Consider the following 115,343-nt stretch of genomic DNA (forward strand, 5'->3'; position numbering starts at 1 on the left):
TATCGAGAAGTAAAGGCCCCATATGGCAAAGCTCATTGCATTTGACCAAGAAGCCCGCGAAGGCTTGCTCAAGGGTGTCGATACCCTAGCCAACGCTGTGAAGGTCACCCTTGGACCGCGTGGCCGCAACGTTGTGCTGGATAAGAGCTTCGGCAGCCCCACCGTGACCAACGATGGTGTGACCATTGCTCGTGAGATCGACGTTGAGGATCCTTTTGAAAACCTCGGCGCACAACTGGTGAAGTCCGTTGCGGTCAAGACCAACGACATCGCCGGCGATGGCACCACCACCGCAACCCTTTTGGCTCAGGCGCTCATTAGCGAGGGTCTGCGCAATGTGGCTGCAGGGGCAAACCCGATCGAGCTCAACCGCGGCATTCAAGCCGGCGCCGAGAAGGTCGTCGAAGAGCTGCTTGCTCGCGCCCAAGAAGTGGCATCGGCCGCCGATATTGCCAATGTGGCAACGGTGTCTTCTCGCGACCCGGAGGTTGGCGACATGGTCGCAGCCGCCATGGAAAAGGTCGGCAAAGATGGCGTGGTAACGGTAGAGGAATCTCAGTCCATCGAGTCCTATCTCGATGTCACCGAGGGTGTGTCCTTTGATAAGGGCTTCCTTTCTCCCTACTTCATCACCGACACCGACTCCCAGCACGCCGTGCTGGAAGATCCCGCCGTGCTGTTGGTGCGCAACAAGATCTCCTCACTGCCGGACTTCCTCCCGCTGCTGGAGAAGGTTGTAGAGGCCAATAAGCCACTGCTGATCATTGCTGAGGACGTTGAAGGCGAGCCGCTGCAGACGCTCGTTGTGAACTCCATTCGCAAGACCATCAAGGCAGTAGCGGTAAAGGCTCCGTATTTCGGTGAACGCCGCAAGGCATTCATGGATGACCTCGCCGTGGTCACCGGTGCCACCGTGGTGGACCCGGAAGTTGGTGTGACCCTGAACGAGGCCACCCCGGAGGTCTTTGGTTCGGCACGTCGCGTGACCGTGACCAAGGACGAAACCATCATCGTCGACGGTGCTGGTACCGCCGATGCGGTGGAGCGTCGTCGCGAGCAGATCCGCCGCGAGATCGAAACCACGGATTCCTCCTGGGATCGTGAAAAGGCCGAGGAGCGTTTGGCCAAGCTTTCCGGTGGCGTTGCCGTGATCAAGGTTGGCGCCGCCACCGAAACTGAGGTCTCCGAGCGCAAGTTGCGCGTAGAAGACGCCATCAACGCTGCCCGTGCTGCCGCTCAAGAAGGCGTGATCGCCGGCGGCGGTGCCGTGCTGGTGCAGATCGCTGAAGAGCTCAAGAACTTTGCTGAGCAATTCGAAGGCGATGCCAAGGTTGGCGTGCTGGCTCTTGGCCGCGCACTGCAAAAGCCTGCGTATTGGATTGCCGATAACGCCGGTAAAGACGGTGCCGTGATTGTCTCGCGTGTAGTCGAGCTGAACAATGGTGAAGGCTTTAACGCCGCCACCTTGGAGTACGGCAACCTGATCGAGCAGGGCATTATCGACCCAGTCAAGGTCACCCACTCCGCCGTGGTCAATGCCACCTCCGTGGCACGCATGGTGCTCACCACTGAAGCATCGGTGGTAGAAAAGCCGGCTGAGCCTCAGCCGCAGGCCGCAGGCCACCACCATCACCACTAAAAGCGCATAGCGTAAAAGCACCCTCACCTTATGTAGGAGAGGGTGCTTTTTGGTGTTCGAGCTAGCGCTGTTCGATGCGAACGGAGCGCAAATAGCGCTGACGCTCACCTTCGGTCATGCCGCCCCAGATGCCATAGACCTCGCCGGTGCTCAACGCATGTTCGCGGCAGGCCTTTAATACGGGGCAGGTTTGGCAGATTTCTTTTGCACGACGCTCACGCATCATGCGGGCGCGACCACGCTCGCCTTCGGGGTGATAGAAGGTATCCGAGCTTTCGTCGCGGCAAGCTCCTTCGAGCCGCCAATCCCATTGCACCGTATAAGGGCCTGGGAGAACGGTCGTGGTAGGCATGCGTAGGCGCTCCTTTGAGAAGACGATAAAACAATAGGATGTGGTGCAGCCGGATCAACGCAGCGACGGTGTTAAGCGGCGCCGAGGTTGAAAATGCAGCGGGTGCCAGGGCGTGCTTCCCTAGGATGACGCAAGCAAGTAAACAACACATGATGCGCACATGACCTTTAGGCGATGTTTCTTCAGCCCATTGGCAAACACCAAGCTCAACCGTGGTGGCACCTCACGCGCGATGCTCCGGAGGGGGCGTGGGTGGGGTGTTTGCGAGCAGGGCGTTGGGTCAATGATGGTGACAGGGACTAGAATTTCTTCATTGACTACGCCAGATATGCGTTATTGCAAGGAGAAACTACGTGAGCGACGAGGATGAGCTTCAACGGCTAGTGCCGAAAGCTCAAGCCGGCGATGCCGTAGCTCTCGAGCGCATCATCGAAATCTCCTATCCCGTGGTGCTGCGCTACGCCCGCGCACGCATGTCCGGGGGTAGGCACCCCACCCCCGAGGATGTAGCTCAAGAAACCTGTCTTGCCCTAGCAAATTCCATCGAGCGCTATGTCGATCGGGGCCGACCATTCCTTGCTTTCGTGTACGGCATCGCCTCAAACAAGGTGGCAGACGCGATGCGCTACTATAAGCGCGATCTTGCACACCCCACAGATGAGGTGCCCGACACGGAAATCGTGCATGATACACCTGAGCATTTGACCATGACGCAAGCAGGTAGTAACAGGATGCTTGCATTGCTCGATGTACTCAGTGACAAAGCTCGTGAGGTTGTAATCCTCAGGGTGTTTAATGGTCTGAGTGCTGATGAGACGGCCGAAATTTTAGGTAGTACTCCAGGCGCAGTCCGTGTGGCACAGCATCGAGCACTCGCAACACTAAGAAAGGCTCTGGAGCAGGAGCGTGGCAATGAATAGGCGACACCCGAAACAAGAGGGCGTGACTCGTCGGCAGCTAGAAATGCTGCGCGAGGATGACGCCTTCTTGAGCGCGCTTGCGCAGGGTGTTGATCCCAGCGACGGCCGTGATGAACTCGCGGCCCTATTCCTCCAAGCGCGTGAAGAAGTCAGTGCTGATATGCCCAAGGCGCCAACACTGGCCGAGCTTGGTTTTCATGGTTCTGACAAGGCATTAACCAATGAGATGCCGGCTGTCGATGCTCCAGCACCGCGCAGGCGTGGCCGCTTCGCCGCCGAGGAAGCTACAGAAGGCGATGCCGAAGTTATTCAGCTTCACCGCCCAACCCGTGCGCTATTCCATGGTCTTGTTGGTGCAGCGGCTGCAACGGCCCTGATTGCCGGAAGCGGTGTGGCAATTCATAATGCCGAACCGGGCAGCGCCCTATACGGACTCAACCAGCAGATCTTTGGCAGCAAAGATGTTGAGGTTGTGCAGTTGGCCTCCGCGCTGCAAGAGGCCAATGACTTGAAGGCCAGCGGCGATATTGAAGGCGCAATGCGCAAGCTCGCCGAGGCCCAGGCCTTGGTAGATCGCATGGAGCCGAAGGGCCGCAAGGTGGGGCAATCGCTGGTGGATCGCGTCTCCACCACGATCACCGCGACGGTGACCACCACCGCTCCCGCGCCCGATCAGGACACCACCACGGTGACCAAGACCAAGAACGACAATAAGACCACAACTTCGGAGACCACTCGCACCGAAGAGCCCACGGTGGAAGCCAACCCTGATCCGGTTGATCTTCCCTCAGAAACTCCCACTGAGGAAGAAACCGGCGTGCGTAATGCGCCCCCGGTGGAAGAAAACGCCGAGGCGCAGCCTGGGGTCAAAGACCCAGTCGATAGCATCTCGCGCAGCCTCAGCGAAGTGGTACAAGAGGTCGCACCTGGCATCGACCGCTAGCCTTCGCGCTGTGGATGCACACAGCAGCAAAAAGCCCGGATCACTATGATCCGGGCTTTTCTTTGTGGCTTTTAGCGCCTGCTCATGCCGTCGATATATCCGAGGCAATAATCCCAGGGCACATAGGCATTCGGGTTGGGGTTCATGCTGGGTTCATGCGCGGGGCTGAGCTCTCCGGCCAAGGTGGCGCGCATATTGTTAATCATGATGTCCCAGTCGTAGTAGTGCTCTTCTTGGCACTCCTCGCAAATGGCGACCACGCCCATAACGCCTTTAGGCAGCAGCGCTGCGCGGAATTGGTAGACGAACTGGAGCTCCTGTTTAATCTGCTCGCGATCTTGATCGCTCAGCGGAGGGAGCTGCTCTTCTTCGTCGTCGAAAAGCGAAGCCGGATCGAAATCATCGTCGGCGAAGGGGTCTTTGGGCATTTGCCAGTCGAAGCTCACCCAAGCCAGCCTAAATGGGGTAAGCCGTTAGTTTCAAGTACCCCAGGCAGGCAAATGCACGCACAGTCGGGGGTGTTCGAGTTGCCAAGACAAGCAGGAGCCAAGCCCTGATTGCCCAACGCGGTAGGCTAGACACACAGTTCGCGGCTTCGGCCTGCATGGATCACGGTTTCCAAGGAGAGAGATTCAATGACAGATCAGCGAGTAAGCACCGGTGGCGACGATCCCAACAAGGTTGCACTGGTGGGACTCACCTTCGACGATGTACTACTACTTCCCGATGCATCGGATGTGATTCCCAGCGAGGTGTCCACCGCTACACAACTCACTCGCAATATTCGTCTCAACATCCCGATCATTTCCGCCGCCATGGACACGGTGACCGAATCGCGCATGGCAATCGCCATGGCCCGCGAAGGCGGCATGGGTGTGTTGCACCGCAACCTCTCCATCGAAGAACAAGCCCAGCACGTCGAGGTAGTCAAGCGCTCCGAATCCGGCATGGTCACCGACCCAGTGACCTGCTCTCCCGACATGACCATTGCCGAGGTAGACGCCCTGTGCGCACGCTTCCGCATCTCCGGTCTGCCCGTCGTGGACGATGAAGGCACCTTGCTGGGCATTTGCACCAACCGTGACATGCGCTTCGAGCGCGATTTCGAGCGCAAGGTTTCCGAAGTCATGACGCCGATGCCCCTGGTGGTGGCCGAGGAAGGCGTGGGCAAAGAAGAAGCCCTCGAGCTGCTGAGCCAAAACAAGGTGGAAAAGCTGCCGATCGTCGACAAGCAAGGCAAGCTCACCGGCCTGATTACCGTCAAAGACTTCGTCAAAACAGAGCAGCACCCCAACGCCACTAAGGATGCCTCTGGTCGTTTGCTGGTAGGCGCAGGTATCGGTGTGGGCGAGGAATCTTGGCAGCGTGCAGGTTCGCTTGTCGACGCCGGCGTGGATGTTCTCGTCGTGGACTCCGCCCACGCGCACTCCTCAGGAGTGCTGGACATGGTCTCTCGCGTCAAGCGTGAATTTGGCAAGCAGGTCGATGTGATTGGCGGCAACCTCGCTACCCGCAGCGCAGCCAAAGCCATGATCGAAGCCGGCGCCGATGCCATCAAGGTCGGCATTGGCCCAGGTTCTATCTGCACCACCCGCGTGGTTGCCGGCGTTGGCGCACCACAGATCACCGCCATCATGGAAGCATCGGTGCCCGCACACGAAGCAGGCGTGCCGATCATCGCCGACGGCGGTATGCAATTCTCCGGCGATATCTCCAAGGCCTTAGCAGCCGGTGCCTCCTCAGTGATGCTGGGCTCCATGCTCGCAGGTACTGCTGAAGCCCCCGGCGATATCGTCGTGGTGCAAGGCAAGCAGTACAAGCGCTACCGCGGCATGGGCTCCATGGGTGCTATGCAAGGCCGTGGCCTGTCCGGTGAAAAGCGCTCCTTCTCTAAGGACCGCTACTTCCAGGCCGATGTGAAAAGCGAAGACAAGCTCGTGCCAGAAGGCATTGAAGGCCGCGTGCCCTTCCGTGGTTCCATCGAAGCCATCACCCACCAGCTCGTTGGCGGCTTGCGTGCCTCGATGGGCTACACCGGCTCTGCCACCATTGAAGATCTCCAGCGTGCCAAGTTCGTGCAGATCACCTCTGCTGGTTTGAAGGAATCCCACCCGCACCACATCCAGCAGACCGTCGAAGCCCCGAACTACCGCTAACGCCGACCCAAACGACAAGGGAAACCAACTACTCATGCGAGATTTTGTAGAAATTGGCCAAGGCCGCGAGGCTCGCCGCGCCTACGACCTCCACATGCTCTCCTTGGTGCCTGCACGACGCACCCGTTCCTCCAAGGACGTCGATACCACCTGGAATATCGACGCCTACACCTTCGACGTGCCCTTTATGTCGCACCCCACCGATGCGCTGGCGTCTCCGGAGTTCGTCATCGAGATGGATAAGCAAGGCGGCCTCGGTGTGCTCAACGCCGAGGGGTTGCTTGCCCGCCACGCCGACTTCGATGCCGCTATAGCAAAAGTGCTTGAAGCACGCGGCGATTACCTCGACGAGGATCAAAGCAAAGCCATCCGCACCTTGCAGGAATTGCACCAAGCGCCTTTAGATCAAGATCTTTTGGCCGAGCGCGTAGCGCAGGTGCGCGATGCTGGTGCCACCGTGGCAGTGCGTGTGTCTCCGCAGCGCTGCCGCGAGCTTGCTCCAGCCCTGATCAAGGCGGGCGTGGAGTTGCTGGTGGTGCAAGGCACCATCATTTCCGCCGAGCACGTTGAGCAAGGCGGCGAGCCTTTAAACCTCAAAGAGTTCATCGGCAGTGTTGATGTGCCCGTGATCGCCGGTGGTGTGTATGACTACACCACCGCCTTGCACCTCATGCGCGCCGGTGCGGTAGGCGTGATCGTTGGCGGTGGCTTTAATACCAATGATCTTGCGCTGGGCATTAGCACGCCGCTGGCAACTGCCATCGCCGATGTTGCTGCGGCTAGGCGCGATTATTTGGATGAAACTGGTGGCCGCTATGTGCACGTGATTGCCGATGGTGATCTGTACCTTTCCGGCGACGCCGTCAAGGCCATCGCCTGCGGCGCAGACGCCGTGGTGCTCGGTGCGCCTTTGGCTGCCGCCGAAGAAGCAGCGGCCAAGGGTGCGTTTTGGCCTTCGGCTGCCGCGCACCCGCGCTTCCCCCGAGGCCAGATCGTTGGCACGGAAGGAGATCGCGCCAGCCTTGAGGTGTTGCTGCATGGGCCTTCTGCAAGCGTGTACGGCGAGCAGAACTTTGCTGGTGCCCTCAAACGCGCAATGGCAAAGTGTGGCTACACCGACTTGAAGAAGTTCCAAAAAGTGGGCTTGATCATTCGCTAGCACCCCACTACGACAAACGTCGCCTTGTATTTGCAAGGCGACGTTGTTGTGTTCAAGCGGCAATTAGCCAGCAGGCTGGGTCTGCTCAACCGCGGCACGAACCTCCTGCGGGGTTTTGGCTTGCAGCAAGGCCTCGCGCACCGGAGGCTTCATCAGCGCACGAGAAAGCTGCGCCAAAATCTTTAAGTGCTGGTTGCCGGTATTCGATGCCGGCACACCCAACAAGAACACCAGGTGCACGGGCTGATTATCGGGTGCATCCCATTCGAGGCCTTCAATCACGCGGGCGAAGGCGATAAACGGTGTGCTCACCGCATCATCTTTCAGGTGCGGGATGGCGATGCCATTGCCCACGGCGGTAGAGAACTTCGCTTCGCGCACCAAGGCTGCTGCCACGGCACCTCCAACATCGTGCACTTTATCGGCCACCATGGCGTGCTCTGCTAGCAAATGAATGATGTCTTCTTTGCTGGCGGCCAGGGTATCGAGGACGACGGCGTCGTCGGCAAGCAAATCTGCAATGCCCTCCTGGGCGGGTTGTTGTGGCGCGACTGCAGGTGCTGCTTCGGTGCTTGGCTGATTGGGGGTAGAGCGGCGTTGCAGCGACATGAGCCCGAGGGCCACGGCGGCAGTGACTACGGTGCCTACTGCGATGGCGATGAAGAAACCGGCCACATTATCCACCGCACCCAACACTGCAACGATCGGCCCGCCGTGCATGACGTGGTCTTGCACTGCGAAGGCACCGGCTACGCCACCGGCGACGGCACCGCCGATCACATTCGCGGGGATAATCTGCAGCGGGCGGGCGGCGGCGAAAGGAATGGCGCCTTCGGTGATGCCGAAAAAGCCCATGAAGAGTGCAGCGATGCCCGATTCTGCCTCTTGTTTGCTAAACCAACTGCGGCGAAGCAACGTAGCAAGCCCCATGCCCAGTGGCGGAGTGGCAATCGCAGCAGCCATCATGCCCATGGGGAAAGCATTGCCTGAGGCGATCAGGCCGCCGGAGAAGAGGAAGGCCGTCTTGTTTACCGGACCACCCATATCAAAACCGGCCATGGCACCAAGGATGGCGCCAAGAAGGATCACGCTGCTGCCTTGCATCCCGGCAAGCCAGGTGGTGAGGAATTCAAAGACCCCGGCAACCGGTGCACCGATGATGTAAATAAATGCCAGTGCCACCAACAAGGTGGTGACCACGGGGATGATAATGATGGGCATGATCGGCTGCACATAGCGGTGCACTGGGATTTTCTTCAGCGCCAGTGCCAGGTAGCCGGAGGCGAAACCGGTGATGATGCCGCCGAGGAAGCCTGCGCCTGCCTCTGAGTGGTAGAGCTCCCCGGAAATGGCGATGTAGCCGGTGATCATGCCGGGTGCCAGGCCTGGGCGATCGGCGATTGCCATGGCGATATAGCCAGAAAGGATCGGCACCATCAAGGTGAAGGCCAAGGCGCCTACTGCAGAGATGGTGGCCCAGAAGGAGCCTTCGGGGATCACGAGCCCTTCTTGGGTGGGTTCACCGCCAATGGACAAGGCGATGGCGATGAGCAAACCACCGGCCACCACGAAGGGGATCATGTGGGAGACGCCATTCATCAACGCCTTGTACACGAGGTTGGCTCCCGTGCTGCTGCTTTGGGTGCCGGTGGCAGTGGCAGCGGTGCCGTTGGGCTTATCGCCTGCCAGCGGGGTGGCGTTGGCGGTGCGTTCGAGCAAACCCTTGGGGTTGCGGATGCCTTCGTTTACGCCGGTGACAACCGCGGGGATGCCCTGGAAGCGGGAGAGGTCGATTTGTTTATCGGCTGCCACCACGATGGCGTCGGCTGCGTCTATATCGGCCTGGCTGAAGGGGTTCTCTACCCCCACGGAGCCGTGCGTTTCCACTTTGAGCTCATAGCCGAGCTCCTCGGCGGCCTGGCTGAGGTTTTCGGCAGCCATATAGGTATGAGCAATACCTGTAGGGCAGGCGGTGATGGCAAGAATTGTTTTGGTTTTGGCCATAGTCATCGCTTCTTCTCGGAATCAAAAATGTTCACACATAGTTCAACGAAAATTAGTTTAAATTCTGGCTTGCTGGGCGCAGGCATCGGCGCGGGGTGATTCTGCACAACAGTGATGTGAGATTATGCGGGACGCAGTTCCGGCCAATCCGGGGTGCTGCGTTAGACTCACAGACGTGACAGAGCAGACCCCACAACACCATGATCCGGTGCTGGTCGTCGATTTCGGCGCCCAGTACGCACAGCTCATCGCGCGTCGTGTGCGCGAGGCCAACCTTTACTCGGAGGTTGTGCCGCACACGATGTCCGCTGAGGAGATCCGCGCCAAGCACCCGGCAGCGCTGGTGCTATCAGGCGGCCCCAGCTCGGTGTACGCCGATGGCGCCCCCTCCTTAGACCCCGAGATCCTCGAACTCGGTGTGCCCGTGTTCGGCATCTGTTATGGCTTCCAAGCCATGACGCATGCCCTTGGCGGCACCGTAGCCAATACCGGCAACCGCGAATACGGCCGCACCGATATGCAGGTAGCCGGCGGTGTGCTGCACCAAGGCTTCGAAGAAGAGCACAAGGTGTGGATGAGCCACGGTGACGCCGTATCTGAAGCACCCGCAGGCTTTGAGGTCACCGCCAGCACCGAAGGCGCGCCGGTTGCCGCCTTTGAAAACCTAGAAAAGCGCATGGCAGGCGTGCAGTACCACCCCGAGGTGCTGCACTCTCCTCATGGCCAAGAGGTGCTTACCCGCTTCCTCACCGAGGTCGCCGGCCTTGAGCAGAACTGGACTGCCGCCAATATTGCCGAGGAACTCGTCCAGGCAGTACGCGAGCAGGTAGGCCCAGAAGGGCGTGCCATTTGTGGGCTTTCCGGTGGCGTGGATTCCGCCGTTGCCGCTGCGATCGTGCAGCGCGCCATCGGTGATCGCCTGACCTGTGTCTTCGTCGATCACGGTCTGCTTCGCGCCGGTGAGCGCGAACAAGTGCAGCAGGACTTCGTGGCCGCTACCGGCGCCAACCTCGTCACCGTTGATGAGCGCGAGGCCTTCCTGGCCAAGCTTGCTGGTGTGAGCGAACCGGAGGCCAAGCGCAAGGCCATTGGTGCGGAGTTCATTCGTTCCTTCGAGCGTGCCGTAGCCGGTGTTCTGGAATCAGCACCTGAAGGCTCCACCGTGGACTTCCTGGTGCAGGGCACCTTGTACCCGGATGTGGTGGAATCCGGTGGCGGCAGCGGCACCGCCAACATTAAGAGCCACCACAACGTGGGCGGTTTGCCAGACGATGTGGAATTCAAGCTGGTAGAGCCACTGCGTCTGCTCTTTAAGGATGAAGTGCGAGCCGTAGGCCGCGAGCTTGGCCTGCCCGAGGAGATCGTGGCTCGCCAGCCCTTCCCCGGACCTGGTTTGGGTATTCGCATCATCGGTGAAGTCACCGAAGAACGCCTTGAAACCCTGCGCGCTGCTGACTTGATTGCTCGCACAGAACTGACCAACGCTGGGCTTGATTCCGAGATCTGGCAGTGCCCCGTGGTGCTGCTGGCCGATGTTCGCTCCGTGGGCGTGCAAGGCGATGGCCGCACCTATGGCCACCCCATCGTGCTGCGCCCGGTGTCTTCCGAAGATGCCATGACCGCCGACTGGACGCGCCTGCCCTATGAGGTGCTGGAGAAGATCTCCACCCGCATTACCAATGAAGTTCCCGATGTAAACCGCGTGGTGCTCGACTGCACCTCCAAGCCCCCGGGAACCATTGAGTGGGAGTAATTCCCACAGCTATACCCAGCCACAACACCCCCAGGCCTGAACCAAGGCGTGGGGGTGAGGTGTTTGTGGGGCACAGGCTCGTCGCAAAGCCCAGCCAGGCCCGCCGCCCAAGCTCGCGGCTATTCCACCCAGGAGTGCCCGAAGGTCCCTGAGCCCACTTTGATCTTCAATAATGCGCCTTTGCCTTCGTGGGTGCTGCTTTGGCACTGCGGGGTATCGCCGTCGAGGCATTCGAGTGTGTAGTTGGTCTTGTTCGGCAAAATCACCCCGGCATTGCCGTAGCGGGATTGCACTACTACGGTCTGAGACTTCTTCAGTGGTTGCAGATCCTGCAGGTCAAGGTTCATGCTGCCGAAGTCACTGGTGTATTCCGATTCCAAGGCGCTGGCCTGATCGACGTATTCATAGTGGCTGCGAAACAGTGATGACTGTGCCACTGCTGTGGCTACACCTGCACCAACCAAGAGCACGCACACGGCTGTGACCCAAGGCCAGCGCTTGCGGTGTGGGGGAATGGCTGCCTCGTGCCTGGCTTGAAGTTCCAGGCCTGCGGGCTGTTCGGGGTGCCGCAGGTACAGCAGCCACCACAGTACGCCGGTGGCCACAACGGCGGTGAGTGCGAACGCCGCCATCATGAGCATGAACATCGCCCACCCGATTCCCAGTACGATGAGGCCGATCCAGCCGCCGGCGCGAAGCCCGGATGCGCGCTCTTTCGCCGCGTCGGGGTACTGCAGCAGTGATTGGCCTGGTGAAGTTTCCAGTGGGTAGCGCGGCATGAGCCACCACAGGCTGAGGTAGAGCAGCGGGCCGATGCCGGTGAAGGAGAGGCCAACAAAGACCACCCGAAGCAGCAGTGGGTCGATTTGGAAGCGAAAGCCGATGCCTTCGCATACGCCGGCGATTTTGGCGTTGGAATCATCCATTGCGCGGGGAAGGCGGGCGGGCCGGGTGCCCAGCATCTGAGAAAAAGTATTGGTACTCATGCTGTTGATCATTCTGCCAAGCAGGGGTCGTGCGCATCGGGGTTCGCCCTGATTTTCCAAAGTTCAGGGTATTCCCTGATACCCCTGAGATCCTCGGGGTGTCAGAATGACAAGCATGATCACCTACCCAGCTTTTCGACGCTCCCGCGACCGCATGCTCGGCGGCGTCGCAGGAGGCCTCGCCGAACATCTCGGTGTGCCTGCTGTGGCAGTGCGAGTGTTTTTTGCTGCTGCCTGCTTTGCCACCGGTCTTGGCCTGGTGCTGTACATCGCGCTCTGGGTGCTCTCGCCGCTGGAACAGCATGAGGAGAATGCTGCTCCCCAGTCGCGGGTGCAGCCTGCCCAATGGCTTTTGGTTGCACTGGCCATCCTCGGCTGCACGGTTGGTGCCGGCTTTGGTTTCGGTATCGCCTTAGCGCTGCCAGTGGTGGTGATCCTGGTTGGTGCCGTGGTGGTCTGGGGTGCCTCGGCACGGCAGTCGAGCCTTAAGGTGCTGCTCAGCGTCTTCGGCGTGGTCTTGGTGTGCATTGGCGTTATCACTTCGCTGCGGCTGTGGCAGGGCCCGTATTTCTTCGCGGCCTTGAGCTCGGTGCTGGTGACCTTGCTCGGTGCCGGGGCATTGGCCTTGCCCTTTGCCCGCGGGTTTTTAGATAAGCTCACCGCCGAGCGTGAGGCAAGTGCGGTTGAGGCCCAGCGCGTGCAGATTGCCAATCAGCTCCATGATTCGGTGCTGCAGACCCTTGCGCTGATACAAAAGCGTTCTTCCGAGCCCGAGGTGCAACAATTAGCAAGGCGCCAGGAGCGAGAATTGCGCCAGTGGCTTTTTGCCCCCAGGCAGGAGGCCTCGGTGTTTGCTGCCATTGAACGTGCCTGCGCGGAGGTTGAAGATACGTTCGGCATCACCATCACCCCGGTACTGGTGGGCGAGGATGGTCCAATGAATAGCACCGCTGCTGAGGCGGTGGCTGCCGCCCGCGAGGCCATGGTCAATGCCGCGAAGCACTCCGGTGAGCAGCACTGCGATGTGTATGCGGAGTTGATCTTTGGTGAGCTGCAGATCTTCGTGCGCGATCGCGGCACGGGCTTTGATCCCGATGTGATTGACCCCAGCCGCCACGGGATCCACGATTCCATCATGGCGCGCATTGAGCGTGCCGGCGGGCAGGCCATGATCCGCTCAGAGCAGGGCACAGAGGTAGAGATTCGCGTGGCAATGGATCAGGAGGTAGCGCAGTGAATGAGATCAAGGTGTTTTTAGTTGATGATCACCAGGTGTTTCGTACCGGTGTGCGCGCTGAAATTGGCAATGCGCTGCACATCGTCGGTGAGGCCGGCAGCACCACCGAGGCAATCGAGGGCATTGCGCACACCAACCCCGATGTGGTCTTACTCGATGTGCACATGCCCGATGGTGGGGGAGTGCGTGTGCTGCGCGAGGTTTTGGAACAAAGCGCCGCACAGCCCCCAAAGTTTTTGGCACTGAGTGTCTCCGATGCCGCCGAGGATGTGATTGAGGTGATTCGCGCCGGGGCGCGCGGCTACGTCACCAAAACAATCAGCGGCGATGAGCTCATCCAGGCGGTGCGTAGGGTAGCCGATAATGATGCGGTGTTTTCGCCGCGTCTTGCGGGTTTTGTGCTTGATGCTTTTGCCAAGCCAGACCCGGTGGGCGCAGGAGTGGTGGATGCGCCCGAACGCGACGCGGCGGTGGAGCGCGGCGTGGTGGTAGATGATCCGGTTGCTGATGCGCTTACCCGCCGGGAATTAGAAGTGCTGCGTTTGCTTGCTCGCGGCTATACCTACAAAGAGATCGCCGCTGAGCTGTTTATTTCCATTAAGACTGTGGAAACGCATGCCTCAAATATTTTGCGTAAAACGCAGCAATCTAACCGCCATGCGCTCAGCCGCTGGGCACGCGAACGCGAGCTTGATTAGGCACACAAAAAACAGCATCCGCCCATCGCGGGCGGATGCTGTGGTGGTGTTTCCTAGTGGGCCTTTGCGGTACCGCGGAGGGTTTCTTCGGCCTCTGGGGAGCTACCGGTTGCAACGTGTGCTTGGTAGATCTCGTGGTAGTAGGCGGTGTCGTCGTAAAGCTCATCGCGCAGCGGGTTGAGGTGACGGCGACGGATGGTGCGGATCTGCCACACGGCGACGGCGACATTGGCGAGCAGGGCGATGAAGGAGACGATGAAGAGGGCTTCTGGGCGGTGCGATGCTTCCACGGCGAAGCGGGAGTCGGTGACGAAGCTGGGGACTGCCATCGTGAACATCATCCACAGTGCCAGGGTGTTGGCGCGGTGCTGGAGCCATGCGCCCTTGCAGATGAAGAAGGCGGGGATGGTGCAGGAGATCAGGAGTGCAGCGCCGGCGTAGAAGGCGTGGTCGCCAACGCAGTTGTACACATAGGCGAAGTTCCACAGGTCATAGGCGATGATCCAGAACCACATCATGTCGGGCCAGACCATGTCTTGGCTTGGCTTGCGCGAGATCATGATGCCTGCCCAGCCGCAGATGGTGAGCAAGTTCAGCAGGCCTGCAACGCCATTCATCCAGTTCCAGGAGCCGGAGACCATGTACACGCCATCAACCACGCCATCGGCGTTCATGGCACCAACTTGGAAGTCGCGGATACAAGCCTCAAGGATATTCATGGCCAAGATGGCTGCTGGGAAGACCAATGCCCAGCGCATATCGCGGATCTTCTTGTGGTAGCGCAGCAGCATGAAGCCTAGAACGCCGGCGAGTGCTGAGTAGACCTTGACCCAGTGGAACCAGGTGCCGGTGGAAGATCCTGCGCCTGCGGTGTGTGGCCATACAAAGATGGTGAGGATGATGGGCAGGGCAATATAGAATGCCCAGGCGGCGGCGCGGTAGCGTCGGGTGAGTTCATTGAGCCCGATGAGTGCGCCAAGCACCACAAACCATGCGAGCCAGGCGTACCAGGGGATCGAATCGAAGAGGAACACGTCCTTCTCCTTTGCGCTTGGGAAGCTTTTCGACGCCCTATACGCCCCACATTCCAAGCGCTTCTAGCCGTCGCAGCTTCATTCATGTCTGGCACGTTGCCGGGTGGAGTTTCACCCTGCTGTATGCCGTTGTTCTTACACTTTCAAGGCTATTGTTTGGCTAGTGTTTTGTCTTTAGACACCTTGCTTGAAGTGTCTAGTGTTCGAGTCACACCTTCGCCGCCTGCTTCGTGCCTTAAGCTACAAAGCATGGCCACGTACGAGGCAACCGATGCACAACTTGCGGTCGCGCGTGCCCTCAAGCAGCTTTTGATTGATAAACCGCTGCGCAAAATCTCCGTTGCCGAGCTCTGCCGTGTCGCGGTGATTAATCGCCAGACCTTCTACTATCACTTCAACGACATTTTTGATGCCGCTGCGTGGGTCTTCGCCCGGGAAGTAGCCGATCATATTCTTGCCCACGCCAGCTATAGCGAGTGGGCGGGTGGTCTTGAGCATTTGATGGTGTACATGCGCGAGCACGCAGAACAGGCGATGGCCGTGATCGATTCCTTGCCGTGGTCGCGCACCGAGCGCTTCTTTCACGCCGTGTTAAGGCAGATGATGACGGCAGTGGTAGATGAACTCCTCGCCCAGCCCCCAGCAATTGTGTTGGAGGCGGCAGACCGCGCCTTCGTTATTGAGCACTACACCGTGGCGGTGTGGGGCCATATCGTGCATTGGCTGGCCACCGGCATGGCTGATGATCCCCATGATCTCGTTCGGCGCATCAGCTTTGCCATGCAAGGCCATGTGCGTGAATCTTTGGAGCGTTTTCATGCGCACCCAGGTGGTGCTGGGGTGAGCCACTAAATCAGGGTGCTTGCTTAAAGTTGGCGGCCTGTTCGCGCAGCCGGGCATCAATTTCATTGTTGCCTTCGGCGCCTTGAGAAGATCGCGGTGGTGCCAGGATGAGCGATTCAGAGTCAAGGCCTGCTTCAAGCTCGCGCACGCGGGTGATTTCTGCATCGAGTTTGAGGCCGAGCAGCAAAATGGTGTTGGAAAGCAAAAGCCCAAAGAAGCCGCCGATGAGCCCGCCGAGCGCCCCGTACATGCCGATGTGGAGGAAGTTATTTACGTATAGGCGCACCCCCAGGCCCACCAAGGTGATGGCCACCAGTGAGAGCGTGGAACCTACCGTAAGCCAGCGCATTTTCTTGTATCGCACATTAGGGGCCACGGTGTAGAGCACGGCGATCAGCGCGATGGATAGGGCGATAATGGCAGGCCAGCGGAGGTATTTCCACACAGGCAGGAAGGTGACTAAAAAGAAATCTGCTACCGCGTCGAGGTGAAGGGGCCTGGCCACGGTGTCCAGGATGGGGCGCAGGATATCTTCTTCAAGGAAAAAGGCCACCAAAATGAGTGCGAGTCCGGTGACGATCGCGATGGTCAGTGCCCACATGGTGAGCCAGGTTTTAATCAGGCCGCGGCCTTCGTGGCGGCCATAGAGGGCGTTGGCGCTGCGCGAGAAAGCGCGAACATAGGCAGAAGAGGAAAATAGGGCGATGGCCACCGAGACGATCAGGGTGATCACTGATTGTTGGGTATTGCCCAAGACGATGTCGATCACCTTGTGGGCTTCGTTTTCGTAGTTGGTGGGGATGTTTTCGCTAATGAAGTCCTCGCTGAGCTCGCGCACCCTTGAGCTATTTTGCGCCAGCACCAAAGACGCGATGGCATAAAACCCCAAGAGGGTGGGGATGCCGGTAAAGAGGGTATAAAAGCTCAGCAGCGCACCGCGATCCATGAGGCTGCGGTTAAATACCTCCACATAGAGGCGCTTTGCAATCAGCTTCCAGGAACGCAGCGGAATCCAGCGGTGTGGTTTGCTGACGGTTTCGTAGTACTCCTCCACGCTTTTGGTGCCCACAGCGGGGCTGCCATCGAGTGGCACGATATACGGCTCGTGGGCATGTGAGGGCATGGGAAGAACATCACCTACTTAGAAAAGAGAGAGGGAAACGCCAGGTATTGCTTGGTGCTGCTTAGCGCTTTTGTGGATGGGTATCTACAAACGCCAGTGCACGGCTGCCGTCGATATGCGGAAATACCAGGTACATCCAGCCAAAGACCACCACGGCGCAGGCGATGCTGCCAATGAGGGGCAGTGGGGCAACAAGGGGCGCCAGCATCAGGGCTAACCACACCAAAAACAGCGGAAGGATTTGCGTGAACTTTGGCGTGTAGTGCAGGTTGCGGTTTTCGAGGAAGGCTTTGATTTTGCGGCGGTAGGGGTGAGAGAAGATGAGCATGATGCCTGCTGCGATGCAGATGAGCATGCCGAATACCTGGATGCCGCGGTCAAGGCCGGTGGTGAGCAGTGCAACACCAAGGCCGATGAGTGCGGAGCTGCCTACGCGAACGATCGGTGGGGTGGGGATCGGGGTGGTGTGCGAGCGCATGGTGGAGTAGGCGTTCATGCAGCAAACGCTAGCACTTGGGCTGGGATCGTCGTGTGGGGGCTGCATCTTGTGTCTGCTTGACGCACATTTGTTCGGCTGTTTAGCATGGGCGCATGCAGCAAACGGGTGTTCGAAACATGGTGGATGTGGAAGGCGTAGAAAACCTCTCTGCGCTCAGCCGCCATGAGCGCATCGCGGTGTTGCGCAACAAGGTTGCAGCGATGAGCAACGCCAGCCCAGATCTGCCCGCACCCCTGGAGCCGGATGCCCAAAAACCATCATCGTCGCAGTTCATTGAGGTTTCTCGCCCCATCGCCCAAGTACTGCCCGATGGGGGATTGCTCAGGCGATGCGTATATGAATGTAGCCCCACCCCAGCCTTTGTGGCAGAACTCATTGCGCAATTAAGCGCCCAGGGCACCTTCGTTGCGGTGGTGGGGTGGCCAGAATTAAGCCTGGCGGGCATCGCCGAATCTGGTGGAGATAGCACCTGTGTGGTGGCGATCCCCGATCCCGGTGAAGATCCCCTCTCTACGCTCGGGGTGTTGGTTGAAGGCATCGATGTGGTGATCTATCGCGGCGCGCCCATGACCTTGTCACCCGTGCGCGCTCGCCCGCTTTTGGCGCGCCTGCGCAAAGGTGTTGGTGCATTGGTGCTGGTGGGCATGCAGGTGGCTTCCCCGCGTGCCAGGTTGGAGGCCCAGGTGCGAGGCTTTCGCGGTATTGGTGAAGGCCAGGGGCGCATTAAGGCGGTGGATCTAGAAATTACTGGCCAGGCCAAAGCCTTTCATGCTCGCGCCACGATGAGCATTGGGCAGCCACGCACACTGCATGTGGTGGACTCATGAGGGTCTTGGCGCTGTGGTGCCCTGATTGGCCTGTGCAGGCAGCGATGATGCGAGGGCTTGTCCCTGCCGGTGCGCCGGTGATGATCAATGCCAAGCATCGCATTAGCGTGTGTAATGCTGCCGCCAGGGCCCAGGGGGTGCGCCGCGGTATGCGCACACGCGAAGCCCAGGCGATTGCCAATGCCATTGTGGTGGACGCCGATGAGCAGCGAGACGCGGCCACCTTTGCAGGCATTGCGGAATCGCTGGATCAGGTGGCCTCAAGCATCGAGATTCTGCGCCCCGGCTTAGCCTTGGTTAATGCAGAGGCAGCGGGACGTTTTCATGGCGGTGAAGCTAAGGCGGCAGAAAAGCTTATCGACGCCTCCGCGCGCGAACATATGGATAGCTTCATCGGCATTGCCGACGATATTTCCACCGCCGTGATTGCCGCGCGCACTCAAGACATTGTGCCACCGGGTGGTTCCCGGGACTTCTTGCGCGAGCAGCCCATTAGCCGCTTATTAGAGCCCGCCTTGGGGTGCGAGGCAGAAGTGGTGCGCACGCTCAATGCGCTTGGGGTATGCACCCTTGGGGCCATTGATGATCTCGGTGTGCGCGCGATGATCACCCGCTTTGGTGCCGCAGGCCGGCGTTGCCATGAAGTGGCGGCAGCACGGGATACTCGCCTGGTTGCTCCTGCGATACAGCAGGCTGACCTGAGCGTGAGCATTACGCCCGAGACCCCTTTGACTCGCGTGCATGAAGCCGCCTTTGCTGGCCGTGAATTAGCAGCGCAGTTGCATCAACAACTCAAAGCCCAAGGGCTTGTGTGCATGCGATTAAAAATTACTGCCTTCATAGGCCAGCAGGCATGTGAGCGCATCTGGCGTACACGCGAACCTTTAAGTGAGCGCGCCACAGCAGAGAGGATCCGGTGGCAGCTTGATGCGTGGATACAGCGTGCGCAGGTAGACGATGCTGCTGGTGGGATTGACACATTGTTATTAACCCCAATTGAGTGCGCACCCCCAGAACACTATGGGCTTTGGGGGCATACATCGGATCATGCTCGCCAGCAGGTGCTTGCACGAGTGCAGTCCACGTTGGGTACAGATGCCGTGCTCCAACCGGTCAGCAGTGGTGGCAGGGGTGTAGAAGATCGCGTGCAGTTCGTGCCCTTCGGGGAATCCCAAGAGGCCCAAGCTGCTTTTGCGGGCGCCATTCCAGGGCCACTGCCGGCAAGCATCGGCCACCCCAGCGCCAGGGCGCAGCTTGTTGATGCCCAAGGCCAGCCCATTCGCGTGGTAGAGGCTGCCTTAAGTGCGCCACCGGCTGGGTTTCAGTGGGGCCAAAAGCGCTATCGCATCACTGGGTGGGCAGGCCCTTGGCCGGTGGATGATCAATGGTGGGTAGGCGGGCACCCCTGTGCTCGCCTACAAATTGTGGCCGAAGGCCCACACGCGTGGCTATTGGTATGGGCAGGCCAATGGAGAGTCGAGGCGAGCTATACCTAGTTATCTACAATGTCCACCACAACGCGAGTGGGGTTTTGCAGAAGCTGGATCGAGTAGGGGCGGCGGCTATCAAGGCCAGCGACGAACATCTCGCGGCCTTCATAGATGCCGTGCTCACGCACCTCGGTAATGTGCCCGGCACCCTTGATCTTGCTTAAGTCAGCAGATTCGATGGTGGTTTCAAAGGGGTAGCTCACACCGTCGATATTGATAATCAAGGCAACCTTGCCCTTGTACTCCAAGGCATGCCCGGAACCCATCTGCGCCGGAGTATCGGTGTAATCCGCATACCAACCGGGTGCATCAGAGCCCTCGATATCGAATACGATGCGATCAAAACCATCGTGGTGCCCAACACGAACATTGGTCACCACAGCGCCAATGCTTTGTGGACGCTGCTCCTTGGCAGCTACTGAAGCATCACCCAAGGGGGCGATGCCCGCCTCTTCTTTTTCTGCCTCCTCGCGCAGTTTCTGGCGATCCGCAGTATTGGAAGGCGACACCGTAGCCGTGGAGGTGACCTTCTTGGTGGTGGTGGAGGTTTCAGAGCTTAAGGGGTTGAGCTTTGGGTCGTCGTCATCGCAGGCGGCAAGGCCGACGGTCAAGCCAATAACGGTAATAAGCGATGCGATTTTTTTCATATCCCCACGCTAACCGAAACTGCAGCAAAGCATCGGGAAATTCGCGTGAATGTTATCGAATCGAGACGACAGGCAACCAAGGGTGTCCTAAACAATCCGGGATTGAGGTGACTATGCTGGGCATCTATGACTACCTGGTGCTCCGACGTTCAACCAGAACCCTTACCTGGCACAGCCAGAACCGGAACGACATTCGTGCTGATGGAACATCACGGCCCCTGGAGTCGAGACATCCTCGACGGCGGTACGCTCGCGCACACCGAATGCTTCCGAGACATCCCCGGTTTCACCCTGATCCGCAAACCAGGCCGCGCGGGGCGCAAGCCGAAGCGCCTGCGCAACGTCTACCTGGTGTTTGCAGAGCACAATATTGTCGAACACCTCGAAATCCCCGAGGCGATGGTGCCAAACCTGGATTTCTCCGGCCCGGGCCGCAATGTAGAACACGGCGCCACCACCTTGGATGCGCCAGTACTACTGACCTGTACCCACGCCAAGCGCGATCAGTGTTGCGCGCTGAAAGGCCGGCCGATCGTTGCCGATTTGCAGCAGCGCTTCCCCGATGGGCATATCTGGGAGTGCTCTCATGCCAAGGGGCACCGTTTTGCCCCAGCCATGCTGCTCTACCCTTGGGGCTTTTCCTTTGGGCGCTTAAATAACGAAGCCGCAGCCGAGCTTTACCGCTATGCCTGCAAGGGCTTGCTCTTTTATCCAGGCAATCGTGGCCGCACCACCTTAGATGCCCAGGAACAAGTAGTGGAGTTAGCGGTGGTAGATGCCCTTCAAGAAGCAGGAGAGCAGATAGCCATGGATGCGTTGAGCACTGCTGGAACGAGGGTGCGTCACCGCGACGGCAGACAGTGGGAGGTGCGCCTTGAGCGCATCGAGGTTGAAGGCGTGGTGTCTTCTTGTGGCGATGCCCCCAAACAAGGCAAGGCCTGGGTGGCAACGCAGATCGAGCCTGTGGCAGCGGGGTAGGGGCGCGCGGAGACGTCGAAAAGCAAAAAGGCCCAAGGCAATGAAGCCTTGGGCTTTCTACGTGTTGGGTTAGCGGCGCATGATCTTCTTGGAAAGCCAGTTGCCGAAAAGCTGGGCGACCTGGACGATCAAGATGATGACGAAGGTAGCCACATAGGTTACTTCCCAGTCGTAGGCGCGATAACCGTAGACGATGGCGAAGTCACCCAAACCGCCGCCGCCGATGTAGCCGGCCATGGCCGACATGTCCACGATGGCGATAAAGATGAAGGTATAACCCAATACCAGCGGGCCGAGGGCCTCGGGGATGATGACGGTGGTGATGATCTGCCAGGGGCTTGCGCCCATGGAACGGGCAGCCTCGATCACGCCGGGGTCAATGGCCACGAGGTTTTGTTCCACAATGCGGGCCACGCCGAAGGTAGCGGCGATGGACATGATAAACATTGCGGCTTCGCGCCCAATCGTGGTTCCCACCACCGCCAAGGTCAAAGGACCAAAGGCGGTGATCATGATGATGAAGGGGATGGGGCGAACGAAGTTCACCAAGACATTCAGCAGGGTATAAAAGGCCTTGTTCTGCAAAATGCCGCCCGCGCGGGTGGTGTAGAGCAGCACGCCGATGGCAAGACCTAAGATGCCGCCTACCACTAAGGTCACAGAGACCATGACCAAGGTATCGACGATGGCCTCGCCGAAGGTGGGGCCGAGACGGTCCCAGTCGGCTGCGAGGATTGCAGTATTGGCTGCATCGGTACTCGAGCTGATTGCGGAGTTCAATGCGCCGAAGGTGGTGGTGCTCATCGGGTGATCTCCTCAATGTTCGTGGTACGCCTCAAGGCCTGGTAGAACTGCTCTACTACGTCTTCGGGGCCAACCAGGCGCACCGTGACCTTGCCAAAGGAATGCTTTTGCAAGGTGGTGATGCCGCCATGGACGATGTGAATGATGGCGCCGTTATCTTTGGCAGCAGCCGCGGCACTAAAGAAGCCGGATTCCTCCGACAAGGTGATGGTAAACAGCCGCCCTTCGTGGAAGAGCAAGTCTTCTGCCTCAAACTCATCGGGGGTGTTGCGCAAAGAGGTCGCCACAAAGCGCTGTGCCACACCGGTGCGTGGATTGGAAAACACCTCATAAACAGAGCCGTATTCCACCACTTTGCCCTGTTCCATCACCGCGACTTTGTCGGCAATAGAACGCACCACGTCCATCTCGTGGGTAATGACCACGATGGTGATGCCAAGTTCACGATTGACTCGGCGCAGCAGAGCCAAGACTTCTTCGGTGGTTTCTGGGTCCAGGGCGGAGGTGGCTTCGTCGGCAAGCAGCAGTGCTGGGTCGGTAGCCAGTGCGCGGGCGATGCCCACGCGCTGCTTTTGTCCACCGGAAAGCTGCTCGGGGTAGTGCTTTCCGCGATCGCCTAAGCCTACGAAGTCGAGCAGTTCCTGCACGCGCGCTTTGCGCTCGGCAGAAGGCATGCCGGCCAGCTTGAGTGGGTACTCCACATTGCCCGCCACCGTTTTGGAGTTGAGCAAGTTGAATTGCTGGAAGATCATGCCGATATTGCGGCGCACTTTGCGCAACTGCTTTTCCGACATCCCGACGATATCGGTGCCGTCGAGGCGCAGCGCGCCGCTGGTGGGCTTGTCTAGACCGTTGATCATGCGCACCAACGTGGATTTGCCGGCACCGGAGTAGCCGATCACGCCGATGATCTCGCCGGGTTCGACGGTAAGCGTGACCTTGTCGAGCGCCGTAATGGTGCCGCCGAAGACTTTGGATACGTCTTCGAACTCAACCTTGGTGCCTGACATTACTTGTTTTGCTCCTCGAGGCGATCAAGGATCTTTTGCAGGTCTTCCTGGGAGCGGTCCACGGAAACAGAGGTGCCCTTGGAATCCTCTTCCACAGCCTGCTGCACCTCGGGGGTGTGCCAGAGCTCGACGAGCTTCTTCAGGTTTTCGTTATCCACGTTGTCCTTGGTGGTAACGAGCACGTTGATGAAGGGCTCGGTGGAAGGATCGGAAGGATCGTCCTGGAGCACGGCGGTCTTCGGGTCGATGCCGGCGCGATCAAGGAAGGTGTTGTTGATGATGGCGGGCTTGCCCTCGAAGTAGGCGGTGGAGGTCTGAGCCGCATCCACGGGGGTGAGCTTCACCTTGGACTTCTCGGTATCCACATCAGCCGGGGTGGGCTTTGCTACGTCATCCTTTTTCAGCTTGACCAGGTCTTTGCTCTTGAGCACGTTGATGGCGCGGGCCTGGTTGGTGGGATCGTTGGGGATGGCTACTTCTTCGCCATCGATGCCGTCGATGGAATCGTGATCCTTCCAGAACAGTGCCAGCGGCACGACCTCGGTGGAGCCAACTGGTGCCAGGTCCGAATTGGACTTCACATTGTAGGTAGCAAGGAAGTCGAGGTGCTGGAAGAGGTTGGCGTCGATCTGCTTTTGGGTCAGCGCCTGGTTGGGGGTGTTGTAGTCGGAGAAGTTCTCGATCTCCAGGTTGATGCCGTTTTCCTTGGCCTTGTCCTCCCACACGCTCCAGGCCTTCTTGGCGGAGTCGGTGGTGCCGATGGTGACGGTGGAGTCGTCGGCCTTATCGTCGTTGCCGCAGGCCACCAGACCGGTGGCGGCGATTGCGGAGGCGAACACGGCGGCGAGTTGCTTTTTCATGGTGTGCTTCCTAAACGTCTCAGGGTATAGACAGAGCTTTCTACTGCCCTTTGGTGTTTGACAAATTTAGCAGCAGGAACGTCGAATGTACAGCTCAGTCTATTCTTAGCTTTTCGACGTCCCCTGCCGCAGCTTGAGCGGCGTACAGCCCTATTGTTGCTTGGCGTCTTGTTCCAGCTTGTCCAGGATTTTCTTCAGATCTTCCTGGCTGCGCTGAATGGGATATGCGGTGCCCTTGGTGTCTTCCTTGCGGGCTTCTTGCACCTCGGGGCTGTGCCAAATCTCTACCAGTTGTGCAAGCTGTGGATCATCGGCGCGATCTTCGGTGGTGACCAAGACGTTGATATAGGGCTCGGCTTCGGGGGATGCGGGATCGTCTTTGAAGATCGCCGTCTTGGCGTCGATGCCGGCGCGATCAAGGAAGTTGTTATTGATAATCGCCGGCTGGCCATCGCCATAGGCTGCCGGGGTTTGGGCTGCATCCACTGGGGTGAGCGTGACCTTGGAGGCCTTGGTATCAACATCGGCGGGGGTGGGGCTGAGCTGGTCTTTATCTTTCAGCGTGATCAGGTCGGCCGCGGCTAGCACGTGCAGGGCGCGCGCTTGATTGGTGGGGTCATTGGGGATGGCAATGTTTTCACCCTCGATGCCATCGAGGGAGTCGTGGTCTTTCCAAAACAGTGCCAGGGGCACTACTTCGCTTGATCCAACTGGTACGAGATGCTCGCCGGTATTGGCGTTATATTCCGCCAGGAACTTCAGGTGCTGGAATTGGTTGGCGTCGATCTGGTGCTGCGAAAGCGCCTGGTTTGGAGTGGAGTAATCGGCGAAATTGACTACCTCAAGGTTAATGCCGGCCTCTTTGGCCTTGTCCTCCCATACCTGCCAGGCCTTTTGGGATGAGTCGGTGGAGCCGACCTTGATGGTGTCGCCGGCCTCGTTGCTATCGCTGGAGCAGGCCACCAGGCTGGTGCCAAGGAAGGTGGCGGCGAGTGCTGCGCTGAGGATTTTCTTCATGTGCTCTTACTTTCTGTTGTGTACTGAGTTGTCTACTTATTGGACAAAGCATGAGGTTAGCAGTTTGAGCAAAAACTGTACAGCTTGGTCTAAAGTGCGTACCCGAAAAGGTGTGGGTAAAGCGCATTAGAACACCCGTTCGTCATTGTTGGGGGTTGTGTTTTAGTATCGAACGCATGGACGATAACCCGACGCTTGGTATCTGCGGTGGAGGCCTGAACTGGGCAGATATTAATAGCGTGCTCAACGGCACCTTTGAAAAGGTGCTCGTGCCCGCATCGCATCGCAGGCGACTACGCACCAGCGCTTTCACCTCCGTCGAAGGTTCGGGTGAGCAAACAGGCAGCGGTGGGCAAGCGAGCGGTGGCGTGCAAGCGGGCGGCGGTGTGCGAGTGGGCGGTGTGCAAGCAGGCAGCGGCGGGGCTGAGCTTCACGCCAAAAGCTCCTTTGCCTTTTTGGAAGGGGCTTCAAGCCCCGAGGAATATGTAGAAGCCGCCCAAGCATTAGGGCTCAGCGCGCTGTGCTTGATGGATAGAGACGGGCTCTATGGCGCTATGGAATTTGCGCTTGCCGCTGCGGATGCTGGAATACAGACCGTCTTCGGGGCAGAGCTCGGCATCGATCCCACACTGCCGCCGTTGCCGGTGCTGTGTAAAAGCCCAGAGGGGTATCGCCGTTTAAGCCTCAGCATTACCCAAGCGGCCATGCGCACCGGAGAAAAAGGCAAGGTGGCGTACCCGAGCCTGGAATTACTTGCGCAGGCAGCAAATAAGCAGTGGTATGTATTATTGCCCGCTGCCTGGCACGAGCGCGCAACAGAAGTAGTGGAGGCCTTTGGCGCACACAATGTGCTGGCCCTATTTGAATCCACCATGTGCCCCACCGACTGCGATGATCACGAGGTGCTTGCAGATCTATGCCAACGCTATGGCATACGCGGGATCGTGAGCGGATCACCTACCGCAGCATATGCAGCACACGCACGCCTTGCCGGTGCAAAAGCAGGATTGCGCCAGCGAGCATCCCTTGCCCAACACCGCCCCCATACCCACCCCGCCGGAGGATCGTGGCTGAAAGCCATGCCACAGGTGGCAGCCAGTGTGGTTGGGGGAGTAGCGCTCTTGCACACCACCGATGACGTAGCCAAAGAATGTGCCTTTGCCCTCGATCTGCTTATTCCAGCACTGCCACACTGGGACGTACCCGATGGGCATACAGAGATGAGTTGGCTACGCCATCTGGTGTGTGAGGGAGTACAGCAGCGCTATGTGCCGCGCTACCGCGGTGATGAAGAAGCACTGGCCAAGGTGTGGGCGCAGATCCACCATGAGCTCAACATTATTGAGCAACTCGGCTTTCCCGGCTACTTCCTCATCGTGCACGACATTGTGCAGTTTTGTCACCGCTCCAATATTTTGTGCCAAGGCCGTGGCAGTGCCGCGAATTCCGTGGTGTGTTTTGCTCTTGGCATTACCAATGTGGATCCGATCGCCGCCCGGCTGTTATTTGAGCGCTTCTTATCCCCAGAACGCGACGGCCCACCCGATATCGATATTGATATTGAATCCACCCGGCGTGAGGAAGTGATCCAATACGTCTACCGCCGCTATGGCAGAGATAATGCAGCGCAGGTAGCCAACCTCATTACCTACCGGCGCCGTGGCGCACTCCGCGATGCATCCCGCGCCTTGGGCTACCCCCAAGGCAGTGCCGATGGTTGGGCCAAGGGCTTCCAAGCAGTACCAGAAGATGTAGACGCATTAGCGCAACAATTTCTAGAGCACCCACGGCATCTCGGCATCCATTCAGGTGGCATGGTGATTTGCGATCGCCCCATTGCCAATGTGGTGCCGGTGGAATGGGCGCGCATGGAAGGTCGCTCGGTGGTGCAGTGGGATAAAGAAAGCTGCGCTGCCGCCGGGTTGGTCAAGTTTGATCTGCTTGGCCTTGGCATGTTGGAAGCCCTACACCACATGATCGACCTGGTAGAAGAACAGCACGGTAGGCGCGTCAACCTTTGGGAGCTCGACCTCGCCGAAGCAGAAATCTATGCCATGCTTTCGCGCGGGGATGCCGTAGGAGTGTTCCAGGTGGAATCGCGCGCCCAGATGGCCACCCTGCCCAGGCTGAAGCCACGGGAATTTTTCGATCTAGTGGTAGAAGTTGCGCTTATTCGCCCAGGACCTATCCAAGGTGGTTCGGTGCACCCATATATTCGCCGCCGCAACGGGCTTGAGCCGGTGGAATATGATCACCCAATTTTGCGCAATGCTTTAGAAAAGACCCTCGGCATCCCGCTGTTTCAAGAACAACTCATGCAAATGGCGGTGGATGCCGCAGGGTTTAGCGGCGCCGAAGCCGATGAGCTGCGCCGCGCCATGGGCTCGAAGCGCTCGCCAAAGAAGATGGCGGCAATGAAGCAACGCTTCTATCAAGGCCTGGCCAATAACGGCATTGATGGCGAAGTGGCCCACAAGCTGTGGAATAAGATCGTGGCCTTTGCCGCCTATGGCTTCCCCGAATCCCACTCGCAGTCCTTTGCCTCCCTGGTCTATTTCTCCGCGTGGTTTAAATATCACTACCCGGCAGAATTCTGCGTTGGCCTCTTGCGCGCCCAACCCATGGGCTTCTACTCGCCGCAGTCCTTGCTTGCCGACGCCAAACGCCACGGTGTAGCAACGCTGCCCATTGATGTGAACTGCTCCCAAGTAGAAGCGAGCATCGAGCAAGGCGCAATCAGATTAGGGCTCAACCTAGTGAAAGGCCTTGGAGAAAAAGCCGCTGCCGCAGTAGTAGCGCACGCCCCTTATCAGGATGTAGGCGATCTAGCGCGCCGGGCAGATCTGGGGCGCGCCAAAATTGAGGCACTCGCCAGGGCCGGTGCCTTGGAGCGTTTTGGTTCTCGACGCCAAGCCCTATGGCAGGCAGGAACAGTAGAACACGCTGGAATGTTGCCAGGCCTGGCAGTAGAGGCACCATCGCTGCCTGGCATGACGGCCTTTGAGCTGATGGCAAGCGATATCGCCTCAACCGGGGTGAGCGAGATACAGCCCATTGAGATGCTGCGGGAATGGTTGGATACCCAAGGTGTGCTCAAGGCCTGTGACCTGCTTACGCCAGAAGATGGCACCCGTATCCGCATCGCCGGGGTGATCACCCACCGCCAGCGCCCCAAAACCGCCCAAGGCGTGACCTTTTTAGGCATGGAAGATGAGACAGGGTTGATGAATATCGTGGTCTCAGTGGGGTTATGGGAGCGATCCTTATTGGCCCGTAGCGCTAAAGCCGTGATGGTTCGTGGCATCGTGCAAAACCAAAACGGGGTGGCCAGCATCGTGGCGGATAAGTTTGAGCCACTGCCGCTTGCTCATGCCTTAAGCAGAGGGTCGAGGGATTTTAGGTGAGGCGGTATCTAAGCAAAGGCGCAGGGAAAAGGCCGGAAGTGGAATAGAAGCAAGCAGCGAAAAGGCCGCCGTAGCGGCATCGAGAATGCCCAGATGCATCGCCTGTGCTATTGATAGGCAATATGGAATATCAGCCAGTATCGCGGAAACTCATCCTAGGCAGATACATCGCCTACGGCATCGTCTTGGTGGTGCTCGCGATTGCCATTGCCGCAGGTGCGCTGCTGTGGACGCCGTGGCTCTGGCTGGCCATGGTTGCGCTGGTGATTTACGCCGGGTGGCAGGCGTGGCTGATCCCCGTGCAAGTAGGTGCAACTGGCTGGCGCGAAGACGAGCGAGAGCTGGTCATTAGCAAGGGCAGGATGTGGCACTCCCTGGTAGTGATTCCTTATAACCGCATCCAATACGTCGATATTTCCCGCGGGCCGATCGCCACCAAGCTCGGCTACGCCGAGGTGCAAGTACACACCGCTGCCGTGGTGGATTCGACCATCCCGGGAGTACCACTGGAACAGGCCGAGCATCTGCGCGCACGATTCTCTCAGAGGCTGAGCTAATGCGGGTACATCGTCTCTCGCCGATGGTGCGCATTGCGCAGTCATGCATCGCAGTGTTGGTGGTGCTGCTGGTGCGCGAAGATTTCCGTAGCTTCATACTCAATCACTTGAGCACCTGGTGGATTGCGCTGCTGGTCCTCCTAGGCTTGATGGCGCTAACGTGGGTGCTTTCTGGGATCTGGTGGCGCGCCACCAGCTTTAGTATCGGCGAAGAAATATCCTACGAGCACGGCGTATTCAGCAAAACCACCCGCAGTGCTCAACGCGAAAATATCCAGGCTGTGGATGTCGTAGAGCCATTTTTTCCAAGGCTCTTCGGATTGGCTGAGCTGCGCATCGAAACCGCAGGCGGCGATGATTCCGTTATTGCCATTCGATACCTCAGGCCCGCCCAAGCCCACGAACTGCGTAAAGAACTCCTCAGCCACGCAAGGCATGCTGGCGAAGATGCTATTGAAGGCGCTGCCGAAGATACCGATGCTCAGCTGCTGGGGCATAAAGATGCGAAGGTGCAAGGCCATGCCCACGATGGGCAAGCCGGTGACGCGGATGTCAGTATCCCTGTATCGCGAGCACTGCTTGGTGCCGGCTTGCAACAAGCCCCGCGCTTGCTCATCCTTCTGCTTGTTTTCTGGGTCCTTGATCTGGCCAGCATTGGTCTGATCGCCATTGCCTTTAGTGTGGTGCCACCGTTGTTCCGCCGCCTTGATCAGGCCTGGCAGATGCGACTTCGCTTTAGTAACACCCTCAACCTCACCTACGGCTTGGCTAATCGCTCGCACAGTGACATTCCTTTGCGCCGTGTGCACGCCGCGCGGATCAAGCAGTATCCGCTCTGGCGCTTCTTTGGCTGGTGGGAAGTCACGCTTGCGGTATCCGGCTACACCGAAAACACCACGGTGTTGCCCGTCGGTACTCGTGAGGAGGTAGAAGAAGTGCTCCAGCGCATCTTCGGTAGGGACATGGATATCCGTGCCACTTGCTCAAGCCCAAAGCAGGCGAAGTGGATCTCTCCAATCGACTGGAAACAACAACAAGTCGAGCTAGAACAAGAGCATGTGGTGCTGAGTTTCGGAAGGATCGCGCCTCAAAGGGTGTTACTCAACCGTGCTGATATTCAAGCCCTGGAGTTAAGCCACGGTCCGGTGCAGCATAAGCTCGGCGTGTGCAACCTCGAGTGTTCGGTAGTGCATGGGCCGGTGCGAGCAAAGATCAGGGATCTGCGCACTGAAGATGCGCAGAGGTTACTGGGGCAGTTGCGGGCAGGGCAGTAGGGTTACGGCCACGAAGGGTGATTGCTCAGCCCGGTATCCAAGAAATGCATGAGTCAGCTGCGCCCAAGAGCCTTTCCAGCTCCTCGGCGCTGAGCTGAACACCGGAATCAGTGCGCTTATACCGACACCACGACGGGGGAGCCGTCGACGTCCATCACGTCGACGGAAGCCTGGAAGAGCTGCCCGATGCGCTCTGGGGTGAGCACTTCCTGGGGCTTGCCCGCGGCCACAATCTCGCCATCGCACATGGCCAGCATGTGGTGGCAGTAGCGGGCTGCCAAGTTGATATCGTGCAGCACCATTAACACCGTGGTGCCTGCTTCGGCGTTTCTTTGCGCCACTGCCTCCATCAAGGCCACCTGGTGTGCTCGATCCAGATACGTTGTTGGCTCGTCGAGCACTAACACGTCGGTATCTTGGGCTAGGGCGCGAGCAAGCCAGACGCGCTGGCGTTGCCCGCCGGAAAGTTGGCTGATTGGCCGGTGGCGTAAAGCGTGGACGTCGCAAAGCTTCATGGCTTCTTCCACAGCCTCCTGATCCTTTGTGCGCCAACGGTGCAACCCCTTGCCGTGGGGGTGCCTGCCTGCGACGATGACGTCTTCGACGCTAAAGCCCTCTAAGGGTTCCGGTTTTTGGGAAAGCACCGAAATCAACCGGCCACGCTGCTTCGGCGTGAGTGCATTTAAGGCCATATCGCCACCATCAGCACGGACTGCCACGGAGCCTGCCAGGGGTGCCATGATGCCGGTGAGGGTTCGCACCAACGTAGATTTGCCACAACCATTCGGGCCGATCACGCCGGTGATCGCACCTTTGGCAATGCGCACATCGAGGTCGGAGGATATGCTGACGCCCTGATAGCCCGTGGCAAGCCCGGATGCGCAAATAACTGGGGTGGTATCAGATGCCAGATCGCCTGCAGAAATAGCACTTATTGGAGCCTCCTTGCGTTCCTGCCTGCTCGTATCCTGGCTGGTTGTCTGCACCCCAGAACCAAGGTGGGGCACCAGCACCTTGCGCTTTGGGTGTTGAACAAACTTACAGTCCAGGCCAAATACATCCTGATGGATCTCGCGGCTGAGCACCTCGCGCGAAGGGCCCGATGCCACGATTGCCCCGTCGCGCATCACCACGATCGTGTCGGCGATTTTGAGGGCAGCATCCACATCATGCAGCACCACCACCACCCGGATGCCGCGTTGCGCGATGGCGGCAACCAGGTCGAGTACTCGCTGCTCACCGCCGATATCCAGGTAGCTCGTTGGCTCATCAAAGAACACAATTGGCGTGGTTTGCGCCAGCGTCATGGCAATCCAGGCGCGCTGCTGCTGTCCGCCAGACAGCGCCTCCATTGGCTGGTGGGCAAGTGCGCCGATGCCGCATTGCTCGATGGCGTCGTCGATGGCTTGAACGTCGTCATGCGAATGCGGCTGGAATAGTCCCTGGTAGGGGTAGCGCCCTTTGCCCACAATATCGCGCACACTTAAACCATTGGTGTTGGAGCCGTGCTGGCCAAGGACTGCAATCATCCTCGCCACAGCCTTGGGCGACATCCGCGATAGCCGCTTGCCATCGACAATCACGTTGCCGTGCGTGGGGCGCATCAGCCGAGCCATCGTGCGCAGCAGCGTGGATTTCCCGCAACCATTCGGCCCGATCAGCGCGGTCACGCCCTCACCAATACACAGATCAATCCCATCGATGATCGGATCGCCCTTTTTGGAATAACGCACGCTCAGCCCCTCGGCCTGGATCATGCGGCAGCTTTTCGACGCTCCTCCGACCCCAGCCGTGCCAGCATCGTGAGGAGCCGCTGTGTGTTCTGGTTGTGGTGGCTGGGTTGAAGGCTTGTCTGCCTGCAGCGTTGCTGTGTTGTGTGGATTGTTGGAAAACATCAGCGCCTTCTTTGGAAAAGAGTGAACACAATCAAAAAATAGGGCGCGCCAATAGCGGCGATGACTACGCTCACGGGGACGGGAACGGGCATGAAATGTGCGCCAACAACATCGGCGATGATGGTTAAAAGCCCACCTACGATGCCTGTGAGCAGCAAGGACAGCGCGGTAATTTGACCTACCATCAAGCGAACAATGTGTGGCACCACCAGTGCCACAAAGCCGATTAGCCCGGCCACGCTCACGGCGATGGCAGCGAGCCAGCAGCCCACGCAGATCAGCACTAAGCGGGTGCGTTCAACGTGAATACCACTGGTGGCTGCAACATCTTCGCCCAATGCAATAAGGCGCAAGGCGTTGATGCGAGCAAGCGCTATCGGCAATGCCACCACCAGGCCTAGGGCGATGAGGCTGACGTCTGACCAACTTGCCCGCGATAGTGAACCGATGAGCAAATTATCCGCCCACACCACATCTTGGATGGGGAATCGGCGCACCATATAGGCTTCTGCTGCGCCTAGGAGTGTTTGCATACCAATGCCCACGAGTACTAGGCGGGCGGGATCTAAGTTTCCGCGCTTTGCCAAAAAGTACACCGCCATGGTGGTGGCTACGGCACCGATAAAGACCACCACGGGCAAGAAGGCAACATTGTGCGTGATTAAAATCCAAATGAATCCCGCTGCACCTGCACCGGAGGTCACACCGATGATATCGGGGGCAACCAGATCATTCCTGGTCACGCCCTGAAAGATTGCGCCAGACATAGCAAGCGCCATGCCCACCAAAAATCCCAGCAGCAGGCGCGGGAGGCGAAGCCGAAACACCACAAACTCGGTCTTGGCATCGGCTTGGGACCATAGGGCAGTGAGCACGTCTTTGGCCGCTAGGGGCACATCGCCAATGGTCATGGCGAATACCGCCACGGCAGCGCTCAGCCCCAGGGCAATGAGGATGAGCAGTGCCGTCGAGCCATGGAAGCGAAAGCTCCACCACGAGGTGCTGTGCACGCGCCACGGGCTTTTGCCCACCGGCGCGCTATCTTTGGCCTGTGGCTTTGGGCGTTGCTTGGTTGTAGGAGTCATGACGCCACCTTCGAGGATTGGCGAGCAATAAGAATGAAAAATGGTGCACCGATCGCACCCATGACGATGCTGGCCTCTAATTCGGCGGGAAATAGCGCGAAGCGGCCGAGGATATCGGCGGCGGTGAGCATGGATGCGCCCACGAAGGCGGACAGCACGATGCCCCACTCCACCGATCCGCGCACCAATGGGCGAACCAGGTGAGGAACTGCAAAGCCCACAAAACCGATGGGCCCACAAATAGCCACGCTGGCTCCGGCCATGGCCACCACCACGATTGAGGCGATGAGCCTGGTGCGTGCGGTGTGTACGCCGGCGGCTGCGGCGATGTCTTCTCCAAGGGCGAGCATGCCGATGCTTCGAGACATCAATATGCAGATCACCATGCCTGCAACGGCAAGGCCGATGGCCAGAGGGAAGTCTTCCAAGCGACGTCCACCTACGCCACCGATCATGATGTAGCGAACCGTTTCACGGGTGTGATCATCGCTGTAGACCATGATGGAGGTCCAGGTTGTCATCACCGTGCCGCCGATCATGCCGGCAAGCACCAAGCGCACCGGGGAGGATTGCCCGCGAGTGCCTTGGCCAATAAAGATCACCAACAAGCCCGCCAAGACTGCACCGGCGATGGCCATGAGGGTGAACTGTTCGGGGCTATCGGCGCCGAAGAAGAACACCGCAGCAGTGATGCCGAATCCGGCGCCGGAAGATACCCCAAGCACAAAGGGGTCGGCCAAAGGATTGCGGGTCACCGCCTGCATTACGGCACCGGCAACACCGAGGGTGGCTCCTACCAGCATGGCGATGATGGTGCGCGGGATGCGCATATCGCTAATCACCGTGTGGTTATAGCCATTGGCATCAGCAGTGGTGAGCGCTTGAATGATCTGCCGCGGCGGAACCGATACCGAACCCAAAGACACGCTGGCTACCGCCAACACGCAGGCCAACACGGACACCAAGACCAGTGCCGCCCCACGGCTGATGGTGAAGCGCCCGGTCTTTGTTTGCGAGGCCGCGCCGGGGGCTGTGTTTTTAGCCTGGCCAGTTTGCCCGGCCAACCCAGCCTGTCCGGCCTGCTTTACCGCAGCCGTGGTGCTGCCGGTTCCTGTCGCGGATGTGCCGCGGGCCGTCATGAATTCAGCGAGCCGATGTGCTTGTTCAGATCATCCAGCATGGAGTTTGCTTCCATGACGGATTCACCGTTCCACACCGCATTGACAAAGAAGGTCTGGTTATTTTTCACCGCGTTGAGCTTGTTCCACAGCGGGTGGTTTTTGACCTTCTCCACGTTGGCCAAGGTGGCCTTGTCTTTATCGTCTTGCTCGGAAGGATCGTCGTGGACTTGCACCACAACGAACATGATGTCGGCGTCGGCTTCGTTCAGGCGCTCCGGTGAAAGCGGGAAGGCTTCAATGGATTCGCCGTTGGTGGCTGCCTTGGTGGCGGCAAGATCGAGGTCTTGGTTCTTGGGGCGCTTGATGCCCACCTGATCCAGAACACCACCGGCGAAGGAACTCTTGGTGTAGATGATCAGGTTGTCGTTGCGGATGCGCAGTACGGAGACGGTTTTGTCTTTGAGGTAGTCGCCGTGCTTTTCCTTGAACTCATCTACACGATCTTGATAATCGCTGAGCAGTTCTTCAGCCTTATCTTCTTTGTTCATCACTCGGCCAAAGAAGCGAAGTGTGTCGTCCCAGCGGTGCTTGCGCTCGTCGCCGGATTCGATCACCACGGTAGGTGCAATGGCTGCGAGGGTTTCACGATTATCGTCGTCTCGTGGGGTAGATGCCACGATCACGTCCGGCTGTAGGGAAATAACCTTTTCGATGTTCAGCTCGCGCTCATGAAGATCCGTCGCCCCATCTTCCTTGAGCTTTTTCACCACATCCGGGTAGGGGTAGAGGTCGATTTCCATATTGGCAATGCCCACCGGGGTAATGCCCAGGGCCACCAGCGAGGTAATGCCCTTGGTGGAAACAAGACGTTGCGGCTGGTTCGGAATTTCAACGTCTCGTCCCACATCGTCGGTGAAGGTGCGGGTGCCGGAGGCGTTGTTGGAGGAGGCTTCGCTGCCTGAGCCTTGGGTGCCGGTGGTGTTGGCACCCTTGCTGTCGTCTGAGCAGGCTGCGAGTACGGTGCCGCTCATACCGATGCCGAGCATTGCCAGGAAGGTGCGTCGGCTCACTGTCTTGTTGTGCTGTAACACAAGATCCCCTTTAAGTATTGATAGCATAACCTTTGTAAGGCAAGGGCAACCTTAATAACGGGATTCATTCCTGACAAGCTCGTGGGTAATTTTATTCATCCCCCATTGCGCCCCCTTTCGAGCCAAAGATTCCAACACAGTATTCGGCACGATTTTCAAGCGCTCCGAGCGTCTAAAACACCAGGTGAAAGGGGTTAGTGCTGCTTTATAGCTTTTCGACGTCCACCGCTCCCAACCCCTCTGCCCGCGCGGGAGGGGAGTGGTGCTGCGGGGTTGCTATAAGGGGCCGGTGACACGGGCGAGTCGGACGCTGAAGTTATCTCGGTGGAATTATGCTGTTCAAAGTTGAAGAAACGAAACTGGAAACTCGCCAACAGTGGAAGACGTAATATGAATAAGCAGCAGCTCGCTTCGCAGATCTGGAAAGCCGCGAATAAGATGCGCGGTTCACTTGATGCTAACGACTACAAGGATCTCATCCTTGGCTTGATGTTCTATAAGTATCTTTCAACCCGTGAGGTGGAATTCTTTGTTTCCAATGGTCTGCCCATTGAATCCCTCGAAGTTCATCTGAACGGTGAGAACGAGCGCCGTGTGGCCCAAGCTCAAGACCAGTTGGGTTACTTCATCGAACATCAAGATCTGTTTAGCACCTGGGAAGATGATCTCAATGAGCTGCGGCCCTCAAAGGTGATCGAGGCAACCCAAGCGTTCGACGCCAAGGTCAACCCTGCTTACAAATCCATCTTCCATGAGATCTTTTCGCCACTGGCAGCTGCGGTGCCCAAACTGGGAACTGACGCCACCGCTCAAGGTAAGAAGCTGCGCGAGTTGATTCGAATCGTGCGTGATATTCCAACCGGTAGTCGCCAGGACTATGACGTCCTCGGCTACGTGTACGAGTACTTGATTTCCCATTTTGCAGCCAATGCTGGCAAGTCTGCCGGTGAGTTTTACACACCCCACCAGGTCTCGCTGGTGATGGCTGAAATCGTGGGTCATCATTTAAAGGGCCGCGATAGTATCCAGGTGTATGACCCCACGAGCGGCTCAGCATCTTTGCTTCTCAACATCGGTGAGGCAATCACTCGCCGCAGTGGTAACCCAGACTCTATCCAGTACTACGCGCAAGAGTTAAAGAAAGCCGCCTACTCCCTGACACGCATGAACTTAGTCATGCGCGACATCAAGCCAGCAAATATCGTTACGCGTGAAGGCGATTCCCTGGGAGCCGACTGGCCGATGATTGATCCGCACACGAACGAATACCATCCACTGTTCGTTGACGCGGTAGTTTCAAACCCGCCCTATTCAGCCGAGTGGGAGCGCCCCAAAACAGGCAGCGATCCCCGTTTCGCCTACGGCTTAGCACCGGAGAAAACCGCTGACTACGCATTCCTTTTACATGAGCTATACCACCTGAAAGACGATGGAATCCTGGCTATTGTCCTACCTCACGGAGTGTTGTTCCGTGGCGGGGAAGAAGCATCGATCCGTACCCAGCTTGTTGAACGCAATCATATCGATGCCATCATCGGTCTGCCCGCAAATATTTTCTACGGTACCGGCATTGCCACCATCATCATGATCTTGAAGAAGCAACGCGATGATGACTCGATCCTTTTCGTGGATGCCTCCAAAGGCTTTAGCAAAATGGGGAAGAAGAACGAGCTACGTCACCGCGATATCCGCAAGATCGTGGACACGGTGACCGAGCGTCGTAGCGAAGACAAATACTCCCGCCTAGTCTCCAAACACGAGATCAAAGACAACCACTATAACCTCAACATTCCCCGCTATGTGGATTCCAGTGAGCCGGCAGAGACGTGGGACATTTACGCCACCATGTTCGGAGGCATCCCACAAACCGAAATCGATGCTCTCAGCACCTACTGGGATGCCCTGCCGGGCTTGCGCGAAACTGTTTTCACCTCCACTACCGAAACCCATGCCCGCGTACGGGAAGACCTTCACTCTAAAAACCAATTGGTGGAGGCCGTGCGCCAGCACCCGAGCACACAGGCATTCATGCGTGACTATGTGCAGGCGTTTGCTGGCTGGGATGAGATCCTCGGTGACACCCTAGTCGAGGGCCTGAATGAGGTAAATATGACTACCATCGAGGGCGAGCTCCGCAATCAGCTATTTGAGCGCCTGCAGCAGGTGCCTATCGTTGATGACTATACGGTCTACCAGATTTTTGCTGACCATTGGTTTACCACCAACCGAGACCTCGAAGTCTTGAAAGGTCAAGGTTGGGGCACAATCCGTCAGGTCGAGCCCAACATGGTGCTTAAGAAAAAAGATGGCAAGAATACTGAAGTCCAAGATGGCTGGCTGGGTACGATCCTACCTTTCGGACTGGTGCAAAAAGAACTGCTCACTAAAGACTTCGAAGAACTGAGCATTATGGAGGTCAGACTGGCCGAGGCACAGGAACGTGTCGCAGAGTTATTTGACTCCCTAAGTGAGGAGCAGTTGGGCTCCGGTGATACATCAATTACTAACGCTGCCGGTGATGCTTTCGCCGTTGGCGGGGTGAAAGACCGCCTAGCACCGTTGCTGGAAGATATCACGAGTCCAGAGATTGACGTGCTCAGCGAATATCTCGAAACTAAGGGAGCGGCTAAGAAACGCATCATTACCGCTCACCCAGAGGTGGATTGGGCGTCCATGACCCCAAACAAGTCTGGGACCTACACCGACACTGTGGTGCGCAAGCGAATTGAGGATCTACGCCGCGCTAGTGACTTCGCTGAAGGCGCGATCGAGCCCGTGCTTATCGAGGCACTCGACCTGCTCGACGAAGTCAAAGAGGCAAAGAAAGCCATCACAGACCGCGAAGCAAAGATCCACCTTGAAACCAAGAATCTTATTGAGACCCTGGATGATGAAACCGCTAAACGACTTCTGCGCATGAAATGGGTGCGCGGCATGCTTACCGACATCGAGAGCGTTCCCACTCAAACGATCAACGAACTGATCGACGAAATTGAGCACCTTGACGCCAAGTACGCGACCACACTCTCTGACATCGGCAAACGCGCCAACGAGGCGCAAACGAACCTGGCCGAGATGATGGGCAGGCTTACCGGCCCCCAGCGCGACATGGAAGGAATTCACGAACTCGCCACCATCCTTAGCGGAGAACAAGCATGAGCGAGAAAAACACTCCTGAGATTCGATTGCGTGGGTTTGACGGATTTTGGAGTATTCTGCCATTCGCAGAGCTGGTAGATCGAAAGTCTCAACAAACTAGCCCGAATGGTTCGCTCACCGTCGAGTTTGAGGATATTAACGCTGGCGAAGGAACTCTCAATAAGGACCTAGCGAAGAAGTCGAACCATAAGGCCGGAATCCCGTTTGCGCCAGAGGACATTCTCTTTGGAAAGCTGCGCCCATATCTTAAGAACTGGCTACTTGCCGACTTTAGCGGGATCGCAGTGGGTGATTTCTGGGTCCTCCAAGCGACCAATTCTGATCCTGCCTTTATTCACGCAACGATTCAACGACCTGAGTTCATGGCGGTAGCCAACATGTCCTCAGGCACCAAAATGCCTAGGTCTGATTGGGGTCTTGTTTCAACGTCAACATTTTCTGTGCCATCAATAGCGGAACAGAAATCCATTGGTTCGTTTTTCCGTGAGTTGGATGCCGCTTTGGAGGCTGGAGAAAAGAAGCTGGAGAAGCTGCGCCGCTTGAAGCAGACAATGCTGGTTAAGATGTTTCCACGAGGGGGCTCGCTCGTGCCCGAAGTGCGGTTCAATAATTTCTCCGACAGGTGGAAGCGGGTTCACCTTGGAGACCTTGGTTCCACATTCTCAGGCTTGAGTGGTAAGTCGAAGGGAGACTTTGGTCACGGAAAGGCTCACTACATCACCTATTTGAACGTAAATCTTAACCCCGTTACCGATTATAATGATCTCGGCATAGTTGAAATTGACCCTCGCCAGACAACTGTATTACCGGGGGATATTCTTTTCACTACCTCATCCGAAGTGCCGGAAGAGGTAGGCATGTCTTCCGTAGTCGAAACAATCCCAGCAAATACATACTTGAATAGTTTTTGTTTTGGATACAGGCCATATTCTCCAATTCAGCATGATTATTGGGCATATATGCTGCGTAGCCCGTATCTACGACAGCAATTTACGGTCCTCGCTCAGGGAATATCTCGCTTTAACATCTCCAAAACGAAAGCAATGAACGTCCAGGTACTTCTTCCAACAGATTCCGAGCAGCAGGCAATCGGGGCGTACTTTCGTGAGCTGGATACCTTACTGGAGGCGGAGGCGGCGAAGCTGGTGAAGCTGCGGCAGTTGAAGTCGGCGTTTTTACGGCAGATGTTCGTGTAGTTCAGAGGTCGAAGGAGTTTAGTGATGGGTAAATTGGTGCGGTTCGCATCTGAGGGGGCGTTTGAGGACGCAGTAATTGAGGCTTTGACACTCCGGCATGGCTGGTCCAAGCATGTACTGCAGTATCCCTCGGTTGCTGATCTGGTGGATAACTGGGCCCGGATTATTTTCAAGAACAATGCTGAGTCTCGCCGCCTTAATGGTGTTCCCTTGTCTGAAGGTGAGAAAGCACAGCTGGTAGAGCAGATCGCCAGTTTGCATACTCCGGCTGATGTGCAGCGATTTTTGCAGGGTATGGAGACCACTATTGTTCGTGATCATCCCGATGACCCTGAGCATCAGGGCAAGCTTATCTCCTTGAAGATTTTCGATCCTAAAGAGGTTGCAGGTGGGGATTCGACCTACCAGATTGCTCGCCAGCCGGTCTTGCCGCGTAGCCACCAGCGCGATAAGGACCGGAGGGGTGATTTTATGCTGCTGATCTGGGGTATTCCGGTGATCCATGTGGAGCTAAAAAATCACGGCCATGACGTCAGTGAGGCGACCGGCCAGATCCACAAATACCTGCAGTCAGGCATTTTCACGGGGTTTTTTAACGCGGTCCAGGTGTTTATCGGAATGACCCCCACGCAGATGCGCTATTTCGCCCGTCCGGCGAAGACCGACCATCTGACTGACATGTTCCACTTTACATTTGCGGATCGTAACAACGAGGTTTATGAGTCTTGGCAGGAATTTGTTAAGCATTTCATCTCGATCCCCGCTGCTCACACGCTGGTGGGTGACTATCTGATCGCTGATGGTGGGGATGGGGAGCTTAAAGTCTTGCGGCCTTATCAGATTCACGCGGTGGCAGCGGTCGAGGCGCGTATGGCCAGGATTAATCGGGTGCCTCTTGAAGAGAGGGCAACCCATGATCACAAGGGTGGCTATATCTGGCATACCACCGGTTCAGGTAAGACTATGACGTCGTTTAAGACCGCGATGCTCATGGCACGTGACAAGATCGCCGACAAAGTCATATTCGTGTTGGACCGCATAGAGTTGGGTGACCAGTCGGAGATGGAGTACCGCAATTTTGCCGGTGATCAGATTGATATTGCCCGCCCCAACTCGACTGTCGAGTTAGCTACCGAGCTGCTCAAAGGCACGCATCGCCTGGTCATCACATCCTTGCACAAGCTGGGCAAGCTCACAAACCCAGACGAGCCGTATTACGCCCGCACAGATTTTGAGCGCATCCAGTCTCAGCGGATCGTGTTCATCGTGGACGAGGCGCACCGCTCGACCTTCGGCGAGATGTATGCGGGCATCCGTCGTTGCTTCCCTCGCGCCGTGTTTTTCGGTTTTACTGGCACCCCGATCCAGGAAGTGAACCAGAAGAAGCACACCCAAACTTCTGACCTTTTCGGGGACGAGTTGCACCGCTACAGCATCTATCACGGGCTGCGCGATGGAGCAGTGCTGCGTTTCGACTACCAGCAAGTCGACATTTACCCCGGCACTCAGATGCGTGAAAAAGTCGCGTTAGCTAAAGCCGAGGCTCAGACCATCGAGGGGGCACAAGCCAACTCTGCCAAGTGGCGTACGTACCAGCGATACATGGATCCCGACCAAGTTCCATGGGTGAGTCGCTTCGATAACGCGGGTAAGAAGGTGCCCGGCATTGAAGACCTGGTGCCTACCTCAAACTGGCAAGAGGCCGACTACCAGCAGCACGTGGTCGATGAAATCCTTACCAACTGGCAGCGCCGTTCTCAAGGCGGGCAGCTCCACGCCATGTTCGCTACCTCCAGCATTGAAGAAGCCATCGCCTACTACCGGCTCTTCCAAGCCCACAACCAAAAAGTGCGCGCAGCCGCAAGCGACCCCGCCGCCCCAAGGCCAGTGCTGGACCGCGAGCTCAAAGTTACAGCCGTGTTTTCTGATGCCGATGAGAACGTGGGTAACCAGCAACTTCGTACCGATGGGATCTTCGAGATCCTTGATGGCTATGAGGAAATGTTTGATCTGAATTTCGACCGGGCCGAACTGTCGGACTTTAAAGCTGATGTTGCTGACCGCCTCGCTCACAAAGAAGGCTACAAGTACATCACCAAAGATCAGATGCTCGACCTAGTGATTGTCGTCGACCAGTTGCTGACTGGGTATGACTCGAAATTCGTCGGCACGCTTTACCTGGACAAGGTCCTGGAATACGACAAGCTCGTACAGGCTGCCTCTCGCACCAACCGTATCTACGATAAGTTGATCAAACCTCAGGGCACCATCGTTTACTACCGCAAGCCCCGCACCATGACTCACAACTTCGAGGCCGCCTTTGATTTGTACGCCGGGGGCAACGCAAAAGCTGTCTTTGTTGACCCACTGCCGGCCAACCTAGAAGCGCTTAATGCTCTGTTCGATGTCATAGACGCTATCTTCAGGAGGTCCGGGATCCCCGACTACTCACGTTTACCTAATGCGGTGGAGGACCGGAAGATGTTCGCGGTGAACTTCTCCCAGTTGGCTGCGTTGGTGGAAACCTGCAAGGTGCAAGGTTTCACTTGGGAAAAGCTCACCTATGACGGTGCCAAAGAAGGCGATGAACCGGTCACAGTGAAGCTCACCGAAGAGGTCTATGAGATCTGGCTGGCCCGCTACCGTGAACTCGGAGACGGCACACCAGGCAACAAAGACGAACAAGTTCCCCTAGACCTCACCTGCCTGACCTACGCTCAAGACGCTAAGCGCATCGACCTTGAAGCGTTAGACAAAAAGTTCGACAAGTGGCGTAAAGCTATCGCAGACAACAAGACCGCCCAGGCTGACCTGGACGCGCTCCTAGTGGAAGTCCAACAGTGCTATGCCGCGTTGAACCAAGAAGAACAACACGCTGCCCGGACGGTTATCACGATGATCCAGTCCGGCTCCTTGAAGGTTGATAAGACCAAAACCTTCCGTGACTACATCAACGAACAACTCGCCACCACCCAAGACCGGCACATCGCGAGGCTCGTCGAAGCTACTGGAGCAGATGGGGACATTATCCGGGAAATGCTCAAAACCTTTGGTGGTCAAGGCGTGAGCGAAGAAGTACTCAAACAATTTGGACGCCTAGACAAGGTCCTCGGGACCGTTGACTATGCGGTATTCAGCATGTGGCTGAGCGATGAAAGAGGCCTCGATCTGCCACTGATCGACCAAAAATGGGCTGCTAGGCGCGTTATGATCGAGTTCTTCAAGCATGGCGCCATGAACGTCGCCAACTGGGACTCATCGGAGTTTGAATGATCCGTTCATAAAAACCCCAAGAGTTCTTGTTCGATGCTGTGCGTCGTTGGGCAGGATGTTAGTGCTGTGTGCGTGAGCGATGATTGCCTGGAGCTCACGATCTTCCCTGGTGCCTTAAAAGCTGGCGCGCCGGTTGTGTTCCGAATGTATCCACCGTTTTACAGACCACCTTCGCGGTGATTTGTCATGCCGGCAACGTTGTCCCTTCCAAGCCAAACGGCACTAGGACATTTCCCCTGATGCCGAGCGGGCTGGCTTCAAGAGACTTGAGCTTTTCGATCTTCGGATTCGAGGGAGGGGAGCCATAACAGGCATTTGATTTCAATGCGGAGGCGCTGTTGAAGCCTTTGCTATCCACTCACAGGCAGCTAATGAATTTGCACCTCCCAACCTAAGCCCCCACATACCCCAACTGCCGCCATGCCTCGAACACACCCACGGCAGCGGCATTAGAGAGGTTCATGGAGCGCCTATTGGGCAGCATGGGGATGCGCACCTGGCTCGTGATGCGTGGGTGCGCTAGGGCCTGCTCACATAGGCCCGTGGGCTCGGTGCCAAACAGCAGGGCGTCGCCTTCCTGCCACTGCACCTCTGAGTGCGTGAGCTCCCCTTTGGTGGTGAAGGCGAAGACGCGGGCGTCGACAAGCGAGGAAAGGCAAGCATCGAGGGAGTCGTGGATGCTGACTTCGGCAAGGTCGTGGTAGTCCAGGCCAGCGCGTTTGAGGTGTTTATCTTCAAAGTTGAATCCCAAGGGCTTGCACAGGTGCAGGTGCGCGCCGGTGTTGGCGCACAGGCGGATTGCGTTGCCGGTATTGCCGGGGATCACGGGCTGGTCAAAGATGATGTGAGCAAAGGCCATGTGCAAATCATAGGACGTGCAATAATTGGGAAACATGACGGCTCAAACACTTGACGGCAAGCTCTATCGCGACGAGATCTTTGAAGACCTCCACACCAGGGTTCAAGCCCTCAAGGAGCGTGGCATCACCCCAGGCCTGGCCACCGTGCTGGTGGGCGCTGATCCCGCTAGCCAGTCCTATGTGAAGATGAAGCACCGCGACTGCGAGCAGGTGGGCGTGAAGTCGATTCGTAAAGACCTGCCCGAAGAAACCACCCAGGAAGAACTCGAGCGCGTGATCGACGAGCTCAACGCGGATCCCGAGTGCACCGGCTATATCGTGCAACTGCCCCTGCCCAAGCACTTGGATGAAAACGCCATTTTGGAGCGCATCGATCCCTCCAAAGACGCCGATGGCTTGCACCCCGTGAACTTGGGCAAGCTCGTTCTTGGCGAGGAAGCACCGCTGCCGTGCACCCCCAATGGTGCGATCCACCTGCTGCGCCGCTTTGGCGTAGAGATTGAAGGCAAGAAGGTGGTGGTGATTGGCCGTGGCGTGACCGTTGGCCGCCCCATTGGCCTGATGCTCACGCGCCGCAGCGAAAACGCCACCGTGACCCTTTGCCACACCGGCACCAAGGATCTGGCCGCAGAAACCCGTGAGGCCGACATCATCATCGCCGCCGCCGGCAAGGGCCACATGCTCACCAAAGACATGGTCAAGCCTGGTGCGGCCATCTTGGATGTGGGTGTATCGCGTGTTGATGGCAAATTGCTTGGCGACGTCCACCCCGACGTCTGGGACGTCGCCGGAGCCATTTCTCCCAACCCTGGGGGAGTAGGCCCACTTACCCGCGCCTTCCTTATCCGCAACGTGGTCGAGCGCGCAGAGCTTGCCGCCGGCACGGGGGAGCACGCCTAGTTTGCGTGGCTTTCATTTCCGCCTGAGCCAGCCGCCTGTGCAGCGGCCGAGTTTGCGCAACCCTCACGACGTAGCGCTGCCACCTTCGAAGGTGCCGGTGGCCTTGCAGTGGATCGGCATCGGCATCTTTGTCGGGCTCGCCTTAGCTTCCGGCATCTACTCCTTCGGCGACCACTGGCGCAGGGCTTCCTTCACCCTTGGTGGCGCCATGCTGTTGCTCTCGCTGTTGAGGCTGAGCTGCGATTCCTCCATCATGGGCATTTTCGCGGTGCGCTCAAGAAAGTTCGATGCCGCATTTACCGCCGCCATCGGTGGCCTCATGCTGTTTCTTTCCGCCACCGTGGAATCGCTGGGCTCCTAGACCTGCATAGCTGTGCCCGGCAGTGGCTTAGTTTTCTGCCGGTAGATCCGCTGCCAGAGTTAAAAACCTGCGCAAAATACGATCCATCTGGCGCGTCTCAGTTAAAAACGCATCGTGGCCCACCGGCGAGCTCACCTTGGCCATGCCCAGCAGGTTGCCCACATTGCGCGAGATATGTTCCTGCTGGTGGTAGGGGTAGAGGATGTCGGTATCAATGCCCACCACAAAGATCGGCACCTGAATGCTTGCCAACGCCTTATTCAGCCCGCCGCGGTCGCGGCCAATATCGTGCCTGTTTAAGGCTTCCGTCAAAATGACATAGGAGCCGGCATCAAAGCGCTCGCACAGCTTATTGCCCTGATAATCCAGGTAGCTTTGCACCGCGAAGCGCTGGTTGGGGTTGCGATAGGGACCCAGAGGATTTTCGCCGGGTTGGGCATCGGTGCCGAAGCGCTCGTCAATCTCCAGCTCGCCGCGATAGGTCAGGTGCGCAATCCTGCGGGCAGTTTTCAAGCCCTCAATCGGGGCTGCGTAACGATAATAATCGCCACCGCGCCAGGCTGGATCTTGCTCAATGGCGGCGATCTGGGCGCTTTGAATACCAATCTGCCAGGCGCTCGCGCGCGCCGATACCGCAATCACCGCTGCAGCATGCACGCGCTGCGGATACAGTGCTGCCCACTCCAATGCGCGTGCGCCACCCATGGAGCCGCCAACTACTGCATGAAGCTGCTCGATACCAAGCGCGCTGAGTGACTGAGCCTCGGCGTGGACGAGGTCGCGGATAGAAAGGGCTGGGAACTGCGAACCCCAAAAGCCATTGGGGCGTTCACTGCTTGGCCCTGTTGAGCCCTTACAGCCACCTAAGGCGTTGGTACACACCACGCAGTAGCGATCGGTATCAAGGGCAAGGCCTGGGCCAATGAGGCCCTCCCACCACGTTGCGGCATCGGAATCGCCGGTTAAGGCATGCTCGACCAACACCACATTATCGCCGCGATAAGTGCCCCAGGCCTGATAGGCGATGCGCACCGGCAGGCTGATGCCTGCCTCTGTGGTGAAGTTGTCTAGATCGACGTGCTGCAGTGTGCCGGTGGTGTCCAGCATGCGATTCCTTCCGTAGTTTTCCCACATGCTACTTGGACATGTGCCTTGCGTCATAAGCGAGGCGGGAAGGTGAATAAAAAGCCACTGGGCTCTGTAAGCAAAACGCCACCTGCTTGGAAAGCAGGTGGCGTGATGTTGGAAAGCTCTAAGATGCTTTAGCGCAGGGCATCGGCAATGATGCGAGCCATGGCGTACTCACCGTGAACGGTGGGGTGGTTCGGCATGGGGCCGGAAACCGGGTCGATAGCGCCGGTAACCCAGCGATCCTCGTTGCGCGGTGCGCAGGTGCCGTGGCCGATGGTTGCCTCGTAGACGTCAACGAACTTGGCGTTGTTGTACTCAGCGGCGTGCTTGATGCTGTCGCGGAAAGCGCGCTGAATGTCGGTGGCGCCAGGGGTGGGGATGGGGTTCACGCGGTCTGCGAAGTTGACCAAGCAGAGCTGGTCATCGGTGGCGAACTCAGGGTAGGAAGCCAGCACGATTTCGGCACCGGGGGCTACAGCGCGAACGCGGTCAGCCACGTGGCGGATGGTGTCGCGGTAGATGGTGGGGTTGGTGGCATCGCCGGGCAGGATCTTCATCTCGCCTGCAACGTCAACCCACTGGAAGGCATCCATGCCGCCGTACATGAGCACGACCTTCTCGGTGCCCGGTCCGATGTCGCCGTAGGCGATGGCGGACTCAACGTAGGCCACGAGCTGAGCAACCGGCATGCCGCCGGTGCCGTTGCAAGACCAGTCGCCCAGGGTCTTGTTCAGGTCTGCTGCAGCGATCTTGGGCCAGTTCTCCATGTCGGTGGCGCAGTTCGGCAGCCAAGGAGCAACTGCAGGAGCCAAACCGCGAGGGCCGCTCTTGCCGGCGTTGGCGGTGAAGGAGTCACCGAACACAACCATCTGCTTCGGGCCGTCACCATGAGGCACGGGGGAGGGGATGGGCAGGTTGGGGATCTCGGGGAGTGCAGGCTGTGCGTTAGCAACGCCAGCGCCGAGTCCGAGGCTGAGAGTTGCGATGGTAGCAACGGCCGCGGAGCGGATTGCCTTGGAGAATGGCTTCTTCATATTGCAAGCTTCCTGTCTTCATTTACTAACGAGCAGTAAATTTACAACGAAATGGTCACGATTTGCTAGCTGTATGGCAAAACTTTGTCACACTAGTTCACAGTTTTCACACAAGTTTACAGCATTTTTCCAGCTCACTCACCTTTTGGGGGTGAAAAGTTATTTTTACCTCATTCCCCCAAAACCTGTCACCTTAGGCATCGCAACACCCCCTGCTGCACTAGCAATCGTGGTGCAACAACAGGGGGTGTGGAAGTAAGAGGGGTGCTCGAAAGCGCACCCTAATTCTTGTGCTGTTATACAGCGTCCAGGCCGCGCTTAAGATCAGCCAAGATATCCTCAATCGCCTCAATGCCAACAGAAAGGCGAACCGTAGCCGGGGTGATGCCAGCGCGCTTGAGCGAAGTCTCATCCGACTGTGAGTGCGTGGTGGTGGCAGGGTGTACCACCAGCGAGCGCACATCGCCCACATTGGCCAGGTTGGAATGCAGTTGGAGGGCGTCGATAAAGCGCCAAGCCTCGTCCTTACCGCCCTTGATATCGAAAGACAGCACCGAGCCTGTGTGCTCAAAGCCCAGCTTTTGCTTCACCTTAAACCACGGCGAGCTCTCCAGGCCTGCGTAATTGACCTTTTCAACCTTCTCGTGGCCCTCAAGGAATTCAGCCACGGCCTTGGCATTGGTGTTGTGGCGCTCAAGGCGCAAAGAAAGCGTATCCAAGCCCTGGGCCGTCACCCATGCATTAAAGGGAGAAGGTGCAGCGCCGGTATCGCGCAAGAGGCCAGCGCGAGCCTTAATGCCAAAGGCCACCTCGCCCAAATCCACATACTTCAAGCCGTGGTAGGCGGGATCGGGGTTCACAAATTCCGGGAACACCGGCTTGCCGTCGCGCTCAACCGACCAATCGAACTTGCCACCATCAACCAGCACGCCACCTAGGCCGGAGCCATTGCCGGTATAGAACTTCGTCAGCGATGCCACCACCACATCGGCGCCGAGCTCAAGCGGGCGAACCAGCGCCGCGGTAGCCAAGGTGTTATCCACGATCAGCGGCACCTTATGGGCGTGTGCCACCTCGGCCACGGCTGGGATGTCCAGTACGTCTGCCTGCGGGTTGGCAAAGGTTTCACCGAAAAACGCCACCGTGCGCTCATTGGCAGCATCTGCCCAGCTTTGGGGATCATCGGGGTTTTCCACATAGGTCACGTCAATGCCCAGGCGTCCGAGCGTGACACTAAACAGCGTCTCGGTGCCGCCATAGATGCGCGGCGAGCTCACGATGTGTGAGCCGGAAGTAGCCAGGTTCAAAATCGCAGCAGTTTCTGCAGCCATGCCGGAGGCGAAAAGCACGGCGTTGGTGCCGCCTTCAAGGGAAGCAAGGCGCTGCTCCACAGCATCAACCGTGGGGTTGGTCAGGCGCGAGTAAATCGGGCCTGGATCCTCCAAGCTAAAGCGCTGGCGAGCGTGCTCGGCATCGTTAAAGACGAAAGAGGAGGTGAGGTAAATCGGCAGATTGCGCGCCGGGGTGTAGGTGGGCTGGCCTGCGTGGATGGCGCGGGTATCAAAGCCCCACTCGCCGGCGTTTTCGTTGTTGTACTTCATGGGTGAAATCACGTCCTTTCTGTGATTCCCCACGCTAGAACAAGGTGGAAGAATAAATAAACCGCTTGGTCTAGAAAAGTGTGAAAAACGCAGGTAGGGCGTGAATAAAAATATGGGTATGCGGGTTCGGGTTGGGGTTCTCCTTCAAGGATCGTGGGGCTTCATGGGGGAGATCCAAAAAGAACAATGCGTCCAGGAGGCGGTGGTTTTTGAACACAAGTACTTTGGCACTCCGCCCCTCCTGCAGAATGCCTTCCTCGCTCAAATTCTTCAGCCGACCCAACGCACGCGAAAGCCCCCGCGCCAACGCTGTGGTTGGAAGGCGGGGGCCGTCGAAAAGCTAGCTGCTACTTCAGGGAATCAATAACCTCGTTGAAGGTTGCGACCGGGCGCATGACCTCGGAGGTCTTAGCGTCGTTGGGGTAGTAGTAGCCGCCCAGGTCCACTTCCTTGCCCTGGACCTCGATGAGGGCTGCGTCAATGTCAGCGGCCTTCTCATCCAAAGCCTTGGCAACAGGAGCGAAGGTCTCGGCCAGCTCTGCATCCTCGGACTGTGCGGCCAGCTCCTCTGCCCAGAACTTGGTCAGGTAGAAGTGGGAGCCGCGGTTATCAATCTCGCCCACCTTGCGGGAAGGAGACTTGCCATCGTTGAGCAGGCGCTCGGTGGCCTTGTCCAGGGCATCTGCCAGCACAGCGGCCTTCTTGGTGCCACCGTTGTTGGAGATGTGGCGCAGGGACTCAGCCAACGCCAGGAACTCGCCCAAAGAATCCCAACGCAGGTGGTTTTCTTCCTGGAGCTGCTGCACGTGCTTCGGTGCGGAACCGCCAGCGCCGGTTTCGAAGAGGCCACCGCCGGCCATCAGCGGCACCACGGAGAGCATCTTTGCAGAAGTGCCCAGCTCAAGGATGGGGAAGAGGTCGGTGTTGTAGTCACGCAGCACGTTGCCGGTCACCGAGATGGTGTCTTCACCACGGCGGATGCGCTCGATGGAGGTCTTGGTGGCCTCCACCGGGGAAGCGATGGTGATGTCCAGGCCCTCGGTGTCGTGATCGGCCAGGTACTTCTTCACCAGCTCGATCAGGTTACGGTCGTGAGCGCGCTCGGGATCCAGCCAGAAGATGGCAGGCATGCCCGAAAGGCGAGAACGGGTCACGGCGAGCTTGACCCAGTCCTGGATGGGAGCATCCTTGGTCTGGCATGCACGCCAAATGTCGCCGGCCTTGACCTCATGGGACATCAGCACCTCACCTGCGGAGTTCACAACCTCCACGGTGCCGTCCTGCTCGATCTTGAAGGTCTTGTCGTGGGAGCCGTACTCCTCAGCCTTCTGGGCCATCAGGCCAACGTTGGGCACAGTACCCATGGTGGTGGGATCGAAGGCGCCGTTTTCCTTGCAATCCTCAATCACAGCCTGGTACACGCCGGCGTAGGAGGAATCGGGGATCACCGCGAGGGTGTCCTGCTCCTGGTCATCGGCGTTCCACATGTGGCCGGAGGTGCGGATCATCGCAGGCATGGAAGCATCCACGATCACATCGGAAGGCACGTGCAGGTTGGTGATGCCCTTGTGGGAGTTCACCATGGCCAGGGCGGGGCCTTCGGCCAGACCCTTATCAAAAGCGGCCTTGATCTCAGCACCGTTGTCGAGCTTCTCCAAACCGGAGTAGATGGCAGCCAGGCCGTTTTCGCCGTTGAGGCCAGCAGTCAACAGCTCCTCGCCGTACTGCTCGTAGACGTCTGCGAAGTAGGCGCGCACCACGTGGCCGAAGATGATCGGGTCAGAGACCTTCATCATGGTGGCCTTGAGGTGGGTGGAGAAGAGCACGCCTTCTTCCTTGGCGCGCTTGACCTGCTCGGCCAGGAAGGAATCGAGTGCCTCGGCGGACATGAAGGTGCCGTCGATGACCTCGCCCTTGAGCACCTTCAGGTCGTCCTTGAGCACGGTATCGCCAATGCGGATGGTGAGTACGTCATCGGCGGGCATGATCACGGACTTCTCGTTGTGGCGGAAGTCGTGATCGGCCATGGTGGCCACGTTGGTCTTAGAATCCTTCGACCACTCGCCCATGCGGTGCGGGTGCTTCTTGGCAAAGTTCTTCACGGCCTGCGGTGCGCGGCGATCAGAGTTGCCCTCACGCAGTACGGGGTTTACCGCGGAGCCCTTGACGGCGTCGTAGCGGTTGCGGATGTCCTTTTCTTCCTCGGTGGAAGGGGAATCCGGGTAATCGGGCAGCTTGAAGCCCTGAGCCTGCAGCTCGGCAATAGCGGCCTTCATCTGCGGCACAGATGCAGAGATATTCGGCAGCTTGATGATGTTCGCCTCGGGGGTCTTGGCAAGCTCGCCAAGCTCAGCCAGCGCGTCATCTACCTTCTGCTCATCGCTTAGGTAATCGGGGAACTGCGCGAGGATGCGGCCAGCCAGCGAAATGTCGCGGGTTTCCACATCGATGCCGGCGGTTGCAGCAAACGCCTCCACTACTGGCTTCAGCGAGTAGGTCGCAAGCAGCGGAGCTTCGTCGGTGCGGGTGTAAATGATCGTTGCCATGGGTCTCCTATTGATTTCCAAGCGTTGAGATACAACAGTTCAGAATACAGGTTCTACCCCCGTGTTGGCGGATGCAGCTCAAGAATTCGTGGGGTTTCGGGGGTGAGTAAGCGCTTGGCCTTGTGCTCCACGTTCTAGAACACAACGCTACCGAAGATGTTTGACGTATCACGTTTGCCCCTTTGGGCACGTCGATAGCGCCACCGCGATACTAAGGTGATCGCTCGTGTTACAACGTCGAAGCATCCCCCGCCAAACAGAAATCACCAACACCAAACGCATCATCGTCATGGTGGCCCTGGCTCTTGGTGGTTTCGGCATTGGTGTGACCGAATTCGTCACGATGGGATTGCTCCGCGAAATCGCCGCGGACTTCAACGTCACCGAAAACACCGCAGGCACCATCATCACCGCCTACGCCATGGGTGTAGTGATCGGCGCTCCAGTAATCGCCGCCTCCACCGGCATGCTGCCTAGACGACGCCTCCTCTTGCTACTCATGGCAGCCTTTTGCGTAGGCAACCTGCTCACCGCTTTTTCCACCAGCATGGGCATGCTGATCATCGCCCGCGTGCTGGCCGGACTACCACACGGCGCCTACTTCTCTGTGTCTGGTTTGGCCGTCGCCTCCATGGCGCCTATGGGACAACGCGGCAGGGCCCTAGCCTTCGTGGGCATGGGCTTACCCGTAGCCAGCGTCGCCGGTGTGCCCGCCGCCCAAGCGCTCGGCTTCGCCTTCGGCTGGCAATGGGCCTACGTGCTTGTGACCGCCATCGGCATCGCCACCTTCGCCGCACTGTGGTTTTTGATGCCACACATGTCTGAGATGGCACCCACCAGCCCACTGACGGAACTCGGGGCCCTCTTGCGCGGGCAAGTATGGCTCACCCTGGCCATCGGCGCCGTGGGCTTTGGCGGCATGTTCGCCGTCTATACCTATATCTCTTGGACCATGACCAACCACGCAGGGCTCAACCCCGAGTGGATGTGGCTGGTGCTCATGCTCTATGGCATTGGCATGGTTGCCGGCACCTGGGTAGGCGGCAGGCTTTCCGATTGGAACGTCGATAAAGGCATCCTCTGCGCACTGATCGCCATCGTGAGCGCCCTGGTGGGCTTCTACTTCCTAAGCGCATGGCCGATCCCCGGCATCATCGCCTTCGGCCTGGTAGGCATGTCCGGTTCCACCTTGATCCCCTCCCTACAAATCCGCCTCATGGACGTAGCAGGGCGCGCCCAAACGCTCGCGGCCTCCCTGAACCACTCCGCGCTCAATATCGCGAATGCCCTGGGTGCCTCACTCGGTGGTGCCGTCATCGCTGCAGGCCACGGCTACAACACCCCAGCCCTTGCTGGCGCCGGGCTCGGCTTGGCAGCGGTACTGCTGTGGATCCCAACCCACTGGTTGCGCAAGAAGCAATTGGCCAAGTAGCAATCCGCCACGGCGTGCTTGGCCAGGTAGGAACTGGCCTCGGAGCTCGCCTGCGTTCGGGGGTGTTTTTCTCACTCAATCGTTGTTGCTGGCCATAATGTTTGAGTGCCTAGCAACAATTCATGGAATAACAGCGAGTGGGGGACTCCTCCTGAACAACAAGCAGCGCCCAAATCTCGTCGGCCCTTGTATTGGGTGCTCGGGCTGCTGGCCCTCGGCCTGGTTGCCGCGTTAGTGGTGTTCTTTGTTGGCTCGAAAAGCCAAGATGAGCAAAACAGCGCCGCCAGCGACCCAGCAGGCACCGCCACGGTTACGGTCACGCAGCAGCCCTCTACAACCAAAGTAACGCGCACCGAGATAGAAACCGAGGTGGACCAAGCAAGCGTTGATCCTTGCAGTCAAGACGTCATGAAGGCGCAAAATTGGAATTTCGAGCGCTTTGCTGTCAATGATTGCCAAAATGGCTGGCTGATTGGGGGCACACCTCAAACCGACGCCATTGGTTTGTATCAGTGGAATGGTGAGAAGTGGCAGCGATACGAAGCAGATGGTGAAACCTTCACCGGCTTCGAGTGCTATGACTTCAAAAGCTTGAGGGCTCAAGGCGCACCAGAGGTGATGTTGCAGCAGGTAACCGAGTGCACAACGCGATCCTTTCCCGTTCATCTCACTCCCGAGCAGCCCTCCTGTGATGGCCGAAATGTGTTGATCGTTGAATCCGTGATCGTTCACCCAGGCGAAGACGCCGACAAGGAAATTGCCCAGGCACTTGGGCGTCACTCCGGTGCGAAATTCACCAACCCCGGCCAGTGCTCATCGCTGCGCGCTGAAGCAGAAGGCGGCAAGGTGTATCCCGTCTACTACGACTTTGGCCGGGATGCCTCGGCGATGTGCCAACGAAAAGCAGCAATCGGCGGCAATGGCAGAACCCTGAACAATTCCGCTGATTTCAGCGACCCTTGTGAATGAGCCAGAAGTAAGTCCTACGGCGCACAAGCACCTCTAGAAAGACTGAAACTTAGAGCGCTCCAAGTCAGCCACGTGCTCGCGCTCGACAGCGTGCAGGCACGGGTGACCTTCTTATTTCTTGCTCCCTCACAGCCTTGCTCCCTCACGCCCTGTTCCCTTGCACCTTGCTCCTCTCAAAGGGGAGCATTCCTACTTTTTGGGGGTAGAAACACCTCGAAAATCGGGGGTGTGTGGATAGGGTCTTTTATGTCGTAGATCAACGCTGAAATCCCAGGCAAACGCTCCGGGTTGCTATCGCATTGCTGCTGAGAATGAAAGGAACCGATCCGTATGAATAACAATCAATGGGGAGCTCCGCAGCCTCCAACACCGCCGCCTTCAACACCACCGCCCACGCCACCGACTCGATCGACGCCACTAGCGATGTGGATCATTGGCACCGTGGCTGTGCTCGTGCTGATCGGTGTGGCTGCGCTGTTCTTCCTTCGCGGTGGCGGCGACTCCGATACCAATGCGCAGTCAAGCGCACCGCAAGTAGCAAGCAGCGAGACTGCCACCTCCGAGACTGAGGAGAGCGAAACTGACGCGAGCGAGACTGAAGCAATCGAGACGGTCACTGAAACTCGCACGGCCACTGAAAGCCCTTCCAACACCAGGGAGGGAGTAACCACCGAAACTCGCACCACCACTCAGACCGAGGAAGCCTCCTTTGATCCCTGTGCCCAGGAAGTGATCGCTCAGCAAAACCTCTTGGCTGGCCGTTTCCAACCAATGAACTGCGCTGATAACTGGATGGATGGCGGTGTGCCCAACACTGGTAGCACAGCAATTTATCGCTGGGATGGCAATACGTGGCAGAAGTATGAGCCAAGTGGCAAGACACCGACTGGCTTTGTTTGCTACGAGCACGACCAGATGCGCGCGGAAGGCGCCCCAGAACCAATCGTGCAGCGCGCCCTGCAGTGTGGGGCAGGTGCAACTCCCTACGCTATGGCCGCAGGCCCTGCTCCTTCTGAGTGAAAGCCTGATGGGTGCGTTGGATTGCTTGTAAAATCGGTGGTCGCACACCCTGGCGATGATGCCGCTTCATTGATTGAATCTGCATTACAACCACATCCCGGAGCAGTAGCCACTACCCCCGGTGCCTGCTCAGTCCCGCCTGCTCATCCCTTTGTGTGCTCGCGCCGAGGGGTGCGCTGGATACCCCGTTTACTACGATGACAGCACTGATGTTTTTGCCGAGTGCAAGAAACGATCAGCCGTTGGTGGCAATAGAAACCCCTCGATCATGCCGCTGATTTCACCGACCTGTGCCCCTTAATGAAAGGAAGCCCCGTGGCTCACTACGACCTTTACGCAGACTTAAACCTGGAGCGCTCCAAGTCAGCCGCAGATCTATCAAACGAGCTGCAGTCTCGCCTCCAGAACCTCGCCCCTGGTGCCGGTGCCGAGCGCGACAAGCTCCAAACCGCTCAGAAGATCCTCGGCGATGCGCAGCGTCGCAGCGTCTACGATGCTCAGCTTGACGACGCCTCCGCCCCCACCATCGACATTGCTCGACTTCGAGAAATCGCCGCAATGCAAACCCAATCGCAGGCTTCCCAGCAGGGTTGGTCGGCGCAGGCGCACCCACTCAACCGCACCTATAACCTCCAGGTGGATGCGGCAAAGTTCCCTGTGTCGGCACAGCGCAAGAAGGAAGACTCGCTGATGTGGACCATCGGCTGGGGTGTGATCCTGCTCGGCTGGATCATCGTCGGTTTCAATATTCTGGTGGTGCGGTTCAGCAGTGGTGCTGAATCCCTCGAAGCTGCGTTTGACACGGCGTACTCCGCTGGCCGCCTGGTTATGTCGATCTTCATGGCAGCAATTAACCACGCTGCTATGTACACGCTGCTCTCGGTGATCTGGGGTGTGCGCCGCTATATGGGCCGCAACATGGGCTAAGCCTCGCCCTTGCTATAAAGAAAGCCCCCTTGCGCGCGGGTATGCGAGCAAGGGGGCTTCGGGTTTGTTGTTTAAGACTTACGCCTTCTGCGCACCATGAAGCGGTGCCCAAGGTACATGGCAGGGCCAATGATTGGCAGGAACCAAATAATAAGCGCCAAGATCCACCAGCGTGGGTACTCGCGATAATGCTTAGCCAAGGAGATGATGGCTGCAACCAGCAGCACGATCCACGCAATCCAGAGTGAAGACCAGATGGCATCGTAGGCGCTGGGCAGGACGGCAGAGGGAGGGGAATCGAGCGCCAACTGCTCCATAACGAGGCATCCTTCGGTGTCGTGGTGGCTTTTGGCTCATCTTGCCACCACAGTGGTGACTTATCTAGTGCATGACAGCGTGCAGCCTGAACGCGATCCATACTGCAAGCAACTTGGAGGCTCCGGCTAAAGTGGTGCCCCATGAGCACACTCCACATCACCACCGTGAACGTCAATGGCATCCGTGCTGCAGTAAAGCAGCGCAGCGAAACCAACCTTGGTTTTATCCCCTGGCTTGAGCAATCCGGCAGTGATGTGGTGCTGCTGCAGGAAGTGCGCGCCAGCGAAAAAGAAACGCTCAAAGCGCTCGAGCCCCTCCTCGATACCTGGCACTACGTTGGTGCTCCGGCCGCAGCCAAGGGGCGTGCAGGTGTGGGCATTTTAAGCAAGCAGCCCTTGGAGGACGTGCGCATCGGCATTGAGGGTTTTGAAGATTCCGGCCGCTATATCGAAGGCAAGCTCGGTGATGTCACCGTCGCTTCGCTCTATTTACCTTCGGGAGCTGCAGATACTGAGAAGCAGGATGAGAAATACCGCTTCCTCGATAGCTTCCAGCCCTACATCGAGCAGGCTGCCGAAGATAATCCGAAGATGGTCATTGGTGGCGACTGGAATATCTGCCACCGCCCCGATGATCTGAAAAACGATAAGGCGAATAAGAAGAAGTCGGGCTTTTTGCCCGATGAGCGTGCCTTCATGGACGCCATCTTTGGCACCTTCCCCGAAGCGCACAGCTTGGTAGAAGGAGCAGGGCAGTGGGCAGGGGCCGTGGAATACCAGGGCACTGCGCGCGAGGCGGCGACAGATCCAAAGTGGTTCGACGTGGCGCGTCGACTAGCTCCAGAGCACACCAACTTCACGTGGTGGACGTATAGGGGTAAGGCTTTCGATACCGACGCGGGGTGGCGCATCGACTACCAAGCAGCCACCAAAACTATGCTTGAGCGGGCACAACGCTGCTGGGTAGACAAAGCTGCGGCCTATGATCTGCGTTGGTCGGACCATTCTCCCCTCAACGTCGTCTACGACATGGGATAACTAGTTTCAGGTTTTTTTAAGGGGCTTAGCCGGTAGCGAGTTTCTCTTTTTGAATCTTCGCTATCTGCTGTACCAATTCAGGATCTTGTCCTCGCGGGTCAACCACAACGAAATGGTATCCACCCTCGTTATCGGCATATACAATCTGCTTCGACTCAGACTGCCCACCCATCCACTCCTGCAGGGTGCCGCCACCATCGAGCTGGGTTACTTTGTGAACATAAGAAATAGGCGTCCCTACCAGTTCGCCCTTGGTTACTACGTAGCTGCAGTCGTTTACTTCGACGGGCTGCTTGTCCACCATGACAAGTACGATGCCGTCGGGTGTGTAGAAACCGGTACTAGCCATATCCACCCCATCAGCTTGACCCCAACTTCGCGTCTCGGAGTCGTTCCAACCGATGGCCTCGCATGCCTGCGGTTCATAAGAAGTGGCCTCGAAGTAGCCGGCGTTCCCCATTTTGGAGATCTCCTGCTCTCTAAGGTCAAACTCCGGCAAATCCGAACTATGAACGATCACATCTTCGGCCGGACCTGGCGCCGGTGGGGTAGAGGCATTCGGTAGAGTACTGGCGCATCCGGCGAGCAAACCAGCAAGGAAAACGGGGAATAATTTCTTCATAGTGCTTAGTTTATCGCCCTGGTCAGGAACATTTTTGTCTCGCTCAGACAGAACTATCTGCGTCATCGCTGCGAGGCGAAAGCCTCGCCAAACATCAGGAGCGTTACTGTAGTGATCTGCTTCCGCGGTGTCCTGCTCATACGGGCTCTGCTTTGCGGCGCAGAGTAACGCGAACTACCTGCTGGCACGAGCTTGCACAAAGCCATTGGACTACGTATTGAGCTGCAATCTGTTGAGAGCACCGAGGAAAGTTTGCTTACACCGTGAAGTACAATTTTTCTCATGCGGAGTCTCAAACACGCCCACACAGTTTTCGCACTAGCAGCCTCATCGCTGTTGGGTTTTAGCCTCACTGCATGCATTACTCCCTCGAGCCTTGCACCAAACAATGAGTCAAATTCGCAAGTCGCATCGGATGGAGCTGATGAGTGTAGCTCCGAAGAGCTGATGTCTTCGCTTGAGCAGCACTCAGGCGATCTTCCTAGACTCTCAAGTACGCCCTGGGCAATAGAGCAAGCAGTTGTAGACAGTGAAAAGCCATGCGCCGAGCTTTCCTACGCACTGATCCCTGCTGCTGAAGGGAGAACGGTTTCGACGCCCATGCAGGTAGCACTATTCCATAATGGTGAATTCATTGGACCTGCGAGTGAAGAAATCTTTAGTTTTGCACCAGAAGTAAATCGCTTGAGCGATTCGGCTCTAGCGATCACCTACCGCTTCCGAAAAGAGGGGGAATCTGCCGCAGAATCGAGTGGCCGGACCACCGTTGCCTTTGAATGGGATCCTGATTCCGAAGAAGTCCTCGTTACTGGCCATTTTCCACCAAGTTCATAACTGCGGTATCCCGCTCTTTTGTGCTTCCATTTCGGGTAGAGCTGTAGCCGTTAATGCCACGGCCCCGAGATCAGACGGCCTCCTAGTGTGGCGGAGTGCTCCGCCCCTCCTAAACATCTGATTCGGTTAGGTCCTACCTTGAACACGCCGGTGGAAAAGTCGGCGTTAAAGACCTCATCGGACGGTGGTTGCTATAAACACCCGCGCAGACTCCTTAAATGCCTGTTGGATGCCACGTGTGCCGCTGGCGTCCATCGAAGCTCACCACTGGTTTTTTGTAGGCGTTGATCATCACCGACCGCGACGGCGGCGTGGCAGACGAACTCCCCGGACCTTGTAAGTACCGTCCTTGACGGTGTAGAACCGTCACACCAATTACACACCCCGCAGACCAACGCGCCATCCGACTCTGCGCCCGCATCGATTCAGGACTCGCCACGATCCTCGACGGTGACCCAGCGTTTAGCGGCAGGATCACCAAGCGCCTCGATCTCCACCGGAGAATGCTTCAAAAAACAAGCCGAATGCTGACGCAAAAGCGCCCAAAAACACTGGGGAGAACATGCTGCAAAAACAACGCTTAGGAAGCCGACAAAGGTTCCTAAAAATGCTGAAGGAACATCAACGAAATGGCTGGCCGCTAAGGGAACTTCACCAGAAAAACTGCGGCTACACAAAGTTCAATAATCCGCTGGACTTCAGAACCTCGGCGGGTTTACTTAGCTAAGGCAGAAGAGAAACGGAAGCGCGTTGTAGCACTCCGCTCAACTGGACTAAGCACGAGAGGCACTGCGGCAGAAACCGGATACTCGATTGGCGCGGTTCACAAATGCGTTAAAGAGACTAGATAGTACGGTTACGAAAACAGAAGCGACTCGAAAACTACTTCTTTCGAAAAAATCCATAGGAAGCACAGCCAACAATAAGCAAAAGATTGATGGAGTCTTTGACGTTCTCGCTAAAAACCCCGTTTCTATACATAGCCCAGTTCGCAAAGAACACAACCAGTGCTAAAAGAAACACTAACCAGGCATTTTTCATCATTGCTCCTTAACGCTTATTCGCTACTTCGGAGTGCAATAAACACTTGAGTTTCGAGCATGCCTAAATTGAACTCCAGGGTCTTTTCGGCGCAACGTCGCATTGCGCCTCGGTCGCACCAACCTCACGCTTAAACAAGTCCAAGACCAGGCATTACCACGAGCGTTTTAGATTGTTGAGGATGCAACAACTGAGAAACCCAAACGCTTCAAATTTTTCATAGCCATTGCTGCCTCTTTTGAAAAGTTATCCATTCGGAGACCAGTGCGAGCATGATTCTTCCGGATTGCAGGAAGTCAGATTTTTATGACATGGAACGCAGCAGGCTAGAAAGGCGAGGCAATACGAGGGTTGAACTGGCGGGGTTAGAAATAGGGCACTTCACGCTAAAAGCAAAACTGGTGGATGTACCATCGACATAAAAACCGGCAGTGATACAAAACTTTTCAAGGTGCATGTTGCTCAAGCAAGACGTCTTGCAAGCAGTTATCAACGAAATCGAAGAAACTGGTGACTGGGCTTCGCTTGCTGCGGCGCTCGGCCAATACGGCATTAACCCCTTAGTCGCAACAAACAGGGAAATCCTCGACTTCACCGACCAAGTATCCGAGTGTGAAGAAATAACAGCTTGCATTTACAAAGAAGGTGAACAGCCCGTATTCAGGCAAGATAAGAAGTTCATCAAACCTTTTATCGCTTCTGCTCTAAGGAAAAACGATCTGGAAAAATCCGAGGCACTCTTCTCACTCCTTTTCGATGTCAGTGCAGATCACGAGCAAAGCTTCTGAGCGCCGAAATAGATTCTCCGAAGGCGCATCCAACCCCACCTGCCTATCACTACGTGGCGCGTCGACTAGCTCCAGAGCACACCAACTTCACGTGGTGGACGTAAAGGGGTAAGGCTTTCGATACCGACGCGGGATGGCGCATTGATTACCAGGCGGCCACCAAAACCATGCTTGAGCGGGCAAAACGCTGCTGGGTGGACAAAGCTGCGGCCTATGATCTGCGTTGGTCGGACCATTCTCCCCTCAACGTCGTCTACGACATGGAATAATAGAAGATTGCTAAAGCCTCGGATTTTGTCCCAGATTTCAAGGAGAACCCTATGCGTGCCCAAGGTCTTGTACTTCTCATTCTCGGCGTCATCTTGATTGCGCTGTCCTTCTTGCTCCTCGGAGCACCCGACATCCAGGCGATCATTGGCGCACTGCTCTTGGGAGTTGGCGGCGCAGCGGTAGTGGCAGCCCTTTGCCTGTTCACCATCAAGAAGCCAAGGATGCAATAGCATCGCTACTCTAGCCCTCTGCTGTGGCAGGGGGCTTTTGGCGTTTCTGGGGCGCGTGATCCGCAGTGCCACCGGCGCCCACTCCCACCCGTGACCTGCACAGCCGAGGTGTGCAGCTAAGATGACTGCTTATGAGTATGCAACGCGTCTTATCCGGTATCCAGCCCACCGCCGACTCCTATCACCTGGGCAATTTCCTGGGTGCCCTCAAGCAGTGGATCAATCTCCAAGACTCCTACGACGCGTTCTACTTCATCCCCGATCTTCACGCCATCACGGTGGATCAAGATCCGCAGGAACTTCGCCAGCGCACCATCGCCGGTGCCGCCCAACTACTCGCACTTGGCATCGACCCCGAGCGTTCCACGTTGTTCGTGCAATCCCACGTACCTGAGCACGCAGAGCTCGGCTGGGTGCTTACCTGCTTGACTGGTTTTGGCGAAGCAAACCGCATGACGCAGTTTAAAGATAAATCGGCTAAGCGCGGTGCCGATCGCACCTCCGCAGGCCTATTCACCTATCCGATGCTCATGGCCGCCGATATTCTGCTGTACCAGCCCCATCTGGTGCCGGTGGGTGAAGATCAGCGTCAGCACCTCGAGCTCACCCGCAACCTTGCCGAGCGTTTTAATAACCGCTTTGGTGAGACATTCGTGGTGCCCGAAGGCTTCATCCCCGAAGGTGCTGCAAAGATCTACGATCTGCAGGATCCCACCTCCAAGATGAGTAAGTCCGGTGAGAACCCCAAGGGCTTAATCAACTTGCTGGATGAGCCGAAGGTGTCTGCCAAGCGCATCCGTTCTGCAGTGACCGACGCCGATAACGAGATCCGCTACGACAAGGAAAACAAGCCTGGCGTATCGAACCTTCTGGTGATCCAATCCGCCCTGACTGGCCGCAGCGTAGATGACATCGTCGCAGGTTATGAGGGTGCAGGTTATGGCGCGCTCAAGGTGGATACCGCCGATGCCCTTGAGGCCTTCGTGTCTCCGCTGCGCGAAAAGTTCGATATGTACATGAGTGACCAAGCAGAACTTGAGCGCGTCTTGGCCCACGGCGCCGAAAAAGCCCGCGAGGTGGCAGCCCCAACACTGGCCAAGGCGTATGAGCGCGTGGGCTTTTTGCCCCGCCGCTAAGTCACACCACAAAGCTAAGTCGCACCACGCAGCCCCGCCACACAGCTAGGCGGCACCGCGCAGCCCAGCCACACAGCTAGGCGGTACCGCGCAGCCCAGCCCGGCCGCTAAGTCTCACCACCAAGCCCCGCCGCCTCACGCAGCTATTTTTGCAAAGGCAGCGGGGCTACCGCTTGGAAATGCTGTGCTGCCCTGGGCTAGAATTCTGCCGATTCCCTAACTATCCCTCGACCGAGAAGAAGCGATGGCTACATCTACCAAGCAAAACGAGCAGCGCACCGACGAGTTCGGTATTGAGCGCGCCCACGCAGACGACCCAGGGTTCATTGATAAGTACCGCGAGAAGTGGGAATGGTTCGACCACATCATGCGCATGCAGCAGCGCTACAGCAAAAACGGCGGTAACCAGTACGCCGCAGGTATTACCTACTTTTCTGTGCTGTCCATGTTCCCGATTCTCATGCTGAGCTTCGCTATCGCAGCGATGGTGTTGGTGCGCCAACCGGAGCTGCTCGAACGCCTCCAGGATCGCATCGTCGAGGCCCTCAGCGGCACCTTGGGCGATACGGTCAATGAGATTCTCGATACCGCCATTGAGCAACGAAGCGTCATCTTCGGCGTCGGTGGTTTAACCGCCCTGTGGTCCGGGCTTTCCTGGATGAATCACCTTCGTTATGGTGCTTCGAAGATGTGGCACTACCCGGTTGCCGGCGGCAACTTCATCATGCACAAGCTGCGCGACCTGCTCGGTCTGCTCGGCCTGATGGTGTCGCTGTTCATCGCCTTCGGTGTCACCGCCGTGGGCTCCTCCGGTCTGACCCAAACGGTGCTCGAATGGCTGCATCTCGACGACGTGCCAGGCATCAACTACCTCACCTTCGGCGTCACCTTATTAGTCGGTTTGATCGCTAACTACCTGGTGTTCTTGTGGATGCTCAAGTACCTCCCCCGTGGCGAGGTGCCCATGAAGGTGGCTGCAAAGACCGCAGTCATCGGTGCCGTGGCCTTCGAGATTTTCAAGCAGATCGGTTCGCTGTTCTTCTCCAAGGCTTTGGACAACCCCGCCGGCGCCACCTTCGGCCCGATCATCGGTGTGATGGTGTTGCTCTACTTTGTCTGGCGCATCTACCTGTATTGCTGCGCATGGGCAGCCACCACTCCGGAGGCTTTGGCCATTGCCAAGCTCGACGCTCCCGGACCTGCCGTGATTCACGTTCGCGAGGTAGTCAAGCCCGACACCAGCGTGCTTGCCGTTGGCAGCGCTGCGGTGTCCGGCATCCGCGATGCCGTCAAGGGCGCGTTCAGGCGCTAAAGCAGTATTAGGCGTCTTCTTTTCTTCCAAGGCGCCAGGTGATTGCCCCGAGGATAAAGAGCAACACCACCCCAGCCCCGGCAAAGACCGGGGCTTTTCCATAGCTTTTCGACGTCGGTTCCGCCGCTTCCTGCGTCGTTTCTTCGCCCTCGTCCTGGTCTTGCTGTTCTTCTTGGTCTTCAGATTCCAGGCTTCCCACATCGCCGGTGGCAAGATACCCGGCATCAATGAGTGCTTGGGCTTGTTCCCAGGCCCGTCCCGCATCGATGGTGGAATCGAGCAACACGGCAGCAATGCGTGTGCCGTCTTCGTCTTTGGCGCCTACGAAGGTGTGGTGCGCATCGTCGGTGTAGCCAGTTTTGCCACCGAGGGCGTCTTCGTCGTTAAGCAAAAGCCCATTATCGTTCCAAACCTCAAAGGTGGTGCCTGCCCCGGCGGGGAATTCCACATAATCGGTGCTGATCATCTTGGCAAAGGTCTTGTTCTGCCAGGCGTTGTAATAGGCAACCGAAAGGTCCCTGGCAGAAGTAGACATTCCTGCCTTATCCAAACCGCTGTAATCGGCGATATAGGTATCCTTCATGCCCCACTCTTGGGCAAGATCATTGACCTTCTTCAGCGTCGCCTTATCCCCGCCGAGTTCCTGGGCAAGGGCATGGGCGGCATCATTGCCAGAAGAAAGCAATAGCCCATAGATAAGCTGCTCATTGGTGTAGCTCTCGCCAGGGATCAGGCCCACGGCGGAGCCTTCCATCGAGGTATCGTCGCTGGTGGCGGTGTAGGTATCTTTAAGCTTCAATTCATCCAAGGCCACCATCGCCAGCATCACCTTGATCAAACTGGCCGGACGATAACGCCCATGCGGATCCTTGGTGGCGATCACTTCACCATTATCGAGGTTAAACACCATCCAGGCGCTGGCATTGGTCTCAGGCACCTCAAAGCCCTTGGCCTTCACCACATCGCAGGAACCAAACTCATTGTCCACGGTGGGAAGGGGAGTAGGAGAAGAAGAACCCGGCGCCACCTGCTCTGAGGTGGTTTCTGCCTTCGGTGGCCGCAGGCGGTTGGGGCAATCCTTGGTGTCGGGGGCGGTGCTGCGCACGGTGGGCTCGGTTTGCGCCACCGCCGTAAGGGGTGTGGCGGTGGTGGCTGAAAGAGCAAGAATGAGGGCTGCGCAGCTTCGCTTCATAAGCAACTATGGTGCCCATAATGAACACCCCGGGGGCGGAGCCACGCGGGGTGTTCGAGGGAAGTTCCTGCCCAAGCCTTTCAAGGCTTGGGCGCAAGCAGGCTATTTGCTCATGCGCTTGCTCAACATGGCCTCAAGTTCGCGCCATGATTGTGCGTGCTCATCAAAAGGCGGGGTGGGGGTGTAGCCGGACACGCGGTTTTTGCCCAGCATGTAGGAAAGGTAATCCTGGATCCTGGGGTTGGCCAGGAAGTAGGAGTTCAAGGAATCATCCTGTGCCCAGTCGGCCGCGTCGGCCATGAGCTCATAGGCTCGTGCCATCTGCTCGGTATCCACGGCCTCGATGCCGGTGTTGATATCGCGGGCGATGCCATTGAAGGAATACACATTGTCTGGGTGTACTTCTACTTCCAACTCACCGGCGTTAATGCGCACCATCAGATCCTCCCAGGTGCTGACCTTGGCTAGGTCGTGCTCATCGTGTTCGGCCAACCAGCGCAGCATGGCCTTGGAGGAGGGGAAGGTGTTGATTTCCCCGAAACGGCCCAAGAAGACGGGCTGGCCTGCCACATAGGTGCGAAGGCTATAGACCTGGCGGCCTTCGATGGCCACCTTGATCGGATCGATGCCGGCGGCAGCCCAGGCGGTGAGGTCATAGGGATCGGCCTGCTCCTTGGCTTCTTGTTCAGCGGCCTTGGCTTGGGCTTCTTCTTCCTTCTTGGCGCTTAAGGCCGCGTCGATGCGGGCTTGAGCATCGCCTGCATCCACGCTGCGCAGGGTCACGGCGGCGTCGATGGCGTCGATAATGCCATCCCAACGATCAAGCACGGCTCGGCCAATATTGGTCCAGAGCACCGGATCTGCCTGGAGGTGCTCGGCGCCACGTTCGACGTTTTGCAGCACCATGTAGTTGCCAAAGAACTCGCGCACCTGCTCTAAGTCGAGGACGGTGCCAAGGCTTCGCACGATGTGGAAGCAGCGCGCTACTTCGGAAACATTGCGGTGCGAGGGGCGGTCGGCCAGGGCTGCGGGCATGCCCACCAGGTCGTAGCAGTGGCGGGGCGTGGGGGTGACCTTGTTTACTGCCTGTTGGCGAAACGCCTCCCATTGAGGGTGGTGGCTGAAGTCGTGGTGGGGTTCTTCTTCGATAAACGCCAGGAGTTCACCGGTAGAGCCGAACACCAGCAGTTCATCGCCTTGGCCTAAAAAGGCCTGCCATTCATTGCCGTGCTCGCGCCAGGAGGGCGCCCAGAGCGTATAGACGTCGCCCTCGGTGAGCGAGAGTTGCACAGGAACAATGCCGTTAGTAGCCATGGCAAAAGATACTAGCGTTATCAACCTTGAGGCCGGTAGTAGCCCTTAAAGGGCATGCCCATATTGGTGGTTCTCAGTGGTGAGATTTGCACCGGGCTGCCCGCTTCGATGATCTGTCCATTGCCTGCATACATCGCCACATGCCCATCCCAGACCAGCAGATCGCCTTCAATCAACTCCGCCTGCGATACCTGCCTGCCCACATTCTGATGCTCAGCTAAACGCGGCAGTTCCACCCCAGCCTCACGCCAGGCATAGGACGTCAGCCCCGAGCAATCAAAGCCACCGGGTTGGGTGCCACCCCACACATACGGGGTGCCAAGCTGGGACTTTGCCGCCGCAAGTGCCGCTTTGCCGCGCGCACGTTCCTCGGCCGTGGCCTGCCCATCGGACTGGATTGGGCCTCCAAGACCGTAGCTTTCAACGTGTTCTTGGCCGGCGATGCCTTCTAAGGTGGCGGTATCTGAGGATAATCGCGCCTGGGCCTCTTCTAAGCGCCGATACGCCGCCTCCACATAAATGCCCGGCAGGCTTGCCATATTGCTCGCCGCACTCAAAGCCAGTGCTGGGTTCGCGCTGAGCATTTTTGGGATATACACGCTGGCCTCGGCAAGAAATTGCTGGCCTAGGTGGGCAATATCAGTGGCAATGGCCTCAAATTCCGGTGCGGCGCGCTGCACAATCGCCTCCACGGTGGCGATATCACTTGCCAGTAGTGCGGCTTGCCCAGGAAGTTTCGCTTGCTTTTCGACGATCCCCGCCAACTCCTGGGTACTGCCAAAGCCCACAGGCACCGGCAAGGTGGTGTGCAGTGGTGAAGGGATAAGCGCTCGCAGCATAGTGATGCCGGCTTCTAAAGGGATCATTGTGGCATCGCCTTATCGAGTTGGTGGCCAAGGGCGTGATCGTGGTCGATGATCTGCCCGAGTACCTGGCGCTGTTCTGTTGCGATGCGTGTTGCTTCTGCTGCCTGGGCGTGAAGGCGCTCGTACAGGCTTTGGTTGGCTCGATTGAGCGCGGCGATAAATGAGCCGGTGCCAGGCGACGATTCCCCTGCCACAGGCGGTGGGCAGTGTTGGGCTTGGGCCTTGTGCGCCTCAGCGAGCAGGTGCCGGATGTGGGTCGTGGTCTGTGTTTGAGAAAGCTCCATACCAATGTTTGACGTAAAAAAGGGCTCTGCGGTTCCACACCGCTACGATGAGATGCATGGACATCACTATCGTCGATCATCCGCTCGCTGCTTCGCGTCTGAGTATTATGCGCGATGAACGCACCGACAACGCCGCCTTCCGCGCAGCGCTCGCCGATCTCGGGGCCATGCTGATTTATGAGGCTTCGCGTGATCTGGCTATCGAGCAATTTCCTCTCCAAACCCCAGTGGCTGAAACCACCGGCACCCGCCTGGAGGATCCGCCAATCATCGTGCCCGTGATTCGTGCCGGCTTGGGCATGATTGACCCGGCGCTTTCGATGATTCCGGACGCGCAGGTTGGGTTTATTGGCCTTGCTCGCGATGAAAAGACCCACGAGCCGGTGCCCTACCTTGAGGCACTGCCCGAGGATCTCACCGGCCGCACCGTCTTTTGTGTCGACCCCATGTTGGCCACCGGTGGATCGCTGCTGCACGCCATCCGCCTGCTTGCTGAACGCGGCGCTACCGACATCACCGCGGTGTGCATGGTTTCTGCCCAGCCGGGTGTGGATGCTCTTGCGGCTTCTGGCCTGCCGGTTCGTTTGCTTACCGCCACCATTGACCCCGAGCTCAACGAGGACGCCTATATCGTTCCTGGCCTTGGCGATGCCGGCGATCGCCTCTACGGCCCGCGCAATATCGACCTCTAAGGCCAACTGGCCATCACCTTCCTGCGATGCCCAATACATTTGGCGGTGCTTGTCTAATGTATTGGGCAAACTCGCGCGCATGGCAGGTGAACGGCAGGCGTGGTCGAGCTACGGATACGTCTTTGGACGTCGGCTCCAGCGCCTGCGCACCATGCGAGGTTTAAGCCAAGATCGCCTAGCTGAGCTGGCCGATATCAGCCGCAATCAGATCTCAAATCTTGAACGCAACAATAACAACGGCAACTCCACCTCAGACCCCACCATGTCTACGGTCTACACCCTTGCCCGAGCACTGCACGTGCCACCGGCTGCGCTTCTACCCAACGTGGGCGAATACGTCACCGATATCTGCCCCGATACCGCAGATCTAGCCGTTGAGGTGGTCTGGCCGAATGATCCAACCGATACCCTCGCCTTTGATGTAGACCACGTCTTTTTCGCCCTACCAGGCGATTCGCCATCCTTCGCGCTGCCGCAGGGCAAAGGCGAAGCCACACACCCCGCCCCCGAGGCTGAGCAATAGCCCCGGGCTACATGTGGTGCAATTGGCGCTCCACATCGGCAATGGCTCGGGCTAGCAGCGCTTCGCTGCCACCGCCTTGGAATTCCACATAGGCCTTCACCTTCGGCTCCGTGCCTGAAGCACGCACCATCACCCGCAACTGGCCCTCATCGCTGCTGCCCACCAGGCCGTGATCTTTATGCTCCATGGCAATACCAGCGATGCTCGTTGGCGGGTTCTCCTTCCACAGTGCCACCAGGGCTGCTGGATCCGTGGTGCGCACTGCTACCTGCTCGCCAATAAAGAAGCCATATTGGCGGTGCAAGGACCGCAGCTCGTCAATGAGCGTTAAACCCTGCCCTTTGAGTTCTGCGGCCCAGGAACATACCGCGAGGGCAGTGGCGATGCCGTCTTTATCGTCGACAAGCCAAGGTGCCGGAGCAATGCCAACGGCCTCCTCATAGGCATAATCCAAGGTGGTTTCACCCGCGGCGGCGCAGATATTTTTGAACCCCGTGGGCGTTTCCAAATACCGCCAACCACGATCGGCGGCAATGGTGGGCAACAGGCGCGAAGACACCACCGTGGACGCCACTACCGGGGTGTGCTCGCAGCCCTGGAGCAAACGGGTGGCAAGCAGCGGGCCAGTCTCGTCACCGCGTAGCATGCGCAACTCGCCGCGATCGCGCACCCCCACAGCGCAACGATCCGCATCCGGGTCCAAAGCGATCAGCACATCGGCTTGGACTTCCTCGCCGCGCTCAAGCAATTGCCGCACCGCAGCGGGTTCCTCGGGATTAGGGAAATCCACGCTGGGGAAGGTCGGGTCGGGATAGTGCTGGCTCATCACCGGAAAGACCTGGGCAAAACCGGCTGCCTGCAAAGCAGACGCAAGGGTGCGCCCACCCACACCATGCATCGCGGTCATGGCAATGCGGATATTGGCCCGATCGCTATTGGCGCGCAGAAGATCAGCTTGTCCGGGGTGAACCACATCGACAACATCGTCGATATAGCGGCGCACCATGTCATTGCAGGGGCGAACAGTCACTCTCGGCACCGATTCAGGTTCGATCGTGTTGATCATCTCCTCGATGGCATCGGCGCCATCGCGAAGCTGGCGGCCAGAGGAGGTGTACAACTTATAGCCATTTTCGGCAGAGGGATTGTGCGAGGCAGTAATCTGCACACCGCCATCGAGTCCCCATTTGCGCACCAGCCACGGCACCAACTGGGTAGGGGTAGCGGTGGGGAAGAGCAGCACCTCGAAGCCGAAACCGGCAAAGACTTCAGCGGCGGTGGTGGCAAAGGCGTGGGAGCCATAGCGGCCGTCGTAGCCCACCACCACCCGAAGGGCTGGGTCTTCTTCCCGAAAGGCCATGCCGATGCCTTGTTCTTCAGGAAAATTCTGGGCGTGGGGGTGGGGGTGCGATGCTGCCTGCTGCGCCAACCACGCAGCCACCGCGGCGCTAATGCGAGTTACCTGACGAACATTCATTTGGTGCTCGGCAGGCCCGATCGGGGCTCGCATCCCGGCGGTACCGAAGCTCAAACTCATGGGCTGATCCAATCAAATGTTTGCTCAGAATAGGGTGTTACCCTCAAGAGTAGTAGACGCAGCTTTGGGCCCTCGTAGGCTGAACAAAGTTGCATATAGTGCAGCAATCACGCATGCACACCGCGTGTACTACTGAAGCAATGGTGTACGTGGCGCAGAAAGAACATAGGGAGGCAATAGGTGATGCTCGAAGGCCGGGGTGAAATCGAGGCATATGTCCTGGATTGGCTGAAAAAGCACCAATACACCGTGCTGGACTGGCGCAGGCACCTGCACCAGCACCCCGAACTCTCACACATGGAATACGCCACCACCGAGTTCATTGCCATGCAATTGCGCGCCCGCGGGATGAATCCGCAGCGCTTCCCCAACACCGGGCTCATGGTGGATATTGGCCCCGATACCCCCGAGCGCATCGCCTTTCGCGCCGATATCGACGCACTGCCGATTACCGAACACGAACACGAAGGTGCCTCGAAAAACGTTGGCGTGATGCATGCCTGCGGCCACGATATTCACACCGCCATTGCGCTCGGCTTTGCCTGCGCCCTGCAAAACGCCCCGCTGCGAAGCGGGGTGCGCATCATCTTCCAGCCGGCTGAAGAAGTCATGGATGGTGGCGCACCGGAGGTGATCTCCTACGGGGCCTTAGAAGGCGTGAGCTCCATTTTTGCCCTTCACGCGGAACCGAAGCTCAAGGTGGGCAAGATCGGTGTGCGCACCGGCGCGATCACCTCCGCCGGCGACATTATCGAGATCAAAGTCAAAGGCCCAGGAGGTCACAGCTCGCGCCCGCACCTGACCGCCGATGTGGTGTATGGCCTGTCCAAGCTCGTGGTGGAGTTGCCCGGTTTGCTCTCGCGCCGCGTAGATCCCCGCACCGGCACGGTCTTGGTATTTGGCACCATCAATGCAGGCTATGCCGCTAATGCCATCCCGGAAGAAGGCAGCGTGATGGGCACCATCCGCACCGGGGACATCGTGGTGTGGCGCTCGATCCAGGCGCTGCTTCGCGAGCTCGTAGCCCAGGTGCTTGCCCCCACAGGCTGCGAATTTGAGATTCGCTACACCGTGGGCGTGCCGCCGGTGATGAATGATGATGTGGCAACCGCAGTGCTTGCCGACGCCGCACGCACCCTTGGCCCACAGGCCGTGGTGCAGGCACCGCAATCTTCTGGTGGCGAGGACTTCTCGTGGTATCTCGAACATGTTCCAGGCTCGATGGCTCGATTGGGTTGCTGGGACGGCAAAGGCGAACCGCAGGATTTGCACCGCGCCGGGCTCATGCCAGACGAGCGCTGCATTCCGATCGGTATCCAATTGTTTGCGGGGATCGTCGACAGGCTTTTGGATGCCGAAGCAATGCAGCACCTTCGCACTTAGGCGTTACACTTGAAGCACATACGCCCTTTTCTAACCCCAAACCCACGGAGGAATGTTGAGTACACGCATCGTCATCATTGGCGGCGGCCCGGCAGGATATGAAGCAGCATTAGCTGGCGCGAAATACGGCGCCGAGATCACCTTGATTGAAGACCGCGGACTTGGCGGCGCAGCGGTGATCAATGACTGCGTGCCCTCCAAATCCTTCATCGCCGGTGCGAACATTAAAACCGACCTCCGTCGCGCCGACGACATGGGGCTGAACAAAGGCATTGGCGAAGCCCACCTCATGCTGGATGCGCTCAATGAACGTGTCCAGGCATTGGCCGAGGAACAAAGCGAAGACATCCTCGAAAACATGAAAAAGGCCGGCGTGCGAGTGCTCAACGGCCGCGGCAGCTTCGATGATTACAACGTCAAGCAGACCCTGCACTACATCAAAGCCGAGCTCGAAGACGGCTCAGTTGAAACCATCGAATGCGACCTCGTGCTCGTTGCCACCGGTGCCACCCCGCGCATCCTGCCCGATGCTCAACCCGATGGCGAAAGGATCCTGACCTGGAGGCAGATCTATAACCTCAAGGAGCTGCCAGAACACCTCATCGTCGTGGGCTCCGGCGTAACCGGTGCCGAATTCGTCTCCGCCTTTGCCGAGCTGGGCGTGAAGGTGACCATGGTGGCTTCGCGCGATCGCATCTTGCCTCACGACGACGCCGATGCCGCCGATGTGCTGGAGACAGTGCTGGCAGAACGTGGTGTCACCCTTGAGAAGTTCGCCCGTGTGGACTCCGTCAGCAACACCGGCGATGGGGTAGTGGTGCGCACCTCCGACGGCCGCGAAATCAGCGGCTCCCACGCCTTGATGACGGTCGGTTCCGTGCCCAACACCCAAAACCTCGGCCTAGAAAAGATCGGTATCGCCACCACCCCCTCCGGCCACATCAAGGTCGACCGCGTATCGCGCACCTCCGTGCCGGGCATTTATGCCGGTGGTGACTGCACCGACTTGTTCCCCCTTGCCTCCGTGGCAGCCATGCAAGGCCGCGTGGCCATGTATCACGCGCTGGGCGAAGGCGTATCGCCCATCCGCCTGAAAACGGTGGCAACCGCAGTGTTTACCCGCCCCGAGATCGCAGCCGTGGGTGTAACCCAGGCGCAGATCGAATCCGGTGAGGTGGCAGCACGCTCCATCGTCTTGCCGCTCAAGACCAATCCGCGCGCCAAGATGCGTTCGCTGCGCCACGGCTTTGTCAAGATCTTCTGCCGCAAGAACTCCGGCATCGTCATCGGTGGCGTGATCGTCGCACCCACCGCCTCCGAGCTGATCCTGCCCATCGCCGTGGCGGTAAGCAACCAGCTCACCGTCAATGACCTGGCGCGCACCTTCTCCGTGTACCCCTCGCTTTCGGGCTCCATTACCGAGGCCGCACGCCAGCTCGTGGCGCACGACGACCTGGAGTGATCCACCCCGGCTCATACGCCTTTCTAGGAGGGGACAAAGTCTTGGCACGATTGCTGCCGGCTTTGTCCCCTTTTTTTGGTTGTGTTGGGCTGTGTTGGCCTGTGTTGTTTTGGGTCTGTTTGCAGTGGGATAAAGCCGGCTGGTGCTGCCAAACGTGCAGCTTAGAGCGATAAACATTGGCACATCGGACTTCACGAGTACACTAGGCGTGTTCCTAAGCGCTATCACATTCATAGTGCCCATGTAATGGAGACCACAAAAGGACAGGTGCCCGTGAGTCGGTTGAGTAAACCCAATACTTTTTCCAAAATTCTTGTCGCAAACCGCGGCGAAATCGCCGTCCGAGCATTTCGCGCCGCCTTTGAAACAGGTGCAGCAACCGTAGCGGTGTACCCCAACGAGGATCGCAACTCCTTCCACCGCTCATTCGCATCCGAGGCCGTCCTCATCGGCGAGGGTGGCTCCGCAGTCAAGGCCTACCTGGATATCGACGAAATTATCCGCGCAGCCAAGGCCACCGGCGCCGATGCGATCTACCCCGGCTACGGCTTCCTCTCCGAGAACGCGCAATTTGCCCGCGAATGTGCCGAGCATGGGCTCACCTTCATCGGCCCACCCCCAGAGGTACTGGAACTCACCGGCGACAAAGCCGCAGCGGTGGCAGCCGCAAGAGAAGCAGGCCTGCCCACGCTGAAAGAAACCAAGGCCACCAAAGACCCCAAAGAGCTCTTCGAGCTGGCAAAAGACCACACCTTCCCGGTGTTCGTCAAAGCCGTCGCCGGTGGCGGTGGCCGCGGCATGCGCTTTGTGGAATCCCCCGAAAAGCTCCAAAAGCTCGCCGCCGAAGCATCGCGAGAAGCAGAAGCAGCATTTGGCGACGGCCGCGTCTACGTCGAGCGGGCGGTGATCAACCCTCAGCACATCGAAGTGCAGATCCTTGGCGATGCCCACGGCAATATCATCCACCTCTACGAGCGCGACTGCTCGCTGCAGCGCCGCCACCAGAAGGTGGTGGAGATTGCTCCAGCGCAACACCTTGACCCCGAATTGCGCGAGCGCATCTGCGCCGATGCCGTGAAGTTCTGCCAACACATTGGCTACCAGGGTGCCGGCACCGTGGAGTTCTTGGTGGACGAGCAAGGCGAGTACGTCTTTATCGAGATGAACCCCCGCATCCAGGTGGAGCACACCGTGACCGAGGAAGTCACCCAGGTGGATCTGGTGAAATCCCAGCTCCAGATCGCCGCCGGTGCCTCCTTAGAAGAACTCGGCTTGCGCCAGGAAGATATTCACACCGAAGGCGCCGCCCTGCAGTGCCGCATCACCACCGAGGATCCCTCCAATGGGTTCCGCCCGGATACCGGCACCATTAATGCGTATCGTTCGCCAGGCGGAGCCGGTGTGCGCCTCGATGGTGCCGCCATGCTAGGTGGTGAGATCACCCCGAACTTCGACTCCATGCTGGTGAAGATGACCTGCCGCGGTGCCGATTTCGCCACCGCTGTTGCGCGCGCACAGCGCGCCCTTGCAGAATTCGTTGTCTCTGGCGTGGCCACCAATATCGGCTTCCTGCGTGCACTGCTGCGAGAAGAAGACTTCCAGCACAAGCGCATCGACACCGGCTTCATCGCCGATCACCCCTGGTTGCTGCAGGCACCACCTGCCGATGATGAACAAGGCCGCATCCTGCACTACCTCGCCGATACCACGGTGAATAAGCCGCATGGCCAGCGCCCGATCGTTGCCAACCCGGTGGAGAAGCTTCCCGCAGAACAAAAGGGTGCGCTGCCCAGGGGTTCGCGTGACCGCCTCTTGCAGCTTGGCCCCGCGGAATTTGCCCGTACCTTAAGAAGCCAAGATGCCCTGGGCGTTACCGATACCACCTTCCGCGATGCCCACCAATCGCTTCTTGCTACCCGTGTGCGCTCCAATACCTTGGTCGATGTGGCCAAGCACGTCGCCCGACTCACCCCCGAGCTGCTCTCGGTAGAGGCATGGGGTGGCGCCACCTACGACGTGGCCATGCGCTTCTTGCACGAGGATCCCTGGGATCGCCTGGATCAACTTCGCGCAGCCATGCCGAATATCAATATCCAAATGCTGCTGCGCGGCCGCAATACCGTTGGCTACACCCCCTACCCGGATTCGGTGTGCCGTGCCTTCGTCAAAGAAGCTGCGCGATCTGGTGTGGATATCTTCCGCATCTTCGACGCCCTCAACGACGTATCCCAGATGCGTCCGGCCATCGATGCCGTGCTGGAGACCAACACCACCGTTGCCGAAGTGGCCATGGCCTACTCGGGAGATCTCACCGACCCCAATGAGAAGCTCTACACCCTGGACTACTACCTCAAGCTGGCCGAAGAGATCGTCGATACCGGCGCGCATGTCCTAGCCATCAAAGACATGGCAGGTTTGATGAAGCCCGCGGCGGCATCCAAGCTCGTAAGCGAGCTTCGACGCAATTTCGATCTTCCCGTCCACGTGCACACCCACGACACCGCCGGTGGCCAGCTTGCCACCTACTGGGCTGCAGCCCACGCCGGTGCTGATGCCGTCGATGGCGCAGCAGCCCCGCTTTCGGGCACCACCTCGCAGCCATCGCTTTCTGCGATTGTGGCGGCGTTTGCCAATACCTACCGCGACACCGGCCTGTCCTTGGAAAACGTCGATGCGCTCGAACCCTACTGGGAGGCCGTGCGCAAACTCTATGCCCCCTTCGAATCCGGCACCCCTGGCCCTACCGGGCGTGTGTATCACCACGAAATTCCGGGTGGCCAGCTTTCCAACCTGCGTGCCCAAGCAACCGCACTGGGCCTGGCGGATCGCTTCGAGCTGATCGAAGACACCTACGCTGCAGTCAACGAGATGCTGGGCAGGCCCACTAAGGTCACGCCATCGTCGAAGGTGGTCGGCGACCTTGCCCTGTACCTGGTGGGTGCCGGAGTGGATCCCAAGGACTTCGCCGCGGATCCCCAAAAGTACGACATCCCCGATTCCGTGATTGCATTCCTGCGCGGTGAGCTCGGTACTCCTCCCAGTGGTTGGCCCGAGGAATTGCGCGAAAAGGCCTTGGCGGGAAGGAAAGAAACCCCCGACACCCTTGCGGCGTTGCCGGAGGAAGCCGAAGCAGCCCTTGAAGATGCCGAACAGGTCCGTGGCACCTTGAACCGTCTGCTCTTTCCCAAGCCAGCACAGGAATACCAAGAGCATAAGCACCGCTTTGGTGATACCACCACGCTTGGCGATGCCGAATTCCTCTATGGCCTACGTGAAGGCAAGGAGACGGTTATCCGCACCGCTGATTCCAGCGTGCCCATGATTGTCAGGCTCGACGCCGTGGGCGAGCCGGATGAAAAGGGCATGCGCAATGTGGTGTGCAATGTCAATGGTCAGATCCGCCCCATTTACGTTCGCGACCGCAGCGTGGAGTCCGTCACCGCATCGGCGGAGAAGGCAGATCCCTCGCAGGCCGGGCACGTGGCTGCACCCTTCGCTGGTGTGGTGAGCGTGAACGTCACCGAAGGAGAAGAGGTCAAAGCTGGCGATCCGGTTGCCGTGATTGAGGCAATGAAGATGGAAGCAACGATCTCTGCCACCAAGGACGGCACGATCGAGCGCGTGGTACTGAGCCAACCAACCAAGGTCGAAGGCGGCGATCTGCTGCTGGTGATCGAATAAGTGCCCGGTAGCTACCGAGCACACAACCGGAGAAAGGATTGTCGATGATCGTCACTACCACCCATAGCGTGGAAGGCCGCGAAATTACCCAATACCTGCGCGTGATTGCAGGTGAGACGGTGGCCGGCATTAATTTGGTGAAAGACTTCACCGCCGGCTTCCGCAATCTTGTAGGCGGGCGCTCCGGCTCCTATGAAAAGGAGTTGATCCAAGCGCGCGAAGGCGCCTTGGCGGAACTGGTCAATCGGGCCAATGAACTCGGCGCCGATGCAGTGGTGGGGGTAGAGCTCGACTATGCCGCGCTCGGGACCCACAACGATATGTTGATGGTGACGGCCACCGGCACGGCGGTGCGTTTGAACTAAAGGTCGAGCTCGATCTGCTCGATGCCAAGGTAACCTTTGGCCCAACGCTCAACGGTGGCCGCGCCTTCTTTGGCGCCATCGGCCACCGTTTTGCGTACCAGTACCGGGTCATTGGGCAGCACACGATCAGGATCGCCTACGCAGTAGGCGGAAATGCTAGCGGGGGACTGCTCAAGATCAAGCACAACCAATGCGACCATATCCACCGAGGTTTGTTCGCAGGCGGCCCAGGTGTAGCGGGAGTCGCGTTCCCAGTCCTCACGAGCCTGGGCGGGGTTCAGGTCTGCGAGATGCTCAGGCAGCGTGGTGGCTGCGAGCGCCGGGCGATCATCAATGCGGTCGTCATCGTGCAGTGGGCGCACATAAAAGCGCCCGCCGTTGATTTCCATTGGCTTCATAGTGCTCAATTCTATGGGGATCCAAGCATCACCCGCATGCGAAATTGAACACTGTTTACTTCTGGCCTGGGAATGACCCACACAAAAAGGAGTGGCCCCGCCGAAGCGGGGCCACTCTTGCGCTTATGAAGGCTTAGGCGTCTTTGATTTCCAGGAGTACTTGACCCTTGGTTACGCCCTCGCCGGAGGCTACGCCCAGGTCGGCGACAACGCCGGACTTGTGAGCCTTCACGGGGTTTTCCATCTTCATGGCTTCGAGCACGACCACGGTGTCGCCCTCGTTGACCTCGGCGCCGTCTTCAACGTTCACCTTGATCACGGTGCCCTGCATCGGGGCGGCTACGGCATCGCCGGAGACAGCGGCCTTGGAACCACCGGAGCGACGCTTCTTGGCCTTCTTCTTGGCGGCACCATTGCCACCACCGAGGGCGAGATCGCCGGGCAGAGCCACCTCGACGCGACGGCCGTCGATTTCCACGACAACCTTCTGCGAAGGTACGGACTCTTCTTCCTCAGCGTCCTCAGCGTCGACATAAGGCTCGATGGGGTTCTCCCACTCTTCCTCAATCCACTTGGTGTAGACGTCGAACTTCTCACCGTCGCCAACGAAGGCGGGGTTTTCAACGATGTGTGCGTGGAAGGGCAAGACGGTGGGCATGCCTTCGACGACGTACTCGCCAAGGGCGCGACGGGAACGCTCAAGGGCTTCTTCGCGGGTCTCGCCGAAGACGATGAGCTTGGCCAGCATGGAGTCGAACTGGCCGCCGATGACGGAGCCTTCAACAATGCCGGAGTCCATGCGCACACCAGGGCCGGCAGGCTCGATGTACTTGGTGATCTTGCCGGGAGCCGGCATGAAGTTGGAGCCGGCATCCTCGCCGTTGATACGGAACTCGAAGGCGTGGCCACGAGGCTTGGGGTCTTCCTTCAGGTGCAGTTCCTTGCCCTCGGCAATACGGAACTGCTCACGCACCAGATCCAGGCCGGTGGTGACTTCGGTAACGGGGTGCTCAACCTGGAGGCGGGTGTTGACCTCGAGGAAGGAGATCAATCCATCGGAGCTGACCAGGTACTCCACGGTGCCGGCACCGTAGTAGCCAGCTTCCTTACAGATGCGCTTAGCGGACTCGTGCAGCTCGTTGCGCTGCTCGTCGCTGAGGAAGGGAGCCGGTGCTTCTTCCACGAGCTTCTGGAAGCGGCGCTGCAGGGAGCAGTCACGGGTACCAGCAACAACGACGTTGCCGTGCATATCGGCAATCACCTGGCACTCCACGTGGCGTGCCTTATCCAGGTAGCGCTCCACGAAGCACTCGCCACGACCGAAGGCGGCCACTGCTTCACGGGTTGCAGACTCATAAAGGTCGGCAACCTCTTCCATCTTGTAGGCCACCTTCATACCGCGGCCACCGCCACCGAAGGCAGCCTTGATGGCAATGGGCAGGCCGTGCTCCTCGGCGAAGGCAACAACCTCATCGGCGTCCTTGACCGGGTCCTTGGTGCCAGGGGCCATGGGAGCCTCGGCGCGCAAAGCGATGGAGCGAGCGGTGACCTTATCGCCTAATTCGCGGATGGACTTCGGCGAGGGGCCAATCCAGATCAGGCCGGCGTCGATGACGGCCTCGGCAAAGTCGCCGTTTTCAGAAAGGAAGCCATAGCCGGGGTGGATAGCGTCAGCGCCGGACTTCTTAGCGGCGTCGAGGATCTTGTCAAAGACGAGGTAAGACTCGGCAGAGGTCTGGCCGCCAAGCGCAAAAGCCTCATCTGCCATTGCAACAAAGGGTGCGTCTGCGTCGGGCTCTGCGTAAACTGCAACGCTCGCAATGCCTGCGTCGCGAGCTGCGCGAATTACGCGAACAGCAATCTCGCCGCGGTTAGCAACGAGGACCTTTGTAATCTTTCGGTTCTCCACAGACACTCAAGCTCTCCTAAGTAAGTTATCTCGCAACGACAATCGCGATGCGTTAGTGGCGGTAGTACGCATACCAGCGTAGCTTGCACGGGTGAAGCTTCGGGCATTTTTCAGCGTTGAAATTTGGTACTTACCGCCATATCGGGGGTATCACTGCATATTCTTCCACGAAGGTGACAAGCGCGGAGTGTCACAGCACTGCTGAGTTTCACCCCACCTATGCCAACCACCAGCGTTGTGCCAGCCCCAAGCCACCTTGAGGCCAGCTTCGAAGAAGAAGCAACAGCCACTATTCTTTTGTGTAGAAAATCATACACGGCATCGCTTCAACGCGTGCGGATATCGCGATACCGAGGCTCGCTGTGGTGAATCGTGCGTTTAGGCCGAAGGCTCAGTGGCAATGGGCATGCGCACCATATTGCCCCACTCCACCCAGCCGCCGTCGTAGTTGCGCACGGTGGGGTAGCCCAGCAGGTACTTCAACACAAACCAGGAATGCGCTGCCCTTTCACCCACCTGGCAATACACCACGATGTCTTCTTCTTTTTGGAAGTCTGCAAAGGTCTGCTGCAGCTCTTCAAAGTCGCGGAACCGCCCATTGGCATGCGTGGAGTGCTCCCAAGAGATATTGCGCGCACCAGGAATATGGCCGTGGCGGCTGACATTGCTCTGGGGATATTCCTTGGTGGTGGTGCCAGCAAATTCCTCTTCGCTGCGCACATCAAGCAAGGTGAGTTCCTCGCGGCGCTGGCGGATCTCGTCGACGAAAATGCGCGAAGGTGCCTCGTTGTGCTCGCTTACCTCATAGTTGCTGGCGGGGTAGTCCGGCACTGCATAGGAGGTATCGCGTTCCTCGGCCATCCACGCATCGCGCCCACCGTCGAGGATGCGCACATCCTTGTGCCCAAAGAGCTCGAAAATCCACAGGGTGAAGGCTGCCCACCAATTCGACTTATCGCCGTAGACCACCACTGTGTCGTCGGGGGCAATGCCCTTTTCGTCCATCAGCTTGGCAAACGCATCGGCGTCGATAAAGTCCCTGATGGTTTTATCGTTGAGGTCTTTTGCCCAGTCGATGCGCACGGCACCGGGGATGTGGCCGATATCGTAGAGCAAGGCGTCTTCATCGGATTCCACTACACGCAACCCTGGCGAGCCGAGTCGGGCAGAAAGCCATGAGGCAGACACCAGGCGCTCGGGATGTGCGTATTGCTCGAATTGGGGGTTGGGGTCGAGTGGAAGCGGCATGGGTGGCCTTTCTGCCGTCGGGAATTGTTCTTCGCGTTGCAAACGCATCAAAGTGAACAGGGATCGAGATATGCGGCTGCACGGAACTTGCTACTACTTGCCAAAGTGTAATGCCTAAGTTCTTCAGTTTCGATGCTTTGGAGCATGTAGATAGGAGATTTCAGGGGTATTTGCGCCCCCATTCCTGGCAGTGCTTATCAAGGCTTCGCAGGCCTAAGCCCACCCGTTTGGGGTGGTGTGCGCACCTTTCTTCGGGCTCGAACTGGGTGTATCGCAGCAGTCAAAACCTTCCCTATGTGTCTTTCCTAACTATTTAGCGTTATGGCCGGGCTTGTCACTTCCGGCTGAAATACCATGAGGGATAGAGGCTGCACCCCGCTGTGAGCTCGGTAATACCGCAGTATGGCGTGGCTACGGCCTTCTGCGTGCGCCCCCAGCGGTGTCACGTGCTCGATCGCAAAAGAATACCTGTGCTCGGCGGATAAACAGCTTCCCCGAGCACCGTGATCAATAACTATGAGCTGTGAAGAAAGGTTCACACGTATGCACAAGAGCATTGTCGTATTTGAGGTCGAAGGCGGCTCCGACAAGTACTTCGACGGTCACCGCAAGGACACCATGCCGATCGTGAATGCGATCAAGGAAAAGGGCTGGCACTCCGAGGTGGTGTACTACCGCCCCGAGTGGTCCGAGGCTCTCTTTGAGTACGTTTCAAAGAACTTCGACGCATACATCTCTCGTGTGAACCCCGGCAATATCCCCGGCGGCGAGAAGGGCTACTTCGAGCTGCTGACCAAGCTTTCCGACGCCGGCCTGGTGGGCATGTCCACTCCGGAAGAGATGATGGCCTATGGCGCCAAGGACGCCCTGGTCAAGCTGAACAAGACCGACCTGGTCCCCGAAGACACCCACGCTTACTACGAGGTAGAAGAGTTCCACAAGACCTTCCCCACCTCCCTGTCATACGGCGAGCGCGTGCTCAAGCAAAACCGTGGCTCCACCGGTTCCGGCATCTGGCGCGTCCAGCTCGAAGATAAAGAACTTGCTGCTTCCGTAGAGCCCGGCACCGCCCTGCCGCTGGACACCAAGCTCAAGTGCACCGAGGCCGTGGACAACCACACCGAGGTACGCGAGCTCGGCGAGTTCATGGACTTCTGCGATCAGTACATCATCGGCGATAACGGCATGCTCGTCGATATGCGCTTCATGCCTCGCATCGTCGAGGGCGAAATCCGCATCCTGCTCGTAGGCCCCCACCCAGTGTTCGTGGTGCACAAGAAGCCTGCCGCCGGTGGCGACAACTTCTCCGCCACCCTGTTCTCCGGCGCGAAGTACACCTACGACAAGCCAGAGGCATGGCAGGAATTGGTGGACATGTTCGCAGATGCTCGCCCCGTGATTGCAGAAAAGCTCGGCGGCGACAACATCCCGTTGATCTGGACCGCAGACTTCATGCTGGCTGATGCCGAAGACGGATCCGACACCTACGTGCTCGGCGAGATCAACTGCTCCTGCGTGGGCTTCACCTCCGAGCTGGACATGGGCATCCAGGAACTGGTGGCTCAAGAGGCCATCGGTCGTGTCGAGGAAAAGCACGCCTAAAGCACTAACGCAAGGCTTGCATGCCCTCCGTGGTTGAGGGCATGGCCCTTCGCTGAGATTTCCTCCCCGGTTGCTGCGGGGAGGAAATTTTCTTTTTTCACCCTCAACAGCCAAAATGATGGGTTGGACAATAGTGCGCATTGATACGTAGCCCAACTTAAGGAACAGATGTCTTCTACCTCCCGTTATCGCTATGACCTGGACGGTCTGCGCGGTATCGCCATCGCCTTCGTGGTGATCTTCCATGTTTTTGTGGGCAAGGTCTCCGGCGGTGTAGACGTCTTCCTGCTCCTTTCCGGCTACTTCTTTCTCGGCTCCCAATTAAGAAACGCCTACCGCAAAGAAGCCTCGCTCAACCCCTGGTGGCCTCTTTGGCGCACGATTCGGCGCCTCTACCCAGCACTCGTGGTGGTGTTGGTCGCAACCTTGGTGCTCATCAGTGCCTTTACCCCGGGCCTGCGCCAAATGACCATTGCCTATCAATTCATCGCCTCGCTGGGCTATTTCCAAAACTGGGAGCTGATCAAACAAGGGCAGGCCTACAACGCAGCCTCAGACGCTGTTAGCCCCCTGCAGCATCTTTGGTCGATGGCGGTACAAGGCCAGTTCTATATCTTCGCCATCCTTTTTGCGTGCCTCGTCGGCTTGATAGTCAGGCGCCGCCGCGCAGACGCCCGCATCGTCGCAGGCCTCCCGCTGCTGGTGGTGACGTCGCTTTCGATGTTCATCGCTTTTACGGCAACTGATTGGCAGCACAACTATTACTCCACCTTCTCGCGCATGTGGGAACTCACCCTCGGCGCAGTGCTGCTGCTTTTCTGCTCCAATTGGCGCATCTCGCCGAAGGTAGGCAAGGCGATGGTTGCCACCGGCCTAATCATGGTGCTTTCCACCGGTTTGCTTTTCGACGGAGCACGCCAATTCCCTGGCCCTGCAGCCTTATACCCCATTGGCGGAGCAGCACTGATCATTATTGGTGGCAACGGCCAGGGTGTGCTCGCCTCTGCGTTCATGCGCTGGCTGGGTCGCATCGCCTACCCGCTGTATCTGTGGCACTGGCCTTTGCTCATCGTGGTGATGAATATCAGCCATGATCCCACACCGCCGCTGTGGATGGGCTTGGCCATCATTGCTGTTTCGGTGCTGCTGGCTCAAGCAACACACCTGTGGATCGAGCAGCCTTTGCGCCAACACGCCGCGCGGCCGAAGCGGGGAGAACTGCGGGTACGCAAGGCTTTGCGCACGCTCAAAACTCCCACCGGTGCGCTGCGCGCCACCGCCATCCCGGTGATGCTGGCAACCTGCATCGCAGCCGCGTTCGTGCCCAAGGCATGGCTTGCAGAGGTGGAAGAGCTCTATACCGTTCGCCTGGATCCGGCTGTGTATCCAGGGGTAGGAGAGCTAGAAGGCAAGGCCGTGCCTGATGCCGAATGGGCACCCGATCCTTATACCCTCACTCGGAGGGTGGGCCCTGCGTGGGCGCACTGGTGTGTGGCCTTGGAAAGCGCCGACCCATCCTATGTTCCCTATGACGAGCGCCCAGAAGACTGCACCTTTGGCGATACACGCTCGAAGGTCACTGCCTATGCCATTGGCGGCTCCCACACCGATCAATGGACGCAGGTGCTTGATGCTTTGGGCAAGGAGCACGGTTTCAAGGTCGTGGCGATCCTTCGCCAGGGCTGCCCGGCCACCTTGGATGAAGAAGGCTTAGTCAATGAAGACTGCGAGCGCTTCAATGAACAGCTCGTCCAACGCCTGGAAGAAGATCAGCCAGACTTCGTCATCACCACCACCACGCGCCCGACGTGGCAACCCGGTGAACCCATGGAGGGTGTGCCCGATGGGTATGTGCGCTTCTGGCGTGAGCTGGATGCCCTGGGCATTCCCATGGTGGGCTTCCGCGATAATCCTTGGCTCCGCGATCCAGATGGCACGCCCCGCATGGGCGCTTTATGCGCGGCAGATACCGGTGATGCCGAAGCATGTGGCACCCCGCGTGCTGATTTCTACCGCGAAGAAGATCCCGCACTCGATGTGCTGGTGAATCCAGAAGAGCAGATCAGCATCGATACCGCCGAGCTGATCTGCGATGAGGAAGTCTGCCCTGCGGTATTGGGCAATATCTACGTCTATCGCGACGATAACCACCTCACCAATGCCATTGCGATGTCGGCAAAACAGCAGGTGTGGGAGCAGATGCGTGATCTGGTGGAATCAATCAAGAACAAGAAGCTGAAATGAGCTATTCGGTAACCGTTTGGAAAAGCACCACTGAATAGGAAATACTGCAATCTGGCAATATCTCGATTGGCTCCCAGATCGAGTACACATCACCAGTGAATTGCAAAGGAACTGCCCCCAGATGTCGGAGAATGTGAAATACCGCTATGACCTCGATGGTCTCCGCGGTATCGCCATCGCCTTCGTGGTGATCTTTCACGTCTTTGTAGGCAAAGTCTCCGGTGGTGTCGACGTTTTCCTTTTGCTCTCGGGCTATTTCTTTTTGGGCTCGCAACTGCGCTATGCCCAAAAACCGAATGCAAAAATGAATCCCTGGTGGCCACTATGGCGAGCAATTCGCCGCCTCGTGCCTTCGCTCGTGGTGGTGCTGCTGAGTACCGCGATTTGTATCTCGCTGCTCACCCCTGAGCTTAAACAGGCGGATATCGGCGCCCAGATGCTCGCCTCCTTGGGCTACTACCAAAACTGGGAATTGATCTGGCAAGGCCAAAGCTACGGTGCTGCTTCGGCCTCGATTAGCCCCCTGCAACACCTGTGGTCCATGTCGGTCCAGGGGCAGTTCTATCTGCTGGCCATCCTCTTTGCCACCCTGCTTACTGCGATCTTTCGCAAGAAGCTTCTTAACCTCAAACTCATTGCGGGCATCCCCTTAATCATCGCCACCGGCGCTTCGATGTTCTATGCCTTTAGCGCCACCGATACCCAGGTGAACTACTACTCAACGTGGTCGCGCATGTGGGAGCTCACCCTTGGAGCGGTGCTATTGGTGTTTTGCTCCAAGCTCTCCATGCCCACCTGGCTTCGCAGGCTGCTCACCTTCATTGGCGTGCTCATGGTGTTGAGCACCGGCTGGATATTCGATGGCGCCACGCAGTTCCCAGGCCCTGCAGCGCTCTACCCGCTCGGCGGTGCCGCGCTGGTGATTATCGCTGGCCGCGGTGGGGGCATTCTCGGCTCAGCGCCGATGCGCTACCTCGGCCGCATCGCGTACCCGCTCTATCTGTGGCACTGGCCGCTGCTGATTGTGATTACCGCGCATATCAATGAGCCCGAGCCGCCGGTGTGGCTGGGCATTGTTGTGGTGCTTGGTTCGCTCCTGCTTGCGCACATCACCCACATCTTTATTGAGCAGCCCTTCATGCAGCATGCGCGGCGCCCGGCCATGGGGGATAAGCGCATGCGTAAAGCCTTCGGCAGCATCTTCAAGCCCCAGGGGCTCTTGCGTGCCCTTGGTGGGTTGGTCATTGTTGGTTTGTGCACCACGGCGGTGATGATTCCCCAGGAGTGGGCAGATGAAGTTGAGGCATTGTCTGACTATCGCCTCGATCCGCGTTTCTATCCCGGTGCCATGGCTTTTGATGGTGCGCGCGTACCGCAGGCAGAGCCGAAGCCCGATCCCTATCTTCTGGCTGAAACCGTAGGCCCTGCCTGGACCAAGGGGTGTATGAGCTGGGCTAATAGCGATCCCACGGTGTTGCCCTATGACAAGAAGCCCGATGATTGCACCTTCGGTGATAAGGACGCCGATACCACCGCCTTCCTCGTCGGTGGTTCCCACGCAGAGCAGTGGATGGCTGCCCTGGATCAATTGGGCAAGGAACACCACTTCAAGGTATTGCCCTTTGTGCGCCAGTCTTGCCCGGCGTTTAAAGAGGAACTCGACGGAGTATTTAGCAGCGGTTGCCAAACCTTCAACTCCGTGGTGATGGATCGCATTGCTGAAGATGAGCCGGACTTTGTCATCTCGAATTCCACCCGGCCGTTGTTGGAGCTCGATCGCTTTATCGACGAAGTGCCGCAGAGCTATCCAACCTTTTGGGAATACCTCGACTCCCTCGGCATCCCCTTTATTGGCTTAAGAGATAATCCCTGGTTCATCCTGCCCGGCGGCAAGGGCAAGAAGGTCTCGCAGTGCTATGAAAAAACGGGCGATCTGATCGAATGCGGCACTGCAGAAGAGAAGTTCTATGCTCCCGAGGATCCCTCCAAGGAATACTTCGACGGAGAAACGCAGATCGGTATTGATACCTCGAAGCTGGTCTGTGATGAAGGCTTCTGCCCGCCGGTGATTGGCAATATCTACGTCTATCGCGACGGCAACCACATCTCCGATGATTTTGCGCGTTCCACCGTGCCGCTGTTGTGGGAACAGATGGGCCCGCTGGTAGAGAAAATCAAAAACGCTTAGTTGCTTTTCTGAGCGGCTGCCCACCCGTGGTTCGTCGACAAGCTAGGGCTTTCAACGCCTCCGTGGGCTATCCCAGGAGGGTTGCTACTGCCTCAGGGTCGGCATCGCTGAGCATCTGCCGGCAACGCTCATATTCGGCCTCATCGCCGATCATGCGAGAAGCCAAGGCCAACGCAGCGATGCTGGCAAGCACCCCACGATTGGGCTCGTGGGCATAGGGCACCGGACCCCAACCCTTCCAACCATTGGCACGCAGGCGATCCAAACTACGGTGATAGCCCGTGCGAGCAAGCGCATAAGCATGGATCTGCTCCTGCTCACTTTGGGCCTGCTCAATCGCTTCAAGGGCAAGGCCAGACCAAAGAGCAGGCGACCAAGGATGCTCTAAGGCGGCACTCCAGCTCGGGGAGTCGGTCACATCCTCAGGCAGGTACACGGGAGGGGGAGCAAGCATATCGTTGAATTCAGTCATGCCAGCCATTGTGGCACGAGCACGCCACCCAAGAAGCTGAACCAGCCTTGAGCTGCGTTGATGTCGCTACTGCCCGGAGTTCGGGTGCCAAAAATCGCTTGCCTGGAACCCCAAGGAATAGAAAGCCTCACGCAATCCCGGCAGTGATAAACCAATCACGCTGGAGGGATCGCCCTCGATGCGATCAATAAACCAGCCGCCGATGGCCTCCAAGGTAAACGCCCCGGCGCATTGCAGTGGCTCGCCGCTGTGGGCATAGGCCTGGATATCCGCATCGCTAGCCTGCGCAAAATACACCTGTGTTTCGCGCACAAAGCTGCGATGTGCATCCGGGGTGATCAGGTGATGGCCGCTGAGCAAGGTGGCCACCTTGCCTCGTTGCTGCCTCCAACGCTTGATGGTGGCTTCTACCGTTTTGGGCTTGCCCTGCAGCTCGCCTTCTAAGAGCAGCATGGAATCGCAGCCAAGGACTACATCGTCGGGAAAATCCGGTGCGATGGCTTCGGCCTTAGCAGTAGCTAGGGCCTGCACAACCTCGGAGGCAGATGCACTGCCGAGGGTGTGCATGATGGCATCTTCATCCACATTGGCAGGTGCAATCACGGGATCGACACCGGCAGACAGCAGGATGGAACGACGCGAAGGAGAAGAGGATGCAAGGACTAAACGCATGCGCCGGGTAGCTCCTGATCCTTGGTGGGATACGAGGTCTGCGCGCCGTGGCCTGTGACCGAGTAAGCAGCCACACGCACCGCGTGCTCGGCCGCCGTGCGCAGGCTTTCGCCCTGCAATAGGGCCGCACAACACGCACCGGCGAAGGCGTCACCGGCACCGGTGGTATCTACCGCGCGCACCTTGGGTGATGCAATGGCGCTGAGCCCTTCTGCATCCGCCACCAAAGCACCTTCAGCGCCCAAGGTCAGCACCACCGAAGCAAAGCCAAGATCTAAAAGCGCCTGCGCCAAGTGCTCAGGCGACCCCTCGGCGGCCACACCGAATTGCTCCAGGATCAACCCGGCCTCATGCTCATTCGCCATGAGGGGATCGGCCTGCAGCAGGGCTTGGGTATCCACCTCAATGACCGGCGCGAGGTTAATCACCACCCGCCGCGCGGCAAGCGAGACTGCCTCGGCGAAGGCCGCTGGCGGGATTTCTCCTTGCAATAAGAGCACATCGGCGTTGCTGATGCGTGCAGCTTGGCTGCGAACATAGGCCGCATCGACCTTGGCATTGGCACCAGGTATCACGATGATGGAGTTTTCCCCATCCTCGGCCACCGTGATCACGGCAAGCCCCGTGGAGCCTTCGAGGCGCTGCACCCCTTCAAGGTTCACCCCTGATCGGGCCAGCAGTTCGAGTGCTGGTTTGGCATAGGCATCATCGCCGACGGCTCCAACAAAGTGCACCTCGGCGCCCTGGAGCGCTGCCGCCACTGCTTGGTTGGCACCTTTACCACCGGGAGAGATGCTGCCGCCACTGCCAAGGAGTGTCTCTCCAGGATGTGGGTGGCGTTGAACATGCACCGCGAGGTCGGCGTTGATAGATCCAACCACAGTCAGGGTGGGCATAGGTGCTCCTTTGGGCGTAAAAAACGTGCCTATATATGGCTGTTACGCTACCGCCTCGACATCACAAGCCCAAGCACTGCCCGGCCAATAGCTTGTCGACGACAACGCTGCTTGAGCTTTCAAAGCTCAAGCAGCGTGTTCAGTGCTCGCGTGTCTTATGCCAAGGTGGTGGATCCGCGATCATGCATGATGGTGGGAAGCACTTTGGAGGCAGGCACATGCTGGCCGCTGAGCATTTCTTCTAGCAGCTCGAATGCCTCTTTGCCCATGAGGGATACCTGCTGGTCAATCGTGCTCAGCGGGGGATTGTGATACAAGAACATGGGTAGCTCATCAAAGCCAACCACTGCGCAGTCGCGGCCAACAGTGATGTTGCGTTCGCACAAGGCCTGAATGGCGCCCATGGTGAGCATGGCATCGCCACCGATGATGGCATTGACCCCGGCCTCGATCATGGCCACGGTGCCGGCATAGCCATCGCGCTGGTTATAGCCACCGTGCTCGATATGAAGCTCCACGCCCCGGTCGTGGGCCAGTTGCTGCATCACCTTAAAGCGTTCAAGCCCGGTGGAGGTATCTTGAGGGCCTGCCAAAAAACCGATGGTGGCATTGGGGTTTTGCAGCAGCGCATCCATGGCTGCAGCAAAGCCGGGCTTTGGATCTGAAACCACCGAGGGCACGGTGGGGATGCTGAGGCGGCGATCCACCGCGACGATGGGGATGCCTTCATCGACGGCATCTTCAAAGATTTCCTGTGCCTCGTCGTGGGGCACCACAATCATTCCGTCGACCCGCTGGTTGGCAAACATCTCAATGCTTTTGGCCAAGAGCTCGGGGTTTTCCTCGGTATTGCCTAAGAGGATGGAAAACCCCTTGGCGCGTGCGCTTTGCTGAATGGCGGAGGCGAGGGTGGCAAAGAAGGGGTTTTCAATGTCCGGGATGGCGACGCCGATGATGTTGGTGCGTTGTTTGCGAAGCGAGGCTGCTTGATTATTGGGGCGGTAGCGCAGGCGTTGTGCAGCTTCACGCACGGTGTCGCGGGTGTCTTGAGAGATCGCGGGGTTATCTGCAAGGGCGCGCGATACCGTACTCACCGACATGCCAATCTCGCTGGCAATGTCTTTCAGCGTGGTGGGGCGACGTCGTTGGATCGGGGTGTGCGTCATGAGGGGGGACCTTTCGTCCTATGGTATTCACAAGCACTGGGTGGCTATAAGTGTATCCCTTCTGTGCTGGTATGGAAGCTTTTTAGGCAGCGAATCTGCTGTAAAGCACAAAAAATCCCGCAGGTGTAGCGGAGCACGTGAGTGCTGCTACGCCCGCGGGAACTTCCCGTTTCCTTACGTGGGTCTTAGTAGAACTGAACGTTGCGGAAGGCGTTGGGGTTAAAGGTGGAGGGGCGAGAAAGCTGCTCGGAGATGTCGCCCCACATATTGCGCTCGCGTTCTTCCTGCTGTGCACCGGCGGCCTGGTCTGCCATCACTGCAAACAGGGTGGTCAGCGTCGCCACCTGAGTGGCATCCGGGTTGCCCTTGATCACTTTCAGGAAAGGACGCGCGGGCTTCTCGGCGTTGTCTGCGGCCTGGTCGTTCTGAGTGGCCTCAGTGTTTTCAGCCATGCGATACCTTCTTTTCGTCTGTTCGCTTGCCGTGGATGGGTTATAGCGGAATATTACCGTGCTTCTTGGCAGGTACGTTGACTACCTTGCGGTCGAGCAGGCGCAGACCCTCGATGATCTGGCCACGGGTTTCGCTCGGCGGGATAACCGCATCGACGAAGCCGCGCTCGGCAGCCATGTAGGGGTTGACGAGGGTTTCCTCGTACTCCTTCTCGTATTCCTTGGCAAGCGCTGCAACGTCCTTGCCCTCTGCCGCAGCAGCCTTGAGCTCCTTGCGGTAGATAAAGCCCACGGCACCGGATGCACCCATCACGGCGATCTGAGCCGTTGGCCATGCCAGCACCAGGTCGGCGCCCATGTCCTTGGACCCCATCACGCAGTAGGCACCACCATAAGACTTGCGGGTAATCACGGTGATCTTGCCAACGGTGGCCTCGGAGTAGGCGTAGAGCAGCTTGGCGCCACGGCGGATGATGCCGTCGTACTCCTCGGAGGTGCCAGGCAGGAAGCCGGGGACGTCCACGAACTCGATAATCGGGATATTGAAGGCGTCACAGGTGCGCACGAAGCGTGCGGCCTTCTCGGAGGCCTTAATGTCCAAGCAGCCTGCGTATTCGGTGGGCTGGTTGGCAACAACACCAACGCTGCGGCCTTCTACGCGGCCAAAGCCGATGAGGATATTGCCGGCGTAGCCCTCTTGGATTTCGAAGAAGTCGCCATCATCAAGCACGCGGGTGATGACGTCTTTCATGTCATAGGGCTGGTTCGGGGAATCCGGAATCAGGGTGTCGAGCTCAAGATCAACATCATTGACGTTGTCCTTGATGGAACCGCTCATGATCTCGGCGGGCTCACGCGGAGCCTCGGCGCGGTTATTGGAAGGCAGGAAGCCAACCAGATCGCGAACCCAATCCAGGGCATCGGCGTCGTCGGATGCGGTGTAGTGGGAGGTACCGGAGGTGGCCATGTGGGTATGCGCACCACCGAGTTCTTCCTGGGTGACCTCTTCGCCGGTGACGGTCTTGATCACGTCGGGGCCGGTAATGAACATCTTGGAGGTCTTGTCCACCATGATGATGAAGTCGGTCAGGGCTGGCGAGTACACGTGGCCACCTGCGCAAGCACCCATGATCAAGGAGATCTGGGGGATCACGCCGGAAGCCAGGGTGTTGCGGTAGAAGATCTGCGAGTACAGACCCAGGGACACCACACCCTCTTGGATGCGGGCGCCTGCGCCTTCGTTAATGCCGATCAGTGGCACACCGGTCTTGATGGCCATGTCCATGATCTTGACGATCTTTTCGCCGTAGACCTCGCCAAGTGCGCCACCGAACACGGCGCCGTCTTGGGAGAATACGCAAACCTTGCGGCCGTCGATGGTGCCGTAGCCAGTAACAACACCGTCGGTGACGGGGCGCTTGGCATCAAGGCCGAAGTTCTTGGAGCGGTGGCGGGCCAGCGCGTCTACCTCAACGAAGGAACCCTCGTCGAGCAAGTACTCGATGCGTTCGCGGGCGGTCTTTTTGCCTGCCTTGTGTACGCGCTCTACTGAGGCCGGGCCCATGGGGGCTTCGGTTTCAGCGATGCGGGCGCGCAGGTCGGCAAGTTTGCCTGCGGTGGTGGTGAGGTCCGGAGCTTGGCCAGAGTCAGTCTTCATAGCGGCGGTCATGCTTTCTAAGTTTAGGGAGCGACCCACGAATTTGTGAACGGTTTAGGAAAATCAACCCGGCTTCACCCAAAGTTCCACACTTTGGGGGTATAGCGTGGGGGTAGCTTTTCGACGTCCCATGCGATCACACCCACAGGATTGTGAAAGGCGGAAACGGCAAGTTTCTTAGTAGAAACCATATCATTGTTGCGCTGAGCACCAGGGTGAGCGCACCTGGCCAACGCTCCCAGCTTGGAATATCGCGCCCGGAGCGTCGAAAAGCCCAAGCAAGAACGCTCCATGCCAAAAATGGAAGAAAGAGCAGCAAAAGCGCATTCATGTGCGCAGCTTGCACCAGGTCACCCTCACTGAGCGCGACCACCATCCTTGAGGCACCACACAGTGGGCAACACACCCCAAATAAAGTTTTGGAGGGGCATACAGGGATGGGGCCACCGGGGGTGGTGGGATCGGCAAGCCTTAACAGCAGCACCGCGGCGCCTGTTGCGCCGGCGATGCCAAGCAAGCGCAGTGCAGGTGTGGTGGAAGCTTTAGGCATTGGGTTTAACCAGCGGGAACGCAATGGTTTGGCGAATATTCTTATCGCAGAGCATCATCACCAAGCGATCAATACCCATGCCCATGCCGCCCGATGGTGGCATGGCGTATTCCAGGGCTTTGAGGAAGTCCTCATCCACCTCCATGGCTTCTGGATCCCCGCCGGCAGCAAGCAAGGACTGCTCCATGAAGCGCTCACGCTGCACCACCGGATCAATCAACTCCGAGTAGGCCGTGGCAACCTCGGCACCGAAGCAGATCAAATCCCACTTTTCTGCCACGCGCGGATCCTTGCGGTGCTGGCGCGTCAGCGGAGATACCTCGGTGGGGAAATCAATATAGAAGGTGGGCTCAATGGCGAATTGCTCGCTTAATTCCTCGTGCAACTCAATCACGAGAGCACCGCGCGACAGCCCGGTGGGATCAATGCCGTGTTGCTCGGCCAAGCGCTGCAGATCCTCGATAGGCGTATCGGGGGTAATGGGTTGCCCACTTGCCTGGGCAATACCCTCGTGCACGCTGAGTACTCGCCAGGGGCGCGACAAATCCACCTCATGTTCCCGGCCATCGGGGCCGGTGCCCTTGATGCGGGTATGCCCATTGGCTGCCATGGCCGCGTTTAACACGATGGTGCGCGTCAATTCCCGCATGGAGTTGTAATCGCCATAGGCCTGATAGGCCTCCAACATGGTGAACTCCGGATTGTGGGTTGCATCGGCACCTTCATTACGGAAGTTCCGGCCAATTTCAAATACACGATCCACGCCGCCCACCATGAGGCGCTTGAGGTACAGCTCGGGAGCGATACGCAAATACAGATCCAGGTTATAGGCGTTGATATGGGTGCGGAATGGACGTGCATTCGCACCACCATGAATGGTCTGCAGCAGCGGAGTTTCAACCTCTAAGAAGCGCTCCGATAATAAGGTATCGCGCACCGCCTGGATAATGGCGCTGCGAGTTCGCAGCATCCTTCGGGCCTCTGGATTGCTAATCAAATCCACATAGCGCTGGCGAACCCGGACTTCCTCATCGGAAGGGGCCGTGCGCGGCACAGGCCGAAGAGCCTTCGACGTCAGGCGAATGCTGCGGGCAATCACGCTGGCGGTGCCATTGCGCGAAGCGCCCATCACGCCTTCGACGCCAATATGATCGCCAATCGCGATCTCGAACTTGAGCTTGCGAAGTTCATCTCTGCCCACCTGCTCGCGCTCAATAAGCACCTGGAATTCGCTATCCCAATCGCGCAGGCGATAAAACTGCACTCCGCCGTGATCGCTTCGGCCAATCACACGGCCAGCCGTAGAGACCGCAGCACCCGGTGCCAACGCCTCCAAGGCGCTCAGACGCTGCTCGCGTTGGAAGTCGGTGGGGTAGGGATCTTCACCCTCGGCCAACAAGGCCTCGCGCCGCTGCATCTTCTGCTTTACCTGCTGCGGATAATGCGGCTCCGGGATCGTTGGCTTCGCGTGGCTTAAAAACTCCACGATCGCCGGGTTAGCTGCCTGGTAGATGGGCTGTTCGCGGGCACCATCATTGGCAAGAGGCACAGAGATTTGGCCTTCGGCAAGGCCAAGGGCAACGGCAATGGCAGCCAGATCGCTTGAATTACGCCAGCACAAATAGCGGGTAAGCCACTGCGGGTCGTACTTCATATTCGAGCGGTACAACTGCTCAATCTGGAACTTGCGCGACATCAAAGCAACAGCGCCGCGGCTGATCTTTTGGGGCAGGGTAGCGCCCACGTCTTCACCGGCGGCAATCGTCTCGCGCAAGAAGGCGAAGTTCAACGAGACTCGCTTGACGCCCAATTCCCGAGCACCCATCAGTAGCGCTGCCACCATGAACTCGGTAACGCCATTGGCAGCATGCTCGAGATCGCGACGCATCACGTCAAGCGATAAGCCCGTGCGGCCCCAGGGCACAAAGGAGAGCAAACCCCTGGTCTGGCCTTCTGCATCCAAGGCCTCGATCATGACGCAATCGCCGTCAAGGGGATCGCCCAGGCGGCCAAGCGCCATGGAGAAACCACGATCGTCGCCGTTTTGGCGCCAACGATCCGCGAAGGCGATCAGCCTGTGCATCTCTTGGCCGCTGATGTCTTTATGGCGGCGGATGCGGACGCTATAGCCCTCGGCGATCAGGCGTTTATAGCTACGGTGGACGTCGACAAGCTTGGGGTTATCGAGGCGGAAACGGTCCACGTCTACCACCGACTCATCACCGAGCGCACGAACCTTCATGCCTGCGCGGGCAAAAGCGGCCGCGCCGTCCCTGGACGTGCCGATAGCTGCAGGGGCCAAACCCTGCTGATCAGCGAATGCCAAGAAGGCCTGGATAGCGGCGTCCCAGTGATCGCGAAGGCCAATGGGGTCGCCGGCAGCAAGGCAAGAATCCATCACATTGCGATACGCCACCGCGGCCTTGGCATCGGGCGAAAAGATCACGCCCTTATCGCGGCGAGTGGCGAAATAGCCCAAGGAATCCGCGTCGTGCTCATCTTGATCCAGGAGCAGCCGGCGCAATTGGAGCTCTTCGTCCAAGCCCTGGAATTGCGTCTTTGCACGAGAAAAGAGCAGGGCCGCGGCGGAAGCGACGAGCGTGAGCAAAGCGCCCAGAGCCAGCACGAACTGCACCTGGGGGATGTAATCATCAGGCGATAAGGTGAGCTGGCGAAGCAGGCGGCTCAACGTTGGTCGCTCGCCTACGAAGAAAAAGCCCACCAGCAACGCCAGCAACGCCGTGATGGCGATACCCACCACCGCGGTGAGCAGGGCGCGACGAAACGCGGCCTCGGAAAGCGGGGCGCTGTAGGTGGAACGTGCCCGCAACAAGACGATGAACAGTGCCAAGAGTATCAGCGCCAGCACCGAGGTCTGGATGATGTCTTCAACACTGAGGTAGATCGTGACCTCTTCATAGGCGAAGGCCACGCTCATCAACAGCAACGCGGCGCCGAGGAGTTCGACAGCAAAGAATGCCGTGGCGAGCCAGAAGCCGAGTCGTTTATGGCGAACCAGCGCGTGGGCGGTGACTACAAGGAAGAGCGCAGAAAGGTAGCTCGACCCCACGATGGGGAAGACGTAGTTGAGCCCCGCGCCGATGAGTTCGGCCCAGTGCAGGTTGCCGAAAAGGCGGATGAACACCACGATGAGTGCGCTAAGAAAAAAGTAGCCCGGCAGAATTCTTTCTGGGCGTTGTGAAAGACGCATGGTTTCCGATCGATTGCTAAACGTTTTAAATAACAATCCTAAACCAAAGCTAAGGGTAGGCAAAAGCTCCTGCACCGCCACTGCGCTGCAGCGATGCATACACAACACCTGCTGCAAAAACCGTGAACACCAAGGCTAGAACGCCTTGGTGTTTCGGGGATTGTGCGCAGAGATAAAGGCGCCGGGCAAGAAGCAGCGGCTATCAAGGTCTAGGTGTTTTAGAGCGGAATATTGCCGTGCTTGCGTGCGGGGCGCTGCACGTGCTTGTTGCGAAGCAGGCGCAAGTTGCGGCTGATTTGGCCGCGGGTTTCGCTGGGTAGAATGACCGCGTCGATCAAACCGCGCTCGGCAGCCAGGTAGGGGTTGAGCATGTGTTCTTCATATTCACGCTCGAAAGCTGCGGAAAGCTCCACAATGTCTTCGCCTTCTTCTGCTGCGCGAAGCAATTCCTTGCGGTATAAAAAGCCCACGGCGCCGGCAGCGCCCATCACGGCGATTTGAGCCGTTGGCCAGGCGAGGTTCACATCGGCACCCAAACCCTTCGAACCCATCACGCAGTAGGCGCCACCATAGGCTTTGCGCATGGTCACGGTAATCTTCGGCACCGTTGCCTCGCCGTAGGCGTAGAGCAGCTTGGCGCCACGACGAAGGATGCCGTCATGTTCTTGGCCGGCGCCGGGGAGGAAGCCTGGGACGTCGACAAGCATGACGATGGGGATATTAAAGGCATCGCAGGTACGCACGAAGCGGGCGGCTTTTTCGGAGGCATCAATATCGAGGCAGCCGGCAAACTGCGTGGGCTGGTTCGCCACAAAACCGATGGACTCGCCCTCGATGCGGCCGAAAGCGGTCACCACATTGTCGGCGCGGCCTTCTTGGATTTCGAGGTAATCGCCATCATCGGTCAGGCAGCTAATTACATCGCGCACGTCATAGGGCACGGTCGGGGAATCGGGAATGATGTGGTCGAGTGCCAGATCATCGGGGTTGAGGTTGGCGTCGATGCTGCCTTTCTCGTGCTCAAAATGTTCCCGCGGGGCGGTGGTGCGGTTATTTGAAGGCAAGAAAGCCACCAGGTCAGAGACGAAATCAAGGGCATCTTCATCGCTGGATGCGGTGTAGTGGGCATTACCAGCCTGCTGGAGGTGAACCCCTGCGCCGCCTAATTCTTCTTGGGTGATCATCTCGCCGGTGACGGTCTTGATCACATCGGGGCCGGTGACAAACATCTTGGAGCTTTCTTCCACCATCACCACAAAGTCGGTCAGTGCAGGCGAATAGGCATTGCCGCCAGCGCAGGCGCCCATAATCACCGAGATCTGCGGCACCACGCCGGAGGCCTTGATGTTTTGGTAGAAGGTCTGGGCGATCAGATCCAGGGACACGGCGCCATCTTGGATGCGGGCACCGGCGCCTTCATATAAGCCGATGAGGGGGCGGCCGGTGGTGATGGCTAACTCCATGATTTTGATCATTTTCTCGCCATAGACCTCACCCAGGGCGCCGCCGAACACGGTGCCGTCTTGGCTGAAGATGCACACCTCTCGGCCGTCGATGGTGCCCCAGCCGGTGACGATGCCGTCGGTGACGGGGCGTTTATGTTCCATGCCGAAGGCGTGGGTGCGGTGGCGTGCAAGTTGGTCAGTTTCGATGAAGGATCCTTCATCGAGGAGATAGTCCAAGCGTTCGCGGGCGGTGAGTCGCTTGGCTTTGCGCACTCGATCCAGTGCGTTCTCACCCATGGGTGCGGCTGCTTCGCGGCGACGTGCTTTGAAGTCTGCGATCTTCCCTGCAGTGGTGGTGAGATCCTTGAGCGCTTCAACATCTACAAAAGGTGAGGAAATAGTCATGTTTTGGAATCATAAGGTGGTTTCTAAAACCAAACAACTAACCACACTGTGATAATTGGCACACCTAGCGCTGAGCAGGTGGTTTCCAGTGCAAAATAATGAAAACTCCAGCAAAAAGCTCCCAATCGCAGCGGATCTGTGCAGTACCTTTGCTGCACGCTGGATGCTGCACGCTGCACGCTGCAGGCTGTGCGCTGTACGCACATCCCTTTCGCGTGGCCTGGGTGAGATCACGCAAAGACTTAGAGCACGCAACAACAAGACGCAGCAAGCAGGGGAGCGGGCTCTTCTTCGCTGCTCTTCTAATTCGGCTGTTCTTGATCGCGCTGTAGTTGTTCGTGCTGTGCCTATTCGCGCTCGTCCTGATCGGGCTAGGATCAGACACCATGCACCCCCAAGATCCACGCACCCCGCTGAATATCACTGCTTTGCGTAACCGCCTGGTGGCCCGCGGACCCCTCGCGCGAATCGAGCATGTAGAAACCACCGGATCAACCAATACCGATTTAGTGGCGATGGCGAAGCAGGGTGCACCGGCGTGGACGGTGCTGTTTGCCGAGCACCAAAGCCAGGGCCGCGGAAGAATGGGCCGTCGCTACGAGTCGCCCTCCGGGGCACAACTCACGCTCTCCCTTCTCCTTCGCCCTCCAGCCAGTTGCGTGCAAAGGCTCGGGCTGATGCCACTTGCTACAGGTTTGGCGCTTGTCGACGCCCTACCGAAGGGCGTTGGTATACAGGTGAAATGGCCAAATGACCTCATCATTGAGCACCGCAAACTCTGCGGCATTCTTGCCGAAGCCGTAAGCCTTGGCCCAGAACCCGCGGTGGTGATTGGCTTGGGGCTCAATACCTCGCTTCGCCGCGATGAATTGCCCGTCCCTCACGCCACCAGCCTGGAGCTCGAAGGCATCGCATATGAGCGAAACGAGCTGGCAGCCCAGGTGATGCTGAGCCTGCATCACCGTTTGAGCCAGTGGGAAGATAACGACCCGGCCCTCATTCAGGATTACCGCGAGGTATGCGCCACCATCGGCACCGACGTTCGGGTGATTCTGCCTGGCGATAAAGAATTGCTCGGCACCGCCATCAACGTCAGCGATGAGGGCTTGTTGCTGGTGCGTGATGATGCAGGCGAGGTCCACGAGCTCAGCGCCGGAGACGTCTTCCACCTGCGCGCCCAGCATGGGGGATACGGGGTGGAGCAATGATCCGTATTGCCCCAGAAGAACAAGTGCGCGCCGATGTCACCGCCTCTTTTGGTGCGCTGCTGTATCCGGTGATGGAGTTAGTGGTCATTACCGGTTTGTGCTGGATGGGCATCGGTTGGATGGATCGAGAACACAATTTCCTCGATCCAGGCCCCATGATGCGCAACGCCTTGGTGGGTCTGTGGTTCGTGCTCGTGCTGTTGAGGTTTGTGCTGCCGGTCATCGGTGCAAGAAGGCGCAGGATTATCGTCACCGATCATCGCATTATCGCTCGCGATGCGGGCTTGAGCTCCCGGGTGGAATCAATTCCTTTATCTACGATTCGCCACGTGCAGCGCCGCCGCAAAGACATCACCTTATCGGTCGCAGGACTCGACCACTTGGTGCTTTTAGAGTCGGTACCCAAAGCCAAGACGGTGGCTGCCAGTATTGAAGCCGGCATGGTCCAGCCTGCCATCTGGTAGCCACGGGCAGGTGCGCACCCCAAAAGCGCCCAGCATGTGACGCTTCAAGCACATCCGATTGCCCATGCGGGGGTAACGGCGCATGCTGGCGATCATGCCTGCCCGCGTATAGTCAGCTTGGTGAATGAGGCGCAACAGAGCAATTCAGAAGCAAAGCAAGCAAGTCACCCAGCGCACGCCCCCGGTATGCCAATTGTGGCGGTAATCGGCGATGGGCAATTAGCACGCATGATGCAAACCGCTGCCATCGAATTAGGCCAATCGCTGCGGCTGCTCGCCAGCAGCAAAGACGCCAGCGCAGCACAAGTGTGCTCCGATGTGTTGCTCGGAGACTACACCAACCTAGAGCATGTGCGACTCGCCGCCTTAGGCGCAGACGCGGTGACCTTCGACCATGAGCATGTGCCCAATGAGCACCTCGACGCTCTCATTGCCGAGGGCATTAATGTGCAGCCGCGCCCCGAGGCGCTGATCTTTGCCCAAGACAAGCTTGAGATGCGCAAGAAACTGCAATCCCTCGGTGCCCCAGTGCCACCATTTGCGCGCATCGACTCGCTCGAAGACGCACAAGCGTTTTGGGATCAGGTCCACGGCGAAGTGTGCCTCAAGGCTCGCCGCGGTGGCTACGACGGCCACGGCGTGTGGTTCCCGGACACGCAAGAAGAACTCAGCACGCTGGTCCAAGAACTGCTCGAAGCGGGCACCCCGCTGATGGCAGAGGAAAAAGTAGCGCTTCGCGGCGAGCTTTCTGCCATGGTGGCGCGCACCCCCAGCGGCGTTACCCAAGCATGGCCGGTGGTGGAATCCGTGCAGCGCGATGGCGTGTGCGCTGAGGCGGTGGCTCCCGCGCCAGCGTTGCCGGTTGCCTTGCGCCAACAGGCAGAAGAGCTCAGCGTAAGCCTTGCCAATGGCCTGGGTGTTACCGGTGTGTTGGCCGTGGAACTCTTCTTATGCCAGGGAGCACAAGGGGCGTTGGAGCTCAGCGTGAATGAGCTGGCAATGCGCCCGCATAACACCGGGCACTGGACCCAAGATGGCTGCTGCACCAGCCAATTTGAGCAGCACCTTCGCGCGGTGCTCGACTTACCTTTGGGCGATACCCACACCACCGCCGAGTACACGGTGATGGCCAATGTGCTGGGCGCACCCGAAGACCCAGTTATGCCCATGCAGCAGAGGGTGATTGAGGTGATGCGCCGCTACCCAAAGGCGAAGATCCACCTCTATGGCAAAGAACACCGCCCGGGCCGCAAGATCGGCCACGTGAATTATTGCGGTGAAGACCTTGCACACACCCGAGCCGCCGCGAATGCCGCCGCCTATTTCTTAGTGCATGCCACCTGGCCTGATCACACGAGCGAACACTGAGCAGCGAACACTGACTAGCGAACACCGACCAGTGAACACCGAGGAGAGTAAGAAGATGCAACCGCTTGTTGGACTCATCATGGGATCCGATTCTGATTGGCCCACCGTAGAACCCGCCGCAGAGGTGCTAGCGGAATTTGGAGTGCCCTTCGAAGTAGGAGTGGTTTCTGCCCACCGCACCCCCGAGAAGATGCTCAACTACGCACAGCAGGCTCACCAGCGAGGCTTAAAGGCAATTATCGCCTGCGCCGGAGGCGCCGCACACCTGCCAGGCATGGTGGCTGCCGCAACTCCACTGCCAGTGATCGGTATTCCCCGTGCCCTTGAGCAGCTCGACGGCATGGACTCCCTGCTGTCTATCGTGCAGATGCCAGCGGGTGTGCCGGTGGCAACGGTATCGATCGGCGGGGCTCAAAACGCAGGCCTGTTGGCGGTGCGGATCCTTGGTGCCGGTGATGAGCGACTCACCCAGCGCATGGCTGAGTATCAAGAGCAACTGCGTGAGAAGGTCGAAGCCAAAGACGAGGCTCTACGCCGCAAACTCATGGGCGAGTAAATAACGCCTCACGTAGGTTTTGTGCGATGGCACCGCTGCTGATTATTCGGGGCGGTGCCATCGTCGTCTGATGCGCCAAAGCGTTACCGTGGCGATCACCAGCACTAACGCCAGCAGCGCGGGCCAGATCCTTGGTTCCGGCTGGAAGAGGTTGAGCACTGCCTGGATAAAGGCCAGGAAGGCGAAAAATCCCACGAAGCCGAAGATGGCGTCAAAGACGAGTGACTTTCGCTCGCTGTTGGGAGTGCTCATGGGCGAAAATTCTACGCCTTTACGCCACCTGCGGTGAGTCCGGAGACGATCCTGCGCTGGAATACCAACACCATGATGATCAGCGGCACCGTCACAAGCGCACCGGCGGCCATGATGGCGGCGTAGGGGAATTCGAATGCGCTCGGCCCGGAAAAGCGGGCGATGGCCACTGTTACCGGTTCGGTGGCGTTGGTGGAAAGCTGCTTGGCCAGCATAAATTCATTCCAGGTGGCGATGAAGGCCAGGATTGCGGTGGTAAATAATGCCGGTGCCGCTAGGGGTAAAAGGATCAGGCGGAATGCCTGCGCGCGTGTGGCACCGTCGACGCGGGCGGCTTCTTCTAATTCCCAGGGCAGTTGGTGGAAAAAGCTCACCAGCGTGTAGATCGTCAGTGGCAGTGCGAAAGAGATATTCGGGATGATCAGCGCCCGGTAGGTGCCGATCCAGCCGAGGTTGCCAAAGAGTTGGAACAGCGGAGTGACCAGCGCGATACCGGGGAACATTGAGGCCGCCAGGATGATGCCGGTGACCAGACCTTTGCCACGGAAATCCAAACGCGCCAGGGCGTAGGCAGTAAAAACGCCGATGAGTACTGCCAGCGCAGTGGTACACAGGCTGATCAGCAATGAGTTGCCAATGGCGTGGAGGAAGTCGTTGCCTTTATCGGTGGCGAGGGCATCGCGGAAGTTATCCAAGGTCAGATGCGTCGGCCACGGGGTGGTGTCGAAGGTGTAGGTGGAATCGCGAAGCGCGGTAATCACCATCCAATAAAAAGGCGCCAGCCCCCAAAACAGGATCAGCACCACACCAAGGTAGTTGCCAATTAGGGATTTCTTCATCGTGCGAGCTCCTTGGCTTGTTCCTTTGCTTGTCGACGTTGCTCGCGCGACCCAGAAATATCTGCACCTAAGAAGCGGATCATGATAAAGGCCACGGCGAAGATCAGCAGGAAGATCAGCGTGGAAAGTGCCGACGCGGAATTAAAGTGCCCCTGGCGCATGTCTTCCACCACGAGCTGCGAGATTGTGGCGGCCGGGGAGTTTGAAGAAGGCGAAATCATAATCACCGGGAGGTCGTACATGCGCAGCGCATCGAGGGTTCTAAACAGCACCGCCACCATCAATGCCGGGCGCACCAGCGGCAAGGTGATGTGGATGAATTGCTGCCAGGTGCTGGCACCATCGACCCTGGCTGCTTCGTAGACGTCTTTGGGAATCATCTGCAGGCCGGCCAAGATCAGCAAGGCCATAAAGGGCGTAGTTTTCCACACATCGGCGATGATCACCGCCGAGCGCGCAGCCCAGGGGTCGGTGGTCCATTGGATGGGCTCGTGAAGCAGCGAGTTGATAATTCCGCGCTCGGCAAAGATGAACTGCCATAGCTTGGCCGTCACCGCTGTTGGGATAGCCCAGGGGATCAGTACCGCTGCGCGCACCAGGCCGCGTCCACGGAATTCCCTGTTCATAATCAGCGCCATGCCCATGCCAAGGATGATTTCTAGGCTCACGGTGACCACCGTGAAAAAGACGGTGTTGCCCATCGCTGGCCAAAAATCGGTGGCGATCACTCCATCGGGGCAGGTGCTCGCGCCCGTAGCGCTGGTGCAGCGCTGCATGAGCCAGTACTGATAATGCTCCAGCCCAGCGAAGCCGCCGTCGCTAAACAGCCCTGTTGCAGGGTCAATGCCTTTATCGCCCTGGAAGGAGAGGTAGATTGCTCGCACAATTGGGTAGCCAATTACTACCGCGAGCACGGCAAGGGCGGGCGCGATGAGCCAAAAGGCGGTGGTGCGTTGCCGTGAGGGTGAGGCCATGGGCGAATCCTAGAAAACGAAAAGCAAAAAGGGAGTGTGAATGCTAGAAAGCAGCAAGCAGCGCACCTGCACTACGAGGCACAGGTGCGCATGCGTGGATTATTGTGCTGCGTTGGCGATCGCTGCCTGCATATCCTTGGCGGCGTCGTCTACAGACTTCTCATCTTTGAGTGCCGCGGTGGCGTTGTCTTGGATGGCCTTGGAAATGGCGGGGTAGAAGGGGCTGACTGGACGCGGCTTCGCGTTTTCCAGCGAGATCTTCAGCGCCGGCAGGTAGGGGTACTTCTCCACGTAGGATTCGTCATCGTACACAGAGGCCAGGACCGGCGGGAAGGATGCGTCCGCGAAAGACTTCTGGTTGTCTTCGTTCACAATGAACTTCATAAAGTCCAGTGCGGTTGCCTTGTGCTTGGAATTGACGTTGATGCCGTTGTTGTAGCCACCAAGGGTGGAGACACCGGTGCCGTCCTTGCCCACCAGCGGGGATACCTCGTACTTACCCTTGACTGCGGAGTTCTCGGCATCGGCAGTGGTGTACATGTACGGCCAGTTCACCGCCATAGCGGTCTCACCTGCCACGAAGGCCTGGTTGGTTTCCTCTTCCGTTGCGGCAATGGAGTTCTTGGCAATCACGCCATCCTTGTAGCCATCGACCATTGCCTGAATGCCGGCGCGGGATTGCTCGGAGTCCACACTAGGGGTGTCGCCGTCCATCACGTTGCCGCCCCAGCCGTGAATGAAGTCGATGGTATTAACGGCCAAGCCCTCATACTGGCTGAGCTGCAGGGTGAGGCAATCGACGTCCTTGTCCTCGATCTTGCCGCAGCTTTCTACCAGTTGCTGCCAGTTCTCGGGAGCCTCTGGCACGAATTCGGTGTTGCGATAGAGCAACTGGCCATTGGTATTTTGCGGCAGCGCATACAGCGTGCCGTTATAGGTAGCCGAGTCCACGGTGGACTGCAGCAGTGCTGAGGTATCGACGCTGAAGTCGCCTTCGAGGGGCACGATCCACTGGCGTGCGGCAAATTCTGCGGTCCAGGGCAGATCCAGCGCCATCACGTCATAGTCGTCGTTGCCAGCCTGTAGGGATTGCACCAGGGTTTCGCGTTGCTCATCGGCAGAGCCGGCGAGTTCTTTGAGGGTGACTTCCTCGTCGGGGTGCTCTTTATTCCACGCCTCGATCACGGGGATGATCTTGTCGGTGTCATTTTTGCCCATGGCAAAGGTGATCGGTCCGCGCTCCTGGCTATCGCTTGAGCTGGAAGCCGCCTGAGTATTCGACGAGTCGGAGTCGGAGGAGCAGCCGGCCAGAGCTGCGCCGGAGGCCAGCGCCAGGCAAGCAAGTGCGGCGCCGGTGCGGTTGAGGTGTTTCATGGCGAGGATCCCTTTCCTTTTGGTTTCCCCGTTCAAGCTAGTGACGCTGTACGCACCGCGTGGCAAAAATGGCGTCGATCACCCCATTTCGGGGTTGAGAGCTACGCCTCAATCCTGCGTTCTACCCGCTCGGCGCGAGCAATCTCATCCAGGCGTGTCTGGCTCACACCCCCAATCACCACCACCACGGAGCCCCCGGCGGCCATGGGCGCAAGCGCTTTGCGCATGCCCTCGATATTCTCCCAGCCTTCCACCAGCACACGTTCAGCCGCAGCTTCTGGGGTCCACGCATCGAGCCGTGGGCCCGGCTCGGGGAATACGTCCCCATACACGCGCACCGTCGGCCCGAAGTCGATGGCCCCCGGAGCAAGTGTGCCGCCGGTTTCTTCGATGCCGCGGCCAAAGGGATCGCGGCTGAGCAGCACAAGATCACCATCGAAATCTTCGGGTTCCTGCTCGGCAAATAACACCGCCTGATCCTGGCCATCATGCACGCTGACCTCGGCTGCAACGCAGCCAAGGGCGACCACTACGGCCTGCCAGCTACACGGCAGATCCATGGCTATGGCATCGCCAGGGCTAAGCTCTAATTCCTCGCGAAGCATATTGGCTACTTTTGCCGCCCAGTTATCGAGTGTTTGGGCGGAAAAGTCGAGGCGAGTATCGCCGTCGTAGATGCTCAGCCGAGGGGCGGCGGGGTCTTGGGCAAGTAAGTGTTCAAGCAGGCGCATAGGCGCCGATGCTAGTTCACGCAGCGCGGACCTTCGCCACCGGCATCAATTTCTGGGCCAACGATGGCTTCGCCGGCATCGGCACCAGGCTCGCCAACGGTGGAGGAAGCATCAGCATCTTGCTCATCTTCTGCCGCCGCTTCTTCCTGCGGACCTGCATAATCAAAGCCCACAATCACGGTCACAGCATCCTTTGGCTGCTCGCGATCTTCTTCTACCGGCAAGCCGAGCTTCTCGCTGAGTTCCTTGGCAACCTCATCGTCTTTATCGTGCGCCAGGATCACAGAATCGGTGCGGCTTTGTTCATTGCCGGTCTCTCCGATGCTCAAGCCTTGGGTGCGCACATATTGCGCCACGGTGCCAGCCAGGCCCTCGGTGGTGGTGGCGTTGTAGACGTTCACCTTCGACTTCGGTGCCTGCTCTTCTGAAGTGGCGCCATCGCCGAGCAGGGAATCGAAGAAGCCACGTACCTGGTCTTGGTTAATGGTGACCACGGATTCGCCATAGGTGCCGGTGCCGTCGATGGAGGTCACGGGGATGGTATTGAACCTCACGTTGCCGCCAGCAAGGTTTTGCAACTGGTTGGCAAAGCTCATGATGTCCCAGTCCTCATCAATCACCACGGAACGCTCGACGGCATTGGCCATATCGTTGAGCGCCTGGGGGTTGGTGAGCGTGCCGGTGGAAAGCACCTTATTGACCAACGAGGCCATAAAGGCCTGCTGGCGCACAATGCGGTCGAGGTCGCCGCGGGGAAGTCCGTGACGTTGGCGCACAAAGGCAAGGGCCTGGGCGCCGTTGAGGGTTTGCACACCGGCAGGGAAATCTGCTCCCGAGAATTCATCGGAGGTTGGCTCATTCAAACAGACCTCAACCCCGCCCACGGCGTCGGTAAGCAAAACGAAGCCCAACAGACCAACCTCGGCATAGTGATCGATCGTCACCCCGGAAAGGTCTGCGACCTCGCGGATCAAACCTTGGCGTCCGGCCTGGGTGGCCTGCTGTTCTACCGTGCGATCATCGGTGACGCCCTCTTCGAGCAACGACTGGCGCTTTTGATCCTTATAGGCCTTATACACGCCGTTGATCTTCATATCCCCGAATTCCTCATCATGGATATAGGTATCGCGGGGGATAGAGATGGCGGTGGCAGAGCTGCCGTCGTTGGGCACGCGGATCAGCATGATGGTGTCGGTGTTGTCATTTTGTTCATCACCGGCATGCAGCATCTCAATTTCTTCCGGCGTGAGGGCATTGCCCTGTGCGTCGCTACGAGAATCGGACCCCACCAACAAAATATCGGTGGCGCCATCGGCGGCCTCTTTGACGCCCTTGGCCTCACCGAGTGAAAGGTTGCCGGCAGAGGCGAGCGTGTTGCCGAGCTTGCCCACGGTGAAATAGCCGGCGCCAGATAGTGCTAAAACCAAAACGCTGAGCACAGCTAAGACGGTGCGCAGGCTGCGCGGACCTTGCTGGCCGCGTTTGCGCTCTAGCTGTGGTGCTGGCCGAATGTCGCGGTTTCGGCGCATGTTATTGCTCATGGTGATCCTTGGTGCCTCTGTGGGCGTGCATTAAGTACTCGGAAAAGCAGTGTAGGGCAGAGCGGGCCAGAAACTCATACCGCTTCGCTCAAGGCTTGGGCAAGGTCACAACTTTTACTCACCGCGCGGAGGCCTTGGGTAGGCTTTGCATCTGTGAATACTCCAGCCATTGCCGTGATCACCGTCACCTATTCCCCGGGTGAGCACCTTGACGCCTTCCTCGATTCTTTGGAGCAGGCAAGCACGCGACCAACGCTGTGCGTGTTGGCAGACAATGGTTCCACCGATGGCGCTCCAGAACGTGCCGCCGCTGCAAGAGAAAACGTCCACTTCGTGCCCACAGGCGGCAATATTGGCTACGGTGCGGGGATGAATGCCGGGGCGGCGTGGCTCAAAGGCCAGGACTTTAATATCGCCCCCGACTTCTTTATCATCGCCAACCCCGACGTGGTGTTTGACCCGGGCAGCATTGATGAGCTGATCGAATGCGCCCAACGCTGGCCAGAGGCAGCGGCTGTTGGCCCGTATATCCGCCAAGATGATGGCAGCGCCTACCCATCTGCGCGCGCACTGCCGAATATCCGCAACGGCATCGGCCATGCGATGCTAGGAACGATCTGGCCCTCAAACCCCTTTACCCAGGCGTATCGCGATGGCAACCGCATGGATCAAGAGCGCATCGCCGGTTGGCTTTCTGGATCCTGCTTGCTGCTGCGCTGGGATGCCTTCGAGCGCATCGGCGGCTTTGATGAGCGCTACTTCATGTACATGGAGGACGTGGACTTAGGCGATCGCCTGGCTCGCGCCGGGTACGACAATGTCTTTTGCCCCCAAGCGCAGATCACTCACGCGGTGGGTCATGCCGCGTCCAAAACGCCCGAATCGATGCTGCCTGCTCACCACGAATCTGCCTATCGCTATCAGGCGGATCGCCACCCGCACCTTTGGCAACTGCCCTTGCGCGTCTTGTTGCGGGTAGGTCTGCAGCTTCGGGCGAAGCTCGCAGTGATCCGTGCTCGGCGCAAGTAGTAGCGCTGCTGTTAGGGGGCTGTCGCTTTGGCCGGTAGGCGTGGCAGGGAAGGCGCAGGTTGAGCCCAATTACCCGCAAATGAGGTGGGGATGAAACGCCCGGCGTGAGCTATGCGATAGGAATTTTTCCGATCGTGTCACGGCACGCCCTGCTCGCTTTTCCAATGCTTCGGGTTATCGTTTGCTTCAACAGTGATTGTCGAAGGATGGATGACATGACGAAGCAGAGTCGAAGCGAAAACACCGATGCCGTCATTTTGGTTGGCGGCAAGGGGACGCGTCTGCGCCCCCTGACGGTGAACACGCCGAAGCCGATGCTGCCGACTGCCGGAGTGCCCTTTTTAAAGCACCTGCTTGCCCGCATTCAGGCCGCAGGTATTCGCCACGTGGTGCTCGGCACCTCATTTAAGGCTGAGGTATTCGAGGAATACTTCGGCAATGGTGAGGATATGGGCTTAGAAATCGAGTACGTGGTAGAAGAGCAGCCCCTTGGCACCGGCGGTGGTATCCGCAACGTGGCCGATAAGCTGCGCGCCGATACCGTCATGGTGTTTAACGGCGATGTGCTCGGCGGTGCTGAGCTTGGTCCCATTCTTGATGCCCACCACGCCCACGATGCCGACGTCACGCTGCATCTGGTGCGTGTGCCCGATCCCCGCGCTTTTGGTTGTGTGCCCACCGATGCCGATGGTCGCGTTCAGGCCTTCCTGGAAAAGACCGAGGATCCGCCAACCGATCAGATCAACGCCGGTTGCTATGTGTTTAAGCGTTCGGTGATCGAAGAGATCCCAAGTAATCGCGTGGTGTCCGTCGAGCGTGATACCTTCCCTTACCTGCTTGAACAGGGCCGTCGCGTCTATGGCCATGTAGATAACGCCTATTGGCGCGATATGGGCACCCCGGGGGATTTCGTTCGAGGTTCTTCCGATCTGGTCCGCGGTATTGCACCTTCGCCGTTGCTTGAAGGTAAGACCGGTGAGTCGCTTGTCGACGAATCCGCTGGGGTTCGTGATGGGGCGTTATTGCTTGGAGGCACTGTGATTGGCCGTGGCACCGAAGTTGGTGCCGGCTGCCGCTTGGATGACGTGGTGGTCTTTGATGGGGTGACCATTGAGCCGGGTGCGGTGATTGAAGATTCCATCATTGCTGCAGGTGCTCGCATTGGTGCCAATGCGCGTATTCGTGGCGCCGTGATTGGCGAGGGCGCCGTGGTGGGTGCTCGTTGCGAGTTGCTCGATGGCGTGCGCGTATGGCCGGGCGTGGAGTTGCCCGATTCGGGTGTGCGTTTTAGTTCGGATGCCTAAAGCGCACATGCCTCTTGTGAGGCGCTTCCAGGTGTGCCACTACATGTAGTGCCCCCGGTAGTTACCCCCGCACCTAGAGTGTTGTGACTGGTGTGACGAATGTGAAGAACTGCCTGCGCGTTCTTGATCAACACAAGAAAATTTCGCCTAAAAAGTTGCGGATATCTTGTGTTGGCGTGTTGAATCGCAGGTGTGTAATTCATTATTTCCTTTGATGGGCATTTGGCTCTCTAGGGAGATGTGAACAGTAAGAAGCCAGGAGCAACCAGAGGAAGGTGGCGTGGAATACATGGCTGATAACGCCGCACCTCGCTCTCGGACGGCAGTAGAGCTCACGCTTGACGAGCTATTCGGGGCGGTTGAGCAGGAGTGGCAAGAGCAGGCACTATGCGCTCAAACCGATCCTGAGGCATTCTTTCCAGAAAAGGGTGGCTCAACTCGCGAAGCCAAGCGCATTTGCAGCGCCTGCTCGGTTCGTGATGAATGCCTGGAATTTGCGCTCGAACACGACGAGCGCTTCGGTATCTGGGGTGGACTGTCCGAACGTGAGCGTCGTCGCCTAAAAAACCAGATCGCCTAAATCACGATCACACCCAAGCCCTCGGCTTTGAAAGCCGCGGGCTTGTTTTATGTCCAGCCCTCATCCTCGGAAAAATGCGGATCAATATCCTTCGGGCTGAGATTCAGATAGGTCGCCACCAGCGAGGTCAGCACCGAACGCAAGAGCGCATCGCGTTCCACAGCCCCGCTACTTCTTTGCTCAATGGGCATGCGAAACAGCACAATGCGCGCCCTTGTGGGGCGGCCCTGCTGATCAATGCCGGCGGGAATGACGCGCCCAAGCGGCACAATGCCATCGGCGGTGATTTCCTCAGGAATCAAGGAAGCCTCAGTGTTGATGCGCATGCGCGGAATGGTGTCCACCGCAATATCTAGATGGCTTAATTGCTCACGCCAACGATCGTGGATGGGCGCATAGGCACGGAGTACGGCGGCGTCGAAAAGCTCCCTGCGCGTGCGAAAACGAGGCACCGCGGTGGGGAGCAAGGGGCCACGAACCCCTCGGCCATGACGATCTTTGGACGCGCGCATCATAGGCGTTGATGCTAATGCTCAACAGCGCCTCGGCGTTGGCACCTCGCCGTGGGTGCTTCCACGCAAAAAGGGGGTGGGATCCCAGCGGGCTACAAAAACCTCAAGTAGAGGTCTAGACTCTGTGGGCGTGAATCACTTTCGCCGATGCTCCCGACCAGGCTGCGGTAAGCCAGCCGTTGCAACGCTGACCTATGCCTACGCGCAATCCACCGCCGTTGTAGGTCCGCTGGCTACGAGCAGCGACCCACATAGCTGGGATCTTTGCGAACACCACGCTTCGAAAATCACCGCACCACTTGGCTGGGAACTGCTGCGCGTAGACGCCCTCGAAGAAGACGACGAAGACCTCACCGCCCTGGCCGAGGCAGTACGCCAAGCCGGACGCTCCAGCATCGAACAGCCACAACTCGGCCAAAGTGAAGATATTGGCAGGAATCATCCAGTGCATCGCGCGCAAAGAAAAGCCACCCGTCGCGCGCATCTCCAGGTGGTGCACGATGCCGATAAGGAGCAATAAGTAGCCCATCGGCTGCCAAATATGGCCACATAGTTATTCGGCCAAATGCTTCCAAGGGAGTAGGGTGTTTCGGGTAGTTGGCGTACGCAGCAACTGCTACGCCCAAGCACCAACGGTGCTTGTAGAGGTTTGTTCCGAAAGGTAGGCACCCGCCCATGCGCTCTCGCGAAGCCGTCACCAGCGTGATCAAGGCATATGACGTCCGCGGCGTTGTAGGAAAAGACATCGACGCTGAGTTCATCCAAGAAATCGGACAAGCCTTCGGTGCGCTCATGCGAGAAGAAGGTGCCACCCGCGTCGCCGTCGGCCACGATATGCGCCCCTCCTCACCGGAGCTCTCCCAGGCCTTCGCCCAAGGCCTCACCGCCCAAGGCATCGACGTCCTCGCCCTCGGGCTGACTTCCACCGACCAGCTCTACTTCGCCTCCGGCGAATTCGACTGTCCCGGTGCCATGTTCACCGCCTCCCACAACCCGGCCGAATACAACGGCATCAAGCTCTGCCGCTCGGGCGCACGCCCGGTAGGCCAAGCTAGCGGCCTGGCCCAAATCGTAGACATGCTGGTAGAAGGCGTACCAAGCTACGAAGGCAGCCAAGGCAACGTCACCGAACACGACACGCTCGCAGCCTATGGCGAATTCCTGCGCGGCCTGGTGGATCTCAGCGGAATCCGCCACCTTAAAGTGGCCGTGGATGCCGCCAATGGCATGGCAGGACACACCGTGCCGGAGGTATTCAAAGGCCTCAATATCGAGGTAGAGCCACTCTACTTTGAGCTCGACGGCACCTTCCCCAACCACGAAGCCAACCCGCTGGATCCTAAAAACCTCAAAGATCTCCAAGCATTCACCCCCAAGGTTGGTGCCGATATCGGCCTTGCCTTCGATGGTGATGCAGACCGCTGCTTCGTTGTAGACGAGCTCGGCCAACCGGTGAGCCCCTCGGCAATCTGTGCGATTGTGGCAGAGCGCTATCTGCAAGAAAACCCAGGCGCGACCATCATCCACAACCTGATTACCTCCAAGACCGTGCCGGAAATCATCGCCGAGCACGGTGGCACCGCAGTGCGCACCCGCGTTGGGCACTCATTTATCAAAGCGCAGATGGCAGAACACCAGGCCGTCTTTGGTGGCGAGCATTCCGCGCACTACTACTTCAAGGAATTCTTCAACGCCGACTCCGGCATCCTGGCCGCCCTGCACGTACTCGCCGCACTCGGCCAGCAAGAACGCCCGCTCTCCGAGCTCATGGCCAGCTACACCCGCTACGCCGCATCGGGAGAGATCAACTCCAAGCTGGAATCTGCCGAGCAGCAGCAAGAGCGCGCCCAGGCAGTGATCGACGCATTCCGCGATCGCGCCGCCTCTATTGATGAACTCGACGGCTTTAGCGTGGAACTTGCCGATTCGCCGGCATGGTTCAATGTGCGCGCTTCCAACACCGAGCCACTACTGCGACTCAACGTGGAGGCCCCTACCGAGGAAGAGGTTGCTTCCTTGGTAGAAGAAGTCTTGGCCATCATCCGCGCCTGATGGTTGCCTAATGGTTATGGCGGAGCATATCGATCCAGCCCAGGCGTATTTCGATATCGCCCACGAAGGTGCACAGCTACGTGCAGTAGCCGACGCCGTGCCCTGGGAACAGGTTCTTGGCGATACGCCAAGGAGCATCATCGTGCTCGCTGGCGATGAGATCAGCTATAGGGCTGCCCAAGCCGTGCTGGCGATTAGCCAACCCCTGGCAACGCCAGTGGTGATCACCCAATCGCTGCCCACATATGTGGGCGCATTGGATGTGGTGCTGTTGCTTAGCGAGGCTGGGGCGCACGATGGCCTGGCTCAAGCCGCAAGCGTGTGCCACGCACGAGGCACCAGCACCATCGCTGCCGTGGGCAGAGGTCCATTACGCGAGGATCTGCCCAGCAGTACGTATGTGATTGATCCTTTGCCAATGCACGAAGGCCCTTCGCCGGCGCGTGCTGGCGCGGCCTTGCTGGCGCTGCTTGTGGCGCAACCGAAGCGACGCTTATACGCCATTGCCGAGCGCGTCGATGAAGAACTGCTTCGCTGTGCTCCTGACCGAGAAACGCTAAACCCGGCTCGTGATATTGCCCAAAAAGCAGGCTTTGCGCTGCATGTGGCAAGCGATGCCGAATCGGTTGAATTGTGTGCGCTTATAGCTTGCATGTTCAACCAACACGCCAAGCTCAGCGGCAGCTTAGATGGGCGAGCATTAGGAGCGTTCTACCAGGCACAGCCACCGCGCGACCCCTTCCACGACCCTGTGATTGATGGGCCGCTGCCGCCAGAACCGACGGTGATCCGTTGGGGAGTCGCTGAGCTGGCAGAAGCTGAGGGCGATCGCGCCACGGCCTTATTTACACTCATGGCTCGCGCATTCGCGGCTACTATGTATTAGTTCAAGCCAGATCGGCAAACATCGTTGCCACTGGCACCATTGCCAATAGATGCATGATCGGTGGATCTATTGCCAATACACCACGGAGGTTTCCAGCTAGATGAAGAAGTTGATCCCGAGCACCCAAGCATATTCCTGGGGCTCAAGGACTCTGATTCAAGGTATGCGTGGCGAGGAAGCAAGCACGAAACCGCTAGCTGAGCTTTGGTACGGCGCACATCCCGCGGCCCCGGCCACCGCCGAGGACATCCGCCTCGACCAGGTGATTGCCGATGACCCCGAAGCTACCTTGGGTGCCACCGTGGCCCAGCGCTACGAACGCACCCTGCCCTTCTTGCTCAAGCTGCTTGCAGCCGATCAACCGCTGAGCCTGCAGGCGCACCCATCCCTAGAACAAGCCCGCGAAGGGTTCGCGCGCGAGAATGCCCAAGGCATTGATATCCACGCCCACGAGCGCAACTACCGCGACGATAACCACAAGCCAGAGCTGCTCGTGGCCCTGAGTGAGTTCCACGCCATGGCAGGTTTTCGCCCCTTGGACAAGACCAGGGAACTCTTTGCTGCCTTGGAGTGCGAAGAACTCGACCACTACGCCTTGTTAATTTCCGAGGAGGGCGAAGAAGAAAACAACCTCCGCGCGCTGTTTACCACCTGGATCACTATCCCCTCGGCTGCCCGTGCCGAGTTGATCGACGCCGTAGTAACAGCAGCCCAGCAAGCCCGCGATCATGTGGAACCCTGGATGCAGCTCGTGCTTGATCACGTCATCGATCTGCAGCAACGCCACCCCGGTGATATCGGGGTGCTGGGAGCACTACTGCTCAACCACCTGTGCCTCAAACCAGGCGAGGCCATCTACCTGGATGCCGGCAACCTCCACGCCTATATCTCCGGCCTCGGGGTCGAGATCATGGCCAACTCGGACAATGTGCTGCGCGGCGGGCTCACCCCGAAGTACGTCGATATTCCCGAACTAGTACACGTGCTGCGCTTTGACACCCTGGCTGATCCGGTAGTGGAGCCCGTGGATGGGCGCTATAAGGTGCCGAGCGAGGAATTTGCACTGCGCAAGCTGCAGATCGATGGCACCTACGAGCTTGAACACGCAGGCCCTGCGATCGTGCTGTGTACCAAGGGCAGCGTGCGAGCCGCGGAGATCACCCTTGAGCCCACCGAGGCCTTGTGGGTGGATGCCCAAGATGCCCAGGTTCGCCTCGAAGGTGAAGCTGAGGTCTTTATCGCCACGGTTGGCGCGGCCTAGCTCGACATTGCTTGCTTAAGGGGGCTGGTTGTTCGGGGGCAGCCGGCCCGGCGCCTAGTTGGTTTAGGCCTAGCTGGCCTCGTGTGCTTGGAGCCTAGCGCTGCGTTTCGCTCGGTGCGGAGGTCTGGGACCTCGATTCAGCACCGCGCTTCGATTCTGATTGAGCGCCTGGCTGCTTGGGCTCTTGAGACTTTTGAGCCTGGGATTTCGGAGCCATGGATTTAGGCTGTTGCTTCAAGCCCATCTTCTCTGCCCAGTCCATGATGGCTTCAATGGACATGGGATCTTCACCATTGGCAGGATCGCCAGGCAGGTCAGTGGGCAGCTCACCGGCAATACCGGGCACGTCCGGCACCAAGGGGGTGACCGGTTCAATCACCGGGCTGGTTGGCGCAGTCTCGGTGCTAGGAGAGGGCATAGGAGCGGAAGGCTCCGGGGTCGTTGCCTGGGCCGGCAAGTGTGCGTTCGGCGGCAAGAGCGGGTCGTTGCGATCCACATAAGGCTGCGAACGCTCCACCGCTACGGCAGTTTGGGGTGCCGGAACGGCAGTTTTTGTAGGTTCGCTGCTGATTTTGGTGCTTTTCGACGCCGCCGTACTGCGTTCACCAGTGCTTGCAGCAGGAGAAATGCCGGCAGTTTCCTCTGGAGTTGAGGAGTTCCACGCCGGATCAATCTTCCACACTCCAAACCCCACGGCAGCAGCAAGCATCACGCCGGCTCCCAGCGTGCTGGCAATGGTCTTTGAAGTGTGCTTCATACGCCGCTACCTGTACTAATAAAGGTTTGATAACAATTTGATCACAGACGCTATCACAAAAGATAAGGGTTGCAAAGAACACACTGAACCGCCCCACAGGCCAGGAGCACGAAAATGCACTATGAATGGAAGTAGATCCCGCAGTTGAAGGCCCCGATGCCATGGGGCAATGCGCTCAGCACACGTGAAGAAAGGAGCTCCATCGTGAGTGGATGGGAAGCCGAGGTCTTTGAAGTAGAAAGCAATATCGATCTGCTTGACGAGCTCGCAGATCTCGATAGCGAGTCCATCGTCGAAGAAGTATCCGACTTGGTACGCATCGCCGCCGAACAAGGAGCCCAGGGCGAAGAACAAGACAATGCACAGCTTGCGGCAACGCTGCTCGCTATCTGGGCGGGCGCACCGTTTAGCGACCGCGAACTCGCCCAGGACTATCCC

The 115,343-nt window shown here is 58.3% G+C and carries 100 protein-coding genes and 1 pseudogene (2 of these 101 cut by a window edge); 53 read left to right on the top strand and 48 right to left on the bottom strand.

What is annotated here, in order from left to right; translation table 11 throughout:
- Together groES and groL are read left to right on the top strand one after the other, a co-directional pair.
- Positions 1-13, top strand: the 3' end of a protein-coding gene (gene groES, locus IEU99_RS05505) for a co-chaperone GroES (RefSeq protein WP_123960799.1). The gene continues 284 nt to the left of window position 1, outside the view; 13 of the gene's 297 nt are visible here — the last part of the coding sequence; its start codon lies off the left edge, out of view; the stop codon is at positions 11-13.
- 9 nt (positions 14-22) lie between these two features.
- Complete coding sequence (groL, locus tag IEU99_RS05510) at positions 23-1,639, top strand: chaperonin GroEL (RefSeq protein WP_128890404.1); 1,617 nt, start codon at positions 23-25, stop codon at positions 1,637-1,639.
- A gap of 61 nt (positions 1,640-1,700) precedes the next feature.
- Here groL and IEU99_RS05515 read toward each other — a convergent pair whose 3' ends face one another.
- A complete protein-coding gene (locus tag IEU99_RS05515; RefSeq protein WP_123960797.1) occupies positions 1,701-1,991 on the bottom strand; it encodes a WhiB family transcriptional regulator in 291 nt (96 codons plus the stop codon).
- Positions 1,992-2,344: 353 nt separating this feature from the next.
- Here IEU99_RS05515 and IEU99_RS05520 point away from each other — a divergent pair, with 353 nt between their 5' ends.
- Entirely contained in the window at positions 2,345-2,911 is a 567-nt protein-coding gene (locus tag IEU99_RS05520) for a sigma-70 family RNA polymerase sigma factor (protein WP_128890403.1), read from the top strand.
- Positions 2,904-3,854: a hypothetical protein gene (locus IEU99_RS05525; protein ID WP_128890402.1), complete on the top strand. Its 951-nt coding sequence runs from the start codon at positions 2,904-2,906 to the stop codon at positions 3,852-3,854. Before IEU99_RS05520 ends, IEU99_RS05525 begins: the two co-directional genes overlap by 8 nt.
- A 71-nt stretch (positions 3,855-3,925) precedes the next feature.
- Here the strand turns inward: IEU99_RS05525 and IEU99_RS05530 are convergent, their stop codons facing one another.
- Positions 3,926-4,300: a DUF5319 domain-containing protein gene (locus IEU99_RS05530; RefSeq protein ID WP_128890401.1), complete on the bottom strand. Its 375-nt coding sequence runs from the start codon at positions 4,298-4,300 to the stop codon at positions 3,926-3,928.
- Positions 4,301-4,489: 189 nt separating this feature from the next.
- On the opposite strand from IEU99_RS05530, the gene guaB reads away from it, so the two are divergent.
- Positions 4,490-6,010 (top strand): IMP dehydrogenase, encoded by a 1,521-nt coding sequence (gene guaB, locus IEU99_RS05535; protein ID WP_128890400.1) that lies wholly within the window; start codon positions 4,490-4,492, stop codon positions 6,008-6,010.
- Between the two features lie 34 nt (positions 6,011-6,044).
- Positions 6,045-7,169 (top strand): GuaB3 family IMP dehydrogenase-related protein, encoded by a 1,125-nt coding sequence (locus tag IEU99_RS05540; RefSeq protein WP_128890399.1) that lies wholly within the window; start codon positions 6,045-6,047, stop codon positions 7,167-7,169.
- Between the two features lie 63 nt (positions 7,170-7,232).
- Here the strand turns inward: IEU99_RS05540 and IEU99_RS05545 are convergent, their stop codons facing one another.
- Entirely contained in the window at positions 7,233-9,179 is a 1,947-nt protein-coding gene (locus tag IEU99_RS05545) for a fructose-specific PTS transporter subunit EIIC (protein WP_128890398.1), read from the bottom strand.
- A 169-nt stretch (positions 9,180-9,348) separates the two neighbouring features.
- Here IEU99_RS05545 and guaA point away from each other — a divergent pair, with 169 nt between their 5' ends.
- Positions 9,349-10,926, top strand: a complete 1,578-nt coding sequence (gene guaA / locus IEU99_RS05550; protein ID WP_128890397.1) for a glutamine-hydrolyzing GMP synthase — start codon at positions 9,349-9,351, stop codon at positions 10,924-10,926.
- 119 nt (positions 10,927-11,045) lie between these two features.
- Here the strand turns inward: guaA and IEU99_RS05555 are convergent, their stop codons facing one another.
- Positions 11,046-11,912, bottom strand: a complete 867-nt coding sequence (locus tag IEU99_RS05555; protein WP_164931185.1) for a PspC domain-containing protein — start codon at positions 11,910-11,912, stop codon at positions 11,046-11,048.
- Positions 11,913-12,027: 115 nt separating this feature from the next.
- Here IEU99_RS05555 and IEU99_RS05560 point away from each other — a divergent pair, with 115 nt between their 5' ends.
- Both IEU99_RS05560 and IEU99_RS05565 read left to right on the top strand, forming a co-directional pair.
- Positions 12,028-13,149, top strand: a complete 1,122-nt coding sequence (locus tag IEU99_RS05560) for an ATP-binding protein (RefSeq protein ID WP_164931184.1) — start codon at positions 12,028-12,030, stop codon at positions 13,147-13,149.
- Positions 13,150-13,154: 5 nt separating this feature from the next.
- Positions 13,155-13,847: a response regulator gene (locus IEU99_RS05565; RefSeq protein WP_128890873.1), complete on the top strand. Its 693-nt coding sequence runs from the start codon at positions 13,155-13,157 to the stop codon at positions 13,845-13,847.
- A 53-nt stretch (positions 13,848-13,900) separates the two neighbouring features.
- On the opposite strand, the gene IEU99_RS05570 is transcribed toward IEU99_RS05565, so the two are convergent.
- Complete coding sequence (locus IEU99_RS05570) at positions 13,901-14,881, bottom strand: DUF5692 family protein (RefSeq protein ID WP_128890394.1); 981 nt, start codon at positions 14,879-14,881, stop codon at positions 13,901-13,903.
- Positions 14,882-15,130: 249 nt separating this feature from the next.
- On the opposite strand from IEU99_RS05570, the gene IEU99_RS05575 reads away from it, so the two are divergent.
- Entirely contained in the window at positions 15,131-15,733 is a 603-nt protein-coding gene (locus IEU99_RS05575) for a TetR/AcrR family transcriptional regulator C-terminal domain-containing protein (protein ID WP_128890393.1), read from the top strand.
- A gap of 1 nt (position 15,734) precedes the next feature.
- Here IEU99_RS05575 and IEU99_RS05580 read toward each other — a convergent pair whose 3' ends face one another.
- Both IEU99_RS05580 and IEU99_RS05585 read right to left on the bottom strand, forming a co-directional pair.
- Positions 15,735-16,847: a YihY/virulence factor BrkB family protein gene (locus tag IEU99_RS05580; RefSeq protein WP_128890392.1), complete on the bottom strand. Its 1,113-nt coding sequence runs from the start codon at positions 16,845-16,847 to the stop codon at positions 15,735-15,737.
- Between the two features lie 61 nt (positions 16,848-16,908).
- The gene (locus IEU99_RS05585) at positions 16,909-17,343 is read right to left on the bottom strand and encodes a hypothetical protein (protein ID WP_128890391.1); all 435 of its coding nucleotides are present in this window, start codon (positions 17,341-17,343) and stop codon (positions 16,909-16,911) included.
- A gap of 95 nt (positions 17,344-17,438) precedes the next feature.
- On the opposite strand from IEU99_RS05585, the gene imuA' reads away from it, so the two are divergent.
- Complete coding sequence (gene imuA', locus IEU99_RS05590; RefSeq protein ID WP_128890390.1) at positions 17,439-18,173, top strand: DnaE2-dependent mutagenesis accessory factor ImuA'; 735 nt, start codon at positions 17,439-17,441, stop codon at positions 18,171-18,173.
- Entirely contained in the window at positions 18,170-19,669 is a 1,500-nt protein-coding gene (locus IEU99_RS05595) for a Y-family DNA polymerase (protein ID WP_128890389.1), read from the top strand. The genes imuA' and IEU99_RS05595 overlap by 4 nt, the downstream gene beginning before the upstream one ends.
- Here the strand turns inward: IEU99_RS05595 and IEU99_RS05600 are convergent.
- Positions 19,666-20,310 carry an AMIN-like domain-containing (lipo)protein gene (locus IEU99_RS05600; RefSeq protein ID WP_128890388.1) on the bottom strand — a complete coding sequence of 215 codons (645 nt, stop codon included), beginning with the start codon at positions 20,308-20,310 and terminating at the stop codon, positions 19,666-19,668. The two genes, IEU99_RS05595 and IEU99_RS05600, sit on opposite strands and share 4 nt — an antisense overlap.
- Positions 20,311-20,436: 126 nt before the next feature.
- Here IEU99_RS05600 and IEU99_RS05605 point away from each other — a divergent pair, with 126 nt between their 5' ends.
- A complete protein-coding gene (locus tag IEU99_RS05605) occupies positions 20,437-21,288 on the top strand; it encodes a sucrase ferredoxin (RefSeq protein ID WP_128890387.1) in 852 nt (283 codons plus the stop codon).
- A gap of 69 nt (positions 21,289-21,357) precedes the next feature.
- Here IEU99_RS05605 and IEU99_RS05610 read toward each other — a convergent pair whose 3' ends face one another.
- The 4 genes from IEU99_RS05610 to IEU99_RS05625 all read right to left on the bottom strand — a co-directional run bounded on the left by IEU99_RS05610 (position 21,358) and on the right by IEU99_RS05625 (position 24,979).
- On the bottom strand, positions 21,358-22,092 hold the full coding sequence (locus IEU99_RS05610; protein ID WP_128890386.1) for a methionine ABC transporter permease: 735 nt from the start codon (positions 22,090-22,092) through the stop codon (positions 21,358-21,360).
- Positions 22,089-23,102, bottom strand: a complete 1,014-nt coding sequence (locus IEU99_RS05615; RefSeq protein ID WP_128890385.1) for a methionine ABC transporter ATP-binding protein — start codon at positions 23,100-23,102, stop codon at positions 22,089-22,091. Before IEU99_RS05615 ends, IEU99_RS05610 begins: the two co-directional genes overlap by 4 nt.
- Positions 23,102-23,962, bottom strand: a complete 861-nt coding sequence (locus IEU99_RS05620; protein WP_128890384.1) for a MetQ/NlpA family ABC transporter substrate-binding protein — start codon at positions 23,960-23,962, stop codon at positions 23,102-23,104. Before IEU99_RS05620 ends, IEU99_RS05615 begins: the two co-directional genes overlap by 1 nt.
- A 150-nt stretch (positions 23,963-24,112) precedes the next feature.
- The gene (locus tag IEU99_RS05625) at positions 24,113-24,979 is read right to left on the bottom strand and encodes a MetQ/NlpA family ABC transporter substrate-binding protein (protein WP_128890383.1); all 867 of its coding nucleotides are present in this window, start codon (positions 24,977-24,979) and stop codon (positions 24,113-24,115) included.
- A 176-nt stretch (positions 24,980-25,155) separates the two neighbouring features.
- Between IEU99_RS05625 and IEU99_RS05630 the strand changes: the two genes are divergently transcribed.
- The 3 genes from IEU99_RS05630 (at position 25,156) to IEU99_RS05640 (ending at position 30,214) form a co-directional block, all read left to right on the top strand.
- Complete coding sequence (locus IEU99_RS05630; RefSeq protein WP_128890382.1) at positions 25,156-28,383, top strand: error-prone DNA polymerase; 3,228 nt, start codon at positions 25,156-25,158, stop codon at positions 28,381-28,383.
- 122 nt (positions 28,384-28,505) lie between these two features.
- On the top strand, positions 28,506-28,940 hold the full coding sequence (locus tag IEU99_RS05635; RefSeq protein WP_128890381.1) for a PH domain-containing protein: 435 nt from the start codon (positions 28,506-28,508) through the stop codon (positions 28,938-28,940).
- Positions 28,940-30,214 carry a PH domain-containing protein gene (locus IEU99_RS05640; protein WP_128890380.1) on the top strand — a complete coding sequence of 425 codons (1,275 nt, stop codon included), beginning with the start codon at positions 28,940-28,942 and terminating at the stop codon, positions 30,212-30,214. Before IEU99_RS05635 ends, IEU99_RS05640 begins: the two co-directional genes overlap by 1 nt.
- A 116-nt stretch (positions 30,215-30,330) precedes the next feature.
- Here IEU99_RS05640 and IEU99_RS05645 read toward each other — a convergent pair whose 3' ends face one another.
- From IEU99_RS05645 to IEU99_RS05660, 4 genes are read right to left on the bottom strand one after another with little or no spacing between them, the layout of a single operon-like run.
- Complete coding sequence (locus IEU99_RS05645) at positions 30,331-32,109, bottom strand: ABC transporter ATP-binding protein (RefSeq protein WP_128890379.1); 1,779 nt, start codon at positions 32,107-32,109, stop codon at positions 30,331-30,333.
- Positions 32,109-33,194: a FecCD family ABC transporter permease gene (locus IEU99_RS05650; protein WP_128890378.1), complete on the bottom strand. Its 1,086-nt coding sequence runs from the start codon at positions 33,192-33,194 to the stop codon at positions 32,109-32,111. The genes IEU99_RS05645 and IEU99_RS05650 overlap by 1 nt, the downstream gene beginning before the upstream one ends.
- Positions 33,191-34,333 (bottom strand): FecCD family ABC transporter permease, encoded by a 1,143-nt coding sequence (locus IEU99_RS05655; RefSeq protein WP_128890377.1) that lies wholly within the window; start codon positions 34,331-34,333, stop codon positions 33,191-33,193. The genes IEU99_RS05650 and IEU99_RS05655 overlap by 4 nt, the downstream gene beginning before the upstream one ends.
- Positions 34,330-35,406, bottom strand: coding sequence for an ABC transporter substrate-binding protein (locus IEU99_RS05660; protein WP_206731206.1), 1,077 nt, complete (start codon positions 35,404-35,406; stop codon positions 34,330-34,332). The genes IEU99_RS05655 and IEU99_RS05660 overlap by 4 nt, the downstream gene beginning before the upstream one ends.
- A gap of 390 nt (positions 35,407-35,796) precedes the next feature.
- On the opposite strand from IEU99_RS05660, the gene IEU99_RS05665 reads away from it, so the two are divergent.
- Genes IEU99_RS05665 through IEU99_RS05675 form a run of 3 tightly spaced genes read left to right on the top strand, consistent with a single transcriptional unit; the run spans position 35,797 to position 43,034 of the window.
- On the top strand, positions 35,797-38,565 hold the full coding sequence (locus IEU99_RS05665; protein WP_128890375.1) for a type I restriction-modification system subunit M: 2,769 nt from the start codon (positions 35,797-35,799) through the stop codon (positions 38,563-38,565).
- The gene (locus tag IEU99_RS05670; protein WP_128890374.1) at positions 38,562-39,761 is read left to right on the top strand and encodes a restriction endonuclease subunit S domain-containing protein; all 1,200 of its coding nucleotides are present in this window, start codon (positions 38,562-38,564) and stop codon (positions 39,759-39,761) included. Before IEU99_RS05665 ends, IEU99_RS05670 begins: the two co-directional genes overlap by 4 nt.
- A gap of 24 nt (positions 39,762-39,785) precedes the next feature.
- A complete protein-coding gene (locus IEU99_RS05675; RefSeq protein ID WP_128890373.1) occupies positions 39,786-43,034 on the top strand; it encodes a type I restriction endonuclease subunit R, EcoR124 family in 3,249 nt (1,082 codons plus the stop codon).
- Positions 43,035-43,425: 391 nt separating this feature from the next.
- Here the strand turns inward: IEU99_RS05675 and IEU99_RS05680 are convergent, their stop codons facing one another.
- Positions 43,426-43,893, bottom strand: a complete 468-nt coding sequence (locus IEU99_RS05680) for a tRNA (cytidine(34)-2'-O)-methyltransferase (RefSeq protein WP_128890372.1) — start codon at positions 43,891-43,893, stop codon at positions 43,426-43,428.
- 34 nt (positions 43,894-43,927) lie between these two features.
- Between IEU99_RS05680 and IEU99_RS05685 the strand changes: the two genes are divergently transcribed.
- Together IEU99_RS05685 and IEU99_RS05690 are read left to right on the top strand one after the other, a co-directional pair.
- A complete protein-coding gene (locus IEU99_RS05685) occupies positions 43,928-44,794 on the top strand; it encodes a bifunctional methylenetetrahydrofolate dehydrogenase/methenyltetrahydrofolate cyclohydrolase (protein ID WP_123960764.1) in 867 nt (288 codons plus the stop codon).
- Between the two features lies 1 nt (position 44,795).
- The gene (locus IEU99_RS05690) at positions 44,796-45,155 is read left to right on the top strand and encodes a DUF3017 domain-containing protein (protein WP_229718397.1); all 360 of its coding nucleotides are present in this window, start codon (positions 44,796-44,798) and stop codon (positions 45,153-45,155) included.
- 27 nt (positions 45,156-45,182) lie between these two features.
- Here IEU99_RS05690 and metX read toward each other — a convergent pair whose 3' ends face one another.
- The 4 genes from metX to IEU99_RS05710 form a co-directional block, all read right to left on the bottom strand.
- Complete coding sequence (gene metX / locus IEU99_RS05695) at positions 45,183-46,262, bottom strand: homoserine O-acetyltransferase MetX (RefSeq protein ID WP_128890371.1); 1,080 nt, start codon at positions 46,260-46,262, stop codon at positions 45,183-45,185.
- Positions 46,263-46,417: 155 nt separating this feature from the next.
- Positions 46,418-47,320 carry a GDSL-type esterase/lipase family protein gene (locus tag IEU99_RS05700; protein ID WP_128890370.1) on the bottom strand — a complete coding sequence of 301 codons (903 nt, stop codon included), beginning with the start codon at positions 47,318-47,320 and terminating at the stop codon, positions 46,418-46,420.
- A 296-nt stretch (positions 47,321-47,616) separates the two neighbouring features.
- Complete coding sequence (locus tag IEU99_RS05705; RefSeq protein ID WP_128890369.1) at positions 47,617-48,921, bottom strand: O-acetylhomoserine/O-acetylserine sulfhydrylase; 1,305 nt, start codon at positions 48,919-48,921, stop codon at positions 47,617-47,619.
- Between the two features lie 347 nt (positions 48,922-49,268).
- A complete protein-coding gene (locus IEU99_RS05710) occupies positions 49,269-51,467 on the bottom strand; it encodes an NADP-dependent isocitrate dehydrogenase (protein ID WP_128890368.1) in 2,199 nt (732 codons plus the stop codon).
- A gap of 226 nt (positions 51,468-51,693) precedes the next feature.
- Here IEU99_RS05710 and IEU99_RS05715 point away from each other — a divergent pair, with 226 nt between their 5' ends.
- From IEU99_RS05715 to IEU99_RS05730, 4 genes are all read left to right on the top strand, one after another.
- Positions 51,694-52,899, top strand: a complete 1,206-nt coding sequence (locus IEU99_RS05715; RefSeq protein WP_229718398.1) for an MFS transporter — start codon at positions 51,694-51,696, stop codon at positions 52,897-52,899.
- A 105-nt stretch (positions 52,900-53,004) separates the two neighbouring features.
- Positions 53,005-53,868 carry a hypothetical protein gene (locus IEU99_RS05720; protein ID WP_128890367.1) on the top strand — a complete coding sequence of 288 codons (864 nt, stop codon included), beginning with the start codon at positions 53,005-53,007 and terminating at the stop codon, positions 53,866-53,868.
- Between the two features lie 330 nt (positions 53,869-54,198).
- Positions 54,199-54,888 carry a hypothetical protein gene (locus IEU99_RS05725; protein ID WP_128890366.1) on the top strand — a complete coding sequence of 230 codons (690 nt, stop codon included), beginning with the start codon at positions 54,199-54,201 and terminating at the stop codon, positions 54,886-54,888.
- 315 nt (positions 54,889-55,203) lie between these two features.
- Positions 55,204-55,815, top strand: coding sequence for a hypothetical protein (locus IEU99_RS05730; protein ID WP_128890365.1), 612 nt, complete (start codon positions 55,204-55,206; stop codon positions 55,813-55,815).
- 71 nt (positions 55,816-55,886) lie between these two features.
- On the opposite strand, the gene IEU99_RS05735 is transcribed toward IEU99_RS05730, so the two are convergent.
- A complete protein-coding gene (locus IEU99_RS05735) occupies positions 55,887-56,132 on the bottom strand; it encodes a hypothetical protein (protein WP_128890364.1) in 246 nt (81 codons plus the stop codon).
- Between the two features lie 141 nt (positions 56,133-56,273).
- Here IEU99_RS05735 and IEU99_RS05740 point away from each other — a divergent pair, with 141 nt between their 5' ends.
- Positions 56,274-57,170 (top strand): exodeoxyribonuclease III, encoded by an 897-nt coding sequence (locus IEU99_RS05740; RefSeq protein ID WP_128890363.1) that lies wholly within the window; start codon positions 56,274-56,276, stop codon positions 57,168-57,170.
- Positions 57,171-57,195: 25 nt separating this feature from the next.
- On the opposite strand, the gene IEU99_RS05745 is transcribed toward IEU99_RS05740, so the two are convergent.
- On the bottom strand, positions 57,196-57,792 hold the full coding sequence (locus IEU99_RS05745) for a hypothetical protein (protein WP_128890362.1): 597 nt from the start codon (positions 57,790-57,792) through the stop codon (positions 57,196-57,198).
- A gap of 282 nt (positions 57,793-58,074) precedes the next feature.
- Here IEU99_RS05745 and IEU99_RS05750 point away from each other — a divergent pair, with 282 nt between their 5' ends.
- From IEU99_RS05750 to IEU99_RS05775, 6 genes and pseudogenes are all read left to right on the top strand, one after another.
- Positions 58,075-58,626 (top strand): LppP/LprE family lipoprotein, encoded by a 552-nt coding sequence (locus IEU99_RS05750; protein ID WP_128890361.1) that lies wholly within the window; start codon positions 58,075-58,077, stop codon positions 58,624-58,626.
- Between the two features lie 1,496 nt (positions 58,627-60,122).
- Positions 60,123-60,455: a hypothetical protein gene (locus IEU99_RS05755; RefSeq protein ID WP_128890355.1), complete on the top strand. Its 333-nt coding sequence runs from the start codon at positions 60,123-60,125 to the stop codon at positions 60,453-60,455.
- A gap of 38 nt (positions 60,456-60,493) precedes the next feature.
- Positions 60,494-60,724: pseudogene (locus IEU99_RS05760) on the top strand (exodeoxyribonuclease III); the annotation flags it as partial.
- A gap of 51 nt (positions 60,725-60,775) precedes the next feature.
- Entirely contained in the window at positions 60,776-60,955 is a 180-nt protein-coding gene (locus tag IEU99_RS05765) for a hypothetical protein (RefSeq protein WP_128890354.1), read from the top strand.
- A gap of 131 nt (positions 60,956-61,086) precedes the next feature.
- On the top strand, positions 61,087-62,091 hold the full coding sequence (gene trpS / locus IEU99_RS05770) for a tryptophan--tRNA ligase (RefSeq protein WP_128890353.1): 1,005 nt from the start codon (positions 61,087-61,089) through the stop codon (positions 62,089-62,091).
- 244 nt (positions 62,092-62,335) lie between these two features.
- Complete coding sequence (locus IEU99_RS05775; RefSeq protein WP_128890352.1) at positions 62,336-63,403, top strand: YhjD/YihY/BrkB family envelope integrity protein; 1,068 nt, start codon at positions 62,336-62,338, stop codon at positions 63,401-63,403.
- A gap of 7 nt (positions 63,404-63,410) precedes the next feature.
- Here IEU99_RS05775 and IEU99_RS05780 read toward each other — a convergent pair whose 3' ends face one another.
- The 4 genes from IEU99_RS05780 to IEU99_RS05795 all read right to left on the bottom strand — a co-directional run bounded on the left by IEU99_RS05780 (position 63,411) and on the right by IEU99_RS05795 (position 67,059).
- Complete coding sequence (locus IEU99_RS05780) at positions 63,411-64,595, bottom strand: D-alanyl-D-alanine carboxypeptidase family protein (RefSeq protein ID WP_128890351.1); 1,185 nt, start codon at positions 64,593-64,595, stop codon at positions 63,411-63,413.
- Between the two features lie 102 nt (positions 64,596-64,697).
- On the bottom strand, positions 64,698-65,909 hold the full coding sequence (locus IEU99_RS05785; protein WP_128890350.1) for a SatS C-terminal domain-containing protein: 1,212 nt from the start codon (positions 65,907-65,909) through the stop codon (positions 64,698-64,700).
- A gap of 20 nt (positions 65,910-65,929) precedes the next feature.
- The gene (locus IEU99_RS05790; RefSeq protein ID WP_128890349.1) at positions 65,930-66,775 is read right to left on the bottom strand and encodes a C40 family peptidase; all 846 of its coding nucleotides are present in this window, start codon (positions 66,773-66,775) and stop codon (positions 65,930-65,932) included.
- Positions 66,772-67,059, bottom strand: a complete 288-nt coding sequence (locus IEU99_RS05795) for a hypothetical protein (RefSeq protein WP_128890348.1) — start codon at positions 67,057-67,059, stop codon at positions 66,772-66,774. The genes IEU99_RS05790 and IEU99_RS05795 overlap by 4 nt, the downstream gene beginning before the upstream one ends.
- Positions 67,060-67,115: 56 nt before the next feature.
- Here IEU99_RS05795 and upp point away from each other — a divergent pair, with 56 nt between their 5' ends.
- Together upp and IEU99_RS05805 are read left to right on the top strand one after the other, a co-directional pair.
- The gene (gene upp / locus IEU99_RS05800) at positions 67,116-67,751 is read left to right on the top strand and encodes a uracil phosphoribosyltransferase (RefSeq protein WP_128890347.1); all 636 of its coding nucleotides are present in this window, start codon (positions 67,116-67,118) and stop codon (positions 67,749-67,751) included.
- 79 nt (positions 67,752-67,830) lie between these two features.
- Positions 67,831-68,274: a helix-turn-helix domain-containing protein gene (locus IEU99_RS05805; protein WP_128890870.1), complete on the top strand. Its 444-nt coding sequence runs from the start codon at positions 67,831-67,833 to the stop codon at positions 68,272-68,274.
- A gap of 7 nt (positions 68,275-68,281) precedes the next feature.
- Here IEU99_RS05805 and IEU99_RS05810 read toward each other — a convergent pair whose 3' ends face one another.
- Complete coding sequence (locus IEU99_RS05810; protein ID WP_128890346.1) at positions 68,282-69,811, bottom strand: phospho-sugar mutase; 1,530 nt, start codon at positions 69,809-69,811, stop codon at positions 68,282-68,284.
- A gap of 183 nt (positions 69,812-69,994) precedes the next feature.
- Here IEU99_RS05810 and IEU99_RS05815 point away from each other — a divergent pair, with 183 nt between their 5' ends.
- From IEU99_RS05815 to IEU99_RS05830, 4 genes are all read left to right on the top strand, one after another.
- Positions 69,995-71,194 carry an amidohydrolase gene (locus IEU99_RS05815; protein ID WP_128890345.1) on the top strand — a complete coding sequence of 400 codons (1,200 nt, stop codon included), beginning with the start codon at positions 69,995-69,997 and terminating at the stop codon, positions 71,192-71,194.
- Positions 71,195-71,246: 52 nt separating this feature from the next.
- Positions 71,247-72,656, top strand: a complete 1,410-nt coding sequence (locus IEU99_RS05820; protein ID WP_164931181.1) for an NAD(P)H-quinone dehydrogenase — start codon at positions 71,247-71,249, stop codon at positions 72,654-72,656.
- A 273-nt stretch (positions 72,657-72,929) separates the two neighbouring features.
- Positions 72,930-76,337: a pyruvate carboxylase gene (locus IEU99_RS05825; protein WP_229718399.1), complete on the top strand. Its 3,408-nt coding sequence runs from the start codon at positions 72,930-72,932 to the stop codon at positions 76,335-76,337.
- Between the two features lie 44 nt (positions 76,338-76,381).
- Positions 76,382-76,702, top strand: coding sequence for a YbjQ family protein (locus IEU99_RS05830; RefSeq protein WP_128890343.1), 321 nt, complete (start codon positions 76,382-76,384; stop codon positions 76,700-76,702).
- Here the strand turns inward: IEU99_RS05830 and IEU99_RS05835 are convergent.
- The 3 genes from IEU99_RS05835 to IEU99_RS05845 all read right to left on the bottom strand — a co-directional run bounded on the left by IEU99_RS05835 (position 76,699) and on the right by IEU99_RS05845 (position 80,257).
- Complete coding sequence (locus tag IEU99_RS05835; protein ID WP_128890342.1) at positions 76,699-77,100, bottom strand: hypothetical protein; 402 nt, start codon at positions 77,098-77,100, stop codon at positions 76,699-76,701. The two genes, IEU99_RS05830 and IEU99_RS05835, sit on opposite strands and share 4 nt — an antisense overlap.
- Before the next feature lie 133 nt (positions 77,101-77,233).
- Entirely contained in the window at positions 77,234-79,015 is a 1,782-nt protein-coding gene (locus IEU99_RS05840) for an acetyl/propionyl/methylcrotonyl-CoA carboxylase subunit alpha (RefSeq protein WP_128890341.1), read from the bottom strand.
- A 372-nt stretch (positions 79,016-79,387) separates the two neighbouring features.
- Positions 79,388-80,257, bottom strand: coding sequence for a sulfurtransferase (locus IEU99_RS05845; protein WP_128890340.1), 870 nt, complete (start codon positions 80,255-80,257; stop codon positions 79,388-79,390).
- Positions 80,258-80,800: 543 nt separating this feature from the next.
- Between IEU99_RS05845 and IEU99_RS05850 the strand changes: the two genes are divergently transcribed.
- The 3 genes from IEU99_RS05850 (at position 80,801) to IEU99_RS05860 (ending at position 86,291) form a co-directional block, all read left to right on the top strand.
- Positions 80,801-81,859 (top strand): Cj0069 family protein, encoded by a 1,059-nt coding sequence (locus IEU99_RS05850; protein ID WP_128890339.1) that lies wholly within the window; start codon positions 80,801-80,803, stop codon positions 81,857-81,859.
- Positions 81,860-82,027: 168 nt separating this feature from the next.
- The gene (locus tag IEU99_RS05855; RefSeq protein WP_128890338.1) at positions 82,028-84,103 is read left to right on the top strand and encodes an acyltransferase family protein; all 2,076 of its coding nucleotides are present in this window, start codon (positions 82,028-82,030) and stop codon (positions 84,101-84,103) included.
- A gap of 121 nt (positions 84,104-84,224) precedes the next feature.
- On the top strand, positions 84,225-86,291 hold the full coding sequence (locus IEU99_RS05860; protein WP_128890337.1) for an acyltransferase family protein: 2,067 nt from the start codon (positions 84,225-84,227) through the stop codon (positions 86,289-86,291).
- A 67-nt stretch (positions 86,292-86,358) separates the two neighbouring features.
- Here the strand turns inward: IEU99_RS05860 and IEU99_RS05865 are convergent, their stop codons facing one another.
- The 9 genes from IEU99_RS05865 to IEU99_RS05905 form a co-directional block, all read right to left on the bottom strand.
- A complete protein-coding gene (locus IEU99_RS05865; RefSeq protein ID WP_128890336.1) occupies positions 86,359-86,763 on the bottom strand; it encodes a DUF3151 domain-containing protein in 405 nt (134 codons plus the stop codon).
- A gap of 66 nt (positions 86,764-86,829) precedes the next feature.
- On the bottom strand, positions 86,830-87,435 hold the full coding sequence (locus tag IEU99_RS05870) for a Maf family protein (protein WP_128890335.1): 606 nt from the start codon (positions 87,433-87,435) through the stop codon (positions 86,830-86,832).
- Positions 87,426-88,331 (bottom strand): ribokinase, encoded by a 906-nt coding sequence (locus IEU99_RS05875; RefSeq protein ID WP_128890334.1) that lies wholly within the window; start codon positions 88,329-88,331, stop codon positions 87,426-87,428. Before IEU99_RS05875 ends, IEU99_RS05870 begins: the two co-directional genes overlap by 10 nt.
- Positions 88,332-88,486: 155 nt before the next feature.
- A complete protein-coding gene (locus tag IEU99_RS05880) occupies positions 88,487-89,497 on the bottom strand; it encodes a LacI family DNA-binding transcriptional regulator (RefSeq protein WP_128890333.1) in 1,011 nt (336 codons plus the stop codon).
- A 185-nt stretch (positions 89,498-89,682) separates the two neighbouring features.
- Positions 89,683-89,949, bottom strand: a complete 267-nt coding sequence (locus tag IEU99_RS05885) for an acyl-CoA carboxylase subunit epsilon (RefSeq protein WP_128890332.1) — start codon at positions 89,947-89,949, stop codon at positions 89,683-89,685.
- Between the two features lie 40 nt (positions 89,950-89,989).
- The gene (locus IEU99_RS05890) at positions 89,990-91,618 is read right to left on the bottom strand and encodes an acyl-CoA carboxylase subunit beta (RefSeq protein ID WP_128890331.1); all 1,629 of its coding nucleotides are present in this window, start codon (positions 91,616-91,618) and stop codon (positions 89,990-89,992) included.
- Between the two features lie 124 nt (positions 91,619-91,742).
- The gene (locus IEU99_RS05895) at positions 91,743-92,156 is read right to left on the bottom strand and encodes a DUF2752 domain-containing protein (RefSeq protein WP_128890330.1); all 414 of its coding nucleotides are present in this window, start codon (positions 92,154-92,156) and stop codon (positions 91,743-91,745) included.
- Positions 92,149-95,367 carry a bifunctional lysylphosphatidylglycerol synthetase/lysine--tRNA ligase LysX gene (lysX, locus tag IEU99_RS05900; RefSeq protein ID WP_164931180.1) on the bottom strand — a complete coding sequence of 1,073 codons (3,219 nt, stop codon included), beginning with the start codon at positions 95,365-95,367 and terminating at the stop codon, positions 92,149-92,151. Before lysX ends, IEU99_RS05895 begins: the two co-directional genes overlap by 8 nt.
- 218 nt (positions 95,368-95,585) lie before the next feature.
- Complete coding sequence (locus tag IEU99_RS05905; RefSeq protein ID WP_128890328.1) at positions 95,586-97,217, bottom strand: acyl-CoA carboxylase subunit beta; 1,632 nt, start codon at positions 97,215-97,217, stop codon at positions 95,586-95,588.
- A gap of 386 nt (positions 97,218-97,603) precedes the next feature.
- Here IEU99_RS05905 and IEU99_RS05910 point away from each other — a divergent pair, with 386 nt between their 5' ends.
- The 4 genes from IEU99_RS05910 (at position 97,604) to purE (ending at position 100,813) form a co-directional block, all read left to right on the top strand.
- Complete coding sequence (locus IEU99_RS05910) at positions 97,604-98,425, top strand: biotin--[acetyl-CoA-carboxylase] ligase (protein ID WP_128890327.1); 822 nt, start codon at positions 97,604-97,606, stop codon at positions 98,423-98,425.
- Positions 98,422-98,889 carry a PH domain-containing protein gene (locus IEU99_RS05915; protein ID WP_128890326.1) on the top strand — a complete coding sequence of 156 codons (468 nt, stop codon included), beginning with the start codon at positions 98,422-98,424 and terminating at the stop codon, positions 98,887-98,889. The genes IEU99_RS05910 and IEU99_RS05915 overlap by 4 nt, the downstream gene beginning before the upstream one ends.
- Positions 98,890-99,075: 186 nt before the next feature.
- A complete protein-coding gene (locus IEU99_RS05920) occupies positions 99,076-100,257 on the top strand; it encodes a 5-(carboxyamino)imidazole ribonucleotide synthase (RefSeq protein WP_128890868.1) in 1,182 nt (393 codons plus the stop codon).
- 55 nt (positions 100,258-100,312) lie between these two features.
- Positions 100,313-100,813, top strand: coding sequence for a 5-(carboxyamino)imidazole ribonucleotide mutase (purE, locus tag IEU99_RS05925; RefSeq protein ID WP_128890325.1), 501 nt, complete (start codon positions 100,313-100,315; stop codon positions 100,811-100,813).
- Positions 100,814-100,855: 42 nt separating this feature from the next.
- Here the strand turns inward: purE and IEU99_RS05930 are convergent, their stop codons facing one another.
- The 6 genes from IEU99_RS05930 to IEU99_RS05955 form a co-directional block, all read right to left on the bottom strand.
- Positions 100,856-101,065 carry a hypothetical protein gene (locus IEU99_RS05930; RefSeq protein WP_128890324.1) on the bottom strand — a complete coding sequence of 70 codons (210 nt, stop codon included), beginning with the start codon at positions 101,063-101,065 and terminating at the stop codon, positions 100,856-100,858.
- An 11-nt stretch (positions 101,066-101,076) separates the two neighbouring features.
- Positions 101,077-101,904, bottom strand: a complete 828-nt coding sequence (locus IEU99_RS05935) for a carbohydrate ABC transporter permease (RefSeq protein ID WP_128890323.1) — start codon at positions 101,902-101,904, stop codon at positions 101,077-101,079.
- On the bottom strand, positions 101,901-102,878 hold the full coding sequence (locus IEU99_RS05940; protein ID WP_128890322.1) for a carbohydrate ABC transporter permease: 978 nt from the start codon (positions 102,876-102,878) through the stop codon (positions 101,901-101,903). Before IEU99_RS05940 ends, IEU99_RS05935 begins: the two co-directional genes overlap by 4 nt.
- A gap of 99 nt (positions 102,879-102,977) precedes the next feature.
- Positions 102,978-104,252, bottom strand: a complete 1,275-nt coding sequence (locus IEU99_RS05945) for an ABC transporter substrate-binding protein (protein WP_128890321.1) — start codon at positions 104,250-104,252, stop codon at positions 102,978-102,980.
- 101 nt (positions 104,253-104,353) lie between these two features.
- A complete protein-coding gene (locus IEU99_RS05950) occupies positions 104,354-104,983 on the bottom strand; it encodes a TIGR03089 family protein (protein WP_128890320.1) in 630 nt (209 codons plus the stop codon).
- A gap of 11 nt (positions 104,984-104,994) precedes the next feature.
- Positions 104,995-106,524: an LCP family protein gene (locus IEU99_RS05955; protein ID WP_128890319.1), complete on the bottom strand. Its 1,530-nt coding sequence runs from the start codon at positions 106,522-106,524 to the stop codon at positions 104,995-104,997.
- A gap of 153 nt (positions 106,525-106,677) precedes the next feature.
- Here IEU99_RS05955 and IEU99_RS05960 point away from each other — a divergent pair, with 153 nt between their 5' ends.
- The 3 genes from IEU99_RS05960 to IEU99_RS05970 all read left to right on the top strand — a co-directional run bounded on the left by IEU99_RS05960 (position 106,678) and on the right by IEU99_RS05970 (position 109,437).
- A complete protein-coding gene (locus tag IEU99_RS05960) occupies positions 106,678-107,553 on the top strand; it encodes a glycosyltransferase family 2 protein (protein ID WP_128890318.1) in 876 nt (291 codons plus the stop codon).
- Between the two features lie 215 nt (positions 107,554-107,768).
- A complete protein-coding gene (gene manB / locus IEU99_RS05965) occupies positions 107,769-108,857 on the top strand; it encodes a mannose-1-phosphate guanylyltransferase (RefSeq protein WP_128890317.1) in 1,089 nt (362 codons plus the stop codon).
- Between the two features lie 280 nt (positions 108,858-109,137).
- On the top strand, positions 109,138-109,437 hold the full coding sequence (locus tag IEU99_RS05970; protein WP_164470406.1) for a WhiB family transcriptional regulator: 300 nt from the start codon (positions 109,138-109,140) through the stop codon (positions 109,435-109,437).
- Positions 109,438-109,484: 47 nt separating this feature from the next.
- On the opposite strand, the gene IEU99_RS05975 is transcribed toward IEU99_RS05970, so the two are convergent.
- Positions 109,485-109,949 carry a metallopeptidase family protein gene (locus IEU99_RS05975; protein ID WP_188358296.1) on the bottom strand — a complete coding sequence of 155 codons (465 nt, stop codon included), beginning with the start codon at positions 109,947-109,949 and terminating at the stop codon, positions 109,485-109,487.
- Between the two features lie 130 nt (positions 109,950-110,079).
- On the opposite strand from IEU99_RS05975, the gene IEU99_RS05980 reads away from it, so the two are divergent.
- From IEU99_RS05980 to manA, 4 genes are all read left to right on the top strand, one after another.
- Positions 110,080-110,469 (top strand): DUF3499 domain-containing protein, encoded by a 390-nt coding sequence (locus tag IEU99_RS05980; protein ID WP_164931179.1) that lies wholly within the window; start codon positions 110,080-110,082, stop codon positions 110,467-110,469.
- A gap of 155 nt (positions 110,470-110,624) precedes the next feature.
- Positions 110,625-112,001 (top strand): phosphomannomutase/phosphoglucomutase, encoded by a 1,377-nt coding sequence (locus IEU99_RS05985; RefSeq protein ID WP_128890314.1) that lies wholly within the window; start codon positions 110,625-110,627, stop codon positions 111,999-112,001.
- 16 nt (positions 112,002-112,017) lie between these two features.
- Positions 112,018-112,887 carry a hypothetical protein gene (locus IEU99_RS05990; protein WP_128890313.1) on the top strand — a complete coding sequence of 290 codons (870 nt, stop codon included), beginning with the start codon at positions 112,018-112,020 and terminating at the stop codon, positions 112,885-112,887.
- 100 nt (positions 112,888-112,987) lie between these two features.
- Positions 112,988-114,148, top strand: a complete 1,161-nt coding sequence (manA, locus tag IEU99_RS05995; RefSeq protein WP_128890312.1) for a mannose-6-phosphate isomerase, class I — start codon at positions 112,988-112,990, stop codon at positions 114,146-114,148.
- A 94-nt stretch (positions 114,149-114,242) separates the two neighbouring features.
- Here manA and IEU99_RS06000 read toward each other — a convergent pair whose 3' ends face one another.
- Entirely contained in the window at positions 114,243-114,905 is a 663-nt protein-coding gene (locus IEU99_RS06000; protein WP_128890311.1) for a hypothetical protein, read from the bottom strand.
- A gap of 204 nt (positions 114,906-115,109) precedes the next feature.
- Between IEU99_RS06000 and IEU99_RS06005 the strand changes: the two genes are divergently transcribed.
- Positions 115,110-115,343, top strand: the 5' portion of a protein-coding gene (locus tag IEU99_RS06005; RefSeq protein ID WP_128890310.1) for a DUF4259 domain-containing protein. The gene runs 117 nt beyond the window's last position; only the first 234 of its 351 coding nucleotides appear in the window; its start codon is at positions 115,110-115,112; its stop codon lies beyond the right edge, outside the window.

The sequence above is a fragment of the Corynebacterium pelargi genome, assembly GCF_014635485.1.
GTDB classification, from domain to species: Bacteria; Actinomycetota; Actinomycetes; order Mycobacteriales; family Mycobacteriaceae; genus Corynebacterium; species Corynebacterium pelargi.

Excerpts from the sequence above, each read along its gene's own strand:
- groL (WP_128890404.1), top strand. The coding sequence starts at position 23 with ATGGCAAAGCTCATTGCATTTGACCAAGAAGCCCGCGAAGGCTTGCTC.
- IEU99_RS05515 (WP_123960797.1), bottom strand. The coding sequence starts at position 1,991 with ATGCCTACCACGACCGTTCTCCCAGGCCCTTATACGGTGCAATGGGAT.
- IEU99_RS05525 (WP_128890402.1), top strand. The coding sequence starts at position 2,904 with ATGAATAGGCGACACCCGAAACAAGAGGGCGTGACTCGTCGGCAGCTA.
- guaB (WP_128890400.1), top strand. The coding sequence starts at position 4,490 with ATGACAGATCAGCGAGTAAGCACCGGTGGCGACGATCCCAACAAGGTT.
- IEU99_RS05540 (WP_128890399.1), top strand. The coding sequence starts at position 6,045 with ATGCGAGATTTTGTAGAAATTGGCCAAGGCCGCGAGGCTCGCCGCGCC.
- IEU99_RS05545 (WP_128890398.1), bottom strand. The coding sequence starts at position 9,179 with ATGACTATGGCCAAAACCAAAACAATTCTTGCCATCACCGCCTGCCCT.
- IEU99_RS05555 (WP_164931185.1), bottom strand. The coding sequence starts at position 11,912 with ATGAGTACCAATACTTTTTCTCAGATGCTGGGCACCCGGCCCGCCCGC.
- IEU99_RS05560 (WP_164931184.1), top strand. The coding sequence starts at position 12,028 with ATGATCACCTACCCAGCTTTTCGACGCTCCCGCGACCGCATGCTCGGC.
- IEU99_RS05575 (WP_128890393.1), top strand. The coding sequence starts at position 15,131 with ATGGCCACGTACGAGGCAACCGATGCACAACTTGCGGTCGCGCGTGCC.
- IEU99_RS05580 (WP_128890392.1), bottom strand. The coding sequence starts at position 16,847 with ATGCCCTCACATGCCCACGAGCCGTATATCGTGCCACTCGATGGCAGC.
- IEU99_RS05585 (WP_128890391.1), bottom strand. The coding sequence starts at position 17,343 with ATGAACGCCTACTCCACCATGCGCTCGCACACCACCCCGATCCCCACC.
- imuA' (WP_128890390.1), top strand. The coding sequence starts at position 17,439 with ATGCAGCAAACGGGTGTTCGAAACATGGTGGATGTGGAAGGCGTAGAA.
- IEU99_RS05595 (WP_128890389.1), top strand. The coding sequence starts at position 18,170 with ATGAGGGTCTTGGCGCTGTGGTGCCCTGATTGGCCTGTGCAGGCAGCG.
- IEU99_RS05600 (WP_128890388.1), bottom strand. The coding sequence starts at position 20,310 with ATGAAAAAAATCGCATCGCTTATTACCGTTATTGGCTTGACCGTCGGC.
- IEU99_RS05605 (WP_128890387.1), top strand. The coding sequence starts at position 20,437 with ATGACTACCTGGTGCTCCGACGTTCAACCAGAACCCTTACCTGGCACA.
- IEU99_RS05610 (WP_128890386.1), bottom strand. The coding sequence starts at position 22,092 with ATGAGCACCACCACCTTCGGCGCATTGAACTCCGCAATCAGCTCGAGT.
- IEU99_RS05615 (WP_128890385.1), bottom strand. The coding sequence starts at position 23,102 with ATGTCAGGCACCAAGGTTGAGTTCGAAGACGTATCCAAAGTCTTCGGC.
- IEU99_RS05620 (WP_128890384.1), bottom strand. The coding sequence starts at position 23,962 with ATGAAAAAGCAACTCGCCGCCGTGTTCGCCTCCGCAATCGCCGCCACC.
- IEU99_RS05625 (WP_128890383.1), bottom strand. The coding sequence starts at position 24,979 with ATGAAGAAAATCCTCAGCGCAGCACTCGCCGCCACCTTCCTTGGCACC.
- IEU99_RS05630 (WP_128890382.1), top strand. The coding sequence starts at position 25,156 with ATGGACGATAACCCGACGCTTGGTATCTGCGGTGGAGGCCTGAACTGG.
- IEU99_RS05635 (WP_128890381.1), top strand. The coding sequence starts at position 28,506 with ATGGAATATCAGCCAGTATCGCGGAAACTCATCCTAGGCAGATACATC.
- IEU99_RS05640 (WP_128890380.1), top strand. The coding sequence starts at position 28,940 with ATGCGGGTACATCGTCTCTCGCCGATGGTGCGCATTGCGCAGTCATGC.
- IEU99_RS05645 (WP_128890379.1), bottom strand. The coding sequence starts at position 32,109 with ATGTTTTCCAACAATCCACACAACACAGCAACGCTGCAGGCAGACAAG.
- IEU99_RS05650 (WP_128890378.1), bottom strand. The coding sequence starts at position 33,194 with ATGACTCCTACAACCAAGCAACGCCCAAAGCCACAGGCCAAAGATAGC.
- IEU99_RS05655 (WP_128890377.1), bottom strand. The coding sequence starts at position 34,333 with ATGACGGCCCGCGGCACATCCGCGACAGGAACCGGCAGCACCACGGCT.
- IEU99_RS05665 (WP_128890375.1), top strand. The coding sequence starts at position 35,797 with ATGAATAAGCAGCAGCTCGCTTCGCAGATCTGGAAAGCCGCGAATAAG.
- IEU99_RS05670 (WP_128890374.1), top strand. The coding sequence starts at position 38,562 with ATGAGCGAGAAAAACACTCCTGAGATTCGATTGCGTGGGTTTGACGGA.
- IEU99_RS05675 (WP_128890373.1), top strand. The coding sequence starts at position 39,786 with ATGGGTAAATTGGTGCGGTTCGCATCTGAGGGGGCGTTTGAGGACGCA.
- IEU99_RS05680 (WP_128890372.1), bottom strand. The coding sequence starts at position 43,893 with ATGGCCTTTGCTCACATCATCTTTGACCAGCCCGTGATCCCCGGCAAT.
- IEU99_RS05685 (WP_123960764.1), top strand. The coding sequence starts at position 43,928 with ATGACGGCTCAAACACTTGACGGCAAGCTCTATCGCGACGAGATCTTT.
- metX (WP_128890371.1), bottom strand. The coding sequence starts at position 46,262 with ATGCTGGACACCACCGGCACACTGCAGCACGTCGATCTAGACAACTTC.
- IEU99_RS05700 (WP_128890370.1), bottom strand. The coding sequence starts at position 47,320 with ATGAAGAAGCCATTCTCCAAGGCAATCCGCTCCGCGGCCGTTGCTACC.
- IEU99_RS05705 (WP_128890369.1), bottom strand. The coding sequence starts at position 48,921 with ATGAAGTACAACAACGAAAACGCCGGCGAGTGGGGCTTTGATACCCGC.
- IEU99_RS05710 (WP_128890368.1), bottom strand. The coding sequence starts at position 51,467 with ATGGCAACGATCATTTACACCCGCACCGACGAAGCTCCGCTGCTTGCG.
- IEU99_RS05725 (WP_128890366.1), top strand. The coding sequence starts at position 54,199 with ATGAATAACAATCAATGGGGAGCTCCGCAGCCTCCAACACCGCCGCCT.
- IEU99_RS05735 (WP_128890364.1), bottom strand. The coding sequence starts at position 56,132 with ATGGAGCAGTTGGCGCTCGATTCCCCTCCCTCTGCCGTCCTGCCCAGC.
- IEU99_RS05740 (WP_128890363.1), top strand. The coding sequence starts at position 56,274 with ATGAGCACACTCCACATCACCACCGTGAACGTCAATGGCATCCGTGCT.
- IEU99_RS05745 (WP_128890362.1), bottom strand. The coding sequence starts at position 57,792 with ATGAAGAAATTATTCCCCGTTTTCCTTGCTGGTTTGCTCGCCGGATGC.
- IEU99_RS05750 (WP_128890361.1), top strand. The coding sequence starts at position 58,075 with ATGCGGAGTCTCAAACACGCCCACACAGTTTTCGCACTAGCAGCCTCA.
- IEU99_RS05755 (WP_128890355.1), top strand. The coding sequence starts at position 60,123 with ATGTTGCTCAAGCAAGACGTCTTGCAAGCAGTTATCAACGAAATCGAA.
- IEU99_RS05765 (WP_128890354.1), top strand. The coding sequence starts at position 60,776 with ATGCGTGCCCAAGGTCTTGTACTTCTCATTCTCGGCGTCATCTTGATT.
- trpS (WP_128890353.1), top strand. The coding sequence starts at position 61,087 with ATGAGTATGCAACGCGTCTTATCCGGTATCCAGCCCACCGCCGACTCC.
- IEU99_RS05775 (WP_128890352.1), top strand. The coding sequence starts at position 62,336 with ATGGCTACATCTACCAAGCAAAACGAGCAGCGCACCGACGAGTTCGGT.
- IEU99_RS05780 (WP_128890351.1), bottom strand. The coding sequence starts at position 64,595 with ATGAAGCGAAGCTGCGCAGCCCTCATTCTTGCTCTTTCAGCCACCACC.
- IEU99_RS05785 (WP_128890350.1), bottom strand. The coding sequence starts at position 65,909 with ATGGCTACTAACGGCATTGTTCCTGTGCAACTCTCGCTCACCGAGGGC.
- IEU99_RS05790 (WP_128890349.1), bottom strand. The coding sequence starts at position 66,775 with ATGATCCCTTTAGAAGCCGGCATCACTATGCTGCGAGCGCTTATCCCT.
- IEU99_RS05795 (WP_128890348.1), bottom strand. The coding sequence starts at position 67,059 with ATGGAGCTTTCTCAAACACAGACCACGACCCACATCCGGCACCTGCTC.
- upp (WP_128890347.1), top strand. The coding sequence starts at position 67,116 with ATGGACATCACTATCGTCGATCATCCGCTCGCTGCTTCGCGTCTGAGT.
- IEU99_RS05805 (WP_128890870.1), top strand. The coding sequence starts at position 67,831 with ATGGCAGGTGAACGGCAGGCGTGGTCGAGCTACGGATACGTCTTTGGA.
- IEU99_RS05810 (WP_128890346.1), bottom strand. The coding sequence starts at position 69,811 with ATGAGTTTGAGCTTCGGTACCGCCGGGATGCGAGCCCCGATCGGGCCT.
- IEU99_RS05815 (WP_128890345.1), top strand. The coding sequence starts at position 69,995 with ATGCTCGAAGGCCGGGGTGAAATCGAGGCATATGTCCTGGATTGGCTG.
- IEU99_RS05820 (WP_164931181.1), top strand. The coding sequence starts at position 71,247 with ATGTTGAGTACACGCATCGTCATCATTGGCGGCGGCCCGGCAGGATAT.
- IEU99_RS05830 (WP_128890343.1), top strand. The coding sequence starts at position 76,382 with ATGATCGTCACTACCACCCATAGCGTGGAAGGCCGCGAAATTACCCAA.
- IEU99_RS05835 (WP_128890342.1), bottom strand. The coding sequence starts at position 77,100 with ATGAAGCCAATGGAAATCAACGGCGGGCGCTTTTATGTGCGCCCACTG.
- IEU99_RS05845 (WP_128890340.1), bottom strand. The coding sequence starts at position 80,257 with ATGCCGCTTCCACTCGACCCCAACCCCCAATTCGAGCAATACGCACAT.
- IEU99_RS05850 (WP_128890339.1), top strand. The coding sequence starts at position 80,801 with ATGCACAAGAGCATTGTCGTATTTGAGGTCGAAGGCGGCTCCGACAAG.
- IEU99_RS05855 (WP_128890338.1), top strand. The coding sequence starts at position 82,028 with ATGTCTTCTACCTCCCGTTATCGCTATGACCTGGACGGTCTGCGCGGT.
- IEU99_RS05860 (WP_128890337.1), top strand. The coding sequence starts at position 84,225 with ATGTCGGAGAATGTGAAATACCGCTATGACCTCGATGGTCTCCGCGGT.
- IEU99_RS05865 (WP_128890336.1), bottom strand. The coding sequence starts at position 86,763 with ATGACTGAATTCAACGATATGCTTGCTCCCCCTCCCGTGTACCTGCCT.
- IEU99_RS05870 (WP_128890335.1), bottom strand. The coding sequence starts at position 87,435 with ATGCGTTTAGTCCTTGCATCCTCTTCTCCTTCGCGTCGTTCCATCCTG.
- IEU99_RS05875 (WP_128890334.1), bottom strand. The coding sequence starts at position 88,331 with ATGCCCACCCTGACTGTGGTTGGATCTATCAACGCCGACCTCGCGGTG.
- IEU99_RS05880 (WP_128890333.1), bottom strand. The coding sequence starts at position 89,497 with ATGACGCACACCCCGATCCAACGACGTCGCCCCACCACGCTGAAAGAC.
- IEU99_RS05885 (WP_128890332.1), bottom strand. The coding sequence starts at position 89,949 with ATGGCTGAAAACACTGAGGCCACTCAGAACGACCAGGCCGCAGACAAC.
- IEU99_RS05890 (WP_128890331.1), bottom strand. The coding sequence starts at position 91,618 with ATGACCGCCGCTATGAAGACTGACTCTGGCCAAGCTCCGGACCTCACC.
- IEU99_RS05895 (WP_128890330.1), bottom strand. The coding sequence starts at position 92,156 with ATGCCTAAAGCTTCCACCACACCTGCACTGCGCTTGCTTGGCATCGCC.
- lysX (WP_164931180.1), bottom strand. The coding sequence starts at position 95,367 with ATGCGTCTTTCACAACGCCCAGAAAGAATTCTGCCGGGCTACTTTTTT.
- IEU99_RS05905 (WP_128890328.1), bottom strand. The coding sequence starts at position 97,217 with ATGACTATTTCCTCACCTTTTGTAGATGTTGAAGCGCTCAAGGATCTC.
- IEU99_RS05910 (WP_128890327.1), top strand. The coding sequence starts at position 97,604 with ATGCACCCCCAAGATCCACGCACCCCGCTGAATATCACTGCTTTGCGT.
- IEU99_RS05915 (WP_128890326.1), top strand. The coding sequence starts at position 98,422 with ATGATCCGTATTGCCCCAGAAGAACAAGTGCGCGCCGATGTCACCGCC.
- IEU99_RS05920 (WP_128890868.1), top strand. The coding sequence starts at position 99,076 with ATGCCAATTGTGGCGGTAATCGGCGATGGGCAATTAGCACGCATGATG.
- purE (WP_128890325.1), top strand. The coding sequence starts at position 100,313 with ATGCAACCGCTTGTTGGACTCATCATGGGATCCGATTCTGATTGGCCC.
- IEU99_RS05930 (WP_128890324.1), bottom strand. The coding sequence starts at position 101,065 with ATGAGCACTCCCAACAGCGAGCGAAAGTCACTCGTCTTTGACGCCATC.
- IEU99_RS05935 (WP_128890323.1), bottom strand. The coding sequence starts at position 101,904 with ATGAAGAAATCCCTAATTGGCAACTACCTTGGTGTGGTGCTGATCCTG.
- IEU99_RS05940 (WP_128890322.1), bottom strand. The coding sequence starts at position 102,878 with ATGGCCTCACCCTCACGGCAACGCACCACCGCCTTTTGGCTCATCGCG.
- IEU99_RS05945 (WP_128890321.1), bottom strand. The coding sequence starts at position 104,252 with ATGAAACACCTCAACCGCACCGGCGCCGCACTTGCTTGCCTGGCGCTG.
- IEU99_RS05950 (WP_128890320.1), bottom strand. The coding sequence starts at position 104,983 with ATGCGCCTGCTTGAACACTTACTTGCCCAAGACCCCGCCGCCCCTCGG.
- IEU99_RS05955 (WP_128890319.1), bottom strand. The coding sequence starts at position 106,524 with ATGAGCAATAACATGCGCCGAAACCGCGACATTCGGCCAGCACCACAG.
- manB (WP_128890317.1), top strand. The coding sequence starts at position 107,769 with ATGACGAAGCAGAGTCGAAGCGAAAACACCGATGCCGTCATTTTGGTT.
- IEU99_RS05975 (WP_188358296.1), bottom strand. The coding sequence starts at position 109,949 with ATGCGCGCGTCCAAAGATCGTCATGGCCGAGGGGTTCGTGGCCCCTTG.
- IEU99_RS05985 (WP_128890314.1), top strand. The coding sequence starts at position 110,625 with ATGCGCTCTCGCGAAGCCGTCACCAGCGTGATCAAGGCATATGACGTC.
- IEU99_RS05990 (WP_128890313.1), top strand. The coding sequence starts at position 112,018 with ATGGCGGAGCATATCGATCCAGCCCAGGCGTATTTCGATATCGCCCAC.
- manA (WP_128890312.1), top strand. The coding sequence starts at position 112,988 with ATGAAGAAGTTGATCCCGAGCACCCAAGCATATTCCTGGGGCTCAAGG.
- IEU99_RS06000 (WP_128890311.1), bottom strand. The coding sequence starts at position 114,905 with ATGAAGCACACTTCAAAGACCATTGCCAGCACGCTGGGAGCCGGCGTG.